106 protein-coding genes and 3 tRNA genes (2 of these 109 cut by a window edge) are annotated in these 113,643 nt (G+C 70.5%); 49 read left to right on the top strand and 60 right to left on the bottom strand.

All coding sequences use genetic code 11. The annotated features are described in order from the left end of the window. The 7 genes from AB0J57_RS12740 to AB0J57_RS12710 all read left to right on the top strand — a co-directional run. Positions 1-539, top strand: the 3' portion of a protein-coding gene (locus tag AB0J57_RS12740; RefSeq protein WP_366128065.1) for a protein kinase. The gene continues 1,066 nt to the left of window position 1, outside the view; only the last 539 of its 1,605 coding nucleotides appear in the window; the start codon falls outside the window, past its left edge; the stop codon is at positions 537-539. Positions 540-599: 60 nt separating this feature from the next. Further along, the gene (locus AB0J57_RS12735) at positions 600-1,100 is read left to right on the top strand and encodes a hypothetical protein (protein WP_366128064.1); all 501 of its coding nucleotides are present in this window, start codon (positions 600-602) and stop codon (positions 1,098-1,100) included. Positions 1,101-1,320: 220 nt separating this feature from the next. Further along, entirely contained in the window at positions 1,321-1,893 is a 573-nt protein-coding gene (locus AB0J57_RS12730; RefSeq protein ID WP_366128063.1) for a hypothetical protein, read from the top strand. 85 nt (positions 1,894-1,978) lie between these two features. After that, the gene (locus tag AB0J57_RS12725) at positions 1,979-2,611 is read left to right on the top strand and encodes a PadR family transcriptional regulator (RefSeq protein WP_366128062.1); all 633 of its coding nucleotides are present in this window, start codon (positions 1,979-1,981) and stop codon (positions 2,609-2,611) included. Between the two features lie 122 nt (positions 2,612-2,733). Continuing rightward, the gene (locus AB0J57_RS12720; protein WP_366128061.1) at positions 2,734-3,495 is read left to right on the top strand and encodes an ABC transporter ATP-binding protein; all 762 of its coding nucleotides are present in this window, start codon (positions 2,734-2,736) and stop codon (positions 3,493-3,495) included. Continuing rightward, positions 3,492-6,356, top strand: a complete 2,865-nt coding sequence (locus tag AB0J57_RS12715; protein ID WP_366128060.1) for an ABC transporter permease — start codon at positions 3,492-3,494, stop codon at positions 6,354-6,356. The genes AB0J57_RS12720 and AB0J57_RS12715 overlap by 4 nt, the downstream gene beginning before the upstream one ends. Positions 6,357-6,481: 125 nt before the next feature. Beyond that, on the top strand, positions 6,482-7,030 hold the full coding sequence (locus AB0J57_RS12710; protein ID WP_366128058.1) for a bacterial proteasome activator family protein: 549 nt from the start codon (positions 6,482-6,484) through the stop codon (positions 7,028-7,030). A 130-nt stretch (positions 7,031-7,160) separates the two neighbouring features. On the opposite strand, the gene AB0J57_RS12705 is transcribed toward AB0J57_RS12710, so the two are convergent. The 7 genes from AB0J57_RS12705 to pdhA form a co-directional block, all read right to left on the bottom strand. Then, entirely contained in the window at positions 7,161-8,138 is a 978-nt protein-coding gene (locus AB0J57_RS12705) for an NAD(P)H-quinone oxidoreductase (RefSeq protein WP_366128057.1), read from the bottom strand. Between the two features lie 10 nt (positions 8,139-8,148). Further along, positions 8,149-9,207 (bottom strand): potassium channel family protein, encoded by a 1,059-nt coding sequence (locus AB0J57_RS12700; protein ID WP_366128512.1) that lies wholly within the window; start codon positions 9,205-9,207, stop codon positions 8,149-8,151. A 20-nt stretch (positions 9,208-9,227) separates the two neighbouring features. After that, the gene (locus AB0J57_RS12695) at positions 9,228-10,508 is read right to left on the bottom strand and encodes a molybdopterin molybdotransferase MoeA (RefSeq protein WP_366128056.1); all 1,281 of its coding nucleotides are present in this window, start codon (positions 10,506-10,508) and stop codon (positions 9,228-9,230) included. Next, positions 10,505-11,431 (bottom strand): NTP transferase domain-containing protein, encoded by a 927-nt coding sequence (locus AB0J57_RS12690; protein ID WP_366128055.1) that lies wholly within the window; start codon positions 11,429-11,431, stop codon positions 10,505-10,507. The genes AB0J57_RS12695 and AB0J57_RS12690 overlap by 4 nt, the downstream gene beginning before the upstream one ends. Positions 11,432-11,546: 115 nt before the next feature. Further along, complete coding sequence (locus AB0J57_RS12685; protein WP_366128054.1) at positions 11,547-13,037, bottom strand: dihydrolipoamide acetyltransferase family protein; 1,491 nt, start codon at positions 13,035-13,037, stop codon at positions 11,547-11,549. Then, positions 13,037-14,062, bottom strand: a complete 1,026-nt coding sequence (locus tag AB0J57_RS12680) for an alpha-ketoacid dehydrogenase subunit beta (protein WP_366128053.1) — start codon at positions 14,060-14,062, stop codon at positions 13,037-13,039. The genes AB0J57_RS12685 and AB0J57_RS12680 overlap by 1 nt, the downstream gene beginning before the upstream one ends. Further along, the gene (gene pdhA, locus AB0J57_RS12675; protein WP_366128052.1) at positions 14,062-15,195 is read right to left on the bottom strand and encodes a pyruvate dehydrogenase (acetyl-transferring) E1 component subunit alpha; all 1,134 of its coding nucleotides are present in this window, start codon (positions 15,193-15,195) and stop codon (positions 14,062-14,064) included. The genes AB0J57_RS12680 and pdhA overlap by 1 nt, the downstream gene beginning before the upstream one ends. A 197-nt stretch (positions 15,196-15,392) precedes the next feature. Between pdhA and AB0J57_RS12670 the strand changes: the two genes are divergently transcribed. Then, on the top strand, positions 15,393-15,905 hold the full coding sequence (locus AB0J57_RS12670) for an Lrp/AsnC family transcriptional regulator (protein ID WP_366128511.1): 513 nt from the start codon (positions 15,393-15,395) through the stop codon (positions 15,903-15,905). A gap of 8 nt (positions 15,906-15,913) precedes the next feature. On the opposite strand, the gene AB0J57_RS12665 is transcribed toward AB0J57_RS12670, so the two are convergent. Both AB0J57_RS12665 and AB0J57_RS12660 read right to left on the bottom strand, forming a co-directional pair. Continuing rightward, a complete protein-coding gene (locus AB0J57_RS12665; RefSeq protein ID WP_366128051.1) occupies positions 15,914-16,507 on the bottom strand; it encodes a TetR/AcrR family transcriptional regulator in 594 nt (197 codons plus the stop codon). Next, positions 16,504-18,036 (bottom strand): 3-hydroxyacyl-CoA dehydrogenase, encoded by a 1,533-nt coding sequence (locus AB0J57_RS12660; RefSeq protein WP_366128050.1) that lies wholly within the window; start codon positions 18,034-18,036, stop codon positions 16,504-16,506. Before AB0J57_RS12660 ends, AB0J57_RS12665 begins: the two co-directional genes overlap by 4 nt. Before the next feature lie 123 nt (positions 18,037-18,159). On the opposite strand from AB0J57_RS12660, the gene paaN reads away from it, so the two are divergent. Beyond that, positions 18,160-19,854: a phenylacetic acid degradation protein PaaN gene (gene paaN / locus AB0J57_RS12655; RefSeq protein WP_366128049.1), complete on the top strand. Its 1,695-nt coding sequence runs from the start codon at positions 18,160-18,162 to the stop codon at positions 19,852-19,854. A 9-nt stretch (positions 19,855-19,863) separates the two neighbouring features. Here paaN and AB0J57_RS12650 read toward each other — a convergent pair whose 3' ends face one another. The 3 genes from AB0J57_RS12650 to AB0J57_RS12640 are packed head-to-tail and all read right to left on the bottom strand — an operon-like array spanning position 19,864 to position 22,588. Further along, the gene (locus AB0J57_RS12650) at positions 19,864-20,514 is read right to left on the bottom strand and encodes a TrmH family RNA methyltransferase (RefSeq protein WP_366128048.1); all 651 of its coding nucleotides are present in this window, start codon (positions 20,512-20,514) and stop codon (positions 19,864-19,866) included. Continuing rightward, complete coding sequence (locus AB0J57_RS12645) at positions 20,511-21,722, bottom strand: HTTM domain-containing protein (RefSeq protein WP_366128047.1); 1,212 nt, start codon at positions 21,720-21,722, stop codon at positions 20,511-20,513. The genes AB0J57_RS12650 and AB0J57_RS12645 overlap by 4 nt, the downstream gene beginning before the upstream one ends. Beyond that, positions 21,719-22,588, bottom strand: a complete 870-nt coding sequence (locus AB0J57_RS12640; RefSeq protein WP_366128510.1) for a DUF5819 family protein — start codon at positions 22,586-22,588, stop codon at positions 21,719-21,721. Before AB0J57_RS12640 ends, AB0J57_RS12645 begins: the two co-directional genes overlap by 4 nt. A gap of 376 nt (positions 22,589-22,964) precedes the next feature. On the opposite strand from AB0J57_RS12640, the gene paaA reads away from it, so the two are divergent. The 6 genes from paaA (at position 22,965) to AB0J57_RS12610 (ending at position 27,707) form a co-directional block, all read left to right on the top strand. Further along, complete coding sequence (gene paaA / locus AB0J57_RS12635; RefSeq protein WP_366128046.1) at positions 22,965-23,918, top strand: 1,2-phenylacetyl-CoA epoxidase subunit PaaA; 954 nt, start codon at positions 22,965-22,967, stop codon at positions 23,916-23,918. Further along, the gene (gene paaB / locus AB0J57_RS12630) at positions 23,915-24,202 is read left to right on the top strand and encodes a 1,2-phenylacetyl-CoA epoxidase subunit PaaB (RefSeq protein WP_366128045.1); all 288 of its coding nucleotides are present in this window, start codon (positions 23,915-23,917) and stop codon (positions 24,200-24,202) included. Before paaA ends, paaB begins: the two co-directional genes overlap by 4 nt. Further along, entirely contained in the window at positions 24,199-24,933 is a 735-nt protein-coding gene (gene paaC / locus AB0J57_RS12625) for a 1,2-phenylacetyl-CoA epoxidase subunit PaaC (RefSeq protein WP_366128044.1), read from the top strand. Before paaB ends, paaC begins: the two co-directional genes overlap by 4 nt. Next, complete coding sequence (paaD, locus tag AB0J57_RS12620; RefSeq protein ID WP_366128042.1) at positions 24,927-25,436, top strand: 1,2-phenylacetyl-CoA epoxidase subunit PaaD; 510 nt, start codon at positions 24,927-24,929, stop codon at positions 25,434-25,436. The genes paaC and paaD overlap by 7 nt, the downstream gene beginning before the upstream one ends. After that, positions 25,437-26,498: a 2Fe-2S iron-sulfur cluster-binding protein gene (locus AB0J57_RS12615; protein WP_366128041.1), complete on the top strand. Its 1,062-nt coding sequence runs from the start codon at positions 25,437-25,439 to the stop codon at positions 26,496-26,498. It abuts the gene before it with no gap. 75 nt (positions 26,499-26,573) lie between these two features. Then, positions 26,574-27,707: an acyl-CoA dehydrogenase family protein gene (locus tag AB0J57_RS12610; protein ID WP_366128040.1), complete on the top strand. Its 1,134-nt coding sequence runs from the start codon at positions 26,574-26,576 to the stop codon at positions 27,705-27,707. A gap of 98 nt (positions 27,708-27,805) precedes the next feature. Here the strand turns inward: AB0J57_RS12610 and AB0J57_RS12605 are convergent, their stop codons facing one another. The 3 genes from AB0J57_RS12605 to AB0J57_RS12595 form a co-directional block, all read right to left on the bottom strand. Continuing rightward, a complete protein-coding gene (locus AB0J57_RS12605; RefSeq protein WP_366128039.1) occupies positions 27,806-28,150 on the bottom strand; it encodes a rhodanese-like domain-containing protein in 345 nt (114 codons plus the stop codon). A 51-nt stretch (positions 28,151-28,201) separates the two neighbouring features. After that, positions 28,202-28,957, bottom strand: a complete 756-nt coding sequence (locus AB0J57_RS12600) for a hypothetical protein (protein ID WP_366128509.1) — start codon at positions 28,955-28,957, stop codon at positions 28,202-28,204. 147 nt (positions 28,958-29,104) lie between these two features. Next, the gene (locus AB0J57_RS12595) at positions 29,105-30,556 is read right to left on the bottom strand and encodes a DUF2252 domain-containing protein (protein WP_366128038.1); all 1,452 of its coding nucleotides are present in this window, start codon (positions 30,554-30,556) and stop codon (positions 29,105-29,107) included. 180 nt (positions 30,557-30,736) lie between these two features. Here AB0J57_RS12595 and AB0J57_RS12590 point away from each other — a divergent pair, with 180 nt between their 5' ends. Continuing rightward, positions 30,737-31,186, top strand: a complete 450-nt coding sequence (locus AB0J57_RS12590; RefSeq protein WP_366128037.1) for a MarR family winged helix-turn-helix transcriptional regulator — start codon at positions 30,737-30,739, stop codon at positions 31,184-31,186. Positions 31,187-31,326: 140 nt separating this feature from the next. Here AB0J57_RS12590 and AB0J57_RS12585 read toward each other — a convergent pair. Continuing rightward, positions 31,327-31,413: transfer RNA gene (locus AB0J57_RS12585), tRNA-Leu, on the bottom strand. 388 nt (positions 31,414-31,801) lie between these two features. On the opposite strand from AB0J57_RS12585, the gene AB0J57_RS12580 reads away from it, so the two are divergent. The 6 genes from AB0J57_RS12580 (at position 31,802) to pknB (ending at position 39,936) form a co-directional block, all read left to right on the top strand. Then, the gene (locus tag AB0J57_RS12580; RefSeq protein ID WP_366128036.1) at positions 31,802-32,653 is read left to right on the top strand and encodes a DUF3662 and FHA domain-containing protein; all 852 of its coding nucleotides are present in this window, start codon (positions 31,802-31,804) and stop codon (positions 32,651-32,653) included. Positions 32,654-32,663: 10 nt separating this feature from the next. Further along, positions 32,664-33,176 carry an FHA domain-containing protein gene (locus tag AB0J57_RS12575; protein WP_366128035.1) on the top strand — a complete coding sequence of 171 codons (513 nt, stop codon included), beginning with the start codon at positions 32,664-32,666 and terminating at the stop codon, positions 33,174-33,176. A 138-nt stretch (positions 33,177-33,314) separates the two neighbouring features. Beyond that, positions 33,315-34,814, top strand: coding sequence for a Stp1/IreP family PP2C-type Ser/Thr phosphatase (locus AB0J57_RS12570; RefSeq protein ID WP_366128034.1), 1,500 nt, complete (start codon positions 33,315-33,317; stop codon positions 34,812-34,814). Between the two features lie 27 nt (positions 34,815-34,841). Further along, entirely contained in the window at positions 34,842-36,272 is a 1,431-nt protein-coding gene (locus tag AB0J57_RS12565; protein WP_366128033.1) for an FtsW/RodA/SpoVE family cell cycle protein, read from the top strand. Continuing rightward, entirely contained in the window at positions 36,269-37,735 is a 1,467-nt protein-coding gene (locus tag AB0J57_RS12560) for a penicillin-binding transpeptidase domain-containing protein (RefSeq protein WP_366128032.1), read from the top strand. The genes AB0J57_RS12565 and AB0J57_RS12560 overlap by 4 nt, the downstream gene beginning before the upstream one ends. A gap of 167 nt (positions 37,736-37,902) precedes the next feature. Continuing rightward, the gene (gene pknB, locus AB0J57_RS12555; protein ID WP_366128031.1) at positions 37,903-39,936 is read left to right on the top strand and encodes a Stk1 family PASTA domain-containing Ser/Thr kinase; all 2,034 of its coding nucleotides are present in this window, start codon (positions 37,903-37,905) and stop codon (positions 39,934-39,936) included. 86 nt (positions 39,937-40,022) lie between these two features. On the opposite strand, the gene AB0J57_RS12550 is transcribed toward pknB, so the two are convergent. The 6 genes from AB0J57_RS12550 to AB0J57_RS12525 form a co-directional block, all read right to left on the bottom strand. Next, positions 40,023-40,700 carry a class E sortase gene (locus tag AB0J57_RS12550; protein ID WP_366128030.1) on the bottom strand — a complete coding sequence of 226 codons (678 nt, stop codon included), beginning with the start codon at positions 40,698-40,700 and terminating at the stop codon, positions 40,023-40,025. A gap of 37 nt (positions 40,701-40,737) precedes the next feature. Then, positions 40,738-41,877, bottom strand: coding sequence for a class E sortase (locus tag AB0J57_RS12545; protein ID WP_366128508.1), 1,140 nt, complete (start codon positions 41,875-41,877; stop codon positions 40,738-40,740). Continuing rightward, on the bottom strand, positions 41,796-42,434 hold the full coding sequence (locus AB0J57_RS12540) for an aminodeoxychorismate/anthranilate synthase component II (protein ID WP_366128029.1): 639 nt from the start codon (positions 42,432-42,434) through the stop codon (positions 41,796-41,798). Before AB0J57_RS12540 ends, AB0J57_RS12545 begins: the two co-directional genes overlap by 82 nt. Next, positions 42,431-42,592, bottom strand: coding sequence for a hypothetical protein (locus tag AB0J57_RS12535; protein WP_185923769.1), 162 nt, complete (start codon positions 42,590-42,592; stop codon positions 42,431-42,433). The genes AB0J57_RS12540 and AB0J57_RS12535 overlap by 4 nt, the downstream gene beginning before the upstream one ends. Positions 42,593-42,675: 83 nt before the next feature. Continuing rightward, a complete protein-coding gene (locus tag AB0J57_RS12530) occupies positions 42,676-43,338 on the bottom strand; it encodes a class E sortase (RefSeq protein WP_366128028.1) in 663 nt (220 codons plus the stop codon). Between the two features lie 21 nt (positions 43,339-43,359). Continuing rightward, positions 43,360-44,130 (bottom strand): DUF881 domain-containing protein, encoded by a 771-nt coding sequence (locus tag AB0J57_RS12525; protein WP_366128027.1) that lies wholly within the window; start codon positions 44,128-44,130, stop codon positions 43,360-43,362. 141 nt (positions 44,131-44,271) lie between these two features. Here AB0J57_RS12525 and crgA point away from each other — a divergent pair, with 141 nt between their 5' ends. Then, on the top strand, positions 44,272-44,529 hold the full coding sequence (gene crgA, locus AB0J57_RS12520; RefSeq protein ID WP_366128026.1) for a cell division protein CrgA: 258 nt from the start codon (positions 44,272-44,274) through the stop codon (positions 44,527-44,529). Between the two features lie 271 nt (positions 44,530-44,800). Here the strand turns inward: crgA and AB0J57_RS12515 are convergent, their stop codons facing one another. Both AB0J57_RS12515 and AB0J57_RS12510 read right to left on the bottom strand, forming a co-directional pair. Beyond that, complete coding sequence (locus AB0J57_RS12515) at positions 44,801-45,664, bottom strand: rhomboid family intramembrane serine protease (RefSeq protein WP_366128025.1); 864 nt, start codon at positions 45,662-45,664, stop codon at positions 44,801-44,803. Between the two features lie 154 nt (positions 45,665-45,818). Further along, the gene (locus AB0J57_RS12510; RefSeq protein WP_366128024.1) at positions 45,819-46,352 is read right to left on the bottom strand and encodes a peptidylprolyl isomerase; all 534 of its coding nucleotides are present in this window, start codon (positions 46,350-46,352) and stop codon (positions 45,819-45,821) included. Positions 46,353-46,595: 243 nt separating this feature from the next. On the opposite strand from AB0J57_RS12510, the gene AB0J57_RS12505 reads away from it, so the two are divergent. Continuing rightward, positions 46,596-47,324, top strand: coding sequence for a DUF5324 family protein (locus AB0J57_RS12505; RefSeq protein ID WP_366128022.1), 729 nt, complete (start codon positions 46,596-46,598; stop codon positions 47,322-47,324). Between the two features lie 21 nt (positions 47,325-47,345). Here the strand turns inward: AB0J57_RS12505 and AB0J57_RS12500 are convergent, their stop codons facing one another. From AB0J57_RS12500 to AB0J57_RS12485, 4 genes are all read right to left on the bottom strand, one after another. After that, positions 47,346-47,810, bottom strand: coding sequence for a DUF6344 domain-containing protein (locus AB0J57_RS12500; protein ID WP_366128021.1), 465 nt, complete (start codon positions 47,808-47,810; stop codon positions 47,346-47,348). A gap of 160 nt (positions 47,811-47,970) precedes the next feature. Beyond that, positions 47,971-48,738, bottom strand: coding sequence for a hypothetical protein (locus tag AB0J57_RS12495; RefSeq protein WP_366128020.1), 768 nt, complete (start codon positions 48,736-48,738; stop codon positions 47,971-47,973). A 30-nt stretch (positions 48,739-48,768) separates the two neighbouring features. Beyond that, the gene (locus AB0J57_RS12490) at positions 48,769-50,304 is read right to left on the bottom strand and encodes a hypothetical protein (RefSeq protein WP_366128019.1); all 1,536 of its coding nucleotides are present in this window, start codon (positions 50,302-50,304) and stop codon (positions 48,769-48,771) included. Positions 50,305-50,506: 202 nt separating this feature from the next. Continuing rightward, positions 50,507-50,579 (bottom strand) — tRNA-Ala (locus tag AB0J57_RS12485). Positions 50,580-50,730: 151 nt separating this feature from the next. On the opposite strand from AB0J57_RS12485, the gene AB0J57_RS12480 reads away from it, so the two are divergent. Together AB0J57_RS12480 and AB0J57_RS12475 are read left to right on the top strand one after the other, a co-directional pair. Then, positions 50,731-51,279: a DNA-binding protein gene (locus AB0J57_RS12480; RefSeq protein ID WP_126889538.1), complete on the top strand. Its 549-nt coding sequence runs from the start codon at positions 50,731-50,733 to the stop codon at positions 51,277-51,279. 58 nt (positions 51,280-51,337) lie between these two features. Next, entirely contained in the window at positions 51,338-52,798 is a 1,461-nt protein-coding gene (locus tag AB0J57_RS12475) for a serine/threonine-protein kinase (protein WP_366128018.1), read from the top strand. A gap of 18 nt (positions 52,799-52,816) precedes the next feature. On the opposite strand, the gene AB0J57_RS12470 is transcribed toward AB0J57_RS12475, so the two are convergent. The 12 genes from AB0J57_RS12470 to dnaA all read right to left on the bottom strand — a co-directional run bounded on the left by AB0J57_RS12470 (position 52,817) and on the right by dnaA (position 68,099). After that, a complete protein-coding gene (locus AB0J57_RS12470; RefSeq protein WP_366128507.1) occupies positions 52,817-54,286 on the bottom strand; it encodes a hypothetical protein in 1,470 nt (489 codons plus the stop codon). Beyond that, complete coding sequence (locus AB0J57_RS12465; RefSeq protein WP_366128017.1) at positions 54,286-54,669, bottom strand: hypothetical protein; 384 nt, start codon at positions 54,667-54,669, stop codon at positions 54,286-54,288. The genes AB0J57_RS12470 and AB0J57_RS12465 overlap by 1 nt, the downstream gene beginning before the upstream one ends. A gap of 367 nt (positions 54,670-55,036) precedes the next feature. After that, entirely contained in the window at positions 55,037-55,171 is a 135-nt protein-coding gene (locus AB0J57_RS12460) for a DLW-39 family protein (RefSeq protein ID WP_003958712.1), read from the bottom strand. A 175-nt stretch (positions 55,172-55,346) separates the two neighbouring features. Further along, positions 55,347-55,420, bottom strand: a tRNA-Ile gene (locus AB0J57_RS12455). 70 nt (positions 55,421-55,490) lie between these two features. After that, entirely contained in the window at positions 55,491-56,105 is a 615-nt protein-coding gene (locus tag AB0J57_RS12450) for a DUF3566 domain-containing protein (protein ID WP_366128016.1), read from the bottom strand. A gap of 3 nt (positions 56,106-56,108) precedes the next feature. Continuing rightward, positions 56,109-58,838: a DNA gyrase subunit A gene (gene gyrA, locus AB0J57_RS12445; protein ID WP_366128015.1), complete on the bottom strand. Its 2,730-nt coding sequence runs from the start codon at positions 58,836-58,838 to the stop codon at positions 56,109-56,111. A gap of 41 nt (positions 58,839-58,879) precedes the next feature. Next, positions 58,880-60,952 (bottom strand): DNA topoisomerase (ATP-hydrolyzing) subunit B, encoded by a 2,073-nt coding sequence (gene gyrB / locus AB0J57_RS12440; protein WP_366128014.1) that lies wholly within the window; start codon positions 60,950-60,952, stop codon positions 58,880-58,882. Positions 60,953-61,527: 575 nt separating this feature from the next. Beyond that, positions 61,528-62,076 carry a DciA family protein gene (locus tag AB0J57_RS12435; protein ID WP_366128506.1) on the bottom strand — a complete coding sequence of 183 codons (549 nt, stop codon included), beginning with the start codon at positions 62,074-62,076 and terminating at the stop codon, positions 61,528-61,530. Between the two features lie 23 nt (positions 62,077-62,099). Further along, on the bottom strand, positions 62,100-63,218 hold the full coding sequence (gene recF / locus AB0J57_RS12430) for a DNA replication/repair protein RecF (protein ID WP_366128013.1): 1,119 nt from the start codon (positions 63,216-63,218) through the stop codon (positions 62,100-62,102). A 67-nt stretch (positions 63,219-63,285) separates the two neighbouring features. Next, on the bottom strand, positions 63,286-64,164 hold the full coding sequence (gene gnd / locus AB0J57_RS12425) for a phosphogluconate dehydrogenase (NAD(+)-dependent, decarboxylating) (protein ID WP_366128012.1): 879 nt from the start codon (positions 64,162-64,164) through the stop codon (positions 63,286-63,288). Between the two features lie 140 nt (positions 64,165-64,304). Next, complete coding sequence (gene dnaN, locus AB0J57_RS12420) at positions 64,305-65,435, bottom strand: DNA polymerase III subunit beta (protein WP_126884177.1); 1,131 nt, start codon at positions 65,433-65,435, stop codon at positions 64,305-64,307. Between the two features lie 885 nt (positions 65,436-66,320). Then, positions 66,321-68,099 carry a chromosomal replication initiator protein DnaA gene (gene dnaA / locus AB0J57_RS12415; protein ID WP_366128011.1) on the bottom strand — a complete coding sequence of 593 codons (1,779 nt, stop codon included), beginning with the start codon at positions 68,097-68,099 and terminating at the stop codon, positions 66,321-66,323. 359 nt (positions 68,100-68,458) lie between these two features. Here dnaA and rpmH point away from each other — a divergent pair, with 359 nt between their 5' ends. The 9 genes from rpmH (at position 68,459) to AB0J57_RS12370 (ending at position 75,273) form a co-directional block, all read left to right on the top strand. Beyond that, the gene (gene rpmH, locus AB0J57_RS12410) at positions 68,459-68,596 is read left to right on the top strand and encodes a 50S ribosomal protein L34 (RefSeq protein ID WP_018846094.1); all 138 of its coding nucleotides are present in this window, start codon (positions 68,459-68,461) and stop codon (positions 68,594-68,596) included. A 20-nt stretch (positions 68,597-68,616) separates the two neighbouring features. Next, positions 68,617-68,988, top strand: coding sequence for a ribonuclease P protein component (rnpA, locus tag AB0J57_RS12405; protein WP_366128010.1), 372 nt, complete (start codon positions 68,617-68,619; stop codon positions 68,986-68,988). Continuing rightward, on the top strand, positions 68,985-69,311 hold the full coding sequence (gene yidD / locus AB0J57_RS12400) for a membrane protein insertion efficiency factor YidD (protein ID WP_366128009.1): 327 nt from the start codon (positions 68,985-68,987) through the stop codon (positions 69,309-69,311). The genes rnpA and yidD overlap by 4 nt, the downstream gene beginning before the upstream one ends. A gap of 3 nt (positions 69,312-69,314) precedes the next feature. Next, a complete protein-coding gene (gene yidC / locus AB0J57_RS12395; RefSeq protein WP_366128008.1) occupies positions 69,315-70,553 on the top strand; it encodes a membrane protein insertase YidC in 1,239 nt (412 codons plus the stop codon). Between the two features lie 14 nt (positions 70,554-70,567). Next, positions 70,568-71,077, top strand: coding sequence for a R3H domain-containing nucleic acid-binding protein (locus AB0J57_RS12390; protein WP_126884172.1), 510 nt, complete (start codon positions 70,568-70,570; stop codon positions 71,075-71,077). A 121-nt stretch (positions 71,078-71,198) separates the two neighbouring features. Then, on the top strand, positions 71,199-71,909 hold the full coding sequence (rsmG, locus tag AB0J57_RS12385; RefSeq protein WP_366128007.1) for a 16S rRNA (guanine(527)-N(7))-methyltransferase RsmG: 711 nt from the start codon (positions 71,199-71,201) through the stop codon (positions 71,907-71,909). 235 nt (positions 71,910-72,144) lie between these two features. After that, positions 72,145-73,221: a ParA family protein gene (locus AB0J57_RS12380; RefSeq protein ID WP_126884170.1), complete on the top strand. Its 1,077-nt coding sequence runs from the start codon at positions 72,145-72,147 to the stop codon at positions 73,219-73,221. Continuing rightward, positions 73,218-74,321: a ParB/RepB/Spo0J family partition protein gene (locus AB0J57_RS12375; RefSeq protein WP_366128006.1), complete on the top strand. Its 1,104-nt coding sequence runs from the start codon at positions 73,218-73,220 to the stop codon at positions 74,319-74,321. Before AB0J57_RS12380 ends, AB0J57_RS12375 begins: the two co-directional genes overlap by 4 nt. Before the next feature lie 334 nt (positions 74,322-74,655). Further along, positions 74,656-75,273: a GNAT family N-acetyltransferase gene (locus tag AB0J57_RS12370; RefSeq protein ID WP_366128005.1), complete on the top strand. Its 618-nt coding sequence runs from the start codon at positions 74,656-74,658 to the stop codon at positions 75,271-75,273. Positions 75,274-75,381: 108 nt separating this feature from the next. Here AB0J57_RS12370 and trxA read toward each other — a convergent pair whose 3' ends face one another. The 7 genes from trxA to AB0J57_RS12335 form a co-directional block, all read right to left on the bottom strand. Next, the gene (gene trxA / locus AB0J57_RS12365; protein ID WP_366128004.1) at positions 75,382-75,729 is read right to left on the bottom strand and encodes a thioredoxin; all 348 of its coding nucleotides are present in this window, start codon (positions 75,727-75,729) and stop codon (positions 75,382-75,384) included. Between the two features lie 44 nt (positions 75,730-75,773). Further along, the gene (gene trxB, locus AB0J57_RS12360) at positions 75,774-76,748 is read right to left on the bottom strand and encodes a thioredoxin-disulfide reductase (RefSeq protein WP_366128003.1); all 975 of its coding nucleotides are present in this window, start codon (positions 76,746-76,748) and stop codon (positions 75,774-75,776) included. A 125-nt stretch (positions 76,749-76,873) separates the two neighbouring features. Then, complete coding sequence (locus tag AB0J57_RS12355) at positions 76,874-77,803, bottom strand: hypothetical protein (RefSeq protein WP_366128002.1); 930 nt, start codon at positions 77,801-77,803, stop codon at positions 76,874-76,876. Then, complete coding sequence (sigM, locus tag AB0J57_RS12350; protein WP_366128001.1) at positions 77,800-78,504, bottom strand: RNA polymerase sigma factor SigM; 705 nt, start codon at positions 78,502-78,504, stop codon at positions 77,800-77,802. The genes AB0J57_RS12355 and sigM overlap by 4 nt, the downstream gene beginning before the upstream one ends. A gap of 62 nt (positions 78,505-78,566) precedes the next feature. Continuing rightward, complete coding sequence (locus AB0J57_RS12345; protein ID WP_366128000.1) at positions 78,567-80,291, bottom strand: protein kinase family protein; 1,725 nt, start codon at positions 80,289-80,291, stop codon at positions 78,567-78,569. Between the two features lie 117 nt (positions 80,292-80,408). Next, positions 80,409-82,583 (bottom strand): murein biosynthesis integral membrane protein MurJ, encoded by a 2,175-nt coding sequence (murJ, locus tag AB0J57_RS12340; protein WP_366127999.1) that lies wholly within the window; start codon positions 82,581-82,583, stop codon positions 80,409-80,411. 46 nt (positions 82,584-82,629) lie between these two features. Next, complete coding sequence (locus AB0J57_RS12335) at positions 82,630-84,975, bottom strand: DUF6049 family protein (protein ID WP_366127998.1); 2,346 nt, start codon at positions 84,973-84,975, stop codon at positions 82,630-82,632. Between the two features lie 205 nt (positions 84,976-85,180). Between AB0J57_RS12335 and AB0J57_RS12330 the strand changes: the two genes are divergently transcribed. Further along, entirely contained in the window at positions 85,181-86,647 is a 1,467-nt protein-coding gene (locus tag AB0J57_RS12330; protein WP_366127997.1) for a CCA tRNA nucleotidyltransferase, read from the top strand. Positions 86,648-86,744: 97 nt separating this feature from the next. Here the strand turns inward: AB0J57_RS12330 and AB0J57_RS12325 are convergent, their stop codons facing one another. From AB0J57_RS12325 to AB0J57_RS12310, 4 genes are all read right to left on the bottom strand, one after another. Then, positions 86,745-87,329 carry a hypothetical protein gene (locus tag AB0J57_RS12325; protein ID WP_366127996.1) on the bottom strand — a complete coding sequence of 195 codons (585 nt, stop codon included), beginning with the start codon at positions 87,327-87,329 and terminating at the stop codon, positions 86,745-86,747. Between the two features lie 15 nt (positions 87,330-87,344). Next, the gene (locus tag AB0J57_RS12320; RefSeq protein WP_366127995.1) at positions 87,345-88,613 is read right to left on the bottom strand and encodes an MFS transporter; all 1,269 of its coding nucleotides are present in this window, start codon (positions 88,611-88,613) and stop codon (positions 87,345-87,347) included. An 81-nt stretch (positions 88,614-88,694) separates the two neighbouring features. Beyond that, a complete protein-coding gene (locus AB0J57_RS12315; RefSeq protein WP_366127994.1) occupies positions 88,695-89,777 on the bottom strand; it encodes an inositol-3-phosphate synthase in 1,083 nt (360 codons plus the stop codon). Between the two features lie 49 nt (positions 89,778-89,826). Next, positions 89,827-90,543, bottom strand: coding sequence for a helix-turn-helix transcriptional regulator (locus tag AB0J57_RS12310; RefSeq protein WP_366127993.1), 717 nt, complete (start codon positions 90,541-90,543; stop codon positions 89,827-89,829). 373 nt (positions 90,544-90,916) lie between these two features. Between AB0J57_RS12310 and AB0J57_RS12305 the strand changes: the two genes are divergently transcribed. Next, the gene (locus AB0J57_RS12305) at positions 90,917-93,640 is read left to right on the top strand and encodes a transglycosylase domain-containing protein (protein ID WP_366127992.1); all 2,724 of its coding nucleotides are present in this window, start codon (positions 90,917-90,919) and stop codon (positions 93,638-93,640) included. Between the two features lie 267 nt (positions 93,641-93,907). After that, positions 93,908-95,395 (top strand): glycosyltransferase 87 family protein, encoded by a 1,488-nt coding sequence (locus AB0J57_RS12300; protein ID WP_366127991.1) that lies wholly within the window; start codon positions 93,908-93,910, stop codon positions 95,393-95,395. A 29-nt stretch (positions 95,396-95,424) separates the two neighbouring features. On the opposite strand, the gene AB0J57_RS12295 is transcribed toward AB0J57_RS12300, so the two are convergent. The 3 genes from AB0J57_RS12295 to AB0J57_RS12285 all read right to left on the bottom strand — a co-directional run bounded on the left by AB0J57_RS12295 (position 95,425) and on the right by AB0J57_RS12285 (position 98,074). Continuing rightward, the gene (locus AB0J57_RS12295; RefSeq protein ID WP_366127990.1) at positions 95,425-96,456 is read right to left on the bottom strand and encodes an alanine racemase; all 1,032 of its coding nucleotides are present in this window, start codon (positions 96,454-96,456) and stop codon (positions 95,425-95,427) included. A gap of 76 nt (positions 96,457-96,532) precedes the next feature. After that, positions 96,533-97,651 carry a peptidoglycan bridge formation glycyltransferase FemA/FemB family protein gene (locus tag AB0J57_RS12290; protein WP_366127989.1) on the bottom strand — a complete coding sequence of 373 codons (1,119 nt, stop codon included), beginning with the start codon at positions 97,649-97,651 and terminating at the stop codon, positions 96,533-96,535. A gap of 108 nt (positions 97,652-97,759) precedes the next feature. Then, positions 97,760-98,074, bottom strand: a complete 315-nt coding sequence (locus tag AB0J57_RS12285) for a hypothetical protein (RefSeq protein ID WP_366127988.1) — start codon at positions 98,072-98,074, stop codon at positions 97,760-97,762. A 272-nt stretch (positions 98,075-98,346) separates the two neighbouring features. Here AB0J57_RS12285 and rpsF point away from each other — a divergent pair, with 272 nt between their 5' ends. The 4 genes from rpsF to rplI all read left to right on the top strand — a co-directional run bounded on the left by rpsF (position 98,347) and on the right by rplI (position 100,060). After that, complete coding sequence (rpsF, locus tag AB0J57_RS12280) at positions 98,347-98,637, top strand: 30S ribosomal protein S6 (protein WP_004950685.1); 291 nt, start codon at positions 98,347-98,349, stop codon at positions 98,635-98,637. A 77-nt stretch (positions 98,638-98,714) separates the two neighbouring features. Further along, positions 98,715-99,296, top strand: a complete 582-nt coding sequence (locus tag AB0J57_RS12275; protein ID WP_366127987.1) for a single-stranded DNA-binding protein — start codon at positions 98,715-98,717, stop codon at positions 99,294-99,296. A gap of 63 nt (positions 99,297-99,359) precedes the next feature. Next, positions 99,360-99,596 carry a 30S ribosomal protein S18 gene (gene rpsR / locus AB0J57_RS12270; RefSeq protein WP_005315025.1) on the top strand — a complete coding sequence of 79 codons (237 nt, stop codon included), beginning with the start codon at positions 99,360-99,362 and terminating at the stop codon, positions 99,594-99,596. A 17-nt stretch (positions 99,597-99,613) separates the two neighbouring features. Then, positions 99,614-100,060, top strand: coding sequence for a 50S ribosomal protein L9 (rplI, locus tag AB0J57_RS12265; RefSeq protein WP_126884150.1), 447 nt, complete (start codon positions 99,614-99,616; stop codon positions 100,058-100,060). Positions 100,061-100,214: 154 nt separating this feature from the next. On the opposite strand, the gene AB0J57_RS12260 is transcribed toward rplI, so the two are convergent. Next, positions 100,215-101,552, bottom strand: a complete 1,338-nt coding sequence (locus AB0J57_RS12260) for an MATE family efflux transporter (protein ID WP_366127986.1) — start codon at positions 101,550-101,552, stop codon at positions 100,215-100,217. Positions 101,553-101,976: 424 nt separating this feature from the next. Here AB0J57_RS12260 and dnaB point away from each other — a divergent pair, with 424 nt between their 5' ends. From dnaB to AB0J57_RS12245, 3 genes are all read left to right on the top strand, one after another. Then, entirely contained in the window at positions 101,977-103,467 is a 1,491-nt protein-coding gene (gene dnaB / locus AB0J57_RS12255) for a replicative DNA helicase (protein WP_366127985.1), read from the top strand. A 70-nt stretch (positions 103,468-103,537) separates the two neighbouring features. After that, positions 103,538-104,620, top strand: a complete 1,083-nt coding sequence (locus AB0J57_RS12250; protein WP_366127984.1) for a MerR family transcriptional regulator — start codon at positions 103,538-103,540, stop codon at positions 104,618-104,620. 41 nt (positions 104,621-104,661) lie between these two features. Further along, complete coding sequence (locus AB0J57_RS12245) at positions 104,662-106,038, top strand: serine hydrolase domain-containing protein (RefSeq protein ID WP_366127983.1); 1,377 nt, start codon at positions 104,662-104,664, stop codon at positions 106,036-106,038. 30 nt (positions 106,039-106,068) lie between these two features. Here AB0J57_RS12245 and AB0J57_RS12240 read toward each other — a convergent pair whose 3' ends face one another. Both AB0J57_RS12240 and AB0J57_RS12235 read right to left on the bottom strand, forming a co-directional pair. Continuing rightward, a complete protein-coding gene (locus AB0J57_RS12240) occupies positions 106,069-106,521 on the bottom strand; it encodes a GNAT family N-acetyltransferase (protein ID WP_366127982.1) in 453 nt (150 codons plus the stop codon). An 84-nt stretch (positions 106,522-106,605) separates the two neighbouring features. Continuing rightward, positions 106,606-107,067, bottom strand: coding sequence for a MarR family transcriptional regulator (locus tag AB0J57_RS12235; RefSeq protein WP_366127981.1), 462 nt, complete (start codon positions 107,065-107,067; stop codon positions 106,606-106,608). Between the two features lie 141 nt (positions 107,068-107,208). Between AB0J57_RS12235 and AB0J57_RS12230 the strand changes: the two genes are divergently transcribed. Both AB0J57_RS12230 and AB0J57_RS12225 read left to right on the top strand, forming a co-directional pair. Then, complete coding sequence (locus tag AB0J57_RS12230) at positions 107,209-108,423, top strand: MFS transporter (RefSeq protein ID WP_366127980.1); 1,215 nt, start codon at positions 107,209-107,211, stop codon at positions 108,421-108,423. 42 nt (positions 108,424-108,465) lie between these two features. Continuing rightward, entirely contained in the window at positions 108,466-108,885 is a 420-nt protein-coding gene (locus AB0J57_RS12225) for a heme-binding protein (protein ID WP_366127979.1), read from the top strand. 5 nt (positions 108,886-108,890) lie between these two features. On the opposite strand, the gene AB0J57_RS12220 is transcribed toward AB0J57_RS12225, so the two are convergent. Beyond that, positions 108,891-109,445, bottom strand: a complete 555-nt coding sequence (locus AB0J57_RS12220; protein ID WP_366127978.1) for a DUF2269 domain-containing protein — start codon at positions 109,443-109,445, stop codon at positions 108,891-108,893. A 76-nt stretch (positions 109,446-109,521) separates the two neighbouring features. On the opposite strand from AB0J57_RS12220, the gene AB0J57_RS12215 reads away from it, so the two are divergent. Together AB0J57_RS12215 and AB0J57_RS12210 are read left to right on the top strand one after the other, a co-directional pair. Next, positions 109,522-110,163 (top strand): HAD-IB family phosphatase, encoded by a 642-nt coding sequence (locus tag AB0J57_RS12215; RefSeq protein ID WP_366127977.1) that lies wholly within the window; start codon positions 109,522-109,524, stop codon positions 110,161-110,163. A 278-nt stretch (positions 110,164-110,441) separates the two neighbouring features. Beyond that, positions 110,442-112,316, top strand: coding sequence for a globin domain-containing protein (locus AB0J57_RS12210; RefSeq protein WP_366127976.1), 1,875 nt, complete (start codon positions 110,442-110,444; stop codon positions 112,314-112,316). 20 nt (positions 112,317-112,336) lie between these two features. Here the strand turns inward: AB0J57_RS12210 and AB0J57_RS12205 are convergent, their stop codons facing one another. Further along, on the bottom strand, positions 112,337-112,816 hold the full coding sequence (locus AB0J57_RS12205; protein WP_366127975.1) for an NUDIX hydrolase: 480 nt from the start codon (positions 112,814-112,816) through the stop codon (positions 112,337-112,339). Positions 112,817-112,879: 63 nt separating this feature from the next. Further along, a protein-coding gene (locus AB0J57_RS12200; RefSeq protein ID WP_366127974.1) for a LysR family transcriptional regulator crosses the window boundary here: on the bottom strand, positions 112,880-113,643 show its 3' portion. It continues 133 nt past the right edge of the window; the window shows 764 of its 897 coding nt (coding positions 134-897); its start codon lies off the right edge, out of view; the stop codon is at positions 112,880-112,882.

The following is a 113,643-nucleotide window of genomic DNA, read 5'->3' as shown; positions in this document are numbered from 1 at the left end:
AGCCCCAGCAGCCGCAGGCCCCCGCGTACCAGACGCCCGCCCCGGCGTACACGATCTCCCCGCAGCCCTCCGCCCCGGCGCCGTCCTCCGGCGGCAAGAGCAACATGCCGGTCATCGTGGGCGCCATCGCGGTCGCCCTGCTCGCCATCGGCGGTGTGATCACGGCCATCGCCGTGAGCGGCGACGACGAGGACCCGGGTACCCAGGCCGGCGGCGGCACAAGCGCCTCGGCCGAGCCCGAGGCGGGCCACAAGCCGCCGGAGCGCAACCGGACGATAGAGGCGACCGAGTGCACGGACGCGGACGAGGACACTGACGACCCGGCGAAGGTCCGGGCGCCCAGCTTCACCTACAAGGACGTCATCTCGGTGAAGAGCTGCCTCCAGGCGGCGGGGTGGAAGTACACCATCAAGGAAGAGGACAACCCGCAGTACGCCGAGGACCAGGTGATCTCCCAGTTCCCGACCGAGGGGACGGCCGTGGTGCCCGGCAACCAGACGTTCGAGCTGACGATCGCGACGGGCGACCCGGGGCAGTAACTGCGACAAGGCACCGGAACCCCCGGGGGGTGCAGGGAAGTCCGGCTTCATAGCGGCCTGTTGACCGAATCAACACCCTTCCCTACCCTCAACATCGATCTTGTGTTCGACAACAGGGGGGATTTCATGCGCACCCGTAATAAGTCGATGATTGTGGCCGCGACAACAGCCGCTCTGCTGGCCGGCGCGGCCTCTGCCGCCACCGCCGCTGGAGGCGGGCCCGGAGCAACCCTGGCGGCCAGCACAACCGGGGCATATGGCAACTCGAGCATCTCATTCGCCGGCAGAACCTACGCCGACAGCATCTACCTCAGGGTTGTTGACACCGCCGCTGACGGCAATCACGCACGCATCCGGCTCGTGACCAAGCGCAGCAACGGTTCACTGGCGTACTGGTCCTGGAGAGCGAACTATGACGGGAACATGACAGAGAAGGAGTGGCACACGAGCCTCTCGGATCCGCAGGGAATCACCGCTGTCCTGATACAGGTGTGCCGCGCGGAAGGGGACACTCTCCTCAACTGCGCAAACAGCGAGTGGAAGCCCAATACCTACTGGTAGATCATCTCGCATCGATGGCCTCATGAGCGGTAGGACAGATCTTCCCGTCCCCCCTCTGGGCCGTCCGAAGTGCTGAAAACCCCCCTTCATGTGACGCTGAGTTCGATGATGCAGCGGTTCGCATGAGAGGGGTCAACCGGTGCCTCCAAGACGCGGTTCCCTGGGCGGGATCGCACTCACCGCTCTAGTGCTCTTGGGCTCAGCCACCTTTGTCGCACCCATGTCGCACGCGGAGGAGACCGGCCCGGCCGCCGAGGCGGACGTGGGCGTCGTCCGGCCGAGTGACGTATCCCCGGGCCCGCCGTCTGCCTCGCCGCCCTCCTCTTCCCCGTCGGCCTCCGGGGCCGGTGCCGCGTCCAGTGCTGGATCGGGCACCGGGACCGGTTCTGTCCTCGGGCCGACGCGGAACGCCGCCGCCTCGCCGTCGCTGGCCGGGCGGCCGGCCGGGGAGGGGCGGCAGCGGCCGGGGCGGCCGACGTCGCCGTCCCCGAGCCCGTCCGGTGCCGTGTCGCCGGGCGCGTCGTCCGGCTCGGCCGACCCCTCACGTACCAAAACGGCAACAGCGCCGGGCCTGCCGGAGGGCGAGGACCCGGAGTCGGAAGCGGTACCCGAGACGGAGTCCCCGGCCGCCGCCGACCCCCCGCACTCGCCGCCCGCCGCCGCGTACGAGCCCGCCGCGCAAACCGCCGACACCCTCGCTGACCGGCAGATTCCCGTACTCACCCTGGGCGTCGGGCTGGCCATGATGGGCCTCGGGCTCGGCTTCCTCGGGCTGCGCATGAGGCGCCGCTGACCCTCCCCGTCCTCCTTGAGGCGGACCTTCCGGGTCCCTCTCAGGACGCTTGTCGGCGTCGGCATACCCGGTATACATACTGAGTATGTCCATCCGCCACGGGCTCCTCGCCCTTCTCGAACCCGGCCCTCGCTACGGCTCCCAGCTCCGCTCGGAGTTCGAGTCGCGCACCGGCTCGACCTGGCCGCTCAACGTGGGCCAGGTCTACACGACGCTCAGCCGCCTGAAGCGTGACGGCCTGATCGAGCAGGGCGGTGAGGACGAGGCGGGGCACGCTCTCTACGCGATCACCGACGCGGGCCGTGAGGAACTCAGGGCCTGGTTCGAGAAGCCGGTCGACCGCACCAGCCCCGCCCGCGACGAGCTGGCCATCAAGCTCGCCATGGCGGTCGGCGCACCCGGTGTCGACATCCGGAACGTGATCCAGTCGCAGCGCCGCCACACCGTCAAGGCGATGCAGGACTACACCCGGCTCAAGGCACAGGCCATCACCGCCCTGGAGAGCGGGGCATCGCAGGAACGGGACGACGTGGCCTGGCTGCTCGTCCTGGAACAGCTCATCTTCCAGACGGAGGCCGAGGCGCGGTGGCTGGACCACTGCGAGGCCCGCCTGATCCGGCTCTCGGCCGCCGCCACCACCCAGACGGCCACCACCGCCCAGGCCGTACCCCCGCGCGTGCCCCTGCCGAGCCGGGCGACTCCCCGGCAGGGCACGTGACCGGCCCGAGCGGCGTCCAGCACCGCGCTCCGCGGCGCTGAGCCCCATCGCCACCCACCATCCCGTACACATCCGCTCCGTACGCCTGTCGCCGCACGCGTACGTCAAGGGGGACCCCACCCATGTCATCGTCATCGTCATCGCCATCAGGCCGACCTCAGCAGCCCGTCCTGCAACTCCAGAACCTGACCCGGGTCCACGGGTCCGGGGCCACCGAGGTGCACGCCCTGCGCGGCATCGACCTCGATGTCTTCCCCGGTGAACTGGTCGCCGTCATGGGCCCGTCCGGCTCCGGCAAGTCCACGCTGCTCACCATCGCGGGCGGCCTCGACACCCCCAGCTCCGGCCGGGTGATCGTGGAGAACACCGACATCACCGCCGCCGACCGCAAGACGCTCGCCGCCCTGCGCCGCCGCAGCATCGGGTACGTCTTCCAGGACTACAACCTCATCCCGGCGCTCACCGCCGCCGAGAACATCGCCCTGCCCCGCGAACTCGACGGCGTGTCCGCCCGCAAGGCGCGTGCCGAGGCCGTCGCCGCGCTGGAGGAGATGGACCTCCGGCACCTCGCCGACCGATTCCCCGACGAGATGTCCGGCGGCCAGCAGCAGCGCGTGGCGATAGCCCGGGCCCTGGTCGGCGACCGGCGGCTGGTCCTCGCCGACGAGCCGACCGGCGCCCTCGACTCCGAGACCGGCGAGTCCGTGCTCGCGCTGCTGCGCGCCCGCTGCGACAAGGGCGCGGCGGGCGTCCTGGTCACGCACGAGCCCCGGTTCGCCGCCTGGGCCGACCGTGTGGTGTTCCTCCGTGACGGCGCCGTGGTCGACCAGACCATGCGCAGCGACGCGGACTCCCTGCTCACGGGCCAGGCGGCCGAGCGGTGAACAACTGGTTCCACTCATGGCGTGCCGCGGTGCGCATCGCCCGCCGCGACGCCTGGCGCTACAAGGGCCGCAGTTTCCTCGTCCTCGCGATGATCGCCCTGCCGATCCTGGGCGTGAGCGCGGCCGATCTGACGGTGCGCAGCTCGGAGTTGTCCACCGAGGAGCGGCTGGCCCGGTCGATCGGTGCCGCCGACGCGCGGGTCGTCGACCCCCGCTACGGCGGGGTGCCGATCCTCCAGCACCCGCTGGAGGAGAACTCGATGCCGGCGGGTGACTTCGACGACAAGCCGTGGCCGGAGGGCGGGACAGATGTCACGAAGGCCTTGCCCGCGAACTCCACGGTCCTGACGGACTCCACCGGGGCAGGAAAGATCCGTACCGCCCACGGGCTCCTCCAGACCGAGATCCGCGAGCTCAAGGCGGCCGACCCGCTGGCCAGGGGCATCCTGTCCCTCCAGGAGGGCCGGTTCCCCGAGAAGGCCGACGAGGTCGCCGCGACCACGCACTTCCTGGAGTCCAGCGGGCTCGGGATCGGTTCCACCGTGACCGCGCGCGGCCTTGACCGCGAGTACCGAATCGTCGGCTCGTACGAGCTGCCCAACGAGCTCAAGGCCGACCAGCTCAACGCGCTCCCCGGAGCCCTCCTCGACCCGCTGGGCAAGGCGGCGGACGCGGCCGGGCTGCCCGGCACGGGCAAGAGCACCTCGCATCTGCTCGCCCTGCCCGGTTCGGCGGGTGCCGGTGGTTTCACGTGGAACATGGTCAAAGAGGCCAACGCCAAGGGCGTCATGGTGCTGTCACGTGCGGTCGCCCTCGACCCGCCGGCCGACGCCGACGTACCGCTGTTCCAGCAGGAGGGCTGGGGCAACTACAGCGACAGCACCGCCGCCAAGGCCGCCGCGCTCGCCGCCGCCGGAACCGTCGTCGGGCTGGCGATGCTGGAGATCTGTCTGCTGGCCGGTCCCGCCTTCGCCGTAGGTGCCCGCCGCTCGCGGCGCCAGTTGGGGCTGGTCGGCGCCAACGGCGGTGACCGCCGGCACATCCGGGCGATCGTCCTGGCCGGTGGCCTGGTGATCGGCGTCGCCGCGGCCGTGGTCGGCACGGTGCTCGGACTGGCCCTCACCCTCGTCCTCCAGCCGGTGCTGGAGGACTACATGGGCCAGCGCTTCGGCGCCTTCGATATCCGGCCCCTGGAACTGCTCGGCATCGGTCTGCTGGCCGTGCTGACCGGCCTGCTGGCCGCGGTCGTACCGGCCGTCACCGCGTCCCGTCAGACCGTGCTCGCCTCGCTCACCGGCCGCCGAGGGGTGCGTCGCAGCAGCCGAGTGCTGCCGGTCCTGGGCCTGATCGCCGTCCTGCTGGGCGCCGCGATCGCGCTGTACGGGTCGGTGTTCTCGGACCAGTTCGTGATCGTCGCGGGCGGCAGCGCCATCGCCGAGCTGGGTGTCGTCGCGATGACCCCCGCCCTGGTGGGCCTCTTCGGCCGCACCGGCCGCTGGCTGCCGCTCTCGCCGCGCCTGGCGCTGCGGGACGCGGTGCGCAACCGGGGGCGTACGGCTCCCGCCGTCGCCGCCGTGCTGGCCGCGGTGGCGGGGACGGTCGCCGTGGCCACGTACCAGGCGAGCGACGACGCCCAGCAGCGGGCGGCGTACGAGGCGCGACTGCCGCACGGGGCGGTCTCCGTCACCGTGCAGGAGGGTGGTGGCCGGGACGTCCCGGCGGTGCGTGACGCGGTGCAGAAGAACCTGCCCGTCGACGTGCGGGCCGATGTCGACCGGATCGTGGTGGGCAAGCCCACGTGCGAGATATACGGGGACGCGGAGGGCTGCGGCTATCACGAGGCCGTCACTCCCCCGGCCAACCTCTGCCCCCTGTGGGCGCATACGGCCGACGGTTCGGATCCGGCGGAGAAGTACACGAAGGCCGAGCGCCGCAAGCTCGCCCAGGACTGGCGCTGCAAGGACACGCCGAGCATGGGGTACACCGAGAGCGGCCTGGTCGTCGCCGACGCCAAGTTGCTGAAGGTACTGGAGATCGAGGACCCGGCGGCCGAGAAGGCACTGGCCGAGGGCAAGGTCGTGACGTTCTCCCGTACGTTGGTCGACGCCAAGGGCAAGCTGGCGATCAAGCTGGTCCGCGACTCCAGCAAGGCCGACAAGGCCCTGGCGGAGGGCAAGGAGCCGCCGGGCGAGATCAAGTCGTTCGACGCCTACCAGGTCGCCCGGGGCACGAACGCCTACGGCCTGGCGGGCATCGTGCCGCCGGCCGCGGCCAAGGCGGCGGGCATCATGACGGTGCCGTTCGGCGCGTACTTCTCGACCGACCGGACGCCGACCACGGAGCAGCGCCAGAAGCTCGACGCAGAGCTGGCCGCGACGGGCGCCGGCGCCGAGCTCCATGTGGAGGAGGGCTTCGTCAGCGAGAACAGCATCGTCCTGCTGTCGCTGACCGTCTTCGCGGGGCTGATCACCATCGGCGCGGCCGGTATCGCCACCGGTCTGGCCCAGGCGGACGCCGAGGCCGACCTGAAGACGCTGGCCGCCGTCGGTGCGCCGCCGCGCGTACGGCGGACGCTGAGCGGTTTCCAGTGCGGGGTGGTCGCCGTGATGGGTGTACTGCTCGGTTCGGCGGCAGGCGTCCTGCCCGCGATCGGGCTGCGGCTGACCGAGCAGCGCCAGCAGCGGAACTGGTATGAGCAGGCCCTGGACATGGGCGGGTTGATGAAGGCGCCGCAGGTGCCGATCGTCATCCCGTGGGGAACGCTCGCCGCCCTGCTGGTCGCCGTCCCGCTGGGGGCCGCGCTCCTCGCCGCCCTGGTGACGCGCTCGCGCGGGGCGGTGGCCCGCCGCGCCGCGACGTAAGAGGCCGGCGTAGGAGAACGGCCTCAGAGGCGCTGCCGGGACGGTTGTGCCCCCGTACGAGGGTGGATCACCCACGTACGGGGGCAGACCCCGTGGTGACGCATCTGTGCGAGAGAATGGCTGGCATGGAGATGCCGAGGAATGAACGGTCGCATGAGAACCCCCAGATCCTGGTCGTAGGGCAGGACGGCATGGCGCTCGGCGGCGGTGACGGTGACGACGAGTCGCGCGAGGTCCCGGTGACGGAAATGGTCGAACAGCCTGCGAAGGTCATGCGCATCGGCAGCATGATCAAGCAGCTTCTGGAAGAAGTCCGCGCGGCGCCTCTCGACGAGGCCAGCCGGGTACGCCTGAAGGAGATCCACGCCAGCTCGGTGAAGGAGCTGGAGGACGGCCTGGCTCCCGAGCTGGTGGAGGAACTCGAACGGCTCTCCCTTCCGTTCACGGACGAGGCCATCCCCTCCGAAGCGGAACTGCGCATCGCGCAGGCGCAGTTGGTGGGCTGGCTGGAGGGCCTGTTCCACGGTATCCAGACGGCGCTGTTCGCCCAGCAGATGGCCGCCCGCGCCCAGTTGGAGCAGATGCGCCGGGCGCTGCCCCCGGGTGCGCCGACCGATGACGACGACGAGCGCGGACGCGGCCACGGCGCGACCCGTTCGGGCCCGTACCTGTAGTCCGTAGCGGCAGTTTTGAGCGGGGCGACCGCGCCCGGGGCCCGGCACACGGTGGGTGTGCCGGGCCCCGGGCGATGGTGACGGCGGGGCCAGGCGGGCATCGGCGCCGCGCGCCACACGGCCAAGCGGTCTACGCGACCAGCAGGACCTTGCCGACGTGGGAGCCGGCCTCCAGCGTCCGGTGGGCCTCGGACGCCTCCGGCATGGGGTACGTGCGGTCCACCACCGGGCGGACCGTGCCCGCGCCGATCAGCGGCCACACGTGCTCGCGTACGGCCGCGATGATCGCCGCCTTCTCGTCCAGCGGCCGCTTCCGCAACGACGTCGCCGTCACCGCCGCGCGCTTGTTCAGCAGGGCTCCGAGGTCCAGCTCGGCCTTGCGCCCGCCCTGGAGGCCGATCACCGCGAGGCGCCCGTTCACGGCGAGCGCCTTCACGTTCCGGTCCAGGTACTTGGCGCCCATGATGTCGAGGATGACGTCCGCGCCGACCCCGTCCGTCGCCTTGTGCAGCTCCTCGACGAAGTCCTGCTCGCGGTAGTCGATCAGGATGTCCGCGCCCAGTTCGGCGCAGCGCGCCAGCTTCGCCGGGCCCCCGGCCGTCACCGCGACCCGGGCGCCCACGGCCTTGCCGAGCTGGACGGCCATCGTGCCGATGCCGCTGGCGCCGCCATGCACCAGCAGCGTCTCGCCCGGCCGCAGGTGCGCCACCATGAACACGTTCGACCACACCGTGGCGGTGACCTCGGGCAGCGCCGCCGCCGTCACCAGGTCCACGCCGTCCGGCACGGGCAGCAGTTGCCCCACCGGCACGGCGACCTTCTCGGCGTAGCCACCGCCCGCCAGCAGCGCGCACACCTCGTCGCCGACGGCCCAGCCGCCCACGCCCGGCCCGAGGGCCGCGATACGGCCGGAGCATTCGAGGCCCGGGTACGGTGACGCGCCGGGCGGCGGGTTGTAGAAGCCCCGACGTTGCAGGAGATCGGCACGGTTGACGGCGCTCGCCGCCACCTCGACGAGGACCTCGCCCTCGCCGGGCACGGGATCGGGCACCTCGGCCCAGACGAGCGCCTCGGGGCCACCGGGTTCGGGAATCGTGATCGCATGCATGGCCGCGAGGCTACTCCGGCGGTGTGCTCAGCGGCGGCACGCTCGTCGCCCGTACGATCGTGATCAGACGGTCCGTCAACTGGAGGGGACTGGCCGCCGGATCGTCGTAGCCGAGCAGCCGGTGCCCGCGCAGCACGCTGATCACCAGGTCGTCCGTCTCGCGCACGTTCTTGCCCACCTCGGCCTTTATGACCGGCCGTTCGACCAGGTCGAGCCCGCTTCCCTGCTGGATCAGGTCCTCCATCACGGTGCCCGCGCTGGGGCTCAGTACGGACAGGCCCAGCAACCGGCCGGCCGCGCTCGCGCTCGTGATCACGGCGTCGGCGCCGGACTGGCGCAGCAGCGGCGCGTTCTCCTCTTCCCGTACCGCCGCGACGATTTTCGCGCCGCGGTTGAGCTGGCGTGCCGTCAGTGTGACGAGGACGGCGGTGTCGTCGCGCTGGGTCGCGATGACGATCTGCCGGGCGCGCTGCACTTCGGCGCGCAGCAGCACATCGCTGCGGGTCGCGTCACCGATCACGCCCGTGAACCCGTCCGCGTTCGCCGTCTCGATGACCTTGCTGCTCGGGTCTACGATGACGATCTGGTCCCTCTTGAGGCCGGTGGCGCACAGCGTCTGGATCGCCGACCGGCCCTTCGTACCGAAGCCGATGATGACGGTGTGGTCGCGCAAGGTGGACCTCCAGCGATTGAGCCGCCACTCCTCGCGTGTCCGTTGGGTGAGGACCTCAAGGGTGGTACCGACCAGGATGATCAGGAACAGCACGCGCAGCGGCGTCACCAGCAGCACGTTCACCAGCCGCGCGCTGTCGCTGTGCGGAACGATGTCGCCGTACCCCGTCGTCGACAGGGTCACGGTCGCGTAGTAGATGGCGTCGAGGAGATCGACCGTCTCGTCGGCGTTGTCGTGGTAGCCGCCGCGGTCGACGAAGACGATGACGACGGTCAGCGCGAGGACTCCCAGCGCCATCAGGAGCCGGATGCCCACCTGCCGCAGCGGCTTCTGGAGGATCGGATTCGGCAGCCTGATCTGGCCGCCGACGAGATGCTCTTCGGCGCGGCGGGCCATCACGTCCTGGCCAGGAAGTTTCACGTGAAACACCCCTCGGTGGTCGCCGCCCAGGGCAGGTCGAGGATCTCCAGTACGTCACCGGCGCCGGCACCACCCGGCGGGACGACCGCGAGCCCGTCCGCCGCCGCGATCCCGCGCAGCATGGCCGGCCCGTTGTAGTGCAGCGGTACGACATGTCCGGCGCCCGCCGGGCGCGTGACGGGTACGAGCCGGGTGTCGTGCGGGTGACCGTGCACCCCGTCCCGTACGGCGGCCCGGTACGGCTCCGGGGCCCGTCGCCCCGCGAGGCCTCGGAGCAGCGGCTCGGCGAGGGTGAGCAGCCCGGAGACGGCCGCCAGCGGGTTGCCGGGCAGGCCGACCAGGTAGGTGGCCGGGGTGAGGCGCCCGAGCAGCATCGGGTGGCCGGGGCGGACCTTCACGCCGTCGACCAGCAGCTCGGCGCCCGCCTTGCGCAGCACGGGGTGGACGTGGTCCACGGGACCGGCCGCCGTGCCTCCGGTGGTGATCACCACGTCCGCCCCGGACCCGGTCACCGCCGCGTACAGCGCGTCGGCGTCGTCCCCGATGCGCCGGGTCTCGCCCACGTCCGCGCCGAGGGCACGCAGCCAGGGCGCGAGCATGGGGCCGAGGGCGTCGCGGATGAGCCCGTCGTGCGGGAGCCCGGCCGTCAGGAGCTCGTCGCCGAGGACCAGGACGTCGACCCGGGGCCGTTCGACGGTGTGCAGCTCGTCGTACCCGGCGGCCGCTGCCAGCCCGAGGACGGCGGGCGTGACGGGTGTTCCGGCGGGCAGCAGTTGGTCGCCCGAGCGGCACTCCTGGCCGCGCGGGCGGATGTCCTGCCCGTGGGTCACCTCGCGCTGGGCGTGCAGATGGCCGGTCGCGTCGGCACGGGCGTGCTCGCTGCGGATCACTGCGGTGGCGTCGGGCGGGACGCGGGCGCCGGTGGCGATCCGTACCGCCTCGCCGTCGGGGAGCGGGGGCGTCTCGGCGTGCCCGGCGAGGACGGAGCCGCCTTCGCGGATCTGCCAGGGGCCGGGGCCTGCGACGGCCCAGCCGTCCATGGCGGAGGTGTCGAAGGACGGCAGGTCGGTGAGCGCGGCCAGCGGCTCGGCGAGGACACCGCCCAGCGCCTCCCCGAGGGCCACGCGCCGGGTCCGGGTGGGGCGTGCTGTGCCCAGGCGCGCGGCGACGACCCGGGCCTCGGCCCAGGGCGTGGCCCGGTGCCGCTCCGGCTTCCGGGCCGGTGGCCCCACCAGGGCGAGGGCTTCTTCGACGCCGTCGACGTCCGGATCGGTCATCCCGCGCCGGTCCCGCTGTCGGTCGCCGTGCCGGTCCCGTTGTCGGTCACGCTGCCGGGCGCCTTGCCACTGCCGCTTTCGGCCTCGTTCGCCCAGCGGTCGGCGAGGGCGGAGGCCTTGCGTGACGCTTCGGCGACGGCCGCGGAGACGGCCTCGGGGCCGTTCCCGGCGGCTTTGGCAGCCGCGTAACCGACCAGGAAGGTGGTGAGCGGCGCGGCGGGCCGGGCGACGCCGTGCGCGGCGTCGCGGGCCAGGTCGAGCAGGACGCCGGTGTCGACGTCCAGCTCGATGCCGAGCTCGTCCTTGACTGCGGTGATCCATTCGTCCAGCACGTTCCCATGCTCCCTGATCGTGGCCCGGGCCGTCGCGATGTCCTCCCAGGTGTCGCAGTCGAAGGAGGCGAGGGGGTCGGACGGGATCCGGAGCAGGTCAAGCTCCTGTACGAGCAGGCGCAGCGGCAGCCCGGTCAGGTTGCCGTGCTCTGCTGCCAGGAGGGCCAGTTCGCGGCGCAGCGGCTCTGTGCGGTACGCGGCGACGAGCGGCTGGTCACGCCCGTCGGGGTCCACGGACAGCACGCCCTCGGCGCTCCCGCCCGCCAGCGCGTCCACCAACGTCCGTACGCCGCCGTCCCGGAGGAACGGCAGGTCGCCGCTCAGGACGACCACCGTGTCGGCCTCGACGTGCCGGACCCCGGCCGCGAGCGCGGCCAGCGGCCCGCTCCCGGGCGGCTCCTCGCGCGCCCACACCACGGGGCGCACGGTGGCCCGACGGCCGCCCACGACAACGGCGCGTCCGGCCTCGCGGCAGGCGCCCAGCACGCGGTCCAGCAGGGCCCGCCCGCCGACACTCACGCCCGGCTTGTCCACGCCACCGAGCCGCCTGGCGGCACCCCCGGCGAGCACGACGACGTCAAATGGGGTCACGCCCCCAGTATCCCCAGGCGGGCTCTGCCGCCCACCCCCGGGGCGGCCGGGGCCGGGGCACGGGCCCCGGCCCCTGGGCCACCACAGGTGTCATGGCCTTACGCGGCTGCTGCTGTCACAGCGTGCGCAGCAGCACCGCCGGATGCTCCACGCAGTCGGCCACGTACCGCAGGAAGCCGCCCGCCGTCCCGCCGTCGCACACCCGGTGGTCGAAGGTCAGCGACAGTTGGACGACCTGCCGGACGGCCAGTTCGCCCTCGTGCACCCACGGCTTGGGGACGATCCGGCCGACGCCCAGCATCGCCGCCTCGGGGTGGTTGATGATCGGCGTGGAGCCGTCGACCCCGAACACGCCGTAGTTGTTCAGCGTGAACGTCCCGCCCGTCAGCTCAGCAGGCGTCAGCGTCCCTGCCCTGGCGGCCTCCGTCAGCCGGGCGAACTCCGCCGACAGGGACTCCGCCGTCCGGCTGTGCGCGTCCCGGACGACGGGGACGACCAGGCCCCGGTCGGTCTGGGCCGCGAAGCCCAGGTGCACCTCGGGCAGGCGCACGATCTCCCGGTTGGCCATGTCCACCGTGGAGTTGAGCTCCGGGTGGCGTGCGAGCGCGGCGGTGCAGATCCGGGCGAGGAGGGCCAGCACGGAGATCTTCGGTCCCCCGGCGGCGTTCATCGCGGCACGCGCGGCCATCAGCTCGGTCGCGTCCGCGTCGACCCAGCACGTCGCGTCGGGGATCTCGTGCCGACTGCGGGACAGCTTGTCGGCGACCGCCCCGCGTACGCCACGCAGCGGCACCCGCTCACCCGCACCGGCAGGCACCGCCCGCGCGGGCGCGGGAGTGGCCGTCGCGGTGGCCCCGGCCACGGGCGTCGCGGCCGCCGGGGTCGCGGCCGCCGGGGTCGCCACCGCCCGCTCCACGTCCGCCCGCAGGATCAGCCCGTCGGGCCCGGAACCCCGCAACTGGCGCAGGTCGAGGCCCTTTTCCCGGGCCAGCTTCCGCACGAGCGGCGAGATCACCGGCACGGGCCCGTCGGACGGCACGGGAGCCACGGGTGCGTGGCTCACCGGCGCCGCGTTCACCGGCGCGGGTGCCTGTGCCGTCGCCGGACCGGCCGCCGATGCCACCGGTGCCACCGGTGCCGCCGATGCCGCCGATGCCGCCGATGCCGCCGATGCCGCCGGGGCGGGCGTTTCCCGCCGCACCCGCCGCCTCCGCGCCGCCGGGGCGCCGGTGCCGTACCCGACGAGCACGTTCCCGGAGCCTTCCCCGGCCGAGTCGGCCACGCGCGGCGCGCCGGCCGCGGACGACGCGCCCGACGGGCCGGACGTCGTGCCCGGCGCCGAACCGTCCGCCGCCGACGTCGCACCCACCGCCACCGTCAACAGCGGGGCACCGACCGGCAGTTCCGTACCCTCCTCGCCGAACCGCGCGGTCACCACGCCCCCGTAGGGGCACGGCACCTCGACCATGGCCTTGGCCGTCTCGACCTCGACGACCGGCTGGTCGATGGCGACGACGTCCCCGACGTTCACCAGCCAGCGCACGATCTCCGCCTCGGTGAGGCCCTCACCGAGGTCCGGCAGCTTGAACTCCAGTACCTGGGCCATCAGCTCTCCGCCTCCCACTGGAGCCGCGCCACCGCGTCCAGGATCCGGTCCACGCCCGGCAGGTGGTGCCGTTCCAGCATCGGCGGCGGGTAGGGGATGTCGAACCCGGCCACCCGCAGCACCGGCGCCTCCAGATGGTGGAAGCACCGCTCCGTGATCCGCGCGGCGATCTCCCCGCCCGGTCCGCCGAAGCCCGACGACTCGTGGACCACGACCGCGCGCCCCGTGCGCCGTACCGACGCGCAGACCGTCTCGTCGTCGAACGGCACCAGCGACCGCAAGTCGACGACCTCCAGGTCCCAGCCCTCCGCCTGGGCGGCCTCGGCGGCCTCCAGACACACCGGCAGGGACGGCCCGTATGTGATGAGCGTGGCGCTGCGGCCCGTGCGCCGCACCACCGCGCGCCCTATCGGCTCGACCTGGTCGGGCGCGTCCGGCGACCACTGGGCCTTGGACCAGTACAGCCGCTTGGGTTCCAGGAAGACGACCGGATCGTCGGAGGCGATGGCCGCCCGCAGCAGCCCGTAGGCGTCGGCGACGGTCGCGGGCGTGACGACATGGAGCCCCGGAGTCGCCATGTAGTACGCCTCGGACGAGTCGCTGTGGTGCTCGACGCCGCCGATCCCGCCGCCGTACGGCACGCGCACCACGATGGGCAGCGGCATGGCGCCCCGCGTGCGGTTGCGCATCCGCGCGACATGGCTGATGAGCTGCTCGAACGCCGGGTAGGCGAAGGCGTCGAACTGCATCTCGACGACCGGCCGCAGCCCGTACATCGCCATGCCGACGGCCGTGCCGAGGATGCCCGCCTCGGCGAGCGGGGTGTCCGTGCAGCGGTCCTCGCCGAACTCCTTGGCGAGCCCGTCGGTGACCCGGAAGACGCCACCGAGTGTGCCGACATCCTCCCCCATGACGTGGACGGACGGGTCCTCGGCCATCGCATCGCGCATGGCGCGCTGGAGCGCCTGCGCCATGGTGGCGGGCTTGGTGGCGGACTTGGTCGCCGCCTTTGCCACGGTCGTCATCACGCATCACCCTCGGCGTCCAGCTCGGCGCGCAGTTGGGCGGCCTGCTCCCGCAGTTGTGCCGTCTGCTCGGCGTACACGTGCGCGAACAGGTCCATCGGGTCGAGCTCGGCGTCCGCGTTCATCCGTTCCCTCAGCCGCGCCGCCATCGTCTCGGCGTCCTCGGCCGCCTGCCGTATGCCGTCCTCGTCGAGCAGGCCGCGCTCGGTCAGCTCGCGCTCCAGCAGCTTGATCGGGTCGTGCTCCCGCCACGCCTCCACCTCGCTGTCGCCCCGGTACCGGGTGGCGTCGTCGGCGTTGGTGTGGGCGTCGATGCGGTACGTCACCGCCTCCACGAGGGTCGGTCCGCCGCCGCGCCGGGCGCGGGCGACCGCCTCGGAGAGCACCTGGTGCACGGCCGCCGCGTCGTTGCCGTCGACGAGCCGGCCCGGCATCCCGTACCCCACGGCCTTGTGGGCCAGGGACGGCGCCGCGGTCTGCTTGGCGAGCGGAACGGAGATCGCGAAGCCGTTGTTCTGCACGAGGAAGACGACCGGGGCCTGCCAGACCGCCGCGAAGTTCAGCGCCTCGTGGAAGTCACCCTCGCTGGTGCCACCGTCGCCGACCATGGCGAGCGCCACCACGTCGTCGCCCTTGAGGCGGGCCGCGTGCGCCAGGCCCACGGCGTGCGGCAACTGGGTGGCGAGCGGGGTGCACAGCGGCGCCACGCGGTGCTCGTGCGGGTCGTACCCGGTGTGCCAGTCACCCCGCAGCAGGGTCAGGGCCTGTACGGGGTCCAGGCCGCGTGCCACGGCGGCGAGCGTGTCGCGGTACGACGGGAAGAGCCAGTCGCGCTCCTCCAGCACCAGGGCGGCGGCGATCTCGCACGCCTCCTGGCCGGTGGTCGACGGGTAGACCGCCAGCCTGCCCTGCTTGGTGAGGGCCGTCGCCTGCGCGTTGTACCGGCGGCCGCGCACCAGCTCGGCGTAGAGCCGGCGCAGCAGCTCGGGCGCGAAGCCGGCCGCGGCGTCCGTGCCCAGTACCCGGTACGGCTCGGGGTCCGGGAGCAGCGGTGCGGGGTCGGTGCGCGGCTTCCACGCCGGGGGCGGGGTGGGCCGGTAAGAGGCCGCACCTGGCAGCTCTTGGACCGTCATGACAGCACCTCCTCGTGGGAGCGGGCATAAGACCCGAAGGGAGCGTCGCCTGTGACGCGCCTCACCTACCGATTGTTCGGTCGTGGCGGCATTTTGGCTACAGGCACCATCAGCCTGTGGACAAACGGTTCTCCACAGCCTGGGATAGAGGCAGGTCGTCCATGGATGAGAGGCGGGGGGGCATGGGAGCTGAACAAATGGCCGACGGCAGGGATCAGGGGCAGCCGAGCGTCGAGCACGAGGCGCCGCCGCGGCCGCTCGACGCGATCGACCGCGACATCCTCCGCATCCTCCAAACGGATGGCCGCGCCTCGATACGCTCCGTGGCCGACCGTGTCCATGTGTCACGGGCCAATGCCTACGCGCGGATCAACCGGCTCATCGAGGACGGTGTGATCCGCGGCTTCAGCGCACGCGTCAACCATGAGCGGGCGGGGCAGGGTGCCTCCGCGTACATCACGCTCAAGATCGTGCAGAACTCCTGGCGCACGGTCCGCGAGCAGCTCCAGGCGCTCCCGGGGGCAGCGCACATCGCCCTGGTCAGCGGGGACTTCGACGTGCTGCTGCTGGTGCACACGCCGGACAACCGCACGCTGCGCGAACTCGTCCTGACCAAGCTCCAGGCGATCCCGGAGGTGCTCTCCACCCGCACGCTGCTGGTCTTCGAGGAGACGGACCTCAACCGGCGGATCGCGCCGGACGAGATCTAAAGGCCGGTCTAGGGGGCCTTGCGCAGCCCGTCGAAGGCCAGGTGGACGACGGTGTCGATGACCTGCCGGCGCTCGGCGTCGCCGCCCGGCTGCGGCCGGTACCACTCCACCAGCGAGTTGACCATGCCGAAGAGCAGCCGGGTGGCCAGCCGTATGTCGACGTCGGTGCGCAGGTCGCCGTCGGCGGCGGCCGCCTTGAGCAGGTCGGCGACCCTGTGGTCGAACTCGCGGCGGCGCTCCAGGGCCCACCGCTCGGTCTTGGTGTTGCCGCGTACGCGCAGCAGCAGCGTCACGTACGGCAGCTCGTCCATCAGGACCTCGACGGTGCGCCGGGTCACGTACTCGACCCGCTCGATGGCCCGTCCACGCGCGGCGCCGGGCTCGTCGAGGACCGCGAAGAGACCGTCGAGCGCCCGGCTGACGGCGCGCCGCAGCAGCTCCTCCTTGCCCGCGACGTGGTGGTAGATCGAGGACTTGGAGATACCGGCCGCCTTGGAGAGGTGCTCCATGGAGGTGCCGTCGTAGCCGCGCTCGTTGAAGACGCGGACGGCGACGGAGAGCAGCGTCTCGGGGGTGTACGTGTCGCGCTTGGCGGTGGTCATCGGCTGTCCTGGTCCTTCATGGCGGCCCTCTCCTCGTGGTCCTTGCGGACGACGCCGAGACAGGGGGCGTAGCGGCCGGTGGGGTAACGCTCGTGCAGGGCGCGCAGCACGTCGCCGACGTACTCGTAGCCGAGCAGTGCCGCCCACTCCAGGGGGCCGGCCGGGTAGTTGACGCCGAGGCGCATGGCCGTGTCGATGTCCTCGGCCGTGGCGACGCCGCGCTCGACGGCGTCCACGGCGAGGTCGACCAGCATCGTGACCGTACGGGCGACGATCATGCCGGGGACGTCGCCGATCACGGAGACGTCCTTGCCGAGCGCCTGGAAGAGTCCGACGGCCTCCTTGAGGGTCTCGTCCGAGGTGCAGGCGGCGGTCGACAGGGCGATTCGGGTGGCGGTCGTGTAGTCGTGGGCGAGGTCGAAGAAGACGACCTCCTCGTCCACGTACTCGAAGGGGGACTCGCCCTGGGCCGGCATCAACTGGCCGCCGCCCGGGAGGGTGAGGTAATTGCCACGCTTCCGGCGGCGCAGCTTGATGCCGGCCTCTTCCATCATGCCGACGAGCGGCTCGGCGTGGCCGAGGTGGCCGTGGACGGTGACCGACGCGGGCGCGGGGGCGGGCTCCTCGGTGCGGGGGCGCGGTCGCTCGGCGCCTTCGGCGTACGCGTACCAGCCCTGGCCCGTCTTGCGGCCCAGGCGCCCGGACTCGACCAGGCGCCGCTGGGCGAGGGACGGGGTGAACTTGGGGTCCTGGTGGAAGGCCTCCCAGACGGACCGGGTGACGGCCTCGTTGACGTCCTGTCCGATCAGGTCGGTCAGCTCGAAGGGGCCCATCTTGAACCCGCCGCTCTCGCGGAGGACGGCGTCGATGGTGGCCGGGTCGGCGGCCCGCTCCTCGTACAGGCGCAGCGCCTCCGCGTAGAAGGGGCGGGCGATGCGGTTGACGATGAAGCCGGGGGTGTCGGCGCAGCGCACCGGTGTCTTGCCCCACTGCTTGGCGGTGGCGTACGCGCGCGTGGCGGCGGTTTCGTCGGTGGCGAAGCCGCTGACGACCTCGACGAGCGGGAGGAGGGGCGCGGGGTTGAAGAAGTGCAGTCCGACGAACCGGCCGGGCAGGCGCAGCGCCCCGGCGATGGCGGTGACGGAGAGGGAGGAGGTGTTGGTGGCGAGCAGGCAGTCGTCGGCGACGATCTTCTCCAGCCCGGCGAAGAGCTCCTGCTTGACCGTGAGCCGCTCGACGATCGCCTCGATCACGAGGGCGGCGTCGGCGAGGCCGTCGAGGCCGTCCGCCACGTGAAGCCGCCCGGTGGCCGCGTCGCGGTCCTCCGGCGACATCCGGCCCTTTTCGACGAGCCGGTCGAGCCGTCCGGCGATGGCCTCGGCGGCCAGCCCGGCGCGGCCGGGCACGGTGTCGTGGAGGCGTACGGGGTGGCCCGCGACCAGCGCCACCTGGGCGATGCCCTGGCCCATGGTGCCGGTGCCGACGACCGCGACGGTGCGGCTGCGCTCGATGGCCATGTTGTCGGTCATGACAGTGATCCTCCCCGATGAGTTGTCCACAGGTTCGGGAGGCCCCCTTGTCCCGACCGATCGTTCGGTTACTCTAGCTCTGTCCGCCTGTCCCTGCCCAGCTCGACGAGGAGTTGGTCCGCCATGGCCGCCGCTCAGCTCACCACCGACCACCTGACCGAGAGGCACCGCTCCACGCTGGAACAGGCCCTCGAAGCCATCCGCACCCGGGCCTACTGGTCCCCGCACCCCGAGCACCCGAAGGCGTACGGGGAGAACGGCTCGCTGAGCGCCGCCGACGGCCTCGAAGCCCACAAGGCCACTCTCGGCGCCCGCTTCGAGCTGGACCAGCCGGGCACGGACGGCTGGACGGGCGGCGAGGTCTCGCCGTACGGCCCGGAGCTGGGAGTCGAGTACCCGCACGCCGACGTGAATGTCCTGCTGCCCGCCATGCGCGCGGGCATGGGCGCCTGGCGGGATGCCGGCCCCGAGACCCGCGCGCTGGTCTGCCTGGAGATCCTGGCCCGCATCAGCGCCCGTACGCACGAGTTCGCGCACGCGGTGATGCACACCAGCGGGCAGGCGTTCATGATGGCGTTCCAGGCGGGCGGGCCGCACGCGCAGGACCGCGGCCTGGAGGCGGTGGCGTACGCCTACGCGGAGCAGGTCCGCACCCCGATGGTGGCCGACTGGTCCAAGCCGCAGGGCAAGCGGGACCCGCTGGAGCTGCGCAAGGCGTTCACCCCTGTGCCGCGCGGCATCTCGCTCCTGATCGGCTGCAACACCTTCCCGACCTGGAACGGCTACCCGGGTCTGTTCGCCTCCCTGGCCACCGGCAACCCGGTCCTGGTCAAGCCGCATCCGCGCGCCGTACTCCCCCTGGCGCTGACGGTACGGGTGGCGCGCGAGGTGCTGGCCGAGGCGGGCTTCGACCCGAACCTGGTCGCGCTGGCCGTCGAGCGGCCGGGCGAGGGCATCGCCAAGGAGCTGGCCGTCCGCCCCGAGATCCGGATCATCGACTACACCGGCTCGACCTCCTTCGGCGACTGGCTGGAGGCCAATGCCCGCCAGGCGCAGGTTTACACGGAGAAGGCCGGCGTCAACACGGTCGTCATCGACTCCACGGACGACTACAAGGGCATGCTGTCGAACCTGGCCTTCTCGCTGTCCCTCTACAGCGGCCAGATGTGCACCACCCCGCAGAACCTGCTGATCCCCCGCGACGGCATCACGACGGACGCCGGACCCAAGTCGTACGACGAGGTGGTCACCGACCTCGCGGGCGCGATGGACGGTCTGCTGGGCGACGACGCCCGGGCGAACGCCCTGCTCGGCGCCATCGTCAACCCCGATGTGAAGGCCCGCCTGGAGGCGGCCGCCGGGCTCGGCGAGGTCGCGCTGGCCTCGCGCGAGGTCACCAACCCCGACTTCCCCGGCGCCGTCGTCCGAACGCCCGTCATCGTCAAGCTCGACGGCTCCAAGCCGGACGCGGAAGCGGCGTACATGTCCGAGTGCTTCGGCCCCGTCGCCTTCGCCGTCTCGGTCGAGTCGACCCCCGACGCGCTGGAGCTGCTGCGGCGCACGGTACGCGAGAAGGGCGCGATGACGGTCGGCGCGTACACGACCTCGTCGGACATCGAGCGCGCCGTCGAGGAGGTCTGCCTGGAGGAGTCCGCGCAACTGTCGCTGAACCTGACGGGCGGGGTGTACGTCAACCAGACCGCGGCGTTCTCCGACTTCCACGGCTCGGGCGGCAACCCGGCGGCGAACGCCGCCCTGTGCGACAGCGCGTTCGTGGCCAACCGCTTCCGCGTGGTGGAGGTGCGCCGCCCGGCGTGAGGGCCGGGTTTACGAGGGGGAGATCTCCGCGTACCGCTGCACCCAGGCGTGCATGGCGATCGCCGCGGCCGCGCCCGCGTTGATCGACCGGGTGGAGCCGAACTGGGCGATCGAGCAGACCATCGCCGCGTGCTTGCGGGCCTCCTCCGTGAGGCCCGGGCCCTCCTGCCCGAACAGCAGCACGCAGCGGCGCGGCAGCTCGGTCCGCTCCAGCGGCACGGCGCCGGGGAGGTTGTCGATCCCGATGATCGGCAGCCCCTCGGCGTCCGCCCAGGCGGTCAGCGACTCGGTGTCCGGGTGGTGGCGGACATGCTGGTACCGGTCGGTGACCATGGCACCGCGCCGGTTCCAGCGCCGCCGGCCCACGATGTGGACCTGCTTCGCCAGGAAGGCGTTGGCGGTCCGGACGACGGAGCCGATGTTGAAGTCGTGGCCCCAGTTCTCCACCGCCACGTGGAAGTCATGGCGCCGGGTGTCCAGGTCGGCGACGATCGCCTCGCGCCTCCAGTACCGGTAGCGGTCGGCGACATTGCGCCGGTCGCCCTCGGCGAGCAGCTCGGGGTCGTACCGCTCGTCCTCCGGCCACGGCCGGGGGTGCGGGCCGACGCCGATCTCGGGGCCGTAACCGTCGTCGTACTGGAGTGGGGTCTCGCTGCTCACCCCACGAGGGTACGGGGGGCGGGCTCCTCGGTGGCGGGCCGCGGTTCCGGCACCTCCCCGGTGCGCGACAGCAGCCGCTCCCGGCCGCGCCGGACCCGGGCGCCCAGCCAGACCAGGAAGACGGTCGGCAGGAACACGGCGTCGGCGGCGATCATGGCCAGCGAGAAGAACGGCAGGCCCAGCAGCAGCGCGATGCCCGCGTGCTCCAGCATCATCGCCACCAGCAGGACGTTCTTGACCCGCCGGTTGAACAGGGTGAAGGGGAAGGCGACCTGCACGATCACCGTGCCGTACGTCAGCACCATGACCATCACGCCACTGGCGGCCAGCAGGTCGGACAGGAACGGCCACGGGGTGAAGTAGTCCAGCTTGAGCGGGTAGTACAGCGCGGTGCCGTCCTGCCAGCGCGACCCCTGGATCTTGTACCAGCCGGCCGTCGCGTAGATCAGGCACACCTCGGCCATGATCACGGCGAGCGCGGCGTTGTGGACGAGATTGGCGAGCACGTCGGCCAGGACGCGCGGCTGACCGGGCGCGTACCGGCACACCAGCCACCACAGCCCCTGCGCCGCCCACAGCAGCCACAGCAGCACCAGCAGCCACATCTCGCCGGTCCGGTCGATGAACAGCGTCGCCGCCACCAGCCCGAACGCCAGCACACCCCACAGCACGGGCCCGAGCACATCCCGCCGCGGCTCCGGGCGGGCCGCCCGGCGGGCATCGAGGGACCAGACCTGGCTGCACCGGGTCAGCACGAGATAGAGGGCCATCAGGTGGATGACGTTGTCGCCGCCATCACCCATGAAGATGGAGCGGTTCTGGAGGGACAGCACGCCGACCATGAAGAGCACCGACATGGTGCGGGTGCGCCAGCCGATCAGCAGCAGGGCGCTGGACAGTACGGCGAGCGCGTACACGGCCTCGAACCAGAGGACGCTGTCCGACCACATCAGGACCGTGAAGGCATGGTTGTTCGCGATGAGCTGCTGGCCCATGTCCCACGCCCAGGGGCCGTCCGGCCCGTACAGCTCGTGGCGGTGGGGGAACTCCCGCAGCAGGAACAGCAGCCAGGCGGCGGCGAAGCCGATGCGTACGACGGCGGTCTGGTACGGGCCGAGGGCCGCGCCGGTGACCCGCTGGATGGCGCGGGCGAGCCGGCGGTCGAGCGGCTCGGTACGGGTGCGGGCGGGGGTGCTGCTCCGGCTCACTTGTCCGCCTCCGTACGGCCGCCGCTGACGCCACCGGGCAGGTCGGCGGCGGTCACGGTCCACCACGGGAGCACCCGGTAGTAGGGCCGGGTGTCGGTCTTCTCGTCGCTCCAGACGGGAGCCTCCACGCCCCGCGTGACGGAGCGGAGCTGTATGCGCTCGATCCTGCCGCCGAGCTGGTGTCCTTCGAGCCGCAGCATGGCGATGCGCCGGATGTAACGCTCGGAGAGCTGACCGCGCAGGCCGTTGGGGCGGTTGTCGTTGGTGTGCGAGTTCACGAAGAAGTCCCAGCCCCGGCGGAGCTCGTTCTGGTTCACATGGCTGGGGAGGGGATTGCCCCGGATCGCTTCGCCGTCGTCGCCGGAGAGGTCGAACCACCCGGTGGTCCTGCGCCGGCCGTCGTCACCGACGACCTCGGCGCGGGCGTGGACGGCGATGTTCTGCTGGAGCGGGTTGGGGGCGAAGAGCTTCCAATTCTGCTCGAACTCCGGGAAGACCCAGTCGTCCACGGCCTCGCCATGCTGCTTGGTGAGCGTGTTCGAGGGCGCGACGTGCAGGAACGCCATCGCCAGATGGACGCAGGCGAACATCCCGACGACCGCGAGGGAGACGGCGGCCACGATCTGGTACGGCAACGACAGTGCGGCTATCCCCCCGCCCGGCCCTGGCGGATCCCCGTCCGCCCCGACCGCGAGCGCCCCTTCCCGCTCGCCCCGGCCGCGCCCCTCGGTCCCGTCGTCGCCCGCTCCGCCCAGGGCCCCGACGGCCCACCGCGGCCTGCCCCCCGACGGACCGGGCACGGGCCCCGTCGCAGCGGCACCCGAACCGGGCGCCGACCCCGGCGCGGGAGCGTCCGGCGCGGGCACGGAGCCCGACGCGGGGACGTCCGAGGCGGGGGCGTCCGGCGCGGGAGCATCCGCGGCGGTCTTCGCCCGGTCGGCGTAACGGGGCGCCGCGGATGTGCGGGCGGGTGCCGGCCGGGGCTCGGGCGCCGGTCCGGGGCTGGGTTCCGGGCCGGCAGCGGGAGCGGGCTCAGGGGTGGCCGGAGGGGTCACGGGGGCGGAGCCTTCCGTGTCGGTGGCGCGCTGGGCGCGGCCACCGGCCTCCTTGTCGTACGAGTCCATCCCGCCCCGTCCCCGTTCCCGATCGATCCACCGGAGTTATCCACAGGGTTGACACCATACGGGCCGCCGACTCACCATTGAAGTCATTCAACCGAACGATCGGTCGGTAGGGGGCCCGATGACGGCAGTGACTGCGGACACGCAGGAGGCGTACGAGGCGGCATTCGACGCCGCCGTGGCCGCCGACGAGCGGATCGAGCCGCGCGACTGGATGCCGGACGCCTATCGCGCCACACTCGTCCGGCAGATCGCCCAGCACGCCCACTCCGAGATCATCGGCATGCAGCCGGAGGCGAACTGGATCACTCGCGCGCCCTCGCTGCGGCGCAAGGCGATCCTGATGGCCAAGGTGCAGGACGAGGCCGGACACGGGCTGTATCTCTACAGCGCCGCCGAGACCCTCGGCACCAGCCGTGACGAGCTGCTCGACAAGCTCCACACCGGCCGCCAGAAGTACTCCTCGATCTTCAACTACCCGACGCTGACCTGGGCCGACGTCGGCGCCATCGGCTGGCTCGTGGACGGCGCGGCGATCACCAACCAGGTGCCTCTGTGCCGCTGCTCCTACGGTCCGTACGCCCGCGCGATGGTGCGGATCTGCAAGGAGGAGTCGTTCCACCAGCGCCAGGGGTACGAGTCGCTCCTCGCCCTCTCGCGCGGCACGCCCGAGCAGCACGCGATGGCGCAGGACGCGGTGAACCGCTGGTGGTGGCCGTCGCTGATGATGTTCGGCCCGCCGGACGACGAGTCGTCGCACTCGGCGCAGTCCATGGCCTGGAAGATCAAGCGGCACTCGAACGACGAGCTGCGCCAGCGGTTCGTCGACATCTGCGTCCCCCAGGCGGAGACGCTCGGCCTCACACTCCCCGACCCGGACCTCCGGTGGAACGAGGAGCGCGGGCACTACGACTTCGGTCCCATCGACTGGACCGAGTTCTGGGAAGTCCTCAAGGGCAATGGGCCCTGCAACGAACAGCGCATCACCCAGCGCCGCCGCGCCCACGAGGAAGGCGCCTGGGTCAGGGAGGCCGCGGCGGCGTACGCGGCCAAGCACGGGGAGGCGACGGCATGACGACCAGCGACTGGCCGCTGTGGGAGGTGTTCGTGCGCTCGCGCCGCGGGCTGTCCCACACGCACGCGGGAAGCCTGCACGCGCCGGACGCGCAGATGGCGCTGCGCAACGCCCGTGACCTGTACACCCGCCGCAACGAGGGCGTCTCCATCTGGGTCGTGCCCTCCGCCGCGATCACCGCTTCCTCGCCCGACGAGAAGGACCCGTTCTTCGAGCCGGCCGCCGACAAGCCCTACCGGCACCCGACCTTCTACGAGGTCCCGGAGGGGGTGAAGAACCTGTGACCGCCACCGTGAGCACCGCCGCCGCGCTCGCCCTCGGCGACGACGCGCTGGTGCTGTCGCACCGGCTGGGGGAGTGGGCCGGCCACGCCCCCGTCCTGGAGGAGGAGGTCGCACTGGCCAACATCGCCCTGGACCTGCTCGGCCAGGCGCGGGTGCTGCTGTCCCTCGTCGGGGACGAGGACGAGCTGGCCTACCTGCGGGAGGAGCGGGCGTTCCGCAACGTCCAGTTGGTCGAGCAGCCGAACGGCGACTTCGCCCACACCATCGCCCGGCAGTTGTACTTCTCCACCTACCAGCGTCTGCTGTACGGCCGACTGGCCGCGGCCGGCGACGGGAACGGCGGTGGTGACCTGACCGGTCTCGCGGCCAAGGCGGTCAAGGAGGTCGCGTACCACCAGGACCACGCCGAGCAGTGGACGCTGCGCCTGGGTGACGGCACCGCCGAGAGCCACGAGCGGATGCAGCGGGCCTGCACGGCGCTGTGGCGCTTCACGGGCGAGCTGTTCCAGCCGGTCGAGGGGCTGGACCTCGACTGGCAGGAGCTGGAGTCCGACTGGCTGGCGTCGGTGACGGCGGTCCTGGAGCGGGCCACGCTCACCGTTCCGGACGGCCCCCGCACGGGAGCGTGGAGCGCCGGTGCGGGTCGCCAGGGCCTGCACACCGAGAGCTTCGGCCGGATGCTCGCCGAGATGCAGCACCTGCACCGCAGCCACCCGGGGGCGTCATGGTGACCGGCACGGCGGAGTTGACGGCGCTGGAGGAGGAGCTGAGCCGGCTGGCCGGCTCGGTTCCCGACCCCGAGCTGCCCGTACTGACGCTGGAGGAGCTCGGCGTGCTGCGCGGGGTGCACGTCCTCGCGCCCGGCCGGGTCCGGGTCGAACTGACCCCGACGTACACCGGCTGCCCGGCCGTCGAGGCGATGTCCTCGGACATCGAGCGCGTGCTGCACGACCACGGCATGGCGGAGGTCTCGGTCGTCACGGTCCTCTCCCCCGCATGGTCGACCGACGACATCAGCGCGGAGGGGCGCCGCAAGCTCGCCGAGTTCGGCATAGCCCCGCCCCGTCACCAGGGCACCGGCTCCGGACCGGTGCCGGTCACGCTGGCCATCCGCTGCCCGCACTGCGGCTCGACCGAGACCGAGCTGCTGAGCCGCTTCTCGTCCACCGCCTGCAAGGCGCTGCGCCGCTGCACCGCCTGCCGCGAACCGTTCGACCACTTCAAGGAGTTGTAGATGTTCCATCCGCTCCGCGTGAGCGAGGTCGAGCGGCTCACGGACGACTCGGTCGCCGTCACCTTCGAGGTGCCGCCCGAGCTGCGCGAGGCCTTCCGCCACATCCCCGGCCAGCACCTCGCGCTGCGCCGCGAGAGCACTGGCGGCGAGGAGATCCGCCGTACGTACTCGATCTGCTCACCCGCCGCCGCCGAGGGCGAGGACCCGGTGCTGCGGGTGGGCATCCGGCTGGTGGAGGGCGGCGAGTTCTCCACGTACGCGCTCAAGGAGCTCCAGGTCGGCGACACGGTCGAGGTCATGGAGCCGATGGGCCGGTTCCTGCTGCGTCCGCGGCCCGGGACCTTCGCGGCGATCGTGGGCGGCAGCGGGATCACCCCCGTGCTGTCCATGGCATCGACGGTGCTGGCCCGCGAACCGGATGCCCGGTTCTGCCTGATACGCAGTGACCGCACGGCCGCTTCGACGATGTTCCTGGAGGAGGTCGCCGACCTCAAGGACCGGTTCCCCGACCGCTTCCAGCTCGTGACCGTGCTGTCGCGGGAGGAGCAGCAGGCGGGGCTGCCGTCCGGGCGGCTGGACCAGGAGCGGCTGACCGGGCTGCTGCCGGCGCTGCTGCGGGTCGACGAGGTGGACGGCTGGTTCCTGTGCGGGCCGTTCGGTCTGGTCATGGCCGCCGAACGGGCCCTGCGGGGCCTGGGCGTGGACCGGGGCCGTATCCACCAGGAGATCTTCCACGTGGACGACGGTTCGGCGCCGGTGGCCGTACGGGCGGCGGCGATACCCGCGCACGCCACGCTCACCGCGACCCTCGACGGCCGGTCCGGTACCTGGCCGGTACAGGAGGGGGAGTCGCTGCTGGAGACGGTGCTGCGCAGCCGCGCGGACGCGCCGTACGCCTGCAAGGGCGGGGTCTGCGGCACGTGCCGCGCGTTCCTGGTCAACGGCGAGGTGCGGATGGACCGCAACTACGCGCTGGAGAGCGAGGAGACCGACGCCGGTTACGTACTGGCCTGCCAGTCGCACCCGGTGACGCCGGAGGTGGAGCTCGACTTCGACCGCTGAGCCCATTCCCTTCCCCTAGAACCTGTTCTATCTTGGCGCTCCGTCAGATGAAGTGGCGCCGGGAGGGGCAGGGCTGTGGACTTCACCTTCAGCGAGGAGCAGCAGGCGGCCGTCGAGGCGGCGAAGGCGGTCTTCTCGGGCGTCGCGCCCGACGGCGTACCGAGCCCCGCGCTCACGCCGGGCGCGGTGGCCGAGGAGTTCGACCGGCCGCTGTGGGCCAGGCTCGCGGCGGCGGACCTGCTGAGTCTGGTGCTGGCGCCCGCGCACGGTGGCGCCGGCCTGGACCCCATCGCGCTCTGCCTGGTGCTGCGCGAGTCGGCCAAGGTACTGGCCCGGGTGCCGCTGCTGGAGACCAGCGCGGTCGCGATGACCCTGGAGCGCCACGGCGACCCGGACATGGCCGCCGAGCTGCTCCCCCGGGTCGGCCGCGGTGACCTGGTGCTCACGGTCGGCGCCAACGGCCGCAGCGGCCACGACCCGGCCGAGCTCGCGGTGACGGCCCGCCGGGAGGGTGACCGCTGGGTGCTCGACGGGACGCAGACGGGCGTCCCGTGGGCGCGGTGCGCGGACCGCATCGCCATACCGGCGCACACGCCCGAGGGCCGCACGGTCATCGTCCTGGTGCCCCCCGGCCACGACGGGCTCACCCTCGCCGACCAGGTCTCCACGAACGGCGAACTGCTCGCCGAGGCACGGCTCGACTCCGTGCGCGTCACGACCCGCGAGGTCATCGACACCGAGGGCGCCTGGGAGTGGCTGCGCGGGCTGCTCACCACCGGGACGTGCGCGCTGGCGCTGGGCCTCGGGGAGGCCGTGCTCGCGATGACCGCGGCGTACACCGGCAAACGGGAACAGTTCGGGTTCCCGGTCGCGACCTTCCAGGCGGTCGCCGTGCAGGCCGCCGACCGTTACATCGACCTGCGAGCCATGGAGGTCACCCTCTGGCAGGCGGCGTGGCGAATCGGTTCCGGCGCCGCCGGGGCGCTGCCCGCCTCCGGGGACATCGCGGTGGCGAAGATCTGGGCCTCAGAAGGCGTACGGCGGGTCGTGCAGACGGCCCAGCACCTGCACGGCGGCTTCGGCGCGGACACCGACTACCCCCTGCACCGCTACCACGCCTGGGCCAAGCACCTGGAACTCTCACTCGGCCCGGCCGCGGCCCACGAAGAGACACTCGGCGACCTCCTGGCCGCGCACCCCCTGAGCTGAGCGCCGCTCGACCACCCCGGCCGCCGCCACGCTCGGCCACCCCGGCCGTCCGCGCCCGCCCGCACCACAACCGCGCCGGCCGGCAGCCCCGCCCGGGGCTAGAGAACGAAGGCCGGGCTGCCGTTGTCGGTGACGATGGGGCGGCCCGCGCCTTCCCAGGCGAGCATGCCGCCGTCGACGTTCACGGCGTCGATGCCCTGCTGGACCAGGTACTGGGTCACCTGGGCCGACCGGCCGCCGACGCGGCACATGACATAGGCGCGGCGGCCGTCGGCGACCGCCTCGGTCACCTCACCGAACCGGGCCACGAAGTCGCTCATCGGCACGTGCAGGGCGCCCTCGACGTGCCCGGCCGCCCACTCGTCGGCCTCACGGACGTCGAGCACCAGCCCGTCGGCCGGGACGGACGCGACGTCCACGGTGGGCAGCGGTGCGAAGTTCATGGATCAGGCCTTCTCTCGTCGTGCGCTGGTCGATGGGGCTACCTTCCGACGCTACTGCACCAGCGCGGCCAGCTCCGCCTCACGCTCGGCGACCTGCGCCAGCAGTTGCTCGGCGATCTCCTCCAGCAGCCGGTCCGGGTCGTCGGGCGCCATCCGCAGCATCGCGCCGATCGCGCTGTCCTCCAGGTCCCGCGCGACCACGGTCAGCAGTTCCTTGCGCCGGGCCAGCCATTCGAGCCTGGCGTACAGCTCCTCGCTCTCGCTGAGCCGCGTGGCCGCCGGCGCCGGGCCCGCCGCCCATTCCTCGGACAGCTCCCGCAGCAGGGCCTCGTCACCGCGCCCGTACGCGGCGTTGACGCGCGTGATGAACTCCTCGCGCCGCTCCCGCTCCTTCTCGTCGCGCGCCAGGTCCGGGTGCGCCTTGCGGGCCAGCTCGCGGTAGAGCTTGCGCGCCTCGTCGCTCGGCCGCACCCGCCGGGGCGGCTGCACCGGCCGGTCGGTGAGCATCGCGGCGGCCTCGGGCGGCAGGCCGTCGGAGTCCATCCAGTCGCCGAACAGCTCGTCGACACCCGGCATCGGCATCACCAGCGCCCGCGCGGACTGCGCCTTGCGCACGTCCTCCGGATCTCCGGTACGGGCGGCCCTGGCCTCCGCGATCAGCGCGTCCAGCTCGTCCAGCCGTGTGTACATCGGGCCGAGCTTCTGGTGGTGCAGCCGGGAGAAGTTCTCCACCTCCACCCGGAACGTCTCCACCGCGATCTCGAACTCGATCAGTGCCTGTTCCGCCGCGCGCACCGCTCGTTCCAGCCGCGCCTCCGGGCGCTCGGCCTCGTCGGCCGCACCGGAAGCCGCGCCAGCGGCCGCACCGGAAGCCGCGTCGGGGGTCGGAGCACCGGTCACGTCGTCGTTCGGGGTCGTCACCCGACCAGCGTACGGGCGAGCGGGCCCCGCCCGTCACACCCCCAGCTCGGCGGCTATGCGCCCGCTCCGGACCGCCGTCAGCAGATCGGCGTGGTCGGCCTCCGTCCGGTCCGCGTACGCCACGGCGAACCGGGCGATCGCCTCGTCCAGCTCGTCGTTCTTGCCGCAGTATCCGGCGATCAGCCTGGGGTCGGCGCTGTGCGCGTGCGCCCGGGCCAGCAGGGCCCCGGTCATCCGCCCGTAGTCGTCGACCTGGTCGGCGGCCAGCGCGGCCGGGTCGACGCTCCCCTTGCGGTTACGGAACTGCCGCACCTGATACGGCCTGCCCTCGACCGTCGTCCAGCCCAGCAGGTTGTCGCTGACGACCTGCATGCGCTTCTGCCCGAGGACCACGCGCTGCCCCTCGTGCGCCACCTCCGCCACCGGGAAGCCCACCTCCGGCAGGTACGGCAGCAGCGCCGACGGCCGCGCCTCCTTCACCTGGAGCACCAGCGGCTCGCCCCGGTGGTCCAGCAGCAGCACCACATACGAACGCGTCCCCACGCTCCCGGTGCCCACCACCCGGAACGCCACGTCGTGGATCGCGTACCGCGCCAGCAGCGGCAGCCGGTCCTCCGGCAGCGTCTCCACGTACGCGCCCAGCGACGCGGCCACCGCCGCGGCCTCCTCGTCCGGCACCCGGCGCAGCACCGGCGGCGCGTCCACGAACCGCCGCCCGCCGTCCGGGCAGTCCTCCGTCGCCTTGGCGGCGAACCGGGCGCTGGTGTTGCCCCGCGCCTTCTCCGCCACCCGCTCCAGCGTGCCGAGCAGGTCCCGGGCGTCGGTGTGCGAGACGAGCTCCTCGTCGGCGATCGCGTTCCAGGCGTCCAGCACCGGCAGCCTGGCCAGCAGCCGCATGGTCCGCCGGTAGGCGCCCACCGCGTCGAACGCCGCCGCCCGGCACACGTCCTCGTCCGCGCCCGCCTCCCGGCCGGCGAGCACCAGCGACGTCGCCAGCCGCTTGACGTCCCACTCCCAGGGGCCGACCACGGTCTCGTCGAAGTCGTTCAGGTCGATGACGAGCCGGCCGCGCGCATCGCCGTACAGCCCGAAGTTCGCCGCGTGGGCGTCCCCGCATATCTGCGCGCCGATCCCGGTGACCGGCGTACCCGCCAGGTCGTGCGCCATCAGCCCGGCCGCGCCGCGCAGGAACGCGAACGGCGTCGCGGCCATCCTGCCCACCCGTATCGGCGCCAGCCCGGGCACCCGCCCCCGGCTCGACTCCTCCACCGCCCGCACGGCATCGGGCCGCCCTGCCACCGACCGCAGCGAGCCGTGCGACGACCGGGGAACCTTCTCGCGCAGCGCCTTGCCCCGCTCCTTGGGCGAAGCCCCCGCACCCCGGTCGCCGCCCACGGCAGCGGCGAACCCCGGCACCACCGGTATGCGCGCACCGCCACCACCGGCACCGCGCTGCGCCGGCACCGCCGTCCGGATGTCACCCATGAGCCCCGCCCCCGTCGACCATCGCCCAGTTGCCAAGTTGCCAAGTTGCCCCAGACGGTACCGCCGCCACCGGCCACCCGTCCCCGCCTGTGGATAACGGAGCGCAGCCGCGGTACCCGGGACGACCGAAGGGGCAAGGGCGGAGACGACCGAAGGGGCGAGGGCGGAGGTGACCCCCACATGTCAGTCGGACACTCAGTCGGACACTCAGTCGGACGCGACGAGTCGGTCGACACCATCCAGCGCGAGCTGACCGCGTTCGCCCGTCGCGCCCGCGCCACGGCCGCACGGCTCCACCCCGAGCTGTCGCTCGTCTCGTACACGCTGCTGGCGCACATCGACGAGCAGCACGGCTGCCGCGCCACAGACCTCGCCGCCCACTACATGCTCGACAAGTCGACCGTGAGCCGGCAGGTCGCCACCCTTGAGAAGCTCGGGCTCGTCGAGCGCCGCCCCGACCCCGCCGACCACCGCGTCCAGGTGCTGCACCCCACCGAGGCGGGCACCCGGGCCCTGTCCTCCACCCACGCCAGCCGCCGCGCCGCCTACCTGGAACGCCTCGCGGACTGGTCCACGGAGGACCTCGACCGCTTCGCGGCCTACCTCCTCCGCTACAACCGCAACGCCTGAGAGCTTCCTCACACGCCGCCGCGCCCGGCACGGACCCGCCCGCACAGACACCCGCACAGAGACCCCGCACAGACAAACGGACAATGTGCCCGAAACACAGCAGAACGGGTGGCATCGTGATCGATGCCACCCGTTCCTGGTGGTGCGCGAGGGGGGAGTTGAACCCCCACGCCCTTGCGGGCACTGGAACCTGAATCCAGCGCGTCTGCCTATTCCGCCACCCGCGCATTGGGTGTTGCCGCTTGGTTCCCCACCGGTTTCCCGGTGCGATCGCCTGGCGACATCTGAAGATTAGCACGCCGCTGGAGGTGGATTCACATCCGTTTGTTTCGGGCACCCCGACGGCGAACAGAGAGGGGTAAGGAGGAGAGGGGGGCCGACGCGGGAACCGGAACCCACACCCCGGCACGACCGCACAACAGGGAACGGCCTCGCGCCGTACCCACTCCTCCAGGGTGCACCTCAGGTGCGGGACACTGTCTGGAGGGCGCCTCTACGATCCCTGTGAGAGGTGACACTCGTCCACAGGCCAGAGAAGGGGAACCAGCCGATTTCCCGACGCGTGGATACGATCAGTAAGCAGTACCAGGACGGCAACGACGGAGGAGGTGCCCCATGGGAGTCCTGAAGCGTTTCGAGCAGCGTCTCGAAGGTCTGGTCAACGGCACCTTCGCCAAGGTCTTCAAGTCCGAGGTCCAGCCCGTCGAGATCGCGGGCGCCCTCCAGCGCGAGTGCGACAACAACGCCTCGATCTGGAACCGCGACCGTACGGTCGTCCCCAACGACTTCATCGTGGAGCTGAGCGCGCCGGACTACGAGCGCCTCAGCCCGTACTCGGGCCAGCTCAGCGACGAGCTGTCGGGCCTGGTGCGCGACTACGCCAAGCAGCAGCGGTACACCTTCATGGGGCCGATCAAGGTCCACCTGGAGAAGGCGGACGACCTCGACACGGGTCTGTACCGGGTACGCAGCCGGACGCTCGCGTCGAGTACGTCACAGTCGCAGGCCCCGGCAGGCCCCGCGGGCCACGCCGGACACGCCGCGCCGCCGGCCGCCGGGCGTCCCGGTGGGTACGGCTACCCTCCGGCCGGTGCCCCTCCGATGCCGGCGGCCCCGCCGCCCGGTATGAACCGTCCGCCCGCCGCCGGCCGCCCGCCGGGCCCGGCGGCACCCATGCCCGGCGCCCAGGTGCGCCGCTGGATCGAGATCAATGGCACCCGCCATCAGATCTCCCGCCCGACGCTGGTGCTGGGCCGCAGCACCGAGGCCGACGTGCGGATCGACGACCCCGGCGTATCGCGCCGTCACTGCGAGATCCGGACCGGAACGCCCTCGACGATCCAGGATCTCGGGTCCACCAACGGCATCGTGGTGGACGGGCAGCACACCACCCGCGCTACGCTCCGCGACGGCTCGCGGATCGTCGTGGGCAGTACCACCATCGTTTACCGGCAAGCCGAAGGGTGAAGCGGGGGCAATGTCAGAGCTGACCCTCACGGTCATGCGGTTGGGTTTCCTCGCCGTACTGTGGCTGTTCGTCATCGTGGCCGTTCAGGTCATCCGCAGCGACCTGTTCGGTACGCGCGTCACGCAGCGGGGTTCGCGCCGCGAGGGCGCGCGTCCGCAGCAGGCCGCCCGCCAGCAGGCCGCGGCACCGCCGCAGCAGCGCCAGCAGTCCGGCCGTCAGCGCCGCGGGGCCCCGACCAAGCTGGTCGTCTCCGAGGGCACCCTCACGGGCACCACGGTCGCCCTCCAGGGCCAGACGATCACCCTGGGCCGCGCGCACGACTCCACGATCGTCCTGGACGACGACTACGCGTCCAGCAGGCATGCCAGGATCTACCCGGACCGTGACGGCCAGTGGATCGTCGAGGATCTCGGGTCCACCAACGGCACGTATCTCGACCGGACCCGACTCACCACCCCGACACCCATTCCGCTGGGCGCGCCGATCCGCATCGGCAAGACCGTCATCGAGCTGCGGAAGTAGTACGACAATGAGCGAGCGGAGCGAGCGAGCCGCAGCGGTGCCCACAGGTGACCGGCACAGGCTCCCGACCGGAGGGTGGGCAGTGTGGCTCGAGACCGGCTGTACCCGGAGGCGTCGGAGTCGACAGGGCAGGTGCGCATGAGTCTGTCACTGCGTTTCGCCGCCGGATCGCACAAGGGCATGATCCGCGAGGGCAACGAGGACTCCGGCTACGCCGGTCCCCGCCTGCTCGCGATCGCCGACGGCATGGGCGGCCAGGCCGCCGGTGAGGTCGCCTCCTCCGAGGTGATCTCCACGCTCGTCACGCTCGACGACGACGTGCCCGGCTCCGACATCCTCACCTCGCTCGGTACGGCGGTGCAGCGGGCCAACGACCAGCTCCGGCTGATGGTCGAGGAGGACCCGCAGCTCGAGGGCATGGGCACCACCCTGACCGCCCTGCTGTGGACGGGCCAGCGGCTCGGCCTGGTCCACGTCGGCGACTCCCGCGCGTACCTGCTGCGCGACGGCGTCCTGACGCAGATCACCCAGGACCACACATGGGTGCAGCGCCTCGTCGACGAGGGCCGCATCACCGAGGAGGAGGCCACCACCCACCCGCAGCGCTCGCTCCTGATGCGCGCGCTGGGCAGTGGCGACCACGTCGAGCCCGACCTCTCCATCCGGGAGGTACGGGCCGGAGACCGGTACCTGATCTGCTCCGACGGCCTCTCCGGCGTCGTCTCCCACCAGACGATGGAGGAGACCCTCGCCAGCTACCAGGGCCCGCAGGAGACCGTCCAGGACCTGATCCAGCTCGCGCTGCGCGGCGGCGGCCCGGACAACATCACCGTGATCGTCGCGGACGTCCTCGACGTCGACGGCGGTGACACCCTCGCCGGTCAGCTCAGCGACACCCCGGTCATCGTGGGTGCGGTCGCCGAGAACCAGCAGCAGCTCAACGACGGCGGCGCCATGGAGACCCCGGCGGGCCGTGCCGCGGGTCTCGGCCGCCAGGCCCCGCAGCCGCCCGGCGGCGGGTTCGGCCCGCCCGGCAGCGGCGACGACCTCGGGTACGGCGGCATGCCGCCGGAGGGCGGCTTCGGCGCGTACAGCGACGAGGACTTCACCAAGCCGCGCAGCGGCCGCAAGTGGCTGAAGAGATCGTTCTTCATCGTGCTCGCCCTGGCCGTGGTCGGCGGCGCGACGTACGGCGGCTACCGCTGGACCCAGACCCAGTACTACGTCGGCACCAAGGACGAGCACGTCGCGCTCTACCGTGGCATCAGCCAGGACCTGGCGTGGGTCTCGCTCTCGGAGGTCGAGAAGGACCACCCCGAGATCGAACTCAAGTACCTCCCCGACTACCAGCGCAAGCAGGTCGAGGAGACCATCGCCGGCGGCAGCCTCGACAAGGCCCAGGACAAGATCGAGGAGCTCGCCGTCCAGGCGTCCGCCTGCAAGAAGCAGGAGCAGCGCCAGGCGGCGGCCGACCGGGTACCCGCCGCGCCTCCCGGTGAGGGCCAGGCCGGCGGCACGACCGGCCTGCCGACCGAACCCACGCCCAAGCCCACCACCAGCACCGCAGCCACTCCCACTCCGGGCCCCACCCTCTCGGAGGAGGAGCAGAAGCTGGCCTCGAACTGCGGCAAGAGCTAAGCACCCGTAGGGGGGCCTTTCACCACCATGAGCGTTGTCACCAACACGACCACCATCGGCGCGATCGACCTGCCGAGCCGCCGGAACACCGAACTGGCGCTGCTCGGCTTCGCCGTCGCCATCCCGGTGTTCGCCTACCTCAACGTGGGCCTCGCCATCGACGGCAAGGTCCCGGCGGGCATGCTCGGCTACGGCATCGGGCTGGGCCTGCTGGCCGGCATCGCCCACCTGCTGGTGCGGAGGTTCGCGAAGTACGCGGACCCGATCCTGCTGCCGCTGGCGACACTGCTCAACGGGCTCGGCCTGGTGCTGATCTGGCGGCTGGACCAGTCGCCGCGCATCATCGCGCGGTACGACACCTTCACGCCGGACGCGCCCAAGCAGCTCATGTACTCGGCGATCGGCGTCGCGCTCTTCCTGCTGGTGCTGATGTTCCTGAAGGACCACCGCGTCCTCCAGCGCTACACGTACATCTCCATGGTGGTGGCGGTCATCCTGCTGCTCCTGCCGCTGGTTCCCGGCCTCGGCTCCAATGTCTTCGGCGCCAAGATCTGGATCAAGGTCGGTCCCTTCTCCATCCAGCCCGGTGAGTTCGCGAAGATCGTCATCGCGGTCTTCTTCTCCGGCTACCTGATGGTGAAGCGGGACGCCCTCGCGCTGGCGAGCCGCCGCTTCATGGGGCTCTACCTGCCCCGTGGCCGTGACCTCGGCCCGATCCTCACGATCTGGGCCGTCAGCCTGCTCATCCTGGTCTTCGAGAACGACCTCGGTACGTCGCTGCTGTTCTTCGGCATGTTCGTGATCATGCTGTACGTGGCCACCGAGCGGACGAGCTGGATCATCATGGGTCTGCTGATGGCGGTGGGCGGCGCGGTCGTCGTCGGCTCGACCGCCAGCCACGTCAAGTCCCGTGTCGCCGCGTGGCTCGACCCCTTCGGGTGCCTGGAGACGGCGCCCGAGGGCTCCAACATGGCCCAGGCCTGTGACCAGATGACCCAGGTGCTGATGTCCTTCGGCTCCGGCGGCACCCTCGGCACCGGCCTCGGCCAGGGCAATTCCGACCTGATCGGCTTCGCCGCCAACTCCGACTTCATCTTCGCCACCGTCGGCGAGGAGCTCGGGCTCGCCGGCGTGATGGCGTTCCTGCTGATGTACGCGCTGATCGTCGAACGGGGCATCCGTACCGCGCTCGCCGCCCGCGACCCGTTCGGCAAGCTGCTGGCGACCGGCCTGTCCGGGGCCTTCGCCCTCCAGATCTTCGTCGTCGCCGGTGGCGTCATGGGCCTGATCCCGCTGACCGGTATGACCATGCCGTTCCTCGCGTACGGCGGTTCCTCCGTGATCGCCAACTGGGCCCTGATCGCCATCCTGCTCCGGATCAGCGACACCGCCCGCCGTCCCGCGCCGGCGCCCGCCCCGTCCCCCGACGCCGAGATGACCCAGGTGGTCCGACCGTGAACAAGCCCCTGCGCCATATCGCGATCTTCTGCGGCCTGCTCGTGCTCGCCCTGCTGATCCGGGACAACTGGATCCAGTACGTCCGCGCCGGCGAGCTGAGCGCGCACGAGAGCAACAAGCGGGTCACCATCGAGCGGTACGCCAACCCGCGCGGCAACATCATCGTCGACGGCAAGCCCATCACCGGCTCCGTCGACTCCAAGGACCCCTTCTACCGGTACAAGCGCACCTACGTGGACGGCCCCATGTGGGCGCCGGTGACGGGCTACGCCTCGCAGGCCTTCGACGCCAACCAGCTCGAAAAGCTCCACGACGGCATCCTGACCGGCAACGACGACCGGCTCTTCTTCGACCGCACCATGTCGATGTTCACCGGTGACAAGAAGAAGGGCGGCGACGTCGTCACCACCCTCAACGGCGCCGCCCAGAAGGCCGCCTTCGAGGGCCTCGGCGACAAGAAGGGCTCCGTCGTCGCGATCGAGCCGTCGACCGGCAAGATCCTGGCGCTGGCGTCGACCCCCTCGTACGACCCGTCCTCCTTCGCCGGCTACCACGACAAGGACGCCAAGGCCTGGCAGGCGCTGGAGAAGGACAAGGACAAGCCGAAGCTGAACCGCGCGCTGCGCGAGATCTACCCGCCCGGCTCCACCTTCAAGGTGCTGACGGCCGCCGCGGCACTGGAGTACGGCAAGGTCACCGACATCAACGCGGCGACCACGACGCCCGAGCCGTACATCCTGCCGGACACCCGTACGCCGATGAAGAACCACGCCCGGGGCTGTGAGAACGCCACGCTGAAGTACGCGCTGGAGGTCTCCTGCAACTCGGTCTTCGCCAAGCTCGGCCATGAGGTCGGCCGCGACGACATGGTGAAGATGGCGGAGAAGTTCGGTTTCAACAACGCGGAGATCGATACCCCGGTCCGCGCCTCCATGTCCGTCTACGACAAGAACATGGACCGCCCGGGTAACGCGCTCTCCTCCATCGGCCAGTTCAACACCGCGACCACCCCGCTCCAGATGGCCATGGTCGCCGCGGCGATCGCCAACGACGGCAAGCTGATGAAGCCGTACATGGTGGACGAGCTGCGCTCCCCGGACCTCGACGTGCTGGAGAAGCACGAGCCGGAGGAGATGAGCCAGCCGATGTCGGCGAAGACCGCTCAGCTCGTCCAGGAGATGATGGAGAGCGTCGTCAACAGCGACAACGGCACCGGCGGCCGGGCGAAGATCGACGGTGTGACGGTCGGTGGCAAGACCGGTACCGCCCAGCACGGCGAGAAGAACAAGGCCCGCCCCTACGCGTGGTTCATCTCGTACGCCAAGACCGACAACGGGTCTCCCGTCGCCGTCGCCGTCATCGTCGAGGACTCCGACGCGACGCGTGACGACATCAGCGGTGGCGGCCTCGCCGGGCCGATCGCCCGCGATGTGATGAAGGCGGTACTCGACAGCAAGAAGTGACGCGGGAAGCCGCGGGTGCGCCTGAGTGCCGGTGTGTACCGGTCGCGTATCAGGTAGTGGTCGCGGTCCGATCGACTTCCCGTGGCCGGTAGCGTATGCGCGAACAGCACACCGCCGGACCACACAGAGGGGTGCGGTCGGGACTGACGGAGAGGGCTGGAACAGTTATGGAAGAGCCGCGTCGCCTCGGCGGCCGGTACGAGCTGGGCTCGGTGCTCGGCCGCGGTGGCATGGCGGAGGTCTACCTCGCCCACGACACCCGGCTCGGCCGCACCGTCGCCGTGAAGACGCTGCGGGCCGACCTCGCCCGTGACCCGTCCTTCCAGGCCCGGTTCCGCCGTGAGGCCCAGTCGGCCGCCTCGCTCAACCACCCGGCGATCGTCGCGGTCTACGACACCGGCGAGGACTACGTCGACAACATCTCCATCCCGTACATCGTGATGGAGTACGTCGACGGCTCCACCTTGCGTGAGCTTCTTCACTCGGGGCGCAAGCTACTGCCCGAGCGCACGCTGGAGATGACGGTCGGCATCCTCCAGGCGCTGGAGTACTCGCACCGGGCCGGCATCGTCCACCGCGACATCAAGCCGGCGAACGTCATGCTGACCCGCACCGGCCAGGTCAAGGTCATGGACTTCGGCATCGCCCGCGCCATGGGCGACGCCGGGATGACCATGACGCAGACCGCGGCCGTGATCGGCACCGCCCAGTACCTCTCCCCGGAGCAGGCCAAGGGCGAGCAGGTCGACGCCCGGTCCGACCTGTACTCCACCGGCTGCCTGCTGTACGAGCTGCTGACCGTCCGCCCGCCGTTCGTGGGCGACTCCCCGGTCGCGGTGGCGTACCAGCACGTACGCGAGGAGCCGCAGCCGCCCAGCAACTTCGACCCCGAGATCACGCCCGAGATGGACGCCATCGTCCTGAAGGCGCTGGTCAAGGACCCCGACTACCGCTACCAGTCGGCCGACGAGATGCGCGCCGACATCGAGGCGTGCCTCGACGGCCAGCCGGTCGCCGCGACGGCGGCCATGGGCGCCGCCGGGTACGGCGGGGGCTACGGCCCGGACGAGCAGGCGACCACCGCGCTGCGCCAGGCCGACCCGGCCGGGCAGACGTCGATGCTGCCGCCCATGAACCCGGACGACGGCGGTTTCGGCTACGACGACCGCCCGGACCGCCGCCGCGGCGGCCAGCGGAAGTCGAACCTCTCGACGATCCTGCTGATCCTGGCGGGCATCCTGGTGCTGGTCGGCGCGATCCTGATCGGCAAGGCCGTCTTCAACAACCAGGGCGGCGGCTCGGACCCGATCGACGTACCCCAGGTGGTGGGCAAGCCCTTCGCGGAGGCCGAGCAGACGGTGGAGAAGGCCGGGCTGAAGATCGCCCGGTCCGGTTCGGAGGCCTGTGACCGCCCGAAGGGCGTGATCTGCAGCCAGTCGCCGGAGTCCGGGACGCTGGAGGAGGGCGAGACCATCAACGTCGTCGTCTCCGAGGGCGCCGCGAAGATCGAGGTGCCGAGCGTCGTGGAGCAGTCGGAGAACACGGCTCGGGAGAACCTGGAGAACAAGGGCTTCACCGTCAAGGTCGAGTACAAGGAGTCCGACCAGGAGGCGGGCGAGGTGCTGTCGCAGGACCCGGCCGGCGGCACCCAGGCCGAGAAGGGCACCGAGGTCACCATCACGGTGTCCAAGCAGGCGGAACGCAACGTGCCGCCGGTCACGGGCCAGCAGTTCGACGCCGCGAAGTCCCAGCTCGAGACGCTCGGCTTCACGGTCAAGCGGGAGGACGTCGACTCCGACCAGCCCGCGAACACCGTCGTCGGGCAGAGCCCCGAGGGCGACACCAAGGCCCCCAAGGGCAGCGAGGTCACCCTCAAGGTCTCCAAGGGCCCGCAGCAGCAGCAGGTCCCGGTGCCCGAGGTGCGGACGCAGACGGTGGGCCAGGCCAAGCAGACGCTGGGCGCGAGCGGCTTCACCAACATCCAGGTCGCCCAGGGCTGCCCGGCCGATGACAACGCCATCGTGACCGACAGCGACCCGAAGCCCGGTACCCCGGTGGACCCGGCGTCCACCACCGTCACGCTGACGACCCTGGGCTGCCAGGGCGGCAACGGCGGCGGTAACGGCAACAACGGCGACAACGACGAGGACGGCGGCTTCTTCGGCGGCCCGTCCGGGATCAGCGTCCGCGAGCGGGACTGATACCGCTCACGGCGGACACGTACGGCAGAGCCCCGGCACCCTGTGGAGGGTGCCGGGGCTCTGCCGTACGTACGAGGTACGTAGGATCAGCGCAGCTCCGCCGGGGGCGTGCGGGCGCTGTCGACCTTTTCCGTGCGCTCCAGCTCGCCCCAGACGATGTAGCGGTAGTCGGAGGTGTACATCGGCGTGCAGGTCGTGAGCGTGATGTACCGGCCCGGCCTGGTCTTGCCCGACTCCTTCGGGACCGGCTGGAGGACGTCCACGTTGAACTTCGACGTCTCCGGGAGCGTCTTGTAGACCTTGTAGACGTACCAGGTGTCCTTGGTCTCGAAGATGATCGAGTCGCCGGTCTTGAGCTTGTGGATGTTGTGGAACTTCGCCCCGTGCCCGTCGCGGTGCGCGGCCAGCGTGAAGTTGCCCTGCTTGGCGGAGGGCAGGGCGGACTTGACCGGGGCGGTGTAGTAGCCGGCGACGCCGTTGTTGAGGGTCTTGGGGTCGGTGCCCTTCTTGACCAGCACCTCGCCGTTCTTCATCGCCGGTACGTGGAGGAAGCCGATGCCGTCCTTGGTGTCGAGGGCGCCGGGGCCCGTGGACGCCCAGTGGTCGCGCACCTCGTCGCCCTGTTTGTCGGCCGCGCGGTCGGCCAGGACGTTCGTCCACCACAGGGAGTAGACGACGAAGAGCCCCATGAGCACCCCAGCGGTGATCAACAGCTCGCCGAACACACTGATGACGCCGGCGATCCGGTTGCGCGCACGTGCCACTACATCTGTCCCGTCTGGAGGTCGAAGCCAGGCCGCCCTAGCCTACGAGCGCGTCCGGTTTCCCCTTGCTGCGCGGGCGTTCGTCGACCATCTTGCCCCACACGATCATGCGGTAGGTACTGGTGAACTCGGGCGTGCAGGTCGTGAGCGTGATGTACCGGCCCGGCCCGGTGAATCCGGAGCCCTCCGGCACGGGCTGGATCACCGACACGTTGGAGGGCGGGGTCTGCGGCAGGATGCTCGCCATCTCGTACGTGTAGTACGCGTCCTGCGTCTCGACGACGATCGGGTCGCCCGGGGTGAGCCTGTTGATGTAGCGGAAGGGCTCGCCGTGGGTGTTGCGGTGCCCGGCGACCGCGAAGTTGCCCTGCTTGTCGGAGGGCATGGCGGTCTTGAGCGGGGGCTCGGCGTAGTGGCCGACCATGCCGCGGTCGAGGACCTTCTCCTTGTTGATGCCCTCGGCGATGGGCACGACGACGTCCAGCTTGGGGATGTACATGATCGCGAAGCCCTGGCCGGGCTCGAAGGCGTCGGGCTTGCGGCCCTCCGCCCAGGCGTCCTCGATGCCCTTCTTCGCCTTGTCGACCTCCAGGCCGGCGCGGATGTTCGTCCACCAGAGCTGGTACGTGACGAAGAGCAGCATCACGACGCCGAAGGTGATGAACACCTCGCCGACGACCCGGCTGGCGACGACGCCCACGCTGTCCTTGCGGGCGCGGGCGGCCCGCCGGGCCTCCACGCGGGTCAGCGGCCTGCCGGGGTCCTGGGACGGCGGCGTGGCGGGCGCGGGCGAGGAGCCCTTGCGGCGGCGGCCGCGGCCCTTGGCGGCCTTGCGGCGCTCGGCGCGTCCGCCGGTCACCGGGCGCTCGGGCGTCGCGGGAGACGGCCGCGGAGGCTCGGGGTCGGCCAGTATTCGGTGCGTGTCCTCCGTGCGGAGGGCCATCGTCTCGTCGTCCGGTACGGGGCCGGGGGCCCAGGTGGCCTCCGTGTACGCCTCCGTGTACGCCATGGAATCCGGAAGATCCGCTTCCGGCTGTGGCGGGTTCGCGGCCCGGAACCACGGCGAACCGTGCTCGTGCTCCGGGCGCACGGGGGTCACGCGACGGCCTTGCCCACCACCGGCGCGAGCCCTGCCGACCGGCCGACCGCACCGGTGTCGCCGCACTGCTCCAGCCAGTTGGCGAGCATGAGGTGCCCGTACTCGGTGAGCACCGACTCGGGGTGGAACTGCACTCCCTCCACGGCGAACTCGCGGTGCCGCAGCCCCATGATGATGCCGTCCTCGGTCCGCGCGGTGACCTCCAGCACGTCCGGCAGGTCGGCCGGCTCGGCGGCCAGTGAGTGGTACCGGGTCGCGGTGAACGGCGACGGCAGCCCGGCGAAGACGCCCCGCCCCTCGTGCACGACCGGGGAGGTCTTGCCGTGCAGCAGCTCGGGCGCGCGGTCGACGACACCGCCGTACGCCACCGCCATCGACTGCATGCCGAGGCAGACGCCGAAGACCGGGATGCCGGTGTCGGCGCAGTGGCGCACCATGTCGACGCAGACCCCGGCCTCCTCGGGGGTGCCGGGCCCGGGGGAGAGGAGGACGCCGTCGAAGCCGTCCTGCGCGTGGCTCAGCTCGACCTCGTCGTTGCGGCGGACCTCGCACTCGGCACCGAGCTGGTACAGGTACTGGACCAGGTTGAAGACGAAGCTGTCGTAGTTGTCGACGACGAGAATGCGCGCGCTCACTGACCGTCCACCGTCACATCGTTGAACGGAAGCAGGGGTTCCGCCCAGGGGAACACGTACTGGAAGAGCACGTAGACCACCGCGAGGATCAGGACGAGCGAAATCAGTGCCCGCACCCACGCGTTGCCCGGCAGATGCCGCCAGATCCAGCCGTACATGGCGCCTGCTGGTCCTTCCGTCGATGGTCGTCGAATGCCCTTCGATACCGCACCAGAGTACGGGGCGATCCCCGTGGCGCGGGTCACCTGTGGAAAGCCGGGGGCTTGCCCTGCGTCACAGGCCGGGTGGCCTCCAGCTTCGCCCAGGCGATCAGCCGGTGGCTGCTGCCCCACTCCGGGTCGCACGTGGTGAGCGTGAGGTACCGGCCGGGGCCGCCGAACCCGGACTTCGCCGGGACCGGGTCGACGACTCCGGTGTCGCCGGGGACGGTCCGGTACGGCTCCCTCGCGATGCGGTACGTGAACCAGGTCGTCCCGTCGTTGAGGATCACCGCGTCGCCGGGGCGCAGGTCGGGGAAGTCCTTGAAGGGGTCGCCGTACGTACGACGATGACCGGCGACCGAGAAGTTCCCCGTGGCGCCCGGCCGGGCGGTGGCGGCGTAGTGGCCGAGGCCCTTCTTGAGGGTGGCGGCCCGGGTGCCCTCCAGGACGGGCCAGTCCCAGTCCTCGCCGAAGCGGGGGACGTACATGACGGCGAACGGTTCGCCGTCCTCATACGGCTCCGGTGCGGGCGACGCCTCCGGTGCGGGCGCCTGGGCCCACCGTTCCTCCAGGGCGCCGATCTCGTCGACGCTCGCACCCGCGGCCTCGACGCCGGTCCAGTGGACGACGTACACCACGAACAGCACGATGACGGCGCCCACGGTGATGCACAGTTCGCTGAGGCTCCTGACGATCAGCCGCACAGGCCCCTCCCGGAACCGGAGCTAGTCGGTCACAGGCTTCGCGTAGTGGAGGTCCACTGTGCCCGAGTAGCCCGGCAGAGTCACCGCCTCGTGCTCGTCGACTTTCCAGCCGAGCCCGTACGCCTTCACGTACAGCAGGTAGTTCTGGATGGCGGTGGAGTCGTCGAGGGCGCGCTGGAGCTTTCCGGTGTCGCCGACGGCCGTGATCCGGTACGGCGGGGAGTAGACCCGGCCCTGGAGGATCAGGGTGTTGCCGACGCAGCGCACCGCGCTGGTGGAGATCAGCCGCTGGTCCATGACGCGGATGCCCTTGGCACCGCCCTTCCACAGGGCGTTGACGACGGCCTGGAGGTCCTGCTGGTGGATGACCAGGTCGTTGGCCTGCGGCTCGGGGTAGCCGGGGGCCGCCTGGGCGCCGGGCGGGGCGTCGTTGAGCGTGACGGTGAGGCCCGCTCCGGCGACCTTGGTGGTCCCCGCCGCCTTCTCCAGGGCGCCGAGCTTGGCGTCCTCGGCCTTGGTGGAGCCGTCGTCGCGGCGGGCGAGGGTGTCGACCTGGTCCCGTACCGCCGCGGTGGACTCGTCGAGCTCGGCGTTCTTGTGGCTGCGCTCGCGGATGAGGTCGGAGAGCTTCAGCAGCGAGGCGTCCGTACGGATGTTGGTGCCCTTGGCGGTGTTGAAGCTCGTGACGAAGATCAGACCGGCGAGGGCGAAGACGGCAGCGGTGAGCAACCGGACCGGCCGCCAGTTCCTGCGCCCGGCCGGCTCTTCGGGAGAGTCGGCGGAATTGCTCAACGTACCCTTATCTCCTTCAGCGCCGCGGAAGCACTACGCTAACGGACGCCCGGGTGAGGCAGTGGTCCCCCTCGCTTCCACCCCGGCGACCAGCCACAGTTCCCTGCGCGGTCACGCAGCGCATCGACAGGAGAGTCCCTCGTGCCGAAGTCACGTATCCGCAAGAAGGCCGACTTCACGCCGCCGCCGTCCGCGAAGCAGGCGACCAACATCAAGCTGACCAGCCGTAGCTGGGTCGCTCCCGTGATGCTGGCGCTGTTCGCCATCGGGCTCGCCTGGATCGTGGTCTTCTACGTCACCGACGGCTCGCTGCCCGTCAAGTCGCTCGGGAACATGAACATCGTGGTCGGCTTCGGCTTCATCGCGGCCGGCTTCGGCGTCTCGACCCAGTGGAAGTGACTTCCCGGACGTAGGCGGCGGTCAAGCCCTGCCCTGAGTTATCCACAGCGTTGTGCACAGCGGGTGGAAAAGGTCAGACGATCTGTGGATAACTTGCATCGAGTTGACGCCGATGTGACTGCGACCGCCGATTCCCGCAGACCGGCCCGCCCCTTGCCCTTCCCGCGAAACCCCAGGTCAGGGGCGAGGGGCACAAGTGTTCCCCACAGGATGCGCAAGATCGAACACATGCTGTGGACAACGATGGGGACAATCAGCGCCCGATCGGCGCTCAGGTGAGCGCAGCGGTCCTCAGAAACACGGTCACCAGGGTCAGTCCCAGGACGAGCGCACAGGCCGCCCCCTGAATCAGGGCGCGCCGCTCGCGTGGGCCGTTGACCATGGCGTACGCGATGACCACACCGGCGATCAGTCCGCCGATGTGCGCCTCCCAGGCGATCCCCTCCCGGGCGAAGGTGATCACCAGGTTGAACACGACCAGCGCCATGATGGGCCGCATGTCCTGCTTGAGCCGGCGTACGAGGACGACGGTGGCGCCGAGCAGCCCGTAGATGGCTCCCGAGGCGCCCAGCGAGCCCTGGTTCTCCGCCGCGATCAGGTAGGTGAAGGCGCTTCCGGCCAGCCCGGACAACAGGTAGAGCGTCACGTACCGGGCGCGCCCGAGCTCCGCCTCCAGGGCGCCGCCGAGCAGCCACAGCAGGAGCATGTTGCCGGCGATGTGCCAGATGGCCTCGTGCAGGAACATCGACGTCACCAGCCGGTACCACTCGCCGTCCGCGACCCCGACCACCCGGCCGAGATCGGGGTCGAAGGCGAACCCGATGAGCACCATCTCGTCGATGAGGGCCGGGTTCAGCCTGCCGAGGAGGAACACGAGCAGGTTGAGGCCGATGAGGACGTTGGTGACCAGGTGGGGGTGGCCGTTCGTGATCCTGCCGCCCGCGATGGTGCGCGGGTGGTTGGCAGTGCGAGAGTGCCCGGTGCCGGAACCGCCGCGTACGCACTCCGGGCACTGGAAGCCGACCGACGCGTCCACCATGCAGTCGGAACAGATGGGCCGCTCGCAGCGCGTGCAGCGGATCCCCGTCTCCTTGCCGGGGTGGCGGTAGCAGCCCGGCATCTGCGCCTGCTCCATGGGGATCCCCTCGTCGGCTTCGTCGTCCGTCCGTCACGCACAAAACGCCTCGTCCATCCTTACGGATGGACGAGGCGGAAAGGTTCCCCGTGGCTTCCCTGTGGCTTCCCGTGGCCGGTGGGCCTCGGGATCAGGCCCGGGATGAGGCCCGGGATCAGGCCTTGCGCGACTCGATCTCGACGGTCTGGATGACCACCTCGTTCACCGGGCGGTCGGTGCGCGGGTTGGTCTGGGTGCTCGCGATGGCGTCCACGACCTTCTTGCTCGCGTCGTTGGAGACCTCGCCGAAGATCGTGTGCTTGCCGGTCAGCCACGTGGTGGGGGCGACGGTGATGAAGAACTGCGAACCGTTGGTGCCCGGGCCGGCGTTGGCCATCGCCAGCAGGTACGGCTTGTTGAAGGAGAGCTCGGGGTGGAACTCGTCACCGAACTCGTAGCCCGGGCCGCCGGTGCCGTTGCCCAGCGGGTCGCCGCCCTGGATCATGAAGCCGCTGATGACACGGTGGAAGACCGTGCCGTCGTAGAGGCGGTCGGTGGACTTCTTCCCGGTCGCCGGGTGCGTCCACTCACGCTCGCCCTTGGCGAGCTCGACGAAGTTCCGGACCGTCTTCGGCGCGTGGTCCGGGAAAAGCCGGATCTCGATGTCGCCGTGGTTGGTCTTCAGGGTGGCGTAAAGCTGCTCGGCCACGATGTGCCTTCCGTAAGTCTGCTCTGACGTCTACCGATCCTCGCACGGAAGAGTGCTCCGCGAAGAAAGGTGGGCCGGTCCTCGCCGAAGCGCCGCGCGACAGGGCGAACCGTGACACCGTCGGAGTTGCACTGCATTGCCCCGGATGCCCCCGTCCCGCATGCCGACCGGAACCCCGGCAGGCATGATTTCAAAAAGGACGGAAAGGCGAATACCGACCCCGCCACCGAGGAGGAGGATCCCGTGACCCGCAAGGAAAGCGTGCGCGCCGCGACCAGCTCGGCAAAGGACAGCGTGCGGCACGCCGCGGAAGTGGTGGCACCCTACGCCGGAACGGCGAAGGACACAGCCGCGCACTACGCGCAGCACTACGCGCACGAGGCGCGTGTCAGGGTCGCGCCCAAGGTCTCGAAGGCCGCGCATCAGGCCCGTACGCAGGCGCGTGTTCAGTACGACACGCGTGTCGCGCCGCATGTGCCGCCGAGGGTCGACGAGGCCGCGCATCGCGCCGCGGTCCGGACCCGTCAGGCCGCACGGCAGGCAGCGGACTACACCATGCCGCGGGTGGAGCAGGCGGTCGCAGCCGCTCAGCCCGTACGGGAGCGGGCGATGGCCCGCTCTGCCGCCGCCGTGGCCGCCATGCGCGGTCAGGTGACGGCGAAGGACATTCAGAAGATCATCAGGAAACACGAGCGTCGGGCCAGGGCCGGACGCCTCACCAAGAAGCTCGCGGTCATCGGCATTCTGACCGGCGGCGCCTTCGCCGCCTGGAAGTGGTGGGACAAGCAGGCCAACCCGGACTGGCTGGTCGAGCCCCCGGCTCCCACCGAGGTCTCCGAGCGCACTCCGCTGACCTCCGTCGACGGTACGGGCCCGGCTTCACTCGACCCCGAGGTGGAGGCCAAGCAGGCTGAGGCCGAAGCCGACGCCGACACGGGCGCGGACACGGGCACGGACGACGAGCGTCGCTAGACGGTCGCTGGTCGCTGGTCGCTAGGCGGCGAGCGCGAGGTCGGTGAGGTGGACCTGGTCGGTCACGTCGGCCAGGTCCTTCCGCGTGCCGGCCGGCTGGGTGGGCCGGGCGGCCTGAACGGGCCTGGCGGTCTGGGCGGGCCGAGCGGCCTGAGCGGGCAGGTGGCGTACGGAGGGCGAGGTTCCGTGCGCCTCCGCGCGGATGCGCTGCTTGATGGTCGGCGGCAGGGACCGTACGTGGACGCCGGGCACCCATGCCGGTGGGAAGCAGCGTGGTGCGGGGACGGCAGGGGAAGTGACCCTGGTCGGGACCTCGGTGGCCGTGGCCTTGGTGGTCGCGGGCTCGTCGGCGTACACCGTAATGGCGGCGCTCGGCGTGCGCTTCAGGCCGAGGGCGGAGAGGATCGCGGGGAGGATCGCGGACAGGAGAGAGAAGAAGGCGGTCCAGAAGTGCGCGACGTCGCGCGTGACCTTGACTGCGGCCATGGCCCCTCGCTTTCGGGTTGGCTTCGGGTTGCTTTCGGGTTGGGCGATCTACATACCTTTCTCATGATGTGTACGCATCTCGAGAACCCGGGGAGCGACGCCGCCGCTGCCCAGATCTTCCGATGAACACCACCCGTACGGCCCACTCCGGCTTGCGGACCTACGCGGCCGCCGTCGGGAAATAGCGCGTGAACGGGTCCGGGCTGACGCCCATGACCTCCCCGAAGGGCGTGGAGAGGTAGTGGATGAGGAGCCCGAGGAAGACGGTCAGCACGACCATCCCCATCGCCATCATGAGCTGTCCCGGGCTGCGCCCGATGCCGAAGAAGAACAGCATGCCGACCGAGAGGACCGCCCCGACGAAGATGCCGGCCCACAGGATCGGTGACAGCGTCTCCTGGGAGACCGCCTCGCGGCCGCGCCGGGCGTCGTCGAGCGCGCTGAGCTGACCGAGCAGTTCCAGGGCCGTCACCTCCTGGGAGGGGGTCGCCTTGGGGGGAGCAGCCGACACGGCGCGCAGTTGCCGCACCAGTGACCAGCCGGGTTCGGCGAGTGGACCGCGATCGTTGAGCCTCGGCCATTCGCCCTGGACGACGTGGGCCGCGTAGCGCTCGGCCACCGCCTCGATCCGTACCTTCTGGGCCGGTGGCAGGCCCTCGGCGAGGACGGTCATCTGGTGCAGCGCGCCCGCCTCGGTGGACGTGTGGGTCTCGGCGTCGCTCCGCAGCTCCCAGACGGAGACCAGGGCGAGGCCGAGGAGCAGCGCGTACAGCAGGGCGATCATCATCGACATGTACTCGGCCACTTCCTCGCCGCCCTCCTCCTCGTCCGCCTCGGCGGGGTGGAAGTGACGCCAGCCGACGACGGCGGCGGCGGCGACCAGAGCGGCGAGCATCCCGATGGCCAGCGTCCCGATCACGTGCTGCATGACCTGTCCTCCTCTCCGGTCACTTTCCGGTCACAGGCGACGGCTCGCCAGCACGACGAGGGCGGCCGCCGGCAGGAAGAGCAGCAGCAGGAACACGACCGGGCTGACCGAGTCGTCCCGCCGGTACGTCCCCTCCGCCCGCGCGGTCAGGCCCCGGCGCTCGGGGCTGTCGGCGGTCCGGGAGTCGCGCCGTCCGGCAGGCGGCCTGGCCCCGACGCCCGACGAGGCGCCGGTGGCGGTGCCTGTCCCGGTTCCGGTTCCGGTGCCTGTTCCTGTGCCGGTGCCCGTGCCGGTTCCCGGCACGAGCCCGGGCGCGAGGCCGCCGGGCGGAGCGGCGAGCCCGGCGCCCGCCGCGCCCGCACCGGCGGCTCCGGCGGCTCCGGCAGCGGCTCCCGCGCCGGCGCCGGGCGCGCCGAGGGCGCCGGGCGCGGCCAGGAGACCGGCGGCAGCGGCACCGGCGGCGGCACCAGCGGGCGCACCGGCACCACCGGCACCGGCACCGGCAGCCCCCGCAGCACCCGCACCCGCGACAGCACCTCCGGCACCCCCGGCACCGCCTCCACCAGCACCACCGGCGCCACCGACCCCACCCCCGGCACCACCAGCGCCACCTCCCGCACCACCAACCCCGCCTCCGGCACCACCCGCACCACCAGCAACGCCGCCGCTCACCCCGCCCGGCCCTCCACCCGGCGGCGGCACCGCCCTCGGGGGCGGGGGCGGGGGTGCCGGGCGCGGGCGCACCACGAACGGGGCGGCCGCCCGCGCGACCAGCGCCGGGGGCGGGACGAGCCGCCCGCACGACGGGCCAAGCGTGAACAGCCGGTCGCTCCCGCGTACTTCGGGGGCGCTGCGGTACGTACCGGGCCGGAGGCCGTTCAGCCGCGCGACGCACACCGCGACAGCGCCGGGCCCGAGCGCCTGCGGCGGCCCCGGGCGGCCCGCGCAGTCGACGGGGGGCCCGCCCAGGCCCGGGTCGACGAGCCGCGCGCCGTGCACCGTGCGGTTGCCCGGGTTCGTGATCGTGTACCGGACGACCGCGCGGGGCGCCACGGCATCGCGGACGGTGACGGCGAGCGCGAGGGCGCCGGCCACGCCCTGGTAGCCGGCCCGGGCGGACGCTGTGGGGCGCAGGCCGAGCGAGGGGATCTCGGCGCGGGCGCGGGCGGTGGCGGTGTGCCGTCCCGGTGCGGCGCTGAAGCGTGCCGTACAGGTGACGGAACTCAGCCCGCGCATCCAGAAACCCTGCCCGCGCGGGCAGCGCAGCGCGTTCCTCGGTACGGACGGGTCGGTGAGCGTGACGCGGTGCAGGTCGGCGCCCGAGCGGTTGGTCAGCCGGTACCGCTTGACCACCGGGTGGCCGACCCGGATGCCGATGCGTTCCGCCCGCCGCGGGGCCTTCTTGTTGACGGTGACCGTCAGGACGAGTGCCGAACGCCCCACTCCGTCGGCGGCCGCCTGCGGAGGCCGGGAGGCCAACGGCCAGCCGCCCGCGTGGGCCAGCAGGAGCAGGGCTCCGGCGGAGAGGATGAGTGTTCTGGTACGGGTGATACGCCTGACCGCCATCCAGGGGGTCCCTTCCGGTCCTCGGGTGTGCCCGGACTTCGGCCAGCGTCCGTCAGGCACGAGGGGCCGGAAAGCCGAGGGCCCGGCTATTGCGCTGTCCGTGCGGGAGTGCACCGCGATGGCGGACAAGGGGCCGCCGCCGCGCCACCCCACGACAATGCCCCCCGACCGTGTTTCCACAGGTCGAGGGGCATGTGAGAAGTGGAGCCTAGGGGAGTCGAACCCCTGACATCTGCCATGCAAAGACAGCGCTCTACCAACTGAGCTAAGGCCCCGGGACGGCCGCCGAGCGGCGCGTGCCGCAGACCAGAGTACCGGGTGCCCGGGGGTGCCCCGCAAAAGGTTTGGGACTCCCGGTCGGCGACCACTCTCCGTAAGATGCTGGACGAGGTTCGCAGCAGCGAACCGAAGCGATGGGGAGACGCAATGGACGCAGCACAGCAGGAAGCCACCGCCAGAGCCAGAGAGCTTCAGCGCAGTTGGTACGGGGAGCCGTTGGGGGCGCTCTTCCGTAGGCTCATTGACGATCTGGGCCTGAACCAGGCCCGTCTCGCCGCGGTGCTCGGGCTGTCTGCTCCGATGCTGTCCCAGTTGATGAGCGGCCAGCGGGCCAAGATCGGCAACCCGGCCGTGGTCCAGCGCGTCCAGGCCCTTCAGGAGCTGGCCGGGCAGGTCGCCGACGGCAGCGTCAGCGCGGTCGAGGCCACCGACCGGATGGACGAGATCAAGAAGTCCCAGGGCGGCTCGGTCCTCACGGGCACCAGCCAGACGACGGCCAGCTCCGGTGCGCCGACCGTGCGCCGGGTCGTCCGCGAGATCCAGTCGCTGCTGCGCTCGGTCGCGGCCGCCGGTGACATCATCGACGCCGCCGATTCCCTCGCCCCGACCCACCCCGAACTGGCAGAGTTCCTCCGGGTGTACGGCGCCGGGCGCACCGCGGACGCGGTCGCGCACTACGAGTCGCACCAGAGCTGACCGAAGCAGGACGCCGAGCAGGGCAGCCGAACAGGGAACCGGGAGCGGGCGCAGCGCAATGGGTGAGGTCTTCGCTGGTCGGTACGAGCTGATCGACCCGATCGGACGTGGTGGTGTCGGCGCCGTCTGGCGTGCCTGGGACCACCGCCGGCGCCGGTACGTGGCGGCCAAGGTCCTTCAGCAGAGCGACGCGCACACGCTGCTGCGCTTCGTCCGCGAGCAGGCGCTGAGGATCGACCACCCGCACGTCCTCGCCCCGGCCAGTTGGGCCGCGGACGACGACAAGGTCCTGTTCACCATGGACCTGGTGACCGGCGGGTCGCTGGCGCACGTCATCGGCGACTACGGCCCGCTGCCACCCCGGTTCGTCTGCGCCCTGCTCGACCAGCTCCTGTCCGGACTGGCCGCGGTGCACGCGGAGGGGGTCGTGCACCGCGACATCAAGCCGGCCAACATCCTGCTGGAGGCGACGGGGACCGGGCGGCCGCATCTGCGGCTGTCGGACTTCGGCATCTCCATGCGCAAGGGCGAGCCCCGGCTGACCGAGACCAACTATGTGGTGGGCACGCCCGGTTACTTCGCGCCCGAGCAGATGATGGGCGCGGAGCCGGACTTCCCGGCCGACCTGTTCGCGGTCGGCCTGGTCGCCCTCTACCTGTTGCAGGGTCAGAAGCCCGACTCGCAGGCCCTGATCGAGTACTTCGCGGCGCACGGCACGCCCGGTGCCCCGCAAGGCATTCCGGAGCCGCTGTGGCAGGTCCTCGCGGGCCTGTTGCAGCCCGATCCGGCGGCCCGGTTCCGCACGGCCACGGGTGCGCGCAAGGCGCTGACGTCCGCGGCCGAGCTGCTGCCGGCCCCTGCGGCCGACGAGGAGCCGGTGGAGGTCTTCGACCAGATCGGGCCGCTCCCGGCCGGTTTCGGCCCCGAGGGCCCGGTGCCACCGTCCGCCCGGACCCCCGCACAGACCACCCCCGCCCAGCCGTCCGTGCCGGACGACCGTCAGCCGCCGGCCCCGTCGGAGACGGGCAGCTTCCACCTGGCCCCACCACCGCAGCCCCCCACCCCGCAGCCCCAGCAGCAGGCACCGCAACCACAGTCGCAGCCCCAGCCGCAGGCACCGCTGCCCCAGCCGCACGCGCAGCCGACGCCGCCGGCCCAGCCCGCGGCCGCACCGCTCGAAGCCCCCGCACCCCCCGCGGTGACCCCCGCGCCCGCCACGCCGGTCACGCCCGCCACGCCCGTCGCCGCCCCGGCCCACGCCCACACGGCCGCCCCTCATCACGCCGCCGCGCCGGACTTGCCCCACGCCCGGACCACCGCCGTGCCGTACGCGTCCGCGTCCGTCCCCACGCGTCAGTACACCGGCCACGCCCCGCACGTTCCCGCCCAGGCCGCCGGGGCGCAGGTCAGCCCGGCCGCGCGGAAGCGACCGGGACCGCCCCCGAAGGTGACGGTCCCGGTGCTGATCGTGGCCCTGGTCTGCTTCGCGGTCGGGTTCTGGGCGCTCACCCAGGTCTGAGCCCGCCCGCCACCGCGCTCACCAGGCCGTGGGCGGCCCGTACTGCGTCGGCCCGGTGTCCCCCGCGTCCCCGGCAGCCGCGGCCGGCCCGGCCCGGCCATCGGCCGCGGCCGCGCGCCGCCGCGCCAGCAGCGTCCAGGCGACCAGCCCGAGCACGAGGACCGTCCCGGCCCCGATACCGGCCGCGGCGACCAGTTGCATCGTGCCGCTCTTCTCCGCCTCCGGGCCGCTCCGGCCGTTCGCCGCCGCGTCCTGGTCCGCCTCCGTGACGGCGAAGATGCCGGCCGGCCCGTCGTACGCCGGCGCCGCCTTGGGCGTGCCCTTCACGTTGATCCGCAGCGTCAGCCCGTACGGCTTCTTCCCGAACTCCTCCCCGACCTTCGGGCTCAGGCTGACCCTCAGGTAGTACCAGCCCGCGAAACGCATGTTCTCGAACCGGGAGCTGGAGTCGAAACGGTTCTCGTACTTCACCGGGGGCAGCGGTTCGAGGTCGGCGGACTTCTGCTCGCCGTCGTACGAGACCGAGTTGGCGCTCGTCACCACGCCCTGCATCGGGTTGAACAGCGTCATGTCCAGTGCGCCGCCCACGAAGCCCCGCCCGGAGGAGCTCCCGAGGTCGGCGCTGGCGAAGATCTGCTGGCCCCAGTCCACCGGTACCCGGTAGAAGAGCGACTGACCGGGCTCGATCCGGTCCGTCCACTCGCCCTCCGTGAGGCCGGTCGCGTCGAAGAAGCCCGCACCACCGGACCGCTCCCGGGGCCCGCCGGCCGGTGCCGGGGGCGATGCGCTGGGCCAGTTCTCGGGGGCCGCGGTCGGGCCCTCCGTCTTCAGCCTGGGCTCCAGCTCGTGCCGGATCTCCAGCTCCCACGCCTCGGGAGTGGAGGTGGCCTTGCTGCTGCGCTCGACGACGACGTAGTACGCGCCTGCCTCCTGGCAGGAACTGCTGTCCCGCTCCATCGTCCGGTGTGCGTAGGCCGCGATGGGCCGGGGGAATTCGGCCGAACCGAAACGGGCCTCGTTGGAACTGCAGTCGTAGCCGTTCCGGTCCTGGAGGGACACCTTCAGGCCGTCGAAGGTGCCGACCTGGGTGCCGGGCTTCGGCACGACGACGGCCGAGACGTACGCGTTCGTCTTCGCGTCCAGGTCCACGCGGTAGATGAGCTTGGCGCCGCCCTTGATGGCGTCCTTGTACGCGGCGCCCGCGGCGAGTTGGGGCGCGTCGCTCGTGGTCGCCGCGCCACGGATCTCCTTGATGCCGTCCGCGAAGACGTACCCACCGGACGGCCCCGCCGCCTTCCCGGCGGCACCGGCGGCACGTACGACCCCCTCCGGGGACGCGTCCGCCCGGACGCCACCGCCGTCCTGAGCCTGAACCTGGGCCGCCCACGCCTGGTGGCCCGGCAGTACCGCCGTCGCGCACACCGCCGCCAGTACCGCCGACGCGGCCGACACCGCCCGGCCGGCCCTGCCGCCGCCCCTCCGCCTCATCACGCGCTTCTCCTCGTCCTCTCCATGGCCGCCGCCCTGCGCCGCACCAGTACGAGCACGGCGCCCGCGATCAGGACGACCGCGCCGCCCACCGCCGCGGCGACCACAGGGCCGGTCCATCCTGCCCCGACCGTCCCGTCACTGTCTGCGCGCCCGGCCGAATCATGCCGCTTCTCCACGGCGGGCGCACCGTGCTGTGGACCGGCCACCTCGTCGCCCAGGACGGCCACCCGCAAAACGACCCCCACGCGTGCGTGGCGGGCGATTTCGGCGGCCTCCGCGCCGAGCGTCACCGCGATGTAGAAGTCGCCCTTGCTGTGGACGGGGATGACGTTGGGATGGTTCTCGTACCGGTTGGTCCAGGCGACCGGCTCCGTGCCCATCCTCAGCAGGGCGGGCCGGCCCGTGTACACCCATCCCCAGGCTCCCGCGCCACCGCGCCCGACGGCCCCGTGGCCGGCAGCGTTCCGGCGAAGAGGCCCAGCAGAACGCCCGCCCCCCACGCACGTCGTCTCACTCGACGCCCCCCTGACCAAGATCACTGGCCGAGATCGCTCAGCTTTGCTCTCGCAAGCTAGTGATTTGCGGAGGTGAACTCAAGGGACTCTCTGTCACGGTACGGCAACAGTGGGACACACCCCCCGACCGGCCGGCGGGCGGGACAGCGGGCCGGACAGCGGCCGGACAGCAAAGGGCCCCGGCCGCTCTTCCAGCGGCCGGGGCCCGTACGCAGACTGCGTGCTTGGTGTCTCACACACCGGAACCTGCGGGCACGGAGTCGGTCGCCTCCGTCCACAGATCCTGCTCGGCGCGATCCGCCTGGATCTGGCGGTACACGAGGAGCCCGCCGATGGCGGCCAGTGCGACCAGGAGAAGCTTCTTCACCGCGCGACCTCGTCTTTCGTTGACGTAGGAGACCTTCTGGCGCCCGACTATACACACCGACCGATACCGATCGGTGACCTACATCCCGCCCAACTGACTCCCCGCACCGGGCGATCGGCCGCAAAAAAGCGATCGGCCCGGCGGAGAGAATCTCCGGCCGGGCCGATCGTCGCTGTGGGGCTAACAGGATTTGAACCTGTGGCCTCATCCTTATCAGGGATGCGCTCTAACCAACTGAGCTATAGCCCCTCCGCGCCGGGCTCGCCGCCCGCGCTGACCTCTGAAGATTAGCGCACGGAGCGGCGAGTACCCAAATCCGCTATTCGTCCTCGGCCAGCGTGAGCTCGACACCGCCCACGAACCCGGCCGACAGGTTGTAGATGAAGGCACCCAGCGTCGCGAGAGCCGTGGCCAGGACCACGTCGATGACCGCGATCACCGAGGTGAAGATCAGGACGCGCGGCAGCGACAGGAACGCCTGGAGGTCGAAGCCATTGCTCTCGTTGGAGCCGGTGGCCTCGCTGATCGTGCCGCCGACGGTCGAGAAGACGCCCATCGCGTCCATGACCATCCACAGCACCGCGGCCGCCACCACCGTGCAGATGCCCAGCGCGATGGAGAGCAGGAAGCTGACCTTCATCACCGACCACGGGTCGGCCTTGGCCACCCGCAGTCGTGCCTTGCGCGTACGGGGCGTCGTCTTCGCCCCCGTACGCGGCCGGCGCACCGTGCCGCCCGAGGTGCCGCCGCCCTGGGTGGCGTACGCCTGCGGCGGGTGGTACGGCTGGCCCGTCTGCTGCCCCGATGCGGGCCGCTCGGCGGGCAGTGGGCCGTCGTCGTACGTCGTCACCGTAACCCCCTGGGAGTCCGTGGCAGGGCCACGGGCACCGTTCGTTCCGGAAGCGGCCGATCCGGCGCCCGTGGCCTTACTCACGCTTTACTCCTCGTGCTCCCCGGCCGAGGGCTCCGTGCCCTCGACTGTCCCGGCCGCGGCACCGCTTTCGGCGGCAGCCTCGGTGTCTCCGACCTCTGCGGTCACGTCCGTCACATCGGTCACGTCGGTCCCGTCGATGTCGTCGGGCCCGTCGATCCCATCGGCCCCTTCGACCTCTTCGGCCTCGCGACCGGCCTCGGCGTTGCGAGCGATGCCGACGACGGCATCGCGCTTGCCCAGGTTGATCAGTTGGACGCCCATGGTGTCACGGCCCGTCTCCCTGACTTCGTTGACTCGCGTACGAATCACACCACCGGACAGCGTGATGGCGAGGATCTCGTCCGTCTCCTCGACCACCAGCGCGCCGACGAGCGAGCCACGGTCCTCCACGATCTTGGCAGCCTTGATGCCGAGGCCGCCACGACCCTGGACGCGGTACTCGTCGACGGCGGTCCGCTTCGCGTACCCGCCGTCCGTCGCGGTGAACACGAACGTACCGGGCCGGACCACATTCATCGAGAGCAGCTCGTCGCCTTCGCGGAAGCTCATGCCCTTGACGCCCGAGGTCGCACGGCCCATCGGGCGCAGCGCTTCGTCCGTCGCGGTGAATCGGATCGATTGCGCCTTCTTGCTGATGAGCAGCAGATCGTCCTCCGCCGACACCAGCTCGGCGCCGATCAGCTCGTCGTCGCTGCCGTCCGCCGTCTCGCGGAGGTTGATCGCGATGACGCCGCCCGAGCGGGGGGAGTCGTAGTCCTTCAGGGGCGTCTTCTTCACCAGGCCGGCCTTGGTGGCGAGCACCAGGTAGGGCGCGGCCTCGTAGTCGCGGATCGCGAGGATCTCGGCGATCTGCTCATCCGGCTGGAAGGCCAGCAGGTTGGCGACGTGCTGGCCGCGCGCGTCCCGCCCGGCGTCCGGCAGCTCGTACGCCTTGGCCCGGTAGACCCGGCCCTTGTTGGTGAAGAACAGCAGCCAGTGGTGCGTGGTCGAGACGAAGAAGTGGTCGACGATGTCGTCTTCCTTCAGCTTCGTCCCGCGTACGCCCTTGCCGCCGCGCTTCTGCGAGCGGTAGTCGTCCGTCTTCGTACGCTTCACATAGCCGCCACGCGTGATCGTGACGACGATGTCCTCCTCGGCGATCAGGTCCTCGATGGACATGTCACCGTCGAAGGGCACCAGCTTGGAGCGGCGGTCGTCGCCGAACTTCTCGACGAGCGCGGCGAGCTCCTCGCTGACGATCTGGCGCTGACGGGACTCGGAGGCCAGGATCTCGTTGTACTCGTTGATCTTGGCCTGGAGCTCGTCGTGCTCGGCGACGATCTTCTGGCGCTCCAGGGCGGCCAAGCGGCGGAGCTGCATCTCCAGGATGGCGTTGGCCTGGATCTCGTCGATCTGGAGCAGGCCCATCAGGCCCTCGCGCGCCACCTCGACCGTGTCGCTGCGCCGGATCAGCGCGATGACCTCGTCGATCGCGTCCAGCGCCTTGAGCAGACCGCGCAGGATGTGCGCCCGCTCCTCCGCCTTGCGCAGGCGGAACTTCGTACGCCGGACGATGACCTCGATCTGGTGCGTCACCCAGTGGCGGATGAACGCGTCCAGCGAGAGCGTGCGCGGCACGCCGTCGACGAGCGCCAGCATGTTGGCGCCGAAGTTCGTCTGGAGGTCGGTGTGCTTGTAGAGGTTGTTGAGGACGACCTTGGCGACCGCGTCCCGCTTGAGGACGATGACGAGCCGCTGACCGGTGCGCGACGACGTCTCGTCACGGACGTCCGCGATGCCGCCGATCTTGCCGTCCTTCACGAGGTCGGCGATCTTCTGGGCGAGGTTGTCCGGGTTGACCTGGTAGGGCAGCTCCGTGACCACCAGGCACTGGCGGTTCTGGATCTCCTCGACCTCGACGACCGCGCGCATCGTGATGGAGCCGCGCCCGGTGCGGTACGCCTCCTCGATGCCCTTGCGGCCGACGACGAGGGCGCCGGTCGGGAAGTCGGGGCCCTTGATGCGCTCGATCAGCGCGTCCAGGAGCTCCTCGTGGGTGGCCTCGGGGTGCTCCAGCGCCCACTGGGCACCGGCCGCGACCTCGCGCAGGTTGTGCGGCGGGATGTTGGTCGCCATGCCGACCGCGATGCCGGCCGAGCCGTTGACCAGCAGGTTCGGGAACCGGGACGGCAGGACCGTCGGCTCCTGGTTGCGGCCGTCGTAGTTGTCCTGGAAGTCGACGGTCTCCTCGTCGATGTCCCGGAGCATCTCCATGGACAGCGGCGCCATCTTGCACTCGGTGTAGCGCATGGCGGCGGCCGGGTCGTTGCCCGGGGAGCCGAAGTTTCCGTTGGAGTCCACCAGCGGCATACGCATCGACCACGGCTGGGCCAGGCGGACCAGCGCGTCGTAGATGGAGGTGTCGCCGTGCGGGTGGTACGTACCCATGACGTCGCCGACGACGCGGGCGCACTTGTAGAAGCCCTTCTCGGGCCGGTACCCGCCGTCGTACATCGCGTACAGCACACGGCGGTGGACGGGCTTGAGGCCGTCCCGGACGTCGGGCAGCGCACGCGACACGATGACGGACATCGCGTAGTCGAGGTACGAGCGCTGCATCTCGGTCTCGAGCCCGACGGGCTCCACCCGGAGGCCCACACCGGGGACGGAGGGCTCCTCCTCGGGCGTCACGGCGACCGGGGTGGAAGGGGTGTCGGGAGCGTCGGGAGTGTCAGGGGTGTTCTCGTCGGCCATTGCTGGTCTTCAGTCCTTTCGTACGGTCAGCTCGGACCGACTCAGATGTCGAGGAAGCGGACGTCCTTGGCGTTGCGCTGGATGAACGAGCGCCGCGCCTCCACGTCCTCGCCCATCAGCACCGAGAACAGGTCGTCGGCCTGGGCAGCGTCGTCCAGCGTGACCTGGCCGAGCACCCGGTGGTCCTGGTCCATGGTGGTGATGCGCAGCTCCTCGGCGTTCATCTCGCCCAGACCCTTGAAGCGCTGGATGGAGTCCTCGCGGATGCGCTTGCCGTTCTGCTTGCCGAGCTCGACGAGCGCGTCGCGCTCGCGGTCCGAGTACGCGTACTCGAAGTCCTCCCGGCCCCACTTGATCTTGTACAGCGGCGGGCGGGACAGGTAGACGTGCCCGGCCTCGACCAGCGGCCGCATGAAGCGGAAGAGGAAGGTGAGCAGCAGGGTGTTGATGTGCTGGCCGTCGACGTCGGCGTCCGCCATCAGGATGATCTTGTGATAGCGGAGCTTCTCGATGTCGAAGTCCTCGTGCACACCGGTGCCGAAGGCGGAGATCAGCGCCTGGACCTCGGTGTTCTGGAGGATCTTGTCGATCCGCGCCTTCTCGACGTTCAGGATCTTGCCTCGGATGGGCAGGATGGCCTGGAACTCCGGGTTACGGCCGGACTTCGCGCTACCACCGGCGGAGTCACCCTCGACGATGAAGATCTCGCACTTGGCCGGGTCGTTGGACTGGCAGTCCGACAGCTTGCCGGGCAGGGAGGCCGACTCCAGCAGCCCCTTGCGGCGGGTCAGGTCGCGCGCCTTGCGGGCGGCGACGCGCGCCGTGGCGGCCTGGATCGCCTTGCGCACGATGTCCGCGGCCTCGTTCGGATTGCGGTCGAGCCAGTCGCTGAGGTGCTCGTGCGCGACCTTCTGGACGAAGGTCTTGGCCTCGGTGTTGCCCAGCTTGGTCTTGGTCTGACCCTCGAACTGGGGCTCGCCGAGCTTGACGGAGATGATCGCCGTCAGACCCTCGCGGATGTCCTCACCCGTGAGGTTGTCGTCCTTCTCACGCAGCAGCTTCTTGTCGCGCGCGTACCGGTTCACCAGGCCCGTGAGCGCGGCGCGGAAGCCCTCTTCGTGCGTACCGCCCTCGTGGGTGTGGATCGTGTTCGCGAAGGAGTACACGCCCTCCGTGTACTGCGAGTTCCACTGCATCGCGATCTCGACCGAGAGCATCCGCTCCTTGTCCTCGGACTCGACCGAGATGACCGTGGGGTGGATGAGCTCGCCCTTGCGCGAGTTGAGGTACTTGACGAAGTCGACGATGCCGCCTTCGTAGTGGTACGAGACGGTCCGCGCCGGCGCCTCAACGGCCGTCTCGGCGGCGTCGGGGTCGTCGGCGTTCATGGTCGCCTTCGCCGACTCGCGCTCGTCGGTCAGCGAGATGCGCAGGCCCTTGTTGAGGAACGCCATCTCCTGGAAGCGGCGCGACAGCGTCTCGAAGGAGTACTCGGTCGTCTCGAAGATGTCCCCGTCGGCCCAGAAGGTCACCGACGTACCGGAGTCCTCGACCGCCTCGTGCTTGGCGAGCGGGGCGGTGGGCACACCGAGCTTGTAGTCCTGGGTCCAGCGGTACCCGTCGCGCTTGATCTCGACGGAGACCCGGGACGACAGGGCGTTGACGACGGACACACCGACGCCGTGCAGACCACCGGAGACGGCGTAGCCGCCGCCGCCGAACTTGCCGCCCGCGTGCAGGACGGTGAGCACGACCTCGACGGCCGGCTTCTTCTCGACGGGGTGGATGTCGACGGGGATACCGCGTCCGTTGTCCACGACCTTGACGCCGCCGTCCGCGAGGATGGTGACGTCGATGGTGTCGGCGTGCCCGGCCAGGGCCTCGTCGACGGAGTTGTCGACGACCTCGTACACCAGGTGGTGAAGTCCACGTTCGCCGGTCGACCCGATGTACATGCCGGGCCGCTTGCGGACCGCGTCCAGACCCTCGAGGACGGTGATCGCGCTGGCGTCGTACGAGGCGGTGACCTCGCCGTTCTCGCCGGCAGCAGTGGACGGAATGTTCTCGTTGGGGTTGCCGGAATCGGCCACGAAGCGCCCTTTCTGGCACAGCACAAGCCGTCTCTCCGGGCATGCGGGAGCGGCTGCGTCGTTCGACATGTTCCGCAGTGGGCGGGATTACCTACCAGTCTACCGGTAGCACTGACATTAATGGGGGCTTGCCGGTGCCTGAGTCCGCATGTGCCGCCCTGAACCGGCGCCGACCGACTCCCCATATCCGGGAAGGGGCTTCAAGAGCCTCACACCGCCACTCAGCGCTTCGGCCTGTCAACCTCCAGCAACGTGACGGCCACCTCACCCGACCCCCCGGTCGGCCCGCCTGTGCGCAGCGGGTGCGAGGGGCGGGGGGTGCCCCGGCGGGCCCGGTCCGGTGGGCCGCCTCCGGGGCTCCGGGGGCCCGGGGCCCGCGCGGCGCCGGGGTGCCCGGGGACCCCGCGCGGCGCGAAGCTGCCGCGTCCCAGGGGTGCGGGGGCGTCAGCCCCCCACGTGAACGCTCCCCCCTGTCAGGGGGCCCGGGGCGGGGCCCCCGGTTTCGGGAAGGGGCGGGGCGGGGAGCCCCCCGTACCCCGCCCAAGACCGACCGCGCGCGCAGCGCACCCGTGCCCCGGCCCGCCCCGGAAAACCCCGCGTCAGCCGTACGTGTCGCCCGGCCCCGTACTCCCCGGTGCCCGCAGCGGACCGCCGTACCCCCGCCGGGGCGCGCCCGGGCCCAGCACCTTGATCAGCCGGACCGTTCCCTGCCCCAGGTCCTCGTTCAGCCGCGCCACCAGCCGCGGCGCCAGCAGGCGCAACTGCGTGGCCCACGCGGTCGAGTCGCACTGCACCGTGAGCACCCGCTCCTCCGGGTCCTCGTCGTAGCGCAGCGGCACGCAGTGCTTGGCCAGGTCCTCGCCCACGATCTGCGGCCAGCGCCCCATCACGCCGCCCACGGCCGCCGGGGTCTCCCACCCGCGCTCGGTGATCAGCCGGTTGATCGCGGCGCCCAGCGGCAGCGGGTCGCGCCCGTCCGCGCGCGCGCCCGAGCGCAGCCCGCCGCCCCGCCGGGCCTGCTTCTTCTGCTGCGCCGCCGCGCCCCGCGCCTTCGCCTGCTCCTTGGCCGCGCGCAGCGCGACCCGCGCCAGGTCCACACCGGACGGCTCAGGCACCGAAGGCTCGGGCACCGCAGGTCCAGGCACCAACGGTTCCGGAAGACGTGCGTCCGTCACAGCCGCTCCACCGACCCCTCCGACACCACGTACCGCGTCCCCGCCAGCACACCCGGCACATCGTCGTCGACCGCCGCCGTCACCAGCACCTGCTCGCCCGGCGCGACCAGCTCCGCCAGCCGCTCGCGGCGCCGGGCGTCCAGCTCCGCGAAGACGTCGTCGAGCACGAGCACGGGCTCGTTGCCCTCGGAGCGGAGCAGGTCGTACGAGGCCAGCCGCAGCGCCAGCGCGTACGACCAGGACTCGCCGTGGCTGGCGTACCCCTTCGCGGGCAGCTCGCCCAGCTTGAGCACCAGGTCGTCGCGGTGGGGGCCCACCAGCGTGACGCCCCGCTCGATCTCCTGCTTGCGCACCTCCGCCAGCGCGGCGAGCAGCCCCTCGTACAGGGCCTCGCGGCCGTGCGCCCCGGGCACGGCGCCCGTGTACTCCAGCGCCACCGGCCCGCCGCCCGGTGCCAACTGCTCGTACGCCTTGTCCGCCAGCGGCTGGAGCGTCGCGACCAGGTCGAGGCGCTGCGCCAGCAGCTCCGCGCCGGCCCGGGCGAGGTGCTGGTCCCAGACGTCCAGCGTGGACAGGTCCATGGAGCGGCCGCCGTGCCGCCGCGCCATGGCGGCGGATTTGAGCAGCGTGTTCCGCTGCCGCAGCACCCGGTCGTAGTCCGACCGCACGCCCGCCATCCGGGGCGACCGCGCGGTGATCAGCTCGTCCAGGAAGCGCCGCCGCTCCCCCGGATCGCCCTTCACCAGGGCCAGGTCCTCCGGCGCGAACAGCACCGTCCGGACGATCCCCAGCACATCACGCGGCCTGACCTGCGACGACCTGTTGATACGGGCCCGGTTCGCCCGTCCCGGGTTGAGCTCCAGCTCGACGAGCTGTGACCGCTCGCCCTGCCGCACCGCCGCCCGGATGATCGCCCGCTCGGCGCCCATCCGCACCAGGGGGGCGTCGGACGACACCCGGTGGCTGCCGAGCGTCGCCAGGTACCCGACCGCCTCGACCAGGTTCGTCTTGCCCTGTCCGTTGGCGCCCACGAAGACGCTGACGCCCGGATCGAGAGGGACCTCGACCCGGGCGTACGAGCGGAAGTCGGCCAGCGACAGATGCGTGACGTGCATGGTGTGCGCCGACCTTCCCCCGGCATGGGCCGTGCACCTTCGTGCACAGCCTGTGGATGCCTTTGTTCTACTTCTTGGACTCGACCGCGTGGCCACCGAACTGGTTGCGCAGCGCGGCGATCATCTTCATCTGCGGCGAGTCGTCCTGCCGGGACGCGAACCGCGCGAACAGCGACGCGGTGATCGCCGGCAGCGGAACCGCGTTGTCGATGGCGGCCTCCACGGTCCACCGGCCCTCGCCGGAGTCCTGTGCGTAACCCCGCAGTCGGTCGAGGTGCTCGTCCTCGTCCAGCGCGTTGACCGCCAGGTCCAGCAGCCAGGAACGGATGACCGTGCCCTCCTGCCAGGAGCGGAAGACCTCGCGTACGTCGGTGACGGAGTCGACCTTCTCCAGCAGCTCCCAGCCCTCGGCGTAGGCCTGCATCATGGCGTACTCGATGCCGTTGTGGACCATCTTCGCGAAGTGGCCGGCGCCGACCTTGCCCGCGTGGACGGAGCCGAACTCGCCCTCCGGCTTCAGCGCGTCGAAGATCGGCTGGACCTTCGCCACGTTCTCGGCGTCGCCGCCGTACATCAGCGCGTAGCCGTTCTCCAGGCCCCACACACCGCCTGAGACGCCGCAGTCGACGAAGCCGATGCCCTTCTCGCCCAGCTCGGCGGCGTGCTTCTCGTCGTCCGTCCAGCGGGAGTTGCCGCCGTCGACGACGACGTCGCCGGGGGAGAGCAGCTCGGCCAGCTCGTCGATCGTGGACTGGGTCGCGGCACCGGCCGGGACCATGACCCACACGACGCGCGGGCCCTTGAGCTTGCCCACAAGCTCTTCGAGGCTGTGGACATCGGCGAGGTCAGGGTTGCGGTCGTATCCGATGACGGTGTGACCCGCGCGGCGGATGCGCTCGCGCATGTTGCCGCCCATCTTGCCGAGACCGACGAGACCGAGCTCCATCAGAGATTCCTCAATCGTTGTGTGCGGAGAGTTCGTACCCGCGTCCGAGCCTACGCCCGGACGCGGGCGCACACCTGTGGGGTCAGGCGCTCATCAGGCGCTTGATCAGCCACTCAGGCGCGCCGTCCCCGGCGGCGTGCTCAGCCGCTCAGCCGCACCGGCATGATCAGGTACTTGTAGGCCTCGTCCGCCTCCGCGTCCACGGCCGGCTTGCCGCTCAGCAGCGCGGGCTTGGTGGAGGTGGTGAAGGAGAGCTGGGCGACCGGGGAGTCGATCGCGCTCAGGCCGTCCAGCAGGAACGTCGGGTTGAAGGCGATCGAGATGTCGTCGCCCTCGAGCTGCGCGTCCACACGCTCCACAGCCTGTGCGTCGTCGCTGGAACCGGCCTCCAGGATGAGCACGCCCTGCTCGAAGCTCAGCCGGACCGGCGTGTTCCGCTCGGCCACCAGCGCCACGCGCTTGACGGCCTCGACGAACGGCGCCGTCTCGATCACCGCGACCGAGTTGAACTCGGTGGGGAAAAGTGTCCGGTACTTCGGGAGGTCGCCCTCCAGCAGCCGGGTGGTCGTACGCCGCCCCGCGCCCTCGAAACCGATCAGGCCCTCTCCCTTGCCCGAGCCCGACAGCGCCAGCGTGACCGTGTCGCCGCTCGTCAGGGCCTTGGCGGTGTCCAGCAGCGTCTTCGCGGGCACCAGGGCGACCGCCGAGGCGTCCGGGGACTCCGGCTTCCACAGGAACTCACGGACCGCGAAGCGGTAACGGTCGGTGGACGCCAGCGTGACCGTGTCGCCCTCGATCTCGATGCGTACGCCGGTGAGGACGGGCAGCGTGTCGTCGCGGCCGGCCGCGATGGCGACCTGGGCGGCGGCGGAGGCGAAGACCTCACCGGGGACGGTGCCGGTCGCGGTCGGCATCTCCGGCAGCGCCGGGTACTCCTCCACAGGCATGGTGTGGAGGGTGAAGCGGGAGGAGCCGCAGACCACGGTCGCCCGTACACCGTCTGTGGAAATCTCCACAGGCCGGTTGGGGAGGGCGCGGCAGATGTCGGCGAGGAGGCGGCCGGAGACGAGGACCGTGCCGTCCTCCTCCACCTCGGCCTCGACCGAGACCCGCGCGGAGACCTCGTAGTCGAAGCTGGAGAAGCTGAGCGCGCCGTCCTCGGCCTTCAGCAGAAGGCCCGCGAGTACGGGCGCCGGCGGACGGGCCGGAAGGCTACGGGCCACCCAGGCCACCGCCTCCGCGAGTACATCGCGCTCCACCCGGATCTTCACCGGAACCGCCTCCTGCTGTTGCTGGCTCTTTCGTCGACTGCGGGAACCAGTCTGACGCACGCCACCGACAGTCGGTGCGGCTCGGGGTCAAGTCGTGACGAGAGGCGCCGGGCGCTCCCGGGCCGAGTTGTGCACAGGCCCCGCTTCGAAGCGAATTCCCCGGTAACTCTGAGTGGGAGTAGTAGTAGGGCCTGTGGAAACCGTGGATAACGCCATCCACCCAGGTCACAGCACGTTTTTTGTCCACCGCGCCTGTGGGCGGGACCGGTGGACAACCACCCCTGCCTGTGGACGCGGGAAAGTTCTGCACACCCGATGCACAGCACAGGGCGACTTCTCCCCAGCGCCGTCCCCAGTTTTACCCAGCTTCCCCACAGGCCAACCGACCACCTTGGTGTGACCGCTTTCACTCGGCGCGGTGAGCCCGGGCGTTTCGTTGCCGAACAGTGGACAGCGGTGTGGAGAAGCTGTGGACCATGGACCGGTGCCTGTGGGCCGCCGGTGGACAACCGTGATCACGCCCTGTGGACGACGGATCCGTCCACAGCCTGTGGAGCGTGCTCGGCCACAATTCCACAAGCCGATGACCTGCAGGGATGTCCTCTCCACACCCCACCCTGTGGACACGATCTGGACAACTCGGCAGTCCCCAGGCTGTGGATCGGAGATCGCCCCCAGATCTGTGGAGAACCCGGTGACCCACCGAACTATTCGAACATCGCCGGCCGGGCACAGGGTGTGGACAACGCCGAAGGGCGCCCCGGGACCGTGTCCCAGCAACGCCGAAGGGCGCCCCGGGACCGTGTCCCAGCAACGCCGAAGGGCGCCCCGGGACCGTGTCCCAGGACGCCCTCAGAGCCCTTGCGTGCCCTCGCGCGGCCCGCGTCAGCCGTTCTTGATGCGGTTCGTGAGCTCGGTGACCTGGTTGTAGATGGAGCGCCGCTCCGCCATCAGCGCCCGGATCTTCCGGTCGGCGTGCATCACCGTCGTATGGTCGCGCCCGCCGAACTGGGCGCCGATCTTCGGCAGTGACAGGTCCGTCAGCTCCCGGCACAGGTACATCGCGATCTGGCGGGCCGTCACCAGCACCCGGCTGCGCGACGAGCCGCACAGGTCCTCGACCGTCAGCCCGAAGTAGTCGGCGGTGGCCGCCATGATGGCGCCCGCCGTGATCTCCGGGGCGGCGTCCTCACCGCCCGGGATCAGGTCCTTCAGCACGCCCTCGGTCAGCACCAGGTCGACCGGCTGCCGGTTGAGGCTGGCGAACGCCGTCACCCGGATCAGAGCGCCCTCCAGCTCGCGGATGTTGCGCGAGATGCGGGAGGCGATGAACTCCAGGACCTCCGGCGGGGCGTTGAGCTGCTCCTGCACCGCCTTCTTACGGAGGATCGCGATCCGCGTCTCCAGCTCCGGCGGCTGCACATCGGTGGTCAGGCCCCACTCGAAGCGGTTGCGCAGCCGGTCCTCCAGCGTCATCAACTGCTTGGGCGGCCGGTCCGAGGACAGCACGATCTGCTTGTTGGCGTTGTGGAGCGTATTGAAGGTGTGGAAGAACTCCTCCTGCGTCGACTCCTTGCTCGCCAGGAACTGGATGTCGTCGACGAGCAGGATGTCCACATCGCGGTAGCGCTTGCGGAAGGTGTCGCCCTTGCCGTCGCGGATGGAGTTGATGAACTCGTTGGTGAACTCCTCCGAGCTCACGTACCGCACGCGCGTGCCGGGGTAGAGGCTGCGCGCGTAGTGCCCGATCGCGTGCAGCAGGTGCGTCTTGCCGAGCCCCGACTCCCCGTAGATGAAGAGCGGGTTGTACGCCTTCGCCGGCGCCTCCGCGACCGCGACGGCGGCCGCGTGCGCGAACCGGTTGGACGAGCCGATGACGAAGGTGTCGAACAGGTACTTGGGGTTCAGCCGCGCGTGCGGCTCACCGGGCCGGCCACCCGCGGCCGCCGTGCCGGTGCCGTTCGCGGCGCTCCCGGTACCGCCGGGACGCTGCTGCCCCGGTGCGTCGGGCAGGTCGCGCCGGTCGCCGCGCTGCTGGTCGTACGGGGAGGGGTCGGACGCCTGCGGGCCGCGGTAGTCGTGGTGCGGCTGCTGCGGGCGGGCCGTCGCGTAGGGGTCGCGCTCCTGGAAGCCGCCGAGGCGCGGCTGCTGCCAGGACAGGTCCTCCTGGGTGCGCGGCCAGGCGCCCGGCTCGGGGCGCTGCTGCTGGTACTCGGGGTAGGCGGGGCGCACGGTCGGCAGCCCGTCGTCGGGCATGGGGCGGTGGCCGCCGTATCCGTCGTACTTGTCGTACGGCTTGTCGTACGCCTCGCTCTGCGGCCGCTCGTCGTAGCGCGGCTGCTGGGGCTGCTGCTGCCGGCCGGGCGCGGGCGGGGCGGGGGGCGGGTCGCCCGCGGAGTCGTCGACGGTGATCGCGATCCGGATGGGGCGGCCGCACTCGCGGCTGAGCGTGTCGCTGATCAGCGGGGCGAGCCGGCCCTCCAGGACGCGCTTGCCCCACTCATTGGGGACGGCGAGCAGCGCGGTGTCCGCCACCAGGGCGAGCGGCTGGCAGCGCTCGATCCACTGCTTGTCCTTCGGCTCGATGCCCTGCTGGCCGTCGCCGAGGAGCTGCTCGAGCACTCGTGGCCATACTGCGGCAAGATCAGCAGGTACGTCAGCCACAAGGCACGCTCTCTCACAGGTCCCACGAATGTGTGGTTCTCGGGACGGGATGGAAGGACAGGCAGGAAAGGAATCCGAGTTCAGCCACGGTAGTCGCGGCGGCTCGCGTGGTTCAAGTTGTTGTCCACAGCCTGTGCATAGTGGACCACGACCCAGGGCCGGTTTGACCGGATGGCGTAGCCGCGCGTACCGTAACCAGGTCGAGTTGTCGATGGCTGCTGCCGCCTGCCTCCGATGGGCAAAGATCACGGTCAGTGATCGTGAAGCGGTGCACTCGGGCGTATTGCGAGCTACTCGTGGGCGCACGGTGACAGCCAGGCGATGTCCCGCCACCAACGAATCATTTCTGGAGCCCCCGAGTGAGCAAGCGCACCTTCCAGCCGAACAACCGTCGTCGTGCCAAGACCCACGGCTTCCGCCTGCGCATGCGCACCCGTGCCGGCCGCGCCATCCTGGCGAACCGCCGCAGCAAGGGTCGCGCCAACCTGTCCGCCTGATCGCTTAAACAGGTCATGACGTGCTGCCTACCGAGAATCGGCTGAGGCGGCGCGAGGACTTCGCGACCGCGGTACGCCGAGGACGCCGGGCCGGCCGCCCGCTCCTCGTCGTCCACCTAAGAAGCGGTGCAACGGACCCGCACGCGTCAGGGGAGAGCGCTCCCCCGACACGTGCGGGTTTCGTCGTCAGCAAGGCGGTGGGCGGCGCGGTCGTGCGTAACCAGGTGAAGCGCAGACTTCGCCACCTGATGCGCGACCGGCTGCCTTCGCTGCCCCCCGGTAGCCTGGTGGTAGTACGGGCGCTGCCCGGAGCGGGCGACGCCGACTACGCCCAGATGGCCCGAGACCTGGATGCCGCCCTTCAGCGGTTGCTGGGAGGGGGCGCGCGATGAAGTACCCGCTGCTGGCTCTGATCAAGCTCTACCAGTGGACGATCAGCCCGCTGCTCGGCCCCGTCTGCCGGTACTACCCGTCGTGTTCCCACTACGGCTACACGGCCATCGACCGGCACGGCGCGGTGAAGGGCACCGCCCTGACCGCCTGGCGCATTCTGCGGTGCAACCCGTGGTCGCCGGGCGGTGTGGACCATGTCCCTCCACGTAAGCGTCCTCGCTGGCACGAACTGCTGCGCGACGCCCTGCGCGGTAGCAAGGGCGGGCACTCCGCCGAGACGAGCCCGGCCGCAGAGACCTCGCCCAATGCTCAAGGAGCCTGATTAGTGGACACGATTGCCAGTCTGTTCGCCTTCATCACCACGCCCGTCTCATGGATCATCGTCCAGTTCCACAAGCTGTACGGGGCGATCTTCGGTGCCGACACCGGCTGGGCCTGGGGCCTGTCCATCGTGTCCCTGGTGGTGGTCATCCGGATCTGCCTGATCCCGCTCTTCGTGAAGCAGATCAAGTCGACCCGGAACATGCAGGCGCTCCAGCCGAAAATGAAGGCGATCCAGGAGCGCTACAAGAACGACAAGCAGCGTCAGTCCGAAGAGATGATGAAGCTGTACAAGGAGACGGGCACCAACCCGCTCTCCTCGTGCCTTCCCATCCTGGCGCAGTCGCCGTTCTTCTTCGCCCTGTACCACGTGCTGTCGAAGATCGCCTCGGGTGACACCATCGGCGTCCTCAACCAGGACCTGGTGAACAGCGCCCGTGAGGCGCACATCTTCGGGGCTCCGATCGCCGCGAAGTTCATGGACGACCCGGGCAAGGTCGAGGCGCTCAACGCCTCGCTGACGGATGTCCGCATCGTCACCGCGGTCATGATCGTCCTGATGTCGCTGTCGCAGTTCTTCACCCAGCGCCAGCTCATGCAGAAGAACGTGGACCTGACGGTGAAGACCCCGTACATGCAGCAGCAGAAGATGCTGATGTACATCTTCCCGGTCATCTTCGCCGTGATGGGTATCAACTTCCCGGTCGGTGTCCTCGTCTACTGGCTGACCACCAACGTGTGGACCATGGGCCAGCAGATGTACGTGATCAACCAGAACCCGACCCCGGGCAGCAAGGCGCAGGACCACTACCTCCAGCGTCTGGTGAAGAGCGTCAACTCCCACGGTGAGGTCCGCGGCCGCCGCCGGCGCGCCGTCGTCCAGGCCATCGTGGCCAAGGGCCCGGACCGCAACGACAACGAGCGCAAGTTCGTCACCACCCTCGCCAAGGCCGGGTTCACCCCGCAGGCAGACGGCACGGTGAAGAAGGTCGACCCCGCGACCGCCGAGGCGGAGAGCGCGGCCGCGACCCGGCGCCAGCAGCCCAAGCGTCAGCCCAAGGCGAAGCGCCAGGCCGGAGGCGCGCAGCAGACCATGGCGAAGACCTCCCTGGAGAAGGCCGACCAGCCCCAGGACGCCAAGACGAAGCAGCCGGCCAAGCCCGCCGGCGGTTCCACCCGCCAAGCCAAGTCCGGACAGCGCAAGGGCCAGCAGCGGCCCAAGCACCCGTCGTCCAAGAAGTAAGAAGGAGTCCATCCGTGACGGAAGGCACCACCTCCGCCGCCCAGGGTGGCGACACCCTGACCCGCCTGGAGCAGGAGGGCGAGATCGCGGCCGACTACCTCGAGGGTCTGCTCGACATCGCCGATCTCGACGGCGACATCGACATGGACGTCGAGGCGGACCGCGCCGCGGTGTCGATCATCAGCGACTCGGGCAGCCGTGACCTCCAGAAGCTGGTGGGCCGCGACGGCGAGGTGCTGGAGGCGCTCCAGGAGCTGACGCGTCTCGCCGTGCACCGGGAGACCGGTGACCGCAGCCGGCTGATGCTGGACATCGCGGGCTTCAGGGCCAAGAAGCGCACCGAGCTCGCCGAGCTGGGCGCCAAGGCCGCCGACGAGGTGAAGAGCACCGGTGAGCCGGTGAAGCTGAAGCCGATGACCCCGTTCGAGCGCAAGGTCGTGCACGACGCGGTGGCCGCCGCCGGTCTGCGCAGCGAGTCCGAGGGCGAGGAGCCGCAGCGCTTCGTCGTCGTACTCCCTGCCTGATCGCACTCGCAGTATCGGCCCCGTCTGTTCGCAGGCGGGGCCGATCTTTGTCAGCCTGATAGTCACTGATCACTGGGCGCCAGCACCCGGTGCGGTAATGCGGTACGGAAGGACGGTTCCCGTGACGGAGGCAGAGCAGTTGCCCCATGCGCCTCAGGAAGCGCGGACGGTTTTCGGTGAGTTCTTCCCGGAGGCGGTCCGGTACGCGGAGCTCCTCGCGGACGCGGGTGTCAAGCGTGGCCTGATCGGCCCCCGCGAGGTGCCGAGGCTGTGGGAGCGGCACCTGCTGAACTGCGCGGTGCTCTCCGAGGTCGTGCCCGAGGGGGTCACCGTCTGCGATGTCGGCTCGGGAGCCGGTCTGCCCGGCATCCCGCTGGCACTGGTCCGCCCGGACCTGAAGATCACCCTTCTTGAGCCGCTGTTGCGCCGCACGAACTTCCTCCAGGAGGTCGTGGAGCTGCTGGGCCTGGACCATGTGACCGTGGTGCGCGGGCGGGCCGAGGAGGTCCTCGGGCAACTGCCGCCCGTCCATGTCGTCACGGCACGGGCCGTCGCCCCGCTGGACCGGCTGGCCGGCTGGGGTGTGCCTCTGCTGCGCCCCTACGGAGAGATGCTGGCGCTCAAGGGCGACACGGCCGAGGAGGAGATCCAGGGCGCCCGCGCCGCACTCAGCAAGCTGGGCGTCGTGCGGACCTCGGTCGTGCATGTCGGCGAAGGGATCGTGGAGCCCCTGTCGACGGTCGTACGGGTGGAGGTCGGCGAGAGCCCTGGCGGCGTACGGTTTGCCGCCAAGCGGGCCAAGGCCGCCAGGACCTCACGCCGTCGCCGTTGACGCCTGGTTGATCCTCATACGTACGCATTTCGGAGTGTCGTGACGTCCTGACCCTGCGGCGAGTGCATCAATGTTTCACGTGAAACGTCGCTCACTGCTGCAGGGAATCATCAGCCGCGGTCGCGCGGCTGCCACGCCGCGCGACCGTAAGCCACTCACGAGGGCTACGGAGTTGTCCACAGAGGTGGAGTTCTCCACAGAACCACGGGCCTCGCTGGTTCACGACCCCGAAAGCATGGCAGGCTCTGTTCATCGCGAGCCTGAAGCCGAGGAGAGTGAATCCTTGCGGTCCAACGCCAACATCGCGGGACCGATGACCGATCCGGTCCCCGGTCCCCGTACCGAATCGGCGGGGGAGGATGTTTCACGTGAAACACCGCCCCCGATGGACGACACCCCCATTGGTCGAGCTGCCCAACTGGCGGTGGAGGCTCTGGGCCGTGCAGGCGAGGGGCTCCCCCGGCCTGAGCAGACCCGCATCATGGTGGTCGCCAACCAGAAGGGCGGCGTGGGGAAGACGACCACGACGGTCAACCTTGCTGCCTCGCTGGCACTGCACGGTGCCCGCGTTCTGGTCATCGACCTCGACCCGCAGGGCAACGCCTCCACGGCGCTCGGCATCGATCACCATGCCGAAGTCCCCTCGATCTATGACGTTCTGGTGGAGAGCAAGCCGCTCTCCGATGTCGTCCAGCCCGTCCCGGATGTCGAGGGTCTCTTCTGCGCCCCGGCCACCATCGATCTCGCCGGTGCGGAGATCGAGCTGGTCTCGCTGGTGGCGCGCGAAAGCCGACTTCAGCGAGCAATCCAGGCGTATGAGCAGCCGCTGGACTACATCCTCATCGACTGCCCGCCGTCGCTCGGCCTGCTCACGGTCAATGCCCTGGTGGCCGGCGCCGAGGTGCTCATCCCCATCCAGTGCGAGTACTACGCGCTGGAGGGCCTCGGACAGTTGCTGAGGAACGTCGACCTCGTGCGCGGCCACCTGAACCCGGCGCTGCATGTCTCGACGATCCTGCTCACCATGTACGACGGGCGGACCAGGCTCGCGTCGCAGGTCGCCGAGGAGGTGCGCAGCCACTTCGGTGACGAGGTGCTGCGGACCAGCATTCCGCGCTCCGTCCGTATCTCGGAGGCGCCGAGCTATGGGCAGACGGTCCTGACGTACGACCCCGGTTCCAGCGGCTCGCTGTCCTACCTCGAAGCGGCCCGCGAGATCGCACTGCGGGGAGTCGGTATCCACTACGACGCCCAGCACGGCCATGTGGCCAGCCAGAACAACCAGCACAGCATGTCGGAGGGGATCCAGTGAGTGAGCGACGTAGGGGGCTGGGGCGTGGGCTCGGTGCGCTGATCCCTGCCGCACCCCAGGAACGGCCGACGACGTCGGTGGGGGCGGGTTCCACTTCCCCGGGAGCGATTCCCTCGCTGACGTCCGAGCGCGGGGTGGCCGCCGCGAAGGTGGCCACGCTTCCGCAGAGCCCGGCGCCCGTGGACAGTGCCCTGCCGGCGCCGGAACCCGAAGTGGTCGCCGAGGCCGAGACGCCGGCCGGTGCGCACTTCGCGGAACTGCCGCTGGATGCCATCACGCCCAACCCGCGCCAGCCGCGTGAGGTGTTCGACGAGGACGCGCTGGCCGAGCTGGTGACCTCCATCAAGGAGGTCGGGCTGCTCCAGCCCGTCGTCGTGCGGCAGCTCGGCCCCGAGCGCTATGAACTCATCATGGGTGAGCGCCGCTGGCGGGCCTGCCGCGAGGCCGGTCTGGAGCGGATTCCGGCGATCGTCCGTGCCACCGAGGACGAGAAGCTCCTGCTGGACGCCCTGTTGGAGAACCTGCACCGGGCGCAGCTCAACCCGCTGGAAGAGGCTGCGGCCTACGACCAGCTCCTGAAGGACTTCAACTGCACCCACGACCAGTTGGCTGACCGCATCGGGCGTTCGCGCCCGCAGGTCTCCAACACCCTGCGCCTGCTCCGGCTGTCGCCGCCCGTCCAGCGCCGGGTCGCCGCCGGTGTGCTGTCGGCGGGCCACGCGAGGGCCCTCCTCTCGGTCGAGGACCCCGAGACGCAGGACAAGCTGGCGTACCGCATCGTGGCCGAGGGGCTCTCGGTCCGGGCGGTGGAGGAGATCGTGACGCTGATGGGCTCCGAGCCCACCAGCACCCCCAAGGCGAAGGGGCCCCGGGCCGGTGCCCGGGTCTCGCCGGCGCTCTCCGAGCTCGCTTCCCGGCTCTCCGACCGCTTCGAGACGCGGGTGAAGGTCGACCTGGGTCAGAAGAAGGGCAAGATCGTCGTCGAGTTCGCCTCGATGGAGGATCTGGAGCGCATCCTCGGCACCCTTGCCCCCGGCGAGGGACGTGTCCTGGAAAAGGGGCTGGCCGAGGAGAAGGACCAGGACGGCGACGAGGGCTGAGTCGGGGCGTTGTCCCGCACTCCTGGGACAGGGGCCTGCGCAGACAGGCTGTGGGGCGGACCGGATCCGGTGTTCACCGGAACACGGTCCGCCCTTTGGCCTCTTCCCGTATGCGTGTCATCACCCGATCGATACGATGCGTTCTGGTATGCGCATCCGCCTGATCCACCTCGGAGGGAGAGCCAGGCATGCGAGAGGTGAGCCGCAGCCAACTGGTGACAGCAGGACTGGGACTCGGTGCGGTCGGCGGGTTCATCGGCAGCCTGCTCCGGGAACGGAGCGCGCTGACCGCCGCTCTTGGAGCGGCAGGCGAAGGAAGTGAGGAACAGCCTTCATGGGGCGTCGGCTCGTACCGCTCACGTTGGACAACCTTCCGGATCTCCCCAAACGGTGCCGCGCGTGCGTCTTCTGGGAGCTTGATCCGGTCAGTGGAGAAGCCGCGGTAAAGGCGGGCACTCCGGAGCTGGAGAAGGAAGCCTGGATCTCCGCGGTGCTGCTCGACTGGGGTTCCTGCGGCCGTGTGGTCTATGTGGACGAGGTACCGGTGGGGTTCGTTCTCTACGCCCCGCCCGCCTATGTGCCGCGCTCGACAGCCTTTCCGACGAGCCCGGTGTCCGCCGATGCCGTTCAGCTCATGACGGCCTGGATCACGCCCGGCTACCAGGGGCAGGGGCTGGGCCGGGTGATGGTGCAGACCGTGGCGAAGGATCTGCTGCGCCGTGGGTTCAAGGCCATCGAGGCGTTCGGTGACGCCCGCTGGAAGGAACCGGCCTGTGTGCTGCCGGCGGACCATCTGCTGGCCGTGGGCTTCAAGACCGTGCGCCCGCACCCGACGTACCCGAGGCTTCGGCTGGAGCTGCGGACGACGCTGTCCTGGAAGGAAGACGTCGAACTCGCGCTGGACCGCCTGCTCGGAGCCGTGCAGAAGGAGCCGGTGCTGCGGCCCTTGTGAGGAGAGTTGCCGCAGTCGCGTGCCGCGCTCAAGACGCCGAACGTCAAGACGCCGAACGGCCCATCCCGCGTCGGGATGGGCCGTGGTGTTTCACGTGAAACAGCGGCGTCAGGCCTTGCTGACCTGGTCACCCAGGAAGGGCTCCAGGTCGCGGACGATCGCGGCCTTCGGCTTGGCACCGACGATGGTCTTGACGACCTCGCCGCCCTGGTAGACGTTCAGCGTCGGGATGGACATGACGCCGTACTTGGCGGCCGTGGCGGGGTTCTCGTCGATGTTGAGCTTGACGACCTCGATCTGGTCCCCGTGCTCGTCGGCGATGGCCTTCAGCGACGGCGCGATCTGGCGGCAGGGGCCGCACCAGGCGGCCCAGAAGTCCACCAGTACGGGCTTGTCGCTCTTGAGGACGTCCTGTTCGAAGGAGTCGTCGGTCACGTTCTTCAGGTCGCCGGCCACGGCGGCCTCCTTCACTTTCGCGGGGTGTGGGTGGGGGATGGTGGTCAGACCGCAGCGGTCTTCTCGGGCTCGGCGGCCTTCTCGCCATCGGCGAGAGCCGCCAGGAAGCGCTCGGCGTCGAGCGCGGCGGAGCAGCCCGTGCCGGCGGCGGTGATCGCCTGGCGGTAGGTGTGGTCCACGACGTCACCGGCGCCGAAGACACCGCGCAGGTTGGTGCGCGTCGACGGTGCGTCCACCTTGAGGTAGCCCTCGTCGTCCAGCTCGAGCTGGCCCTTGAACAGCTCCGTGCGCGGGTCGTGACCCACGGCGATGAACAGGCCGGTCACCGGCAGCTCGGACGTCTCGCCGGTCTTGGTGTTCCGCAGCGTCAGGCCGGTGAGCTTCTGCTCGCCGTGGATCGCCGCGACCTCGCTGTCCCAAGCGAACTTGATCTTCGGGTCGGCGAAGGCCCGCTCCTGCATCGCCTTGGAGGCCCGCAGGGTGTCGCGGCGGTGGATGATGGTGACGGACTTGGCGAACCGGGAGAGGAAGGTGGCCTCCTCCATGGCGGTGTCGCCGCCGCCCACCACGGCGATGTCCTGGTCCTTGAAGAAGAACCCGTCGCAGGTGGCGCACCAGGAGACGCCGCGGCCCGACAGCGCGTCCTCGTTCGGCAGGCCCAGCTTGCGGTGCTGGGAGCCGGTGGTCACGATCACGGCCTTGGCGCGGTGCACGGTACCCGCCGTGTCGGTCACCGTCTTGACGTCACCCGTCAGGTCGACCGAGACCACATCGTCCGGCACGAGCTCGGCGCCGAAGCGCTCGGCCTGGGCCCGCATGTTGTCCATCAGGTCGGGGCCCATGATCCCGTCACGGAAACCGGGGAAGTTCTCCACGTCGGTCGTGTTCATGAGCGCACCACCGGCGGTGACGGCACCTTCGAAGACCAGCGGCTTCAGCGAGGCTCGCGCCGTATAGAGCGCAGCCGTGTAGCCGGCGGGCCCGGAGCCGATGATGATCACGTTACGGACGTCGCTCACGGGTTTCTTCCTCGTCTCTGCAGACTGCCTACTGCCTACGGGGGCCGGGTCAAGGACTCTCACCCCACCCAACGGATCCTACGGGGCGCGCATTCCCGCAGTGTCCGAGCGGCACGGAGCGTGAGTCAGGGACGAGGGTAGGCCTGTGTCAGCAGAAGGTCCGCCTTGGCGCTCTTCTGCGTGGCGGTGCAGGAGGCGTCGAGGACGTACGCCTGGACCTTGGCGGGGTCCGTGGTGTGCGGCAGGACGACCAGGTAGGCGGGCTTGCCTTCGTAGGTGCCCGGCTGTGCGGCGAGGGCCTGATCGCTGCGGCCGGTTCCCGCCTGGACACAGGCCGGAACCGTCACCGCCTCCTGGGTGAACATCGTCGAGGGCTTGTCGGTCTTGTCGACAGAGGGCGGCTGCTGCTTCTCGACGCGGGGAGACTCGGCCTTCTCTCCCGGGGTCAGGAGCGCTCTGACCCGGTCCTCCACGGCCACGCCGGAGAAGCTGCTGTCAGGCGCACTGACTGCCGAGTCGGTCGTCTTCGGGCCGTCTCCGGAAGGCTGAACCGCCTGGAAGAGAAGAACGCTCACCCCGAGGGCCGCCGCGCCGAACACCGCGCCGAGCACCGCGGTACGTCGCCGGCGCCGTGCGGGACGCCCACGGCCGGGGCCGGTGGCCGCACGGGGGCGGCCGGCGGGACGGTCGGCGTGGACCGGCTCGGAGGGGCGGGGCGCGGGCGCTGTTTCACGTGAAACATGCTCGGCTTCGGCTTCGGCTTCACGTGAAACGTGCTCGGCCGTCTCCGTGGGAGCGGTGGCATCCAGCAGCGCCTCGGCGGCCAGGGCGGCGTCGATGCGCTCGGCGATGTCGGCCGGCATCCGGGCGGGGCCCGGAAGGGTGCCCAGCAGCCCCCGGATCTCCTCCAGGGAGGACCGGACATCGGCGCACAGGGCGCAGCCGTCGACGTGCGCCTTGACGTCGGCCGTCCGGGACGGCGGGAGGAGGCCTTCGGTGAGGTCGGAGATCTCCGAGACGTCCGGGTGCTGAGTCGTGTCGGTCGTGGATGTCACGCGCGCCCACCTCCGCCCTTCACAGCAGCAGGATCACTCGGCCCTGCATCCCTTGGTCCCGACGCCGGTGGGACGGATGTCCCTGGCGTCCGGTTCCTTCCCCGGTCGGTGCTGCTGTTATCCACGGTGTCACCGCGCAGATGAGTGAGCAGGGGAAGCAGCCGGGCCCTTCCTCGCGCACAGCGGCTCTTGACGGTGCCCGTCGGTACGTCGAGGACGCGTGCCGCCTCGGCGACGGGATAGCCCTGCATGTCAACGAGCACCAGAGCGGCGCGCTGGTCCGGGGGCAGTTGCGCGAGGGCGGCCAGCAGCTCGCGGTGGAGGTCCTGCCGCTCGGCCGGTGCCTCGGCCGATTCGTGCGGCTCCAGGAGCTGTTCCAGCCGCTCGGTGTCATCGACGGGCGACGTCTTGCGTGAGGCGGCTTTGCGGGCGCGGTCGAGGCAGGCGTTCACGGTGATCCGGTGCAGCCAGGTCGTGACGGCGGACTGGCCGCGGAAGGTGTGGGCGGCCCGGAAGGCGGACACAAGGGCGTCCTGGACGGCGTCGGCGGCCTCCTCGCGGTCCCCCAGCGTGCGGAGGGCGACGGCCCAGAGCCGGTCACGGTGCCGGCGCACGAGCTCACCGAAGGCGTCCGGATCCCCGGCGACATGCCGCGCCAGGAGATCCTGGTCGCTGCGTTCCTCGGATGTCCCGCTCGTCATGCCGCCACCTCCCCTCCACCTGTGCCTGCCGCTCGGCTGTTCCTCCGCCGAGCCGGCAGGCGTCAGCCGAGCACCTTGATTTCGGAAATGCCGCCACGGTAGCCGCCTGCTCCGTCAGCCGGCAGCTCGGTGATGTGGATGAGCACGTACCGGGTGCGCACGGGCTTGTCCACGGTGGCCTTCAGCGTGTCGCCCACCGTCTCGAGCTTGGTCAGACGGTGCGGGAAGTCACCCGGCGCACTGGGGTCGGTCGCGCCCTCGTCGGCCGCGAGCACCTGTGCCTTCTGCCCGGAGCGGTACATGGCGACGTCGATGCCGCGGACGTTCTGCACGCTGCCGAGATCCACGATGATCCCGCTGCCCTGCTTGCGGTTGGTGTAGTTGCCGAAGTTGGCGAAGCCGAAGTACTGGGGGGTGATCCAGGCGGTGTCGGCCTTGGCGTCCACCGCGTTCGGTACGTCGTCCACCTGTATTCCGGACCCACCGGGCATGTACTCGTGGGCGTCGCTGATCCGCAGCGGCTGCGGGGCCTTCTGCGGCTTCTGCTGGTTCTGGCCGCCCGGAGACGTCTGGGTCCCGGTGTCACCCGTCTTCTCGTTGCTTCCCTGGTCGAGCAGCCTGTCGGCCACCTGCCAGCTACCCAGGCCCAGGGCCGCGATCAGGAGGGCCGAGACGGCCCACTTGAGGGCCTTGCCCGTACGGCTCTGGAGCGGGGGCGGCGGAAGCGGCGCCGAGACGGGGGCCGCCGAGCCGGGGCGCGGCTGGGGGCGGCCGTAGTTGCCCTGCTGGTACGTCGTGCGCTGGTACTCGGGCGGGGTCGGGAAGTCGGGCTCCGGCGGGCGGATGCGCGGCATGGCCGCGACGGCCTTGGCGAGCTCGTCGGGCGTGGTGCAGGGCGGCTCCTGGCGGGACGCGGTGGCGCCGTCGTTGACCAGGGCGCGCATGGCGATCTCGGACAGGCCGCGGTGCACTCCGGCCCGTACCTGGTCCGGCGGGATCAGCCCGACGCCCTTGGGCAGCCCGGACAGCCCGTAGGCGTCGTTCTCGTACGGCCAGCGCTGGGTCAGCGCCGCGTACAGCAGTGCGCCGATCGCCTCGGTATCGGTGCGCTGGGGGCGGTCGGCGCTGATGCCGCGGAGCGCGGCGTTCACGGCCAGCCCACGGATGCGGTACTGGCCGGTGGAGCTGCGCAGGACGGCGCTGGGTGTGAGCCGCAGGTGGGCGAGGCCCTCGCGGTGGGCGGCTGCCATCGCCTGGGAGACCTGGCTGACGAGTTGGTAGGCGTCGTGCGCTTCCAGCGGGCCGGCCGCGAGCAGCGCGGTGAGCTCGGTGGCGTCCGGCAGCCACTCGTGGACGACGTAGACGAGGTCGTTCTCCTCGACCGCGTCGAGGACCTGGACGAAACGGGGGTCGCCGAGGAGCGCCGAGGAGCGTGCGGCGGCCAGCACCGAACGGGCCCTCGGGTGGTCGGCGGGGAGGATATGGACCCCGACGGCCCGGCGCAGTTTCTCGTCGACGGCGCGCCAACTGCTGAAACCGTCCAGACGGGTGACGCACTCCTCGAGCCGGTAACGTCTGGCGAGTTTGTGGCCACTGTGGAGCTCGGGCGTCGTGATGACGGACTGCTCGCTTTCCCGCCGTTCGCCGTCGCTGTTCCGGGCGGACTGCTCCGCCGCGTCCTGCGCTTCCGCCACCCCGTCGCTCGCGGCCTTGTCCGCCTTGGCGGTCAGCGGGTCGTCACCGCTGTTGTCGGCCACGTCGACGGCAGCCGTGCTACGTTCCGCCACCGTCGTTCCTGCCTCCCCATCCGTTGCGCCACATCCAACAGCCATGCCAATTGTGCCCACAGTCCGGCGCTATGCACGACACGCGGCCGCCGACGATGGTTGTGCGGTCCCGTGCAATCAGCGTCCGAGCCGGCCGCGGACCATGCCGACCATCGCGTTGAGCTCTTCGATTCGCATCTTCCGTGCCCCGGCGTAGAAGACGCCCATCAGTACGATCCCACCGCCGACCAGGGCCACGAGAGAGCCGAGGGCACCGTCGCCCAGCGTCTTGAGGAGGCCGAAGCCCGCCGCGCCGCCGAGGACGGCCGCGGGGACGGACGCCATGCAGAGCCGTGCGTAGGTGCGGACGACGTGCGCGCCGTCCAGGTCGCCGCCCAGCCGGTTGCGCAGCCGCCGCCAGGCGACACCGACGCCCACGGCGTAGGCGACGCCGTAGGAGGCGGCCATGCCGACGACGGCCCATTGAGGCGGCAGGAGGAAGTAGCACGCGGCGGAGGCGGCGGCGTTGACGGCGGCCACGATCACGGTGTTGTAGAACGGCGTGCGGGTGTCCTCGTAGGCGTAGAAGCCGCGCAGCACGACGTACTGCACCGAGTAGGGGATCAGGCCGAGCGCGAACGCCATCAGCGTGAAGCCCATGCCGCTGGCCGCCTCTGCGGATGTGGATGCGAAGAGCAACGTGCACAGCGGCAGGCCAAGTGCCAGGAAGGTGAAGGCGATGGGGACGATGGCGACGGCCGAGTTCCGCAGCCCCTGGGAGATGTCGTCGCGGACGGCCCCCGGGTCGTTGTCGTGGGCTGCCCGGGAGATGCGCGGCAGCAGCGCGGCCATGACCGAGACGGTGATGATGGCCTGCGGCATGCCCCAGATGAGCTGGGCGTTGGAGTACGCGAGGATACCGGCGCCCTCCTTGCCCGAGGCCTTGCCGGCCGCGGTGGCGAGCTGCGTGACGACGACGACACCGGCCTGGTTGGCGAGGACGAACAGCACGGTCCACTTGGCGAGTTTGACCGTCTTGCCGAGCCCGTGGCCCTTCCAGTCGAAACGGGGCCGGAAGCGGAAGCCGGCTTCCCTCAGGTACGGGACCATGGCCAGGGCTTGGACGACCAGGCCGAGCAGTGTGCCGATGCCCAGGAGGCGGATGCCTTCGTCCGGGATGGTGGTGACACCCATCCGTGATTCACCGGAGACGCCGTAGACCCCGATGAACAGGCTGAAGGTGGTGATCACGACGATGTTGTTGAGGACCGGAGTCCACATCATCGCGCCGAAATGGCCTCGTGCGTTGAGGATCTGACCCATCACCACGTGCACGCCCATGAAGAAGATGGTGGGCAGGCAGAACCGGGCGAAGGTGACGGCGACACTGTTGGCGGCGGCATCGCCCGCGATGGTGGGCGACATGGCGTGAACCAGCAGCGGGGCGCCGAAGACGGCGATGACGACGATGGCGCCCAGTGCGACCATCACGAGCGTGAGCAGCCGGTTGGCGTACGCCTCGCCGCCGTCCTCGTCCTCCTTCATCGAACGGACGAGCTGCGGCACGAAGACCGAGTTGAGGCCGCCACCGACGGTCAGGATGTAGATCATCGTCGGCAGGGTGGCCGCGACGGTGTAGGTGTCACCGAGCAGGGCGGCGCCCAGGGCAGCGGTGATCACCAGGCTGCGCACGAAGCCCGTGAGACGGGACACCAGCGTGCCGGCCGCCATCACGGCGCTCGACTTCAGCAGCCCGGAGGCACGGCCGCCGGACTTCTTCGGGGCGGGAGCGGGCGCGGGCGCCGGTTCGGGGTCCTGCGGGGCGGGCGGCTGGCCATGGCCCTGCTGGTCGCGGTAGAGGTGCGCGAACGCGTCCGGCTCGGGCTGCTCCTCCCCGGCGCGCGTGACGAGGTCGTCGACGCCCGTGAACTGGACGGTTCTGGCATCGTCGCCGTACGGAAGGTGGCGGGAGGGGCCGTCGGGCTCGGGCGGCGGGGTCTGCGCCCAGATCCGCGGGTCCGGGGCGTACTGCGGCGCGGCGGGCTGCTGGTAGAGCGGTGGAGGCTCCTCGTAGGTGCCGGGCGGGGGCGGCGGGTGCGCGGCCCGGTCGTAGAGCGCCTCGCCGACCGGGTCCTGGGCGGAGAGGTCCTGGCTGCCGTACGGATCCTGCTCGTAGGCGTGCTGGACGTACGGATCCGGAGCGGGCGGCGTGGCCGGGGGCGGGACATGCCCCGTCGCGGGGGGCACCTCGCCGGAAGGCGCGCTGCCGCCGCCCGCGCCCTGACCGCGGTCACCGTCGTACGGCGCGTTCATGGTTTACCCCACCTCATCGTCCCCGGCCGACCGGCCACGACATCGCTCAACGGTCCACTTTCTCACCCTGGCCCGACGGGTCGGTGCTTTGCGCTCCGGTGTCCGGTGTCGGGTCACTCGGCTGCTCGGGATCGTCGCTCTGCGCAGCCGTCCCGCTCGTCTCCGGCTCCGGTTCCGTGTCGGTGCCGGACTCCGCCTCCGGGACGGTGTCGCGCGCCGCGGTGCGCTTGCGGTGGGTGTACATCCTGATGCCGGCGAGGGCGAGCAGCAAGAACCCGCCGGCGATCACCAGCATCACGGTCGGGGTGATCTCGGAGACCTTGACGGTGAAGTTCATCGGCTTGCCGTACGGCCTGCCGTCCTCCGTGTACAACTGGGCCGTCATCGGGACCGGGCCGTTGGCGTTGGCGGAGGCCGTGAACTTCACCGACTGGCTGTGCCCGCCGTCGATCCGGACCGGAAGCTCGGCGACGGCGGCGTCCCCGTTCAGCTTCAGACGGGTCGGCTTGGTCGACGTCAGCCGCAGCACCAGGTGATCCACGCCCTGGAGCAACTGGTTCTGCACGGTGACCGGGATGGTCGCGCTGCGCCCCGACAGGGTCAGGTCCGACTTCTCGATGAGCTGGACCTCGGTGGTGAGGTCCTTCAGATGCTGCTGCACGCTCGCGCGGTACGCCGTGGCGGGCTCGGCCCGGCCACGCCAGGACGTCGACATCTCCCGGTTGATCGCGTTGCCGAAGGGCGTCACGACCCGGTACGCCGCGGTCAGGATGACCTTGAAGTTGTCCAGGGTGTCCTGGGTCGTCTTCATGTCGTGGAACGCCTGGACGCGCAGCTCCTGCTTGCGCAGTTGGGCCGGGTACTTTCCGGCGCCCGGCACCTTGGTCGTGGCGCGGTCGTCGGGCTTGGCCTCGGCCGCCGTGATCAGGTCGCTGGGCTGTGTCCAGCGCTGAGCGGACAGGGCGCGCAGCGCGGTCGCCATCGACTGGGCCTGCGCGGCGGTCGGCATCCGCTGCGGGGCGACCACGATGCTGCGCAGCTTGCCCGGCTGCTGCTGGGTCACGGCCAGCGTGTGGGCGAGGAACTGCTGGACGGCCAGTGTCGAGTCGCCCGCTCCCGTCATGTCGCCCTGGAAGGCCGTGGACAGTGACGCGTCAGCGACGACGGCGGTGGTTCCGCCGCCGATGGGCCGGGCCGCGTTGGGCGTGTAGGGCAGCTCGTCGCGGATGCTGTCGCTGCGGGCGATGAGCTTGTCGGCGCCTGCCGAGGTGGCGATGTCGACGATCGACGGGTCGACAGCTCCGTCCACCGGCCAGGCGAAGTCGACGGACGGCTTCACATGGAGGATCGTCTCGACCGTGGTCTCGGCGACCTCGGTGGCCGGCTGGAGGTGGCTGAGCGAGCCGGAGACGTCCTTGCCCCGGTGGGCGAGCGACGCCAGGTCGGGGTCGGCGTACGGCAGCGCGATCACCTTGTCGTCCTGCACCGCCTTGTCGAGGGCGTTCAGCCACTGCTTGGCGACGGCCTGGTTCTTGCCCGGGACCCGTTCCGTGCCGTCCTTGACCTGATAGTTCCGGGTCATGGCGTCGACGGTGGCGAGGAGGTCCGGGTCGACGACCCAGGTGACGGGAAGTTCGGCGCCCAGCGAGACGAGGCGTTCGAGCCGTCCACCCGGGGCGAGCTCGGCGGCCAGGGCGTCATCCTCGAACACCGGCGTCTGCTGATCGTCCGAGCCGGTCTCCGCGGACAGGTGCGTCGAGGAGATCAGTGGCCAGAGATAGGTGACCTGGGTCTTCTTCTCGGTGGCCTCGGGCTGCCAGGGCAGGAAGGTCCGCTCGATACCGAGCACCTGGTCGTACCGGGCGCTCGCGGTCCGGCCGGAGAGGGAGACACCGAGCTGATAGACACCGTCCTCGTCGAGGCTCAGCTTCTCGACCGGCACGGTGATGCTGAAGTCCTTGCTGAGGCCGGCCGCCAGTGTCGGGATCTTGATGCTGTACGGGCCTCCGAGCGCGGCGCCGTCACTGCCCGGCAGGAAGCCGTCGCGCTTGGCCACCGCGTCGATCTCGCCCCGGCTGGACATGCGCGGTCCGACCCGGAGGTCGACCTGTGCCCCGGTGACCGTCTCCTTGCCTTCATTGGTCACCGTGCCGCTGATCGTGAGGGTGTCCCCCTCCACGGGCGTCGTGGGCGTGAGCGTGTCCAGCGACACATCGACCGTGCGGGACGCGGCCGCCTTCTCCGCTGCGGGCGCGGCGGACGCGGGGGACGCCGAGGGGACGTACAGCAGGCCCGCCAGAAGCGGCACACCCACCAGGGCGGAGGCCATACGCCGTAGCCACCGCCGGGCAGGAGAGCGCATCGTGCTCTGGAAGTCTGCCGCCTCGGCCACGCGCTCGCCCGTCCTCGTCGTATGTTGCCGTTGGTGGTTCGTCGGTTCCTGCGTCCACGCATGGTAACGAGACGCGCCGTGGCTAAGTGCCGCGGACTGCTCCACATGATCGGAGAAATGCCGTGCGGAAGATCGCGCACACCGGGTGCCCGGCCGTGGAAAACGGGGACGCCGCCCTGGGCCCGGGCACGTACCCTTTTCTGTTGTGCCGAACGCCAACGAAGACAACCCGACTGCACTGAGCCAGGTGCAACACCGCGCGGTCAGTGAACTACTGCGCGTGTCCCCCGTCGCCGATGACCTTGCTCGCCGCTTCCAAGAGGCCGGATTCAGTCTCGCCCTGGTCGGTGGCTCGGTTCGGGACGCACTGCTCGGCCGGCTCGGCAATGATCTGGACTTCACCACCGACGCCCGCCCCGAGGACGTTCTGAAGATCGTCCGGCCGTGGGCCGACGCGGTGTGGGACGTCGGGATCGCCTTCGGCACGGTGGGCTCGCAGAAGGCGGCCCGCGTCGGAGACGCTGATCAGATCTTTCAGATCGAGATCACGACGTACCGCTCGGAGGCCTACGACAGGACCTCCCGCAAGCCGGAGGTCTCCTACGGCGACTCCATCGAGGAGGACCTGGTCCGTCGTGACTTCACCGTCAACGCTATGGCCGTCGCGCTGCCGGAGAAGGAGTTCATCGACCCGCACGGTGGTCTGGAGGACCTGGCCGAGCGCGTCCTGCGGACGCCGGGTACGCCCGAGGAGTCCTTCTCCGACGATCCGCTGCGCATGATGCGCGCCGCGCGGTTCGCCGCGCAGCTCGACTTCGAGGTCGCCCCCGAGGTCGTGGACGCCATGAAGGGCATGGCCGACCGGATCGAGATCGTCTCCGCCGAGCGCGTACGGGACGAGTTCAACAAGCTGATCCTCGCCGCACACCCCCGCAAGGGACTCGGCCTGCTGGTCGACACCGGTCTTGCCCAGCGCGTAATGCCCGAGCTGCCGGCGCTGCGGCTGGAGAGCGATGAGCACCACCGGCACAAGGACGTCTACGAGCACTCGCTGACGGTGCTGGAGCAGGCGATCGACCTCGAAGAGGACGGCCCCGACCTGGTCCTGCGGCTCGCCGCCCTCCTGCACGACATCGGCAAGCCGCGCACGCGGCGCTTCGAGTCGGACGGCCGGGTCTCCTTCCACCACCACGAGGTGGTCGGCGCGAAGATGACCAAGAAGCGCATGATCGCGTTGAAGTACTCCAACGAGATGGTCAAGGACGTGTCGCGCCTGGTGGAGCTGCACCTCCGCTTCCACGGGTACGGCACCGGCGAGTGGACCGACTCGGCCGTACGCCGCTATGTGCGCGACGCAGGTCCCCTGCTGAGCCGCCTGCACAAGCTGACCCGTTCGGACTGCACCACCCGCAACAAGCGCAAGGCGGCCGCGCTGTCCCGCGCCTACGACGGCCTGGAGGAGCGCATCGCCAAGCTCCAGGAGCAGGAGGAGCTGGACGCCATCCGTCCCGACCTGGACGGCAACCAGATCCAGGAGATCCTCGGAATCCGCCCCGGACCGGCTGTCGGCAAGGCGTACAAGTTCCTGCTGGAGCTGCGGCTGGAGAACGGCCCCATGGAGCATGACGCCGCTGTCGCCGCGCTCAAGGAGTGGTGGGCGGCTCAGGGCTGAACGGAACCGCCGCCATGTTTCACGTGAAACATGGCGGCGGAGGCGGCCGACGCGGAGGGCGATGTTTCACGTGAAACATCGCCCTCCGTCGTACGCGCTACTTCTTGATCTCGTCGATGCAGAGCACGAACTGCTTTCCCGAGCTGCGTCGACCCCCGCTCGTCTGCTCGTGGTAGCCGATGTCCGACTTCCCCTCGCACAGCTTGGTGTCCAGAGTGTCGGGGATCACCTCGACGACCTTGAACTCGGCGTCGGTGCCACCGCACTCGACTATCTGGAGGTCCGGCGTGATGGTGGTGCCGTTGTTCTTCAGGCAGTCACCCGCCTCCGCGTGATCGGCGTCGTCCTGGCTCAGGAACCAGAAGACCGCGATGGTGATCAGGGCGAGCACCACGCCGATGGTCTTCAGGATCTTCATGACGCCGGGGCCGCCGGAGCGGGACGGCGGCGGGGGCGGCGGCGGGGGCGGAGCGGCACTCCACTGCTGGGGAGCGCCATAAGGAGCCTGTGTCTGCTGCGGGTGCTGGGGCGGGTACGGCTGCTGCTGCGGGTACCCGTAGCCCGGCTGCGGCGGATACGGCTGGGGCGGCTGCTGGCCGTACGGGCCTGGCTGGCCGTACGGCCCGGCACCCTGCTGTGGCGGATACGTCAAGGAGAGTCCCCCGAAGCGTGTGATCGTCATTTTGACGCGTGCACGCTATAGCAACGCCTCTCTCCGCCTCCAACGCAGCAGCATGGCGGCCACGCCCGCGTACAGAACGGCGACCATGACGACCAGTGCGACCGAGCGGCCATCGGGAGGCAGCATCAGCGCGGCGATCCCGGCCGCACCGACAAAGGCCACGTTGTAGAGCACGTCGTACAGCGAGAAGACCCGCCCCCGGTAGGAGTCGTCCACAGCGAGCTGCACCACCGTGTCCGTCGCGATCTTGGTGCCCTGGGTGACGAGCCCGAGCACGAAGGCGGCGACCAGCATGGGCGCCGGGGAGAACCACAGCCCGAGTGCCGGCGCCAGCACCGCGGCCGACGCGGCGCACACCACCATCCAGCCGCCCTGCCCCAGCCGCTCGACCGCCCACGGCGCGAGCACCGCGGCGGCGAAGAATCCCGCCCCCGAGACGGCGACGGCCAGGCCCAGCAGCGCGAGCCCCTCCGACTCGGTCGACGTCCAGGCGTACCGGCAGAGCATCAGCACCATCACGGTCAGCGCGCCGTAGCAGTGGCGCATCACCGTCATCGCGGCGAGCACCCGGGCCGCCGCCCGCCGCTCGGCGAGGTGGCGCAGCCCCCCGATCAGCCCCCGGGCGGTCGAGGCCAGCGCCGCGCCCAGCCGGGGCTGCACCACGTCCGGGTCGGGGCCGAGCAACCCGCGGCCCATGCGCAGCGAGGCGAGGGCCGAGCACAGGTAGAGGGCGGCGCCCAGCACCACCACCGCCGCGTCGGAATCGGCGACCAGCAGCCGCACGGCGAAGGCCAGCCCGCCGCCCGCGGTGGCGGCGAGCGTGCCGGCGGTGGGCGACAGTGAGTTGGCCATCACGAGCCGGTCGGCGTCCACGACCCGGGGCAGCGCGGCCGAGAGCCCGGCGAGGACGAACCGGTTGACGGCGGTGACGGAGAGCGCCGAGGCGTAGAAGAGCCAGTCCGGTACGGATGCGAGGATCAGGAACGCCGTGCCGCCGGCGAGCAGGGCGCGCAGCAGGTTCCCGTACAGGAGGACCTGGCGGCGCTGCCAGCGGTCCAGCAGGACGCCCGCGAAAGGGCCGACGAACGAGTACGGCAGCAGCAGAACCGCCATGGCGGACGCGATCGCGGCGGGTGAGGTCTGCTTCTCGGGCGAGAAGACGACGTACGTGGCGAGCGCGACCTGGTAGACCCCGTCGGCGCACTGGGAGAGCAGTCGTACGGCCAGCAGGCGGCGGAAGTCCGTCAGGCGCACGAGTACGCGCAGATCACGTACGACAGGCATGGCAGCAAGGGTCACACACGACGAAGGTCCCCGGGCAGATGCCACGGGGACCTTCGGCAGGTCGGCGGGTGGGGCCGAGCTTTAGCGCTCGACCTCGCCCTTGATGAACTTCTCGACGTTCTCGCGGGCCTGGTCGTCGAAGTACTGGACCGGCGGGGACTTCATGAAGTACGAGGACGCGGAGAGGATCGGGCCGCCGATGCCACGGTCCTTGGCGATCTTCGCGGCGCGCAGGGCGTCGATGATGACACCCGCCGAGTTCGGGGAGTCCCACACCTCGAGCTTGTACTCCAGGTTCAGCGGGACGTCACCGAAGGCACGGCCCTCGAGACGGACGTAGGCCCACTTGCGGTCGTCCAGCCAGGCCACGTAGTCGGACGGGCCGATGTGGACGTTGTTCTCGCCGAGGTCCCGGTCGGGGATCTGGGAGGTGACGGCCTGCGTCTTGGAGATCTTCTTGGACTCCAGGCGCTCGCGCTCGAGCATGTTCTTGAAGTCCATGTTGCCGCCGACGTTGAGCTGCATCGTGCGGTCCAGGATGACGCCCCGGTCCTCGAACAGCTTGGCCATGACGCGGTGCGTGATGGTGGCGCCGACCTGCGACTTGATGTCGTCACCGACGATCGGGACACCGGCCTCGGTGAACTTGTCCGCCCACTCCTTGGTGCCGGCGATGAAGACCGGGAGGGCGTTGACGAAGGCGACCTTGGCGTCGATGGCGCACTGGGCGTAGAACTTCGCCGCGTCCTCGGAGCCGACCGGCAGGTAGCAGACGAGGACGTCGACCTGCTTGTCCTTGAGGACCTGGACGACGTCGACCGGGGCCTCGGAGGACTCCTCGATGGTCTGGCGGTAGTACTTGCCCAGGCCGTCCAGCGTGTGGCCGCGCTGGACGGTCACGCCCGTCGACGGCACGTCGCAGATCTTGATGGTGTTGTTCTCGCTGGCGCCGATGGCGTCCGCCAGGTCGAGGCCGACCTTCTTCGCGTCCACGTCGAAGGCGGCCACGAACTCGACGTCGCGAACGTGGTACTCGCCGAACTGCACGTGCATCAGACCCGGCACCTTGGCCGCCGGGTCGGCGTCCTTGTAGTACTCGACGCCCTGCACCAGCGAGGCGGCGCAGTTGCCCACGCCGACGATGGCTACGCGAACCGAACCCATTCCGGTTGCTCCCTGTGTTGATCTTCGAAGCCCTGCGGGTCGCAGGGCCTCACTTGGCGGTGTCGTCGGACGGATCCGGCCGGGTACTGCCCCCGTGCCGGGGCAGGCCGCCCGTCTCTCCAGATGTGTTGTCCTGCTGAGCGTCGGCGGATCCCTCGGGGGCCTGGCCGGCCTCCGGGGTCTCGGAGGCGGACCGTCGCTGGTCCCGCCCCGCCCGCTCGCTCTCGATGAGCTCGTTCAGCCAGCGCACTTCGCGCTCCACGGACTCCATGCCGTGCCGCTGCAGCTCAAGCGTGTAGTCGTCCAGGCGCTCGCGCGTACGGGCCAGGGAGGCGCGCATCTTCTCCAGGCGCTCCTCCAGGCGGCTGCGCCGGCCCTCCAGCACCCGCATCCGCACCTCGCGCTCCGTCTGGCCGAAGAAGGCGAAACGGGCGGCGAAGTGCTCGTCCTCCCAGGAATCCGGGCCGGTGTGGGACAGGAGCTCCTCGAAGTGCTCCTTCCCCTCGGCCGTCAACCGATAGACGATCTTGGCGCGGCGCCCCGCGAGCGAGGCGGCGAGGGCGTCCTCCGGGGCGCTGCCCGGTTCCTCGATCAACCAGCCGTTTGCGACCAGCGTCTTGAGGCAGGGGTAAAGGGTCCCGTAGCTGAACGCCCGGAAGATCCCCAGCGACGTGTTGAGCCGTTTGCGCAGCTCGTACCCGTGCATCGGGGCTTCGCGGAGCAGGCCGAGGACGGCGAACTCGAGGATGCCGGAGCGCCTGCTCATCCGTCGCCTCCTCCACCTTCGCCGACTCGTGTGCCGTGACCTATGCCGTGCTGATGTATCGGCTCGATACATCCCGACGATAGAACGGGCCGGAAGCCTCGACAAGGGGCACTAGGGTGAGCGGCGTCACATAGTCAATTCGCAGTAAACGACTTGCCTGATTTGGGATGAACTTCGGTCCTCAGGGGTTTTTGACCGTGCGTAGTCTGTGCGGCATGCACACCAGTGGGAACCATGCGACGCGAGTCGGCGTCCTCGTTCTGAGTGCATGGCGGATGAGCCCGAGCCAGGGCTGGTCCGTATCGATTTCGGGGGGACCGGAACCCAGCTGCCGCTTCCAGGCGTACTCGCCTGCCCGAGGAGTAGTCGTTCGATGAGCGAGCACCGTCGCAAACCGCCGCAGCCGCAGGGTGGCGGACGTGCCGCGGCCAGGCGAGCCGCCCAGCAGCCCTCAGGCCGCAGGGCGGCCCAGGCAAGAGGAACCAGTACCGGATCCCGTTCCGCGCCGCCCGGAGGCGGTGAGGAGCGGGTGTACGGCAGCCGGGCCGAGGCCCGCCGGGCCGCCCAGCGCGGCGGACGCCGCCGCGGTGCCGAGGGCGCCGCCGGAGCGGCGGCTGGGCGAGGTGCACGCGGCGGGCACCCGGGCAAGAAGCGGCTGATCGACTACCCGCGCCACAACAAGTACGGGTGGCGCCGCTGGGTGCCCTCCTGGAAGCTCGTCTCCGGGCTGTCCCTCGGGTTCGCGGCCGCGGTGCTGGGTGCCTCGGCGATCGTGTACTCGATGGTGGAGGTGCCGGAAGCGGTCAAGATCGCGACGGCGCAGAACAACGTCTACTACTACGCCGACGGCACGCAGATGGCCGCCACGGGTGGTGAGGTCAACCGCCAGATTCTCGACTACGACAAGATCCCCATGGCCATGCAGAACGCGGTGATCTCGGCCGAGAACAAGACGTTCTGGGATGACAAGGGTGTCGACCCCAAGGGCATCAGCCGCGCCGTGGTCAACATGGCCATGGGCGAGCAGACCCAGGGTGGTTCCACCATCACCCAGCAGTACGTGAAGAACGCGATGCTGGACGACCAGAGCCAGACCGTGAGCCGCAAGCTCAAGGAACTGTTCATCTCCCTGAAGGCCGGCATGGAGGAGGACAAGAAGGACGTCATGGCCGGCTACCTGAACACCTCGTACTACGGGCGGGGTGCGTACGGGATCCAGGCCGCGGCACGCACGTATTACGAGAAGGACGCGGACGAGCTCAATGCCAGCGAGTGCGCGTTCCTCGCCGCTCTGCTGAAGGGCGCCACCTACTACGACCCGGCCGGGTCGGTGGACATCGACCCCAAGGCCACGCCGGCGGCCAACACGGAGGCGGCCACCAAGCGGTGGAAGTGGATCCTCGACGAGATGGTCAAGGACGGGAAGCTCGATGCCGCCGAGCGGGCCGACTACACCAAGTTCCCGATGCCCAAGCCGCCGAAGAAGGAAGCACGGCTCGGCGGCCAGGTGGGGTACATGGTGGACCTGGCCAAGGCGTTCGTCATCAACAACAACGACGTGGGCATCACGGCGAAGAAGCTCTCCCAGGGCGGTTACGAGATCCACACGACCTTCGACAGGAAGAAGGTCGAGGCCCTGTCGAAGGCGGTCCAGAAGGTCGAGGCCGCCAACATCGACCCCAAGAAGCGCCCGGAAACGGACACCCACGTCCAGTTCGGCGGTGCCTCGGTCGATCCGAAGACCGGTGCGATCGTCGCCATCTACGGCGGCTCCGACGCCACCAAGCACTTCACCAACAACGCCGACCAGACCGGTGCCCAGGTCGGTTCGACGTTCAAGCCGTTCGTGCTGGCGGCGGCCATGGAGTACGGCGTACGCGACCCCCAGGGTGAGCCTGTGCAGGGCCCTGACCAGCGCCGGACGGTCGATCCGGACAAGACGTACTACAACGGCAAGAACAAGCTCAAGATCAAGAAGTACGACGGCAGCGTCTGGCACAACGAGGACGGCGAAGAGTGGCTCCAGGTCAACGACGGTGACAAGAGCTACGGGGACATCAACCTCCGCGAGGCGATGATCCACTCCGCCAACTCGCCCTTCGTGCAGCTCGGCATGGACGTCGGCATCGAAGAGGTCAGGGAGACCGCGATCAAGGCCGGCCTGCGCAAGGAGAGCCTCGTCGGGGCGAACGTGCCGTCCTTCTCGATCGGTATCTCCGACCCCAGCGCCATCCGTATGGCCGGCGCCTACGCCACCTTCGCGGCCAACGGGAAGCAGCGCGACCCGTTCTCCGTGACGGAGGTGAAGAAGCGCGGCGAGGTGATCTTCAAGCACGAGGCCACGACCAAGCAGGCCTTCTCGTCCGCCATCGCCAGCAACGTCACCGACGTCCTGAGGGATGTCGTCGAGGACCCCGAGGGCACCGGTAACAACGCGGCCATCCCGGGCCGTCAGGTCGCCGGCAAGACCGGTACCACCGACGGCAACAAGTCGGCCTGGTTCGTCGGCTACACGCCACAGCTCGCCACGGCCATCGACATGTACCGGATGGACGACAACGCGGCGAACAAGAACCGCAAGTTCCTGGAGATGTACGGCACGGGAGATCAGAAGAAGATCCACGGCTCGTCGTTCCCGTCGGAGATCTGGCAGAAGTACATGTCGGCGGCGCTCAAGGGCGAGAAGGTGATCCCCTTCCCCGAGCCGGAGAAGCTGGAGGCCGACACTGTGTACGGCGGCGGCGCCAAGAGCCCGGAGCCCACGCCTTCGAACTCGCCTTCGCCGACGCCGTCCCAGACGGAGTCCCAGACCCCGTCGCCGACCCCGTCGCAGTCGCAGAGCACCGAGCCGACGGAGCCCTCGTGCGGCCCGTTCGACTGGGACTGCAACAACGCGGACGGCGGCCAGAACGGTGGCCAGGACGGCGGTACCGACACCGGCGGGGTGGACACCGGCGGGACCGATACGGGCGGTACGGACGACGGCGGCACGACCGGCGGCGTCACCACCAGTCCGTCGCCCCCCACGGGGGGCAGCACCAACGGCAACGGGAACGGTGGCGGCAACGGAGGCTGGTTCGGCGGAACGGAGGGCTAGCGCCCGGCGTCCCCGCCCCCGCTGCCGCCGAGGCCGTGGACCGAGGGCCGCCGCATCCGGTACGTACATCGCGTGCGTACGCCGGGTGCGGCGGCCCTCGGCGTTTCACGGAGCGTTGCGCCGGCCGGGAGGGCCGGGCCCGGAAGCGTTGTGCCCGAGCGTTGCGCCGGGAGCGCCGGGCCCGGAAGCGTTGTGCCCGGGCTGTTGTCCACAGGGCGTTGTCCACAGGCCGCGCCGGCCCACAGCCCCGTACGGCAGGATGTCCCCATGCCGAGCCCACAGAAGACGACGAGCGCCCACCAGGACCGGCCCGTCGTGCCCCCGACCCGGCGGGACGAGGTCGCAGCCGCGGGCAGCGAGCTGATCGGCGGCCCCGTCGGCCGCTGGGCGCAGCTCGGCGGCAGCGCGCTCACGCCCGTCCGCGTGGTCGCCCTCGTCGCGATCGGGATGTTCGCGCTCGGCATGGTGCAGAAGCTGCCCTGCTACAACTGGGCGTGGTTCCGCGGCACCAGCTCGCAGTACACCCACGCCTGTTACTCCGACATTCCGCACCTGTTCATCGGGCGGGGCTTCGCCGACGGGCTGATCCCGTACTTCGACCGCCTCGGCGGCGACATGGAGTACCTCGAATACCCGGTCCTGACCGGGCTCTTCATGCAGGTCGCTTCCTGGCTGACGCTGCCCTTCGACGGCGACCTCCAGTACCGCGAGCAGATGTACTGGATGGTCAACGCGGGCATGCTGATGGTCTGCGTGGCCGTCCTCGCGGTCTGTGTCGCGCGCACGCACCGCAACCGCCCCTGGGACGCCCTGCTGGTCGCCCTGGCTCCCGCCTTCGCGCTCACCGCCACGATCAACTGGGACCTGCTCGCCGTGGCGCTCACCGCCGCCGCCATGCTGATGTGGTCGCGCGGCCGGGCGCTGGCCTTCGGAATCCTCCTCGGCCTCGCCACGGCCGCCAAGTTCTATCCGTTCCTGCTGCTCGGACCGTTGCTGCTGCTGTGCTGGCGGGCCGGGAAGTGGCGGGAGTTCGGCGTCGCCGTGGTGGGCACGGTGGGCTCGTGGCTCGCGGTGAACGTGCCGGTGATGCTGCTGGCGCCCGAGGGCTGGAAGAAGTTCTACGACTTCAGCCACGACCGGGGGATCGACTTCGGGTCCTTCTGGCTGATCATCACCCAGCGCACCGGCGTGAACATCACACCTGACGACGTCAACACGTACGCGATGGTGCTGATGCTGCTGGCCTGCGCCGGGATCGCCGCGATGACGCTCACCGCCCCGCGCCGACCTCGCTTCGCGCAGTTGGCCTTCCTGGTGATCGCCGCCTTCATCCTCACCAACAAGGTCTATTCACCCCAGTACGTGCTGTGGCTGATCCCGCTCGCCGCCCTGGCCCGCCCGCGCTGGCGGGACTTCCTGATCTGGCAGGGCTGCGAGGTCATGTACTTCGTCGGGATCTGGATGTACCTGGCGTACACCACGAGCGGGAACAAGCAGGGGCTTCCGACGGAGGGCTACCAGTTCGCCATCGTCCTGCACCTGGCCGGGACGCTGTTCCTGTGCGCCATGGTGGTGCGGGACATCCTGCTGCCGGAGCGGGACGGGGTACGGCGCGACGGCTCGGACGACCCGTCCGGGGGCGTCCTCGACCGCGCGGAGGACGTCTTCGTGCTCGGCCGGGCCGCGCATCCGCCGCAGCACGCCGCACACGCGGTCCAGGGACCGCGTGTGGAGTGGGGCGTCGTACGGGAGTGACGGGCCCCGGCGGAGCCGGGGCCAGGTCCCTAACGCTCGACCAGGCGGTCGAACTGGGTCGTGGTGTGCCGCAGGTGGGCGACCAACTCGTCGCCGACCTTGGGCTCCTGGGCGTCCGACGGGACGAACAGGATCGACACCTGCATGTGCGGCGGCTCGGCGAACCAGCGCTGCTTGCCCGCCCACACGAACGGCGAGAGGTTCCGGTTGACCGTCGCCAGACCGGCGCGGGCCACGCCCTTGGCGCGCGGCATCACGCCGTGCATCGCCTTCGGGGCCTCCAGGCCCACGCCGTGCGACGTACCGCCGGCGACGACGACCAGCCAGCCGTCCGACGCCGCCTTCTGCTGGCGGTAGCCGAAGCGGTCCCCCTTGGCCACGCGCGTGACGTCCAGCACCGCGCCCCGGTACTCCGTCGCCTCGTGGTCGCCCAGCCACAGCCGCGTACCGATCCGCGCCCGGAACCGGGTCTGCGGGAACTGCTGCTGGAGCCGCGCCTGCTCCTGGGCCTTCAGGTGGCTGACGAACATGGTGTGCAGCGGCAGGCGGGCGGCGCGCAGCCGGTCCATCCAGCCGATGACCTCCTCGACGGCGTCGGTGCCGTCCGTGCGGTCCAGCGGCAGGTGCAGCGCGAAGCCCTCCAGGCGCACGTCCTCGATCGCCGCGTGCAACTGGCCCAGCTCGTGCTCGCCGATGCCGTGCCGCTTCATCGAGCTCATGCACTCGATGACGACCCGCGCGCCGACCAGGGCGTGCACGCCGTCCACGGAGGACACCGAGCGGATCACCCGGTCCGGCAGCGGGACCGGCTCCTCGCCCCGCCGGAACGGCGTCAGGACCAGCAGGTCACCGCTGAACCAGTCCTTGATGCGGGCCGCCTCGTACGTCGTGCCGACGGCCAGCATGTCGGCGCCGAAGCGGGACGCCTCCTCCGAGAGCCGCTCGTGGCCGAAGCCGTAGCCGTTGCCCTTGCACACCGGGACCAGACCCGGGAACTGGTCGATCACGGACTTCTGGTGCGCCCGCCAGCGAGCGGTGTCGACGTAGAGGGAGAGCGCCATGGCCGGCCCGGAACCTTTCTGTGGCTGCGGTGTATCGAAGGTGCTTACGAGACTTGCGTACGAGACTACGGAAGCGTCAGCGGCGTGACATGTAGATGTCGAGCGCCTTGTGCAGCAGCTTGTTGAGCGGGAAGTCCCACTCGCCGATGTACTCGACGGCCTCGCCGCCCGTGCCCACCTTGAACTGGATCAGGCCGAAGAGGTGGTCCGTCTCGTCCAGCGAGTCGGAGATGCCGCGGAGGTCGTAGACCGTCGCGCCCATGGCGTAGGCGTCGCGCAGCATTCGCCACTGCATCGCGTTCGAGGGGCGGACCTCGCGGCCGATGTTGTCGGAGGCGCCGTAGGAGTACCAGACGTGCCCGCCGACGACGAGCATGGTGGCCGCCGACAGGTTCACGCCGTTGTGGCGCGCGAAGTACAGCCGCATGCGGTTGGGGTCCTCGTTGTTGAGGACGGTCCACATGCGCTGGAAGTAGGACAGCGGGCGGGGCCGGAACCGGTCGCGCACGGCGGTGATCTCGTACAGCCGCTGCCACTCGGCGAGGTCCTCGTAGCCGCCCTGGACGACCTCGACGCCGGCCTTCTCGGCCTTCTTGATGTTGCGCCGCCAGAGCTGGTTGAAGCCCTTGAGGACGTCGTCGAGCGAACGGTTCGCCAGCGGCACCTGGAAGACGTAGCGGGGCTGTACGTCACCGAAGCCGGCGCCGCCGTCCTCGCCCTGCTGCCAGCCCATCTTGCGCAGCCGGTCGGACACTTCGAAGGCGCGCGGCTCGATGTGCGTGGCCTCGACGTCACGCAGGCGCTTGACGTCCGGGTCCTGGATGCCGGACTTGATCGCGGCCGCGTCCCAGCGGCGGATGACGACCGGCGGGCCCATCTTCACGGAGAAGGCGCCCTGGTGCTTCAGGTGCGCCAGCATCGGCTGGAGCCAGTCGTCCAGGTTCGGCGCGTACCAGTTGATCACCGGCCCCTCGGGGAGGTACGCGAGGTACCGCTTGATCTTCGGGAGCTGGCGGTAGAGCACCAGGCCGGCGCCGACCAACTGGCCGTCCTTGTCGAACCAGCCCAGGTTCTCCGAACGCCACTCGGTCTTCACATCAGCCCATGCGGGGACCTGGCAGTGACTCGCCGCAGGCAGGCTCTGGATGTACGCCAGATGCTGCTCTCGGCTGATGGTCCTCAGGGTCAGGCTCATGCGGGGCGCTCCTCGGCAGGTGTGTCCCCATGGGTACAGGGGCTCCGGCTCTCGCGCCGAAGCCTACTGGCACCGGGGAGCGCCCCGACTGGCCGTACGCCGGAGGGCCTAACCGAGGACACCGCCGAAGAGGCCGCCGTGGGCCATTCCGAGCCCGAAACCGATCGCCGAGGCGCCCAGGCCGATGATCAGCAGGGTGCGCTCACGTGTCGTCTCGGAGATGTACTGGCCGTAGGCACCGGTGAGGATGCCCACCAGGCCCGCCCACGAGCTGATCAGGTGGAGGTTGTGGAACTGGGCCGTGATGAAGGCGAGCAGACCGAGTACCACGGTCACCGCCATCAGCGTGTCCTGGAGCGGATGGGGCTTGCCGTCCGTGGCGAAGAGCGACGAGGTGGGGTGACGGTGGAATGCCTGGGCCATGAGGTACCTCCTGGCTGTGCCGGAAGGCGGCGCATCGTAGCGCCGCACGCACCCGATGTGTACAGATTGCGTCCCCTGGCCACGGGATTTCAACCGGAAGCCGGTGTGCGGGTACTCTGTACGGTCTGCACCGGTGTCTGCCCATGCCCTGATCAGGGTCCCCCACTCGCTGAGGGCGATTGTCAGTGGTGGCCGATACCGTTGCTCACGCATCACGACCCTCCTGCCACGGAACGACCGTGGCCGCTGAGTCCAAAGGAGGTGGGTTCCACATGCGTCACTACGAGGTGATGGTCATCCTCGACCCCGATCTCGAGGAGCGCGCTGTCTCCCCGCTGATCGAGAACTTCCTCTCCGTCGTCCGTGAGGGCAACGGAAAGGTTGAGAAGGTCGACACCTGGGGCCGTCGTCGTCTCGCTTACGAGATCAAGAAGAAGCCCGAGGGCATCTACTCGGTCATCGACCTGCAGGCCGAGCCTGCGGTCGTCAAGGAGCTCGACCGCCAGATGAACCTGAACGAGTCGGTCCTCCGGACCAAGGTCCTCCGTCCCGAGACCCACTGAGCACTCTCGCTCAGAGGTCATCGGGTTTCGAGTAGCAGCAGCAAGCAGCCAGAAGCAATCCCGCCGAGAGGTTCCCCATGGCAGGCGAGACCGTCATCACGGTCGTCGGCAATCTTGTCGACGACCCCGAGCTGCGCTTCACCCCGTCCGGTGCGGCGGTCGCGAAGTTCCGCGTCGCGTCCACTCCCCGTACCTTCGACCGTCAGACCAATGAGTGGAAGGACGGCGAGAGCCTGTTCCTGACCTGCTCGGTCTGGCGCCAGGCGGCGGAGAACGTCGCCGAGTCGCTCCAGCGAGGCATGCGCGTCGTCGTGCAGGGCCGGCTGAAGCAGCGGTCGTACGAGGACCGCGAGGGCGTCAAGCGCACGGTCTTCGAGCTGGACGTCGAGGAAGTCGGCCCCAGCCTCAAGAACGCCACGGCCAAGGTCACCAAGACCACCGGCCGCGGTGGCCAGGGCGGCTACGGCGGCGGCCAGCAGGGCGGCGGCAACTGGGGCGGTGCCCCGGGTGGTGGCCAGCAGGGTGGCGGCGGTGCTCCCGCCGACGACCCGTGGGCGACCAGCGCGCCGGCCGGTGGCCAGCAGCAGGGCGGTGGAGGCGGTTGGGGCGGAAGCTCCGGCGGTTCCGGCGGCGGCTACTCGGACGAGCCCCCCTTCTAGTCCCGCGAGGGATTTCAGGGCTCAGGCTCGTACCCCACTTCTTGATCACACAGGAGATACACCATGGCGAAGCCGCCTGTGCGCAAGCCGAAGAAGAAGGTCTGCGCATTCTGCAAGGACAAGACCGCGTACGTGGACTACAAGGACACGAACATGCTGCGGAAGTTCATTTCCGACCGCGGCAAGATCCGTGCCCGCCGCGTGACCGGCAACTGCACGCAGCACCAGCGTGATGTCGCCACGGCCGTCAAGAACAGCCGTGAGATGGCGCTGCTGCCCTACACGTCCACCGCGCGATAAGGGAGGGTGACCGAAACATGAAGATCATCCTCAAGCACGAGGTCTCCGGCCTCGGCACCGCCGGTGACGTCGTCGACGTCAAGGACGGTTACGCTCGCAACTACCTGGTCCCGCGCGGTTTCGCGATCCGCTGGACCAAGGGTGGCGAGAAGGACGTGGCGCAGATCCGCCGCGCCCGCAAGATCCACGAGATCGCGACCATCGAGCAGGCCAACGAGATCAAGGCCCAGCTCGAGGGCACGAAGGTGCGCCTGGCCGTTCGCTCCGGCGACGCCGGCCGTCTCTTCGGCTCCGTGACCCCGGCCGACATCGCTGCGGCGATCAAGTCGGCGGGTGGCCCGGAGGTCGACAAGCGCCGTGTCGAGCTCGGCTCGCCGATCAAGACCCTGGGTTCGCACCAGGTCTCCGTGCGCCTGCACGCCGAGGTCGTCGCGAAGCTCGGCGTCGAGATCGTCGCCGCCTGAGCACTGCGCTCAGCGATCGGCTAGCGGTCGTCCAGCAGTAAAGAAGGGCCGCACCTCCGGGTGCGGCCCTTCCGCTGTGTGCGCCATGCGCTGTTTCACGTGAAACTCGCTGTCTCACAACTCGCTGTTTCACGTGAAACATGGCATCGCGCGGTCAGCGCGTGGCGCCCGTGATCAGCCAGCGGCCGGAGCGCGTCCGCTGCCACAGCGTCAGCATCCGGACCGCCATCATCAGCGCCATGGCCCACCACAGGGCGGTCAGCCCGCCGCCCAGTGCGGGCACCAGCAGCGCGACCGGCGCGAAGACGGCGAGCGTCAGCACCATGGCACCGGCCAGGTAGGGGCCGTCTCCGGCGCCTATGAGCACACCGTCCAGGACGAAGACGACTCCCGCGATCGGCTGCGAGAGTGCCACGACCAGCAGCGCGGGCAGAAGGGTGTCCTGCACGGTTGGGTCGGAGGTGAACAGCGGGATGAAGAGAGGGCGGGCCAGGACGATCAGTCCACCGAGCACCAGTCCCGAGGCGATGCCCCACTCGACCATGCGGCGACAGACCCTCCGTGCTCCCTCGGCGTCACCGGCGCCCAGGTAGCGGCCGATGATCGCCTGCCCCGCGATGGCGATGGCGTCCAGAGCGAAGGCCATCAGGCTCCACAAGGACAGGATGATCTGGTGGGCGGCGACATCGACGTCGCCCAGCCGGGCGGCGACGGCGGTGGCGATCATCAGGATCGCGCGCAGCGAGAGCGTACGGACCAGGAGCGGCACCCCGGCCTGGGCGCTGGCCCGTATACCGGCGGCATCGGGCCGCAGCGAGGCGCCGTGGAGCCGTGCTCCTCGGACGACGACGAAGAGGTAGGCAGCGGCCATGCCGCACTGGGCGATCACGGTGCCCCAGGCGGAGCCGGCGATACCGAGGCCGGCGCCGTACACGAGCGCCACGTTGAGCACCGCGTTGGCCGCGAAGCCGGCGATGGCGACGTACAGCGGCGTCCTGGTGTCCTGGAGGCCGCGCAGCACGCCGGTGGCGGCCAGCACGATCAGCATCGCCGGTATCCCCAGGCTGGAGATGCGCAGATAGGTGGTGGCGTACGGGGCGGCGGTGCCGGAGGCGCCGAACAGGTCGATCAGCCAGGGCGCGGCCGGGAGGGTGACGGCGATGACGGCCAGGCCCAGAAGCAACGCCAGCCAGATGCCGTCCATGCCTTGCCGGATGGCCGACGGCAGATCACCGGCGCCGACCCGGCGGGCGACGGCCGCAGTGGTGGCGTAAGCCAGGAAGACGAAGACGCTCACGGCGGTGGCCAGCAGAGCGGCCGCGATGCCGAGACCGGCGAGCTGGGGGGTACCGAGGTGGCCGACGATGGCGCTGTCGACCATCACGAAGAGCGGCTCGGCGACGAGCGCACCGAAGGCCGGCACGGCGAGCGCGATGATCTCGCGGTCGTGCCGGCGCCGTTCGCTCTTCGGTCGCGCGGGGGCCTGGGTCATGGGTGCAATCTAATCTTCCACAGGTAAGAGATGCAAGGGCCTTTGGGTCCTTACTCATCAGGGAGTTGACGCTTCTGGTGTGCGCCGTTTGTTCTGATCTTGGTCCGGCTGGGAAAGTTTTTCTCCCCCACAGCCGGTGGATGGAAAAATAGCAGGTCAGACGGGGTCTGTCGGTTTGGCTATGAGTTTGTCCACACGGCTGTCCCCTGCTCCGTGCACAGGTTCTGCGGGGTTCTCCACAGCATCTGGGTCTTCACCCACAGGCCCTGTGGATAACCAGATTGGCTGACGGTGCCCGCGGGCCTACCGTGGTCCGGCGCTCGACGCGCCAGAAGCGGAGTTGAGCCTCTCGCTTTGTCAGTGTCGTGCCGTAGAAAGAGTGGCACGGCGAGGGTCCGCGGAGCGGACGGGAGGAGGTGGGCCGGTGAGCATTCCCGAGCCCTTGGACGACCCCTGGGCCGACACCGGGCCCAGTGACCGTCTGCCCGTCACCCGTCAGCGGGGGAGCGACAGCCGCGGGCGTGGCCTGAGCCGTGACGAGCAGCACGAGCGGGGCAGCGAGAGCGGTCCGTGGGACAGCGGCGCGGGCGGTTTCGAGCGGGTGCCGCCGCAGGACCTCGACGCCGAGCAGTCCGTGCTCGGCGGCATGCTGCTCTCCAAGGACGCGATCGCGGACGTCGTGGAGATCATCAAGGGCCATGACTTCTACAAGCCGGCCCACGAGACGATCTACACCGCGATCCTCGACCTCTACGCCAAGGGCGAGCCGGCGGACCCCATCACGGTGGGCGCCGAGCTGACCAAGCGCGGGGAGATCAACCGCGTCGGTGGGGCGTCGTACCTGCACACCCTGGTCCAGTCGGTCCCGACCGCGGCGAACGCCTCCTACTACGCGGAGATCGTCCACGAGCGGGCGGTGCTCCGCCGGCTCGTCCAGGCCGGCACCAAGATCACGCAAATGGGATACGCCGCCGACGGCGATGTCGACGAGATCGTCAACTCCGCCCAGGCGGAAATCTACGCGGTCACCGAGCAGCGCACGAGCGAGGACTACCTGCCGCTCGGCGACATCATGGAGGGCGCTCTCGACGAGATCGAGGCGATCGGCTCGCGCAGCGGCGAGATGACCGGCGTACCGACCGGCTTCACGGACTTCGACTCGCTGACGAACGGCCTGCACCCCGGGCAGATGATCGTCATCGCGGCCCGTCCCGCCATGGGTAAGTCGACGCTGGCCCTGGACTTCGCACGAGCAGCATCGATCAAGAACAACCTGCCGAGCGTCATTTTCTCCCTTGAGATGGGCCGCAACGAGATCGCGATGCGTCTGCTGTCGGCGGAGGCACGTGTGGCGCTGCACCACATGCGCTCCGGCACGATGACGGACGAGGACTGGACGCGACTGGCCCGGCGTATGCCGGACGTCTCCCAGGCCCCGCTCTACATCGACGACTCCCCGAACCTGTCGATGATGGAGATCCGCGCGAAATGCCGCCGGCTCAAGCAGCGGAACAACCTCAAGCTGGTCGTCATCGACTACCTCCAGCTCATGCAGTCCGGCGGCTCCAAGCGCGCCGAGAGCCGGCAGCAGGAGGTCTCGGACATGTCGCGAAACCTGAAGCTGCTGGCCAAGGAGCTGGAGCTGCCGGTGATCGCCCTGTCGCAGCTCAACCGTGGCCCCGAGCAGCGTACGGACAAGAAGCCCATGGTCTCGGACCTCCGTGAGTCCGGCTCCATCGAGCAGGACGCGGACATGGTCATCCTGCTGCACCGCGAGGACGCGTACGAGAAGGAGTCGCCCCGCGCGGGCGAGGCGGACCTGATCGTGGCCAAGCACCGTAACGGTCCGACGGCGACGATCACCGTGGCCTTCCAGGGCCACTACTCGCGGTTCGTCGACATGGCGCAGACCTGACCGGACAGCTCCGGACCCCGGCCGGCGCCGTTTTGACCTTCATGTTGCTTGAAGGTCAACAATCGCGCCCATGGACGACGAGACCGAAGCACGGTTGAGCATCGGACCCTTCGCCCGGCGGGTGGGGCTGGCGCCGAGTGCCTTGCGGTTCTACGACGACTGCGGTGTTCTGCGCCCCGCCCACGTCGACGACCTGACGGGCTACCGCTACTACGAGCCGGGCCAGGAGGCGCGTGCGCGTCTGGTGCGGCGGTTGCGGGAGGCGGAGCTGCCGTTGGTGGACGCCCTGGTGGTGCTCGACGGGGGTCAGGAGGCGGCTCGCTCGGTGCTGGCGGGCCATGCGCGCAGGAGCCGCGACACGGCTGCGGCGGTCCAGGCGGCCATCGAGGACATCCTGCGCGACCTGCCCGGTGCGGCGGAGACGGGAGCGGCGCCCGGCACGCGGGCCCGGATCGGCGGAGCGGAGCTTGCCAGCGCCGTACGACAGGTGGCGCCCGCCGTGGCCGGTGCGGGCGTACGGGAGGAGTTCCCCGAGCTCGGCTGTGTCCTGGTCGAACTCGACGGCCAGGAAGTGCGGTTCGTGGCGACGGACCGCTTCCGCATGGCGGTCCGGGTGCTGCGCGCCGACCCGGTCGTGGGCGAGCCACGGCAGGCGCTGGTGGACGCCTCCGAGATGAGGGACCTCGCGTCCTGGGCCCTGTGCCTGCCGGAGGTCACCGTCGCGATCGACGGGCAGGGTGTCCGCGTCCACAGCGGTGACCGGACCCGTACCCTGCCGGTTCACGACGGCACGTTCCCGGACTACCGGATGGTCCTGGACGGCCTGCCGCGGCCCCGGCACCGGATCATCACCGCACGGGGCGACCTTCGCGAAGCTCTGGCGGACCGCTGCGGCAGTCCGGCGGTCGTCCTGTCCACCGAAGAGCAGCGGCTGGTGGTCTCCGCCCCCGACACGGCACGCGCCACGCTCCGTGCCCTCAGCTCCGGAGCGCCGGCGAACATCGCCTTCGACCCGGGCGTGCTCCTGTCGGCGCTCGACGCGGCGGTCGGGCCGGACGTCCTGCTGGAGATGTCATCGCCGACGCAGCCCGTCGTGGTCCGTTCCGCGGACCAGGGCAGCTTCACCACCTTGGTCATGCCGGTGGCGGCTTAAAGCGGTCGACGGTGGCCCTTGTGGGCGGATACATCTGGGGCATGACGTCATCCTTCGAAGCACTTCTCCCCAGCACCGAGCGCGCCCTGCTGCACCGCGTGGCCACCGCGCAGGCGGAAGGCCGGGCGCCCTCTCTCGTCGGCGCGGTCGCCAGGGACGGCCGGCTGCGGTGGGAAGGCGGGCGCAGTTGTGTCGATGGACATGTACCGGATGCCGATACGCAGTACCGAATCGGTTCCATCACCAAGCCGTTCACGGCGGTCCTGGTGATGCGGCTGCGGGACGAGGGGCTGCTCGACCTGGGCGATCCGCTGGAGAAGCACCTGCCCGGGACGAGCGTGGGTGACGTGACGATCGCTCAGCTCCTTGGGCACAGTGCCGGTCTGGCGGCCGAGTCACCGTCACCGTGGTGGGAGCGGACGCCGGGGACGGTACGGCCGGAGCTTGCCGACGTGCTGGGTGAGCGGCCGCTGCTGCATCCGGTGGGGCGGCGTCACCACTACTCCAACACCGGTTACACGCTGCTGGGTTCGCTGGTAGAGGCGGTGCGCGGGGTGACGTGGGAGGAGGCGCTGAAGGCTGAGATCCTGGAGCCCCTGGGGCTGGGGCGGACGAGCACCCAGCCCGTGGCGCCGCACGCCGGCGGCTGGGCGGTGCACCCGTGGGCTGATGTGATGCTGCCCGAACCGGCCGAGGACCTCGGGCTGATGGCATCGGCGGGCCAGCTCTGGTCGACCGCCTCGGATCTGTGCCGGTTCGCCGCCTTCCTGGCGGAGGGCGATGAGCGGGTGCTGAGCGCCGAGACGCTGCGGGAGATGCGGACGCCTGCCGTACCGCCGGAGGCGGGCAACTGGGACGGTGGCTACGGGCTCGGGTTGCAGTTGGTACGCAGTGACGGGCGCACCCTGGTGGGCCACTGTGGCTCCCTGCCGGGCTTCCTCGCGGGGCTGTGGGTGAGCGTGGAGGACGGTGTCGCCGCGGTCGTGCTGGCCAACGCCACGTCGGGGCCACTGCCCGGCGCGGTCGCCGCCGACCTCGTACGGATCGTGGCCGACGCCGAGCCGCGTATCCCCGAGCCCTGGCGGCCGCTGCCCGACGTCGATCCGGCGCTGCTGGATCTGACCGGGCCCTGGTACTGGGGCACGTACGCCTACGGACTGCGGGTGGTCGCCGATGGTGGTGTGGAGCTGTGTCCCTTGCGTGGTCAGGGGCGCGCCTCGCACTTCCGGGCGGAGGCGGATGGCACCTGGACCGGCCTGGACGGCTACTACGCGGGGGAGACGCTGCGAGTCGTGCGGCGTGAGGACGGTTCCCTGAGCCACCTCGACCTGGGGTCGTTCGTGTTCACGCGCAAGCCGTACGAGCCGGGGGACGCGGTGCCGGGCGGTGTGGACCCGGACGGGTGGCGCGGCCTGTGATGTTTCACGTGAAACGGTGCGCTCAGGACATCACAGCGTCATCTTGAAGCCCAGGTGGGAGGCCTGGAATCCAAGCCGCTCGTAGAAGCGGTGGGCGTCGGTGCGGGTGGCGTCGGACGTCAGTTGAACCAACTGGCATCCCTGGTGCCGCGATTCTGCGATGGCCCATTCGATGAGCTGAGTGCCAAGGCCCCCGCCGCGCTCATCGGCGTGTATGCGGACGGCTTCAATGATCGACCGGGTGGCGCCACGCCGTGACAGCCCGGGAACGATCGTGAGCTGAAGTGTTCCGACGACCCGCTCCTCGCGTACGGCGACGACCAGGTGCTGATGCGGGTCGCCCGTCAGCCGCTCGAAGGCGGCGGTGTACGGAGTGAGGTCGTCGGGCGACTCGCGCTGCGCCCCCAGGGGGTCGTCGGCGAGCAGGGCCACGATCGCGGGAATGTCGTCGTGGGCCGCGGGCCTGATCTCAAGATCGCTCATGGGGCGCACAGTACCCCTGGCCCTTGGCCGGTCCAGGAAGGGCGGTCCCGCCGGGCGGTCGGGCCGGGCGGTGGGGTTGGGCGGTCAGCCCACAGGCACGTGCAGCTCTTCGACGACCCTGACCAGCGGGGCGAGCTGTGGGTTCTTCGCCGCCTCGTCGAGCGCTTCGCGCAGGGCCGCGTCATTGGTGGGCCGGGCCTCGGCGAGCAGCGTCAGGCCGGCCTCGGTGACGTCGGTGTAGATGCCGCGTCGATCCGTGTCGCAGAGATACCGCGTGAGCAGGCCGCGGTCCTCCAGGCGGGTGACCAGGCGGGTGGTGGCGCTCTGGCTGAGGACGACGGCGTCGGCGACCTGCTTCATCTGGAGGTGGCCGCCGGGGCCGTTGTGCTGCCGGCTGAGGACGTCGAGCAGGGAGAACTCGCGCACGCTGAGGCCGTGCTTGGCCTCCAGCTCGCGCTCGATGCGGGCCTCGATCTTCCCGTGGAGCAGCGAGAGCGCGCACCAGCCCTGGGAGAGGGCGGTGAGCGCCGGGTCTGTGGCTGTCATGGGGTCTCTCCTCCGTCCCGGAGCGGCTTGTCCACCAGGATAGACGACCACTGCAATAGCCCGCGCTTGCAATTAACCCGCGTCTGCAATTATTGTCGACGCTCGTAAGGCGCAGACGCAATCTTCTGGAAGGTGTACTTCATGCCGCTCGCGCTTCTGGCCCTCGCCATCGGGGCCTTCGGCATCGGGACCACGGAATTCGTGATCATGGGCCTGCTTCCCCAGGTTGCGGCTGACTACCAGGTGTCCATCCCGACCGCCGGCTACCTCGTCACGGGCTACGCACTCGGTGTCGTTCTCGGCGCGCCGCTGATGACCGTCCTGGGCACCCGCGTCTCCCGTAAGCGGATGCTGATGCTGCTCATGGGCCTGTTCATCGCGGGCAACGTCCTGTCCGCCCTGGCCCCGTCCTTTGGCCTCATGCTGACCGGCCGGGTCGTCGCCTCGCTGGCGCACGGCGCGTTCTTCGGCATCGGATCGGTGGTCGCCGCCGACCTCGTCGCCCCTGAGAAGAAGGCCGGCGCGATCGCGATGATGTTCACCGGCCTGACCGTGGCCAACGTGGTCGGCGTGCCGGCCGGCACCTTCATCGGGCAGACGGCCGGGTGGCGCGCCACCTTCTTCATCGTGGCCGCCCTTGGTGTCCTCGGCCTTCTCGGTGTCGCGCAACTGGTGCCCGAGCAGCCCAAGCCCGAAGGCGTACGGCTGCGGCACGAGCTCGCCGCCTTCCGCAACGTGCAGGTGCTGCTGGCCATGGCGATGACCGTGCTCGGCTTCGGCGGCGTCTTCGCCGCGATCACCTACATCACCCCGATGATGACTGAGGCCGCCGGCTTCGCCGAGTCGTCCGTCACGTGGCTGCTCGTCCTCTTCGGCCTCGGCATGGTCGGCGGCAACCTGATCGGCGGCAAGTTCGCCGACCGCAAGCTGATGCCCCTGCTGTACGTGTCGCTGGGAGCCCTGGCGCTGGTGCTCGCACTGTTCACCGTGACGGCGCACAACCAGATCGCGGCCGCGATCACCATCGCGCTGATCGGCGCCTTGGGCTTCGCGACCGTGCCCCCGCTGCAGAAGCGGGTCCTTGACCAGGCGTCCGGCGCCCCGACGCTCGCCTCGGCGGTGAACATCGGCGCCTTCAACCTCGGCAACGCGCTCTCCGCCTGGCTCGGCGGCATCGTCATCGCGGCCGGCCTCGGTATCACCGCCCCGAACTGGGTGGGCGCCGCCCTGGCCGCCTCCGCCCTGGCCCTCGCCGTCCTCTCCAGCGCCCTGGAGCGCCGGGACGCCGGGCGCGGGAGCCGCATCGTCGCCGGTGCCAAGCCCGAGCCGGCTGCCGTCCCCCTCGCCCGTCACTGAGACACCCACCTGAGCCCACCTCGCATCAAGGAGCCTCCCCACGTGAGCACCACCGCCGTCGCCCCGCTGACCACCCAGGACGCCGAGAGCCTCGTGGACACCGCCCGTCGTGCCGCCGAAGCGGCCGGGGTCACCGTCGCCATCACCGTCCTGGACGCGGGCGGCCACCTGCTGGCCTTCCGCCGTGACGACCGCTCCGTCCTGATCGCCGGCGAGACCAGCACCCGCAAAGCGTTCACCGCTCTCCAGTTGAACGCCCCGACCGCCGACCTGGTCGACGCCGTCCAGCCCGGCGGTCCCTTCCACACCCTCCCCACCGCCCTCGACCGCCCGCTCCTGTTCATCGCGGGTGGCGTCCCGGTCCACCGCGACGGCCGCCTGATCGGCGCGATCGGCGTGGGCGGCGGCGCCCCGGAGCAGGACCACGGTTTCGCCATCGCGGCGGTGGAGGCACTGGCCTAAGGGCGTCAGCCGACCTGCTTCACCCTCGTCCCTCTGGTCTGGAACGGTTCCCGGCCAGGGGGACGAGCCTGTTTCACCTGGGTCGAGGCGCGGAGGCGGCGGCCACGCCGGGTGAGGCCCCAGGGCTTGAGGACGGAGATCGCCGTCATGAAGAGATACGCGCCGGTGGCCACGATCGGGGCCGCCACCAGGCTGCTGTCGGGCACGCCGGCGGCTGCCGCCCGGTCGATCTCCGGCCGGAGGGAGAAGACCGTCGCCGCCGCCGTGATCACGGTCAGCCAGAACTTGACCCAGACCCAGCGATGCCGAGCCAGGCCCCATGGCGTGCCCAGGGACAGGACGAGGCCACTGATGAGGGCGGCCAGTGCGGCCGGGGCGAGCAGCCAGTCGCCGAAGACCTTCATGGCACGGTAGGCGGCCTTGGTGAGTGAGGCATCGGCGGTCGTGTAGGCGGTGACACCGAGCGCCAGCAGGCCGATCGTGAGGCCCAGCCAGCTCACGGACACGGCGACGTGGAGGACGAGGAGAGCCCGACGAGCGGGACGCTTGAGTGGTTTCACGTGAAACACGGTCCCGGGCGGGATGCGCCAAGGCGTCTGACAACGGGAGTAACCCCACGTACTAACCTCGGCGTACATGGCGATCCCACCCAGACTCCATCTGTTCGACCTCGATGGCACGCTGATCCGCGGGTCCGCGGCGGCTGTGGAGATTTCCCGCCAGCTTGGACTGAGCGCCGAGATCGCCGAGCTGGAGCGCGCGTTCCTGGCCCGGTCCCTGACTCCGGACGAGTTCGCGGTACGAGCCAGGGAACTGTGGTCCGAGCTGACCCAGGCGCATGTCGCGGCGGCGTTCGACGGTGCGCCATGGCTGGAGGGCATCCGCGAGGTCTGGGCGGACATCCGGGCCGGCGGCGGTTACTGCGCGGTCATCTCCCTGTCACCCGATTTCTTCGTCGAGCGTCTGCTCGACTGGGGGGCGCATGCCGCCCACGGTTCACGTTGGCCTGCCGTGCCATTCACCCAGCCGGTCAATCGGGAGGGCATTCTCAATGCGTCGGCGAAAGTGAAGATCGCGAACCAACTCTGTGCAGAGTTGGGGGTGGAACTGGACGAGTGTGTTGCATACGGTGATTCCATGTCCGACGCGGAGATCTTCGCGACGGTCCCGGTAGCGGTGGCGATCAACGCGGACCATCATCTGGCCGGGCTTGCCACACACGCTTATACGGGAGGCGATCTCCGCGAGGCCTACGAACTGGTACGACTCGGCCGTTAGTTCAAGGACACGACGGTAACGCAGCCTAACGAAAACTGGGGACGAAATCCGGGCTTTCCACTCTCGCTCAGACGAGCCGGCAACTCCTGCCATGCTGCGACCACAGCAACTGCGGTCAATGTCACAGCCAGTCGCACTCGTCCCGATTCGTGGTGTGGCTGAGGGTTACTGTGGGCGGCGGGCAGCGAATACGAGGCGAAAAGCGGCGAATTGAGGCACCTTCCGGGCCGGCGGAACGTGCGCAGACCGACCGAAAGATGTTCGAGGCGAGGCACTCTATGGACGCTCCGACCACCACGTCGGCCGACAACGGCACTTCCGGCGGCAGCGGCGGGGGCGGCGGCTGGTTCACTCCCCGCAAGCCGGTCACCGACCGGCCCGCCGAATCCGGGGCTGCCCGTGCCGACGGGCGGCCCGGCGAGCCCTCCGATGCCGGGGAGGCCCCGGACGGCAGCCAGGAACGGATAGCCGGCCCGCGCCGGCCGCTCACCTCCATACGCATGGTCGGCACCGGCGCGACCCGCACGACCCAGCCAAAGCCGGCCCCGGGCGACCCGGCGCCGCATTCCCCGACCCCGGCTCCCGGCACCCCGACCCCGGCTCCCGGCACCCCGGCCCCGCGCACCCAGGCGCCCGACACCCAGGCCCTGGGCCACCAAGGCCCGCGCACCCCGGTCACGGGCACCCAGGGCCCGGGCTCCCCGGCTCCCGCCGCCCAGCCCCTCCCCAACCCTGCCCCGCCCTCCCCGGCGCCCGAGAGCGACACACCCGGGCCCTCGGACGTGCCGTGGCCCGGCGGCTCCCCGGAACCGGTACGCGAGCATCCCGCCGACCGCCACACGGCCCCTACGCCCCAGGACGCCCCCGTCAGCACCGCGTACGCCGCTGACCGCCAGGGCGCCGCGTACGACGCCCCCGGTGGCCACGACGCCCCCAGCCGCCAAGGCGCCGAGCAGCCGGCCCAGGCCTCAACCACGCCCGCCGCCGCCGCCGACGCCGACCCCGACGCCGACGCGCCGGCGCGGGCGGCCGCCGTGGAGACCGGGTCCCCCGACGCCGTGCGGGTGCGGCGGACGCTCGCCGAGGTCGGGCCCGTGGCCGACAAGGTCACCTCGTACTTCTACGCCCTGCTCTTCACCCGCAACCCCGAACTGCGCGCGCTCTTCCCGGCCGCCATGGAGGCCCAGCGCGACCGGCTCCTCAAGGCGCTGCTGACCGCCGCCGAGCACATGGACAACGCCGCCGTGCTCACCGACTACCTTCAGCACCTGGGCCGCGGCCACCGCAAGTACGGCACCGAGGCCTCGCACTACCCCGCCGTCGGTGAGGCGCTCATCGGGGCGCTCAGCCGGTACGCGACGACGACCTGGGACGAGGAGACCGAGGCCGCCTGGGTCCGGACGTACACCACGATCTCCCAGATCATGATCGACGCGGCCGCCGAGAACGAGCGGCACGCGCCCGCCTGGTGGCACGCCGAGGTGGTCTCGCACGACCTGAGAACGCCGGACATCGCGGTCATCACGGTCCGCCCCGACCAGCCGTACCCCTTCCTGGCCGGGCAGTACACGAGCCTGGAAACGCCCTGGTGGCCGCGGATCTGGCGGCATTACTCCTTCGCGTCGGCGCCCCGCTCGGACGGACTGCTGTCCTTCCACGTCAAGGCGGTCCCGGCGGGCTGGGTCTCCAACGCGCTGGTCCACCACGCCCGCCCCGGCGACGTCCTGCGGCTGGGCCCGCCGGCCGGTTCGATGACCGTCGACCACACCACGGACAACGGCCTGCTCTGTCTGGGCGGCGGCACCGGTATCGCGCCCATCAAGGCGCTGGTCGAGGATGTCGCCGAGCACGGCGCGCGGCGCCCCGTCGAGGTCTTCTACGGCGCCCGTACCGATCACGACCTGTACGACATCGACACCATGCTGCGGCTCCAGCAGTCCCACCCGTGGCTGGAGGTGCGCGCGATCATCGACGGCAAGACGCAGTTGCCGGACGTGGTGCGCGAGTACGGGCCGTGGAACGAGTACGACGCCTATCTCTCGGGCCCGGTCGGCATGATCCGCAGCGGTGTCGACGCGCTCAGGGGCGTCGGTGTGCCCTACGAGCGGATCCGCCACGACTCGCTCGAAGAGCTCGTGGCAGCGGCCGACTAGGGACGGGGCCAGGGACGGGCCTAACCCAGGTCTGGGGCGTGCATCGCCCGTACGCCCTCGATGTTTCCGTCCAGGTAGTGCCGCAGCGACAGCGGCACGAGGTTGACGGCGGCGATCCCGACCCGGCTGAAGGGCACCCGGACGATCTCGTACTCGCCGAGCGGCTCGTCCACCTCCGGCCCGTGCCGCTGTGCGGGGTCCATGGACTCCAGTCGGCAGACGAAGAAGTGCTGCACCTTCACGCCCGAGACGCCGCCGTCCACGATGTGCTCGACGGTGTCGACGAAGCAGGGCACCACATCGGTGATCTTGGCGCCCAGTTCCTCGTGGACCTCCCGGTGGAGCGCGTCGACGACCGTCGTGTCACCCGGCTCGACGCCGCCGCCCGGGGTGAGCCAGTAGGGGTCCATGCCGGGCTTCGTGCGCTTGATCAGGATGAGATCGTCGCCGTCGAGCAGGATGGCGCGTGCGGTGCGCTTGACCACTGGACGTTCGGTCATGGCTTGAAAATGGCCCGGCGGGCGCCTTCTGAAACACCCCCCGGGGACCGCATCGACCTGCCGTCACCAGTCCGTCGCAGCGCGCAGCAGCGACTCGTGCGCCCGCGCGATGTGCGGCAGGGACAGCGTGCCGGTGCGCACGACCACGAAGTACGTGCGCAGCGGGGGCACCGGCGGGTCCAGCAGCGCGACCAGCCGGCCGCTGGCCAGGTCGTCCTCGCAGAGGTAGCGGGGCAGTACGGCCAGGCCGGCGCCCGAGGCGGCCGACTCCTGGACGGCGCGCAGGTCGGGGGCGATGACGGTGGCCGCGGCGGCCGGTTTGGACTCGAAGACGGCCGCCCAGTAGCGGGCCACGAACGGCAGTGACTCGTGGACCTCGACGACCGGTAACTGCTCCAGTACGACGGCGCCCTTGCGGAGCAGGACGCCGGGGGCCAGCCGGGCGGCCCAGCGCGGGGAGGCGACCAGGACGTGCTCCTCGTCGCAGAGCGGGGTCGCGGTGAGCAGGCCGCCGCGTGGGCGGGCGGTGGCGATGGCCAGGTCGTGATGGCCGGCGGCCAGCCCGTCGAGGACCTCCTCGGCGGCGGAGACGAGTGACGTGCGCACCGCGAGGCCCTGGGAGACCAGGGTGGTGAGGGCGGGCAGTGCGCGTACGGAGGTGAACTCGGGCGGGCCGGCGAGGTGGAGGGTGCGTACCCCGGACTCGTCGTCGAGCCCCGCCTCGGCGATCTCGACGAGGGCGTCCAGGTGCGGTGCGGCTCGGTGGGCGAGTTCGTCGCCGATGGTGGTGGGCGTGACGCCGCGGGCCTGGCGGAGGAACAGCGGGC

The sequence above is a fragment of the Streptomyces sp. NPDC049837 genome, from assembly GCF_040674455.1.
Classification (GTDB): Bacteria; Actinomycetota; Actinomycetes; order Streptomycetales; family Streptomycetaceae; genus Streptomyces.
Note: the sequence above shows the minus strand (reverse complement) of the source record. Positions and strands in the feature narration are given on the sequence as shown.

Coding starts and splice junctions, on each gene's coding strand:
- pknB (WP_366128031.1), top strand. CDS start 37,903: ATGGAAGAGCCGCGTCGCCTCGGCGGCCGGTACGAGCTGGGCTCGGTG.
- AB0J57_RS12290 (WP_366127989.1), bottom strand. CDS start 97,651: ATGAGCCTGACCCTGAGGACCATCAGCCGAGAGCAGCATCTGGCGTAC.
- AB0J57_RS12615 (WP_366128041.1), top strand. CDS start 25,437: ATGTTCCATCCGCTCCGCGTGAGCGAGGTCGAGCGGCTCACGGACGAC.
- AB0J57_RS12490 (WP_366128019.1), bottom strand. CDS start 50,304: ATGGCGGTCAGGCGTATCACCCGTACCAGAACACTCATCCTCTCCGCC.
- AB0J57_RS12595 (WP_366128038.1), bottom strand. CDS start 30,556: ATGGGTGACATCCGGACGGCGGTGCCGGCGCAGCGCGGTGCCGGTGGT.
- AB0J57_RS12730 (WP_366128063.1), top strand. CDS start 1,321: ATGTCGCACGCGGAGGAGACCGGCCCGGCCGCCGAGGCGGACGTGGGC.
- recF (WP_366128013.1), bottom strand. CDS start 63,218: ATGCACGTCACGCATCTGTCGCTGGCCGACTTCCGCTCGTACGCCCGG.
- AB0J57_RS12285 (WP_366127988.1), bottom strand. CDS start 98,074: ATGGCCCAGGCATTCCACCGTCACCCCACCTCGTCGCTCTTCGCCACG.
- AB0J57_RS12465 (WP_366128017.1), bottom strand. CDS start 54,669: ATGGGCACGGAGCCGGTCGCCTGGACCAACCGGTACGAGAACCATCCC.
- AB0J57_RS12720 (WP_366128061.1), top strand. CDS start 2,734: ATGTCATCGTCATCGTCATCGCCATCAGGCCGACCTCAGCAGCCCGTC.
- rpsF (WP_004950685.1), top strand. CDS start 98,347: ATGCGTCACTACGAGGTGATGGTCATCCTCGACCCCGATCTCGAGGAG.
- AB0J57_RS12710 (WP_366128058.1), top strand. CDS start 6,482: ATGGAGATGCCGAGGAATGAACGGTCGCATGAGAACCCCCAGATCCTG.
- AB0J57_RS12275 (WP_366127987.1), top strand. CDS start 98,715: ATGGCAGGCGAGACCGTCATCACGGTCGTCGGCAATCTTGTCGACGAC.
- AB0J57_RS12305 (WP_366127992.1), top strand. CDS start 90,917: ATGAGCGAGCACCGTCGCAAACCGCCGCAGCCGCAGGGTGGCGGACGT.
- rpsR (WP_005315025.1), top strand. CDS start 99,360: ATGGCGAAGCCGCCTGTGCGCAAGCCGAAGAAGAAGGTCTGCGCATTC.
- AB0J57_RS12700 (WP_366128512.1), bottom strand. CDS start 9,207: ATGGCCCGCCGCGCCGAAGAGCATCTCGTCGGCGGCCAGATCAGGCTG.
- AB0J57_RS12670 (WP_366128511.1), top strand. CDS start 15,393: ATGGCCGACGGCAGGGATCAGGGGCAGCCGAGCGTCGAGCACGAGGCG.
- gyrA (WP_366128015.1), bottom strand. CDS start 58,838: ATGGCCGACGAGAACACCCCTGACACTCCCGACGCTCCCGACACCCCT.
- AB0J57_RS12470 (WP_366128507.1), bottom strand. CDS start 54,286: ATGAGGCGGAGGGGCGGCGGCAGGGCCGGCCGGGCGGTGTCGGCCGCG.
- pdhA (WP_366128052.1), bottom strand. CDS start 15,195: ATGACGGTCCAAGAGCTGCCAGGTGCGGCCTCTTACCGGCCCACCCCG.
- AB0J57_RS12205 (WP_366127975.1), bottom strand. CDS start 112,816: ATGACCGAACGTCCAGTGGTCAAGCGCACCGCACGCGCCATCCTGCTC.
- AB0J57_RS12240 (WP_366127982.1), bottom strand. CDS start 106,521: ATGAGCGATCTTGAGATCAGGCCCGCGGCCCACGACGACATTCCCGCG.
- AB0J57_RS12325 (WP_366127996.1), bottom strand. CDS start 87,329: ATGACGATCACACGCTTCGGGGGACTCTCCTTGACGTATCCGCCACAG.
- AB0J57_RS12565 (WP_366128033.1), top strand. CDS start 34,842: ATGAGCGTTGTCACCAACACGACCACCATCGGCGCGATCGACCTGCCG.
- AB0J57_RS12590 (WP_366128037.1), top strand. CDS start 30,737: ATGTCAGTCGGACACTCAGTCGGACACTCAGTCGGACGCGACGAGTCG.
- paaD (WP_366128042.1), top strand. CDS start 24,927: ATGGTGACCGGCACGGCGGAGTTGACGGCGCTGGAGGAGGAGCTGAGC.
- AB0J57_RS12515 (WP_366128025.1), bottom strand. CDS start 45,664: ATGGAGCAGGCGCAGATGCCGGGCTGCTACCGCCACCCCGGCAAGGAG.
- AB0J57_RS12245 (WP_366127983.1), top strand. CDS start 104,662: ATGACGTCATCCTTCGAAGCACTTCTCCCCAGCACCGAGCGCGCCCTG.
- yidD (WP_366128009.1), top strand. CDS start 68,985: ATGAAGTACCCGCTGCTGGCTCTGATCAAGCTCTACCAGTGGACGATC.
- paaA (WP_366128046.1), top strand. CDS start 22,965: ATGACGGCAGTGACTGCGGACACGCAGGAGGCGTACGAGGCGGCATTC.
- AB0J57_RS12680 (WP_366128053.1), bottom strand. CDS start 14,062: ATGACGACCGTGGCAAAGGCGGCGACCAAGTCCGCCACCAAGCCCGCC.
- paaN (WP_366128049.1), top strand. CDS start 18,160: ATGGCCGCCGCTCAGCTCACCACCGACCACCTGACCGAGAGGCACCGC.
- AB0J57_RS12320 (WP_366127995.1), bottom strand. CDS start 88,613: ATGCCTGTCGTACGTGATCTGCGCGTACTCGTGCGCCTGACGGACTTC.
- AB0J57_RS12215 (WP_366127977.1), top strand. CDS start 109,522: ATGGCGATCCCACCCAGACTCCATCTGTTCGACCTCGATGGCACGCTG.
- sigM (WP_366128001.1), bottom strand. CDS start 78,504: ATGACGAGCGGGACATCCGAGGAACGCAGCGACCAGGATCTCCTGGCG.
- AB0J57_RS12695 (WP_366128056.1), bottom strand. CDS start 10,508: ATGACCGATCCGGACGTCGACGGCGTCGAAGAAGCCCTCGCCCTGGTG.
- AB0J57_RS12210 (WP_366127976.1), top strand. CDS start 110,442: ATGGACGCTCCGACCACCACGTCGGCCGACAACGGCACTTCCGGCGGC.
- AB0J57_RS12605 (WP_366128039.1), bottom strand. CDS start 28,150: ATGAACTTCGCACCGCTGCCCACCGTGGACGTCGCGTCCGTCCCGGCC.
- AB0J57_RS12575 (WP_366128035.1), top strand. CDS start 32,664: ATGTCAGAGCTGACCCTCACGGTCATGCGGTTGGGTTTCCTCGCCGTA.
- AB0J57_RS12300 (WP_366127991.1), top strand. CDS start 93,908: ATGCCGAGCCCACAGAAGACGACGAGCGCCCACCAGGACCGGCCCGTC.
- murJ (WP_366127999.1), bottom strand. CDS start 82,583: ATGAACGCGCCGTACGACGGTGACCGCGGTCAGGGCGCGGGCGGCGGC.
- AB0J57_RS12480 (WP_126889538.1), top strand. CDS start 50,731: ATGGACGCAGCACAGCAGGAAGCCACCGCCAGAGCCAGAGAGCTTCAG.
- AB0J57_RS12580 (WP_366128036.1), top strand. CDS start 31,802: ATGGGAGTCCTGAAGCGTTTCGAGCAGCGTCTCGAAGGTCTGGTCAAC.
- AB0J57_RS12665 (WP_366128051.1), bottom strand. CDS start 16,507: ATGACCACCGCCAAGCGCGACACGTACACCCCCGAGACGCTGCTCTCC.
- AB0J57_RS12370 (WP_366128005.1), top strand. CDS start 74,656: ATGGGGCGTCGGCTCGTACCGCTCACGTTGGACAACCTTCCGGATCTC.
- AB0J57_RS12315 (WP_366127994.1), bottom strand. CDS start 89,777: ATGGGTTCGGTTCGCGTAGCCATCGTCGGCGTGGGCAACTGCGCCGCC.
- AB0J57_RS12475 (WP_366128018.1), top strand. CDS start 51,338: ATGGGTGAGGTCTTCGCTGGTCGGTACGAGCTGATCGACCCGATCGGA.
- paaB (WP_366128045.1), top strand. CDS start 23,915: ATGACGACCAGCGACTGGCCGCTGTGGGAGGTGTTCGTGCGCTCGCGC.
- AB0J57_RS12535 (WP_185923769.1), bottom strand. CDS start 42,592: ATGTACGGCTGGATCTGGCGGCATCTGCCGGGCAACGCGTGGGTGCGG.
- AB0J57_RS12725 (WP_366128062.1), top strand. CDS start 1,979: ATGTCCATCCGCCACGGGCTCCTCGCCCTTCTCGAACCCGGCCCTCGC.
- AB0J57_RS12235 (WP_366127981.1), bottom strand. CDS start 107,067: ATGACAGCCACAGACCCGGCGCTCACCGCCCTCTCCCAGGGCTGGTGC.
- AB0J57_RS12495 (WP_366128020.1), bottom strand. CDS start 48,738: ATGCAGCACGTGATCGGGACGCTGGCCATCGGGATGCTCGCCGCTCTG.
- AB0J57_RS12685 (WP_366128054.1), bottom strand. CDS start 13,037: ATGGCCCAGGTACTGGAGTTCAAGCTGCCGGACCTCGGTGAGGGCCTC.
- AB0J57_RS12500 (WP_366128021.1), bottom strand. CDS start 47,810: ATGGCCGCAGTCAAGGTCACGCGCGACGTCGCGCACTTCTGGACCGCC.
- AB0J57_RS12380 (WP_126884170.1), top strand. CDS start 72,145: ATGGCAGGCTCTGTTCATCGCGAGCCTGAAGCCGAGGAGAGTGAATCC.
- AB0J57_RS12250 (WP_366127984.1), top strand. CDS start 103,538: ATGGACGACGAGACCGAAGCACGGTTGAGCATCGGACCCTTCGCCCGG.
- AB0J57_RS12260 (WP_366127986.1), bottom strand. CDS start 101,552: ATGACCCAGGCCCCCGCGCGACCGAAGAGCGAACGGCGCCGGCACGAC.
- AB0J57_RS12705 (WP_366128057.1), bottom strand. CDS start 8,138: ATGCATGCGATCACGATTCCCGAACCCGGTGGCCCCGAGGCGCTCGTC.
- rplI (WP_126884150.1), top strand. CDS start 99,614: ATGAAGATCATCCTCAAGCACGAGGTCTCCGGCCTCGGCACCGCCGGT.
- AB0J57_RS12660 (WP_366128050.1), bottom strand. CDS start 18,036: ATGACCGACAACATGGCCATCGAGCGCAGCCGCACCGTCGCGGTCGTC.
- gnd (WP_366128012.1), bottom strand. CDS start 64,164: ATGGAGCTCGGTCTCGTCGGTCTCGGCAAGATGGGCGGCAACATGCGC.
- AB0J57_RS12230 (WP_366127980.1), top strand. CDS start 107,209: ATGCCGCTCGCGCTTCTGGCCCTCGCCATCGGGGCCTTCGGCATCGGG.
- AB0J57_RS12295 (WP_366127990.1), bottom strand. CDS start 96,456: ATGGCGCTCTCCCTCTACGTCGACACCGCTCGCTGGCGGGCGCACCAG.
- AB0J57_RS12310 (WP_366127993.1), bottom strand. CDS start 90,543: ATGAGCAGGCGCTCCGGCATCCTCGAGTTCGCCGTCCTCGGCCTGCTC.
- AB0J57_RS12570 (WP_366128034.1), top strand. CDS start 33,315: ATGAGTCTGTCACTGCGTTTCGCCGCCGGATCGCACAAGGGCATGATC.